This is a genomic window from Flavobacterium marginilacus, from assembly GCF_026870155.1.
GTDB classification, from domain to species: Bacteria; Bacteroidota; Bacteroidia; order Flavobacteriales; family Flavobacteriaceae; genus Flavobacterium; species Flavobacterium marginilacus.
Genome location: NZ_CP113975.1, coordinates 1,903,157 through 2,018,499, shown reverse-complemented (window position 1 = coordinate 2,018,499; position 115,343 = coordinate 1,903,157). Strand labels below are relative to the sequence as shown.

At 34.9% G+C, this 115,343-nt stretch carries 82 protein-coding genes (2 of these 82 running past the window's edge); 42 read left to right on the top strand and 40 right to left on the bottom strand.

The window, feature by feature from the left end:
* On the bottom strand, positions 1-279 hold the start of the coding sequence (locus OZP07_RS08600; protein WP_115812441.1) for a DUF47 domain-containing protein. It extends 366 nt beyond the left edge of the window; the window shows 279 of its 645 coding nt (coding positions 1-279); it begins with the start codon at positions 277-279; its stop codon lies off the left edge, out of view.
* Positions 280-329: 50 nt separating this feature from the next.
* Complete coding sequence (gene hutH / locus OZP07_RS08595; RefSeq protein ID WP_281638003.1) at positions 330-1,844, bottom strand: histidine ammonia-lyase; 1,515 nt, start codon at positions 1,842-1,844, stop codon at positions 330-332.
* A 648-nt stretch (positions 1,845-2,492) separates the two neighbouring features.
* Between hutH and thrA the strand changes: the two genes are divergently transcribed.
* The 4 genes from thrA (at position 2,493) to OZP07_RS08575 (ending at position 8,732) form a co-directional block, all read left to right on the top strand.
* Positions 2,493-4,940, top strand: a complete 2,448-nt coding sequence (gene thrA / locus OZP07_RS08590) for a bifunctional aspartate kinase/homoserine dehydrogenase I (RefSeq protein WP_281638002.1) — start codon at positions 2,493-2,495, stop codon at positions 4,938-4,940.
* A 113-nt stretch (positions 4,941-5,053) separates the two neighbouring features.
* On the top strand, positions 5,054-5,974 hold the full coding sequence (locus tag OZP07_RS08585; RefSeq protein WP_281638001.1) for a homoserine kinase: 921 nt from the start codon (positions 5,054-5,056) through the stop codon (positions 5,972-5,974).
* 90 nt (positions 5,975-6,064) lie between these two features.
* Positions 6,065-7,357, top strand: a complete 1,293-nt coding sequence (thrC, locus tag OZP07_RS08580; protein WP_281638000.1) for a threonine synthase — start codon at positions 6,065-6,067, stop codon at positions 7,355-7,357.
* A gap of 397 nt (positions 7,358-7,754) precedes the next feature.
* Positions 7,755-8,732, top strand: a complete 978-nt coding sequence (locus OZP07_RS08575) for an ATP-binding protein (protein ID WP_281637999.1) — start codon at positions 7,755-7,757, stop codon at positions 8,730-8,732.
* Here the strand turns inward: OZP07_RS08575 and OZP07_RS08570 are convergent.
* A complete protein-coding gene (locus OZP07_RS08570; RefSeq protein ID WP_349293659.1) occupies positions 8,661-10,331 on the bottom strand; it encodes an IS1182 family transposase in 1,671 nt (556 codons plus the stop codon). The genes OZP07_RS08575 and OZP07_RS08570 overlap by 72 nt on opposite strands.
* Between OZP07_RS08570 and OZP07_RS08565 the strand changes: the two genes are divergently transcribed.
* Positions 10,331-11,812: an AAA family ATPase gene (locus OZP07_RS08565; protein ID WP_281637998.1), complete on the top strand. Its 1,482-nt coding sequence runs from the start codon at positions 10,331-10,333 to the stop codon at positions 11,810-11,812. The two genes, OZP07_RS08570 and OZP07_RS08565, sit on opposite strands and share 1 nt — an antisense overlap.
* Positions 11,813-12,360: 548 nt before the next feature.
* Here the strand turns inward: OZP07_RS08565 and OZP07_RS08560 are convergent.
* On the bottom strand, positions 12,361-13,743 hold the full coding sequence (locus OZP07_RS08560; protein ID WP_281637997.1) for an MFS transporter: 1,383 nt from the start codon (positions 13,741-13,743) through the stop codon (positions 12,361-12,363).
* 420 nt (positions 13,744-14,163) lie between these two features.
* Between OZP07_RS08560 and OZP07_RS08555 the strand changes: the two genes are divergently transcribed.
* The 3 genes from OZP07_RS08555 to OZP07_RS08545 all read left to right on the top strand — a co-directional run bounded on the left by OZP07_RS08555 (position 14,164) and on the right by OZP07_RS08545 (position 16,608).
* Complete coding sequence (locus tag OZP07_RS08555) at positions 14,164-14,829, top strand: hypothetical protein (RefSeq protein WP_281637996.1); 666 nt, start codon at positions 14,164-14,166, stop codon at positions 14,827-14,829.
* A 329-nt stretch (positions 14,830-15,158) separates the two neighbouring features.
* Positions 15,159-15,356 carry a YqaE/Pmp3 family membrane protein gene (locus OZP07_RS08550; RefSeq protein WP_281637995.1) on the top strand — a complete coding sequence of 66 codons (198 nt, stop codon included), beginning with the start codon at positions 15,159-15,161 and terminating at the stop codon, positions 15,354-15,356.
* 451 nt (positions 15,357-15,807) lie between these two features.
* Positions 15,808-16,608, top strand: a complete 801-nt coding sequence (locus tag OZP07_RS08545; RefSeq protein ID WP_281637994.1) for a DUF1961 family protein — start codon at positions 15,808-15,810, stop codon at positions 16,606-16,608.
* 338 nt (positions 16,609-16,946) lie between these two features.
* Here the strand turns inward: OZP07_RS08545 and OZP07_RS08540 are convergent, their stop codons facing one another.
* Together OZP07_RS08540 and OZP07_RS08535 are read right to left on the bottom strand one after the other, a co-directional pair.
* Complete coding sequence (locus OZP07_RS08540) at positions 16,947-17,330, bottom strand: DUF3037 domain-containing protein (RefSeq protein WP_281637993.1); 384 nt, start codon at positions 17,328-17,330, stop codon at positions 16,947-16,949.
* Entirely contained in the window at positions 17,308-18,102 is a 795-nt protein-coding gene (locus OZP07_RS08535) for a HipA family kinase (protein WP_281637992.1), read from the bottom strand. The genes OZP07_RS08540 and OZP07_RS08535 overlap by 23 nt, the downstream gene beginning before the upstream one ends.
* Positions 18,103-18,301: 199 nt before the next feature.
* Between OZP07_RS08535 and OZP07_RS08530 the strand changes: the two genes are divergently transcribed.
* Positions 18,302-20,404, top strand: a complete 2,103-nt coding sequence (locus OZP07_RS08530; RefSeq protein ID WP_281637991.1) for a beta-galactosidase — start codon at positions 18,302-18,304, stop codon at positions 20,402-20,404.
* 76 nt (positions 20,405-20,480) lie between these two features.
* On the opposite strand, the gene OZP07_RS08525 is transcribed toward OZP07_RS08530, so the two are convergent.
* On the bottom strand, positions 20,481-20,912 hold the full coding sequence (locus tag OZP07_RS08525) for a hypothetical protein (protein WP_281637990.1): 432 nt from the start codon (positions 20,910-20,912) through the stop codon (positions 20,481-20,483).
* 400 nt (positions 20,913-21,312) lie between these two features.
* Here OZP07_RS08525 and OZP07_RS08520 point away from each other — a divergent pair, with 400 nt between their 5' ends.
* Positions 21,313-21,630: a hypothetical protein gene (locus OZP07_RS08520; protein WP_281637989.1), complete on the top strand. Its 318-nt coding sequence runs from the start codon at positions 21,313-21,315 to the stop codon at positions 21,628-21,630.
* A gap of 71 nt (positions 21,631-21,701) precedes the next feature.
* Entirely contained in the window at positions 21,702-22,181 is a 480-nt protein-coding gene (locus OZP07_RS08515) for a hypothetical protein (RefSeq protein ID WP_281637988.1), read from the top strand.
* Between the two features lie 99 nt (positions 22,182-22,280).
* Here OZP07_RS08515 and OZP07_RS08510 read toward each other — a convergent pair whose 3' ends face one another.
* Positions 22,281-23,129, bottom strand: a complete 849-nt coding sequence (locus OZP07_RS08510) for an NAD(P)H-hydrate dehydratase (protein ID WP_281637987.1) — start codon at positions 23,127-23,129, stop codon at positions 22,281-22,283.
* A gap of 250 nt (positions 23,130-23,379) precedes the next feature.
* Here OZP07_RS08510 and OZP07_RS08505 point away from each other — a divergent pair, with 250 nt between their 5' ends.
* From OZP07_RS08505 to OZP07_RS08480, 6 genes are all read left to right on the top strand, one after another.
* Positions 23,380-23,802 (top strand): hypothetical protein, encoded by a 423-nt coding sequence (locus tag OZP07_RS08505; RefSeq protein ID WP_281637986.1) that lies wholly within the window; start codon positions 23,380-23,382, stop codon positions 23,800-23,802.
* Between the two features lie 56 nt (positions 23,803-23,858).
* Positions 23,859-24,311, top strand: a complete 453-nt coding sequence (locus tag OZP07_RS08500; protein ID WP_281637985.1) for a hypothetical protein — start codon at positions 23,859-23,861, stop codon at positions 24,309-24,311.
* Between the two features lie 152 nt (positions 24,312-24,463).
* The gene (locus tag OZP07_RS08495) at positions 24,464-26,323 is read left to right on the top strand and encodes a peptidase U32 family protein (protein WP_281637984.1); all 1,860 of its coding nucleotides are present in this window, start codon (positions 24,464-24,466) and stop codon (positions 26,321-26,323) included.
* A 221-nt stretch (positions 26,324-26,544) separates the two neighbouring features.
* On the top strand, positions 26,545-27,120 hold the full coding sequence (locus OZP07_RS08490; protein WP_281637983.1) for a DJ-1/PfpI family protein: 576 nt from the start codon (positions 26,545-26,547) through the stop codon (positions 27,118-27,120).
* A gap of 104 nt (positions 27,121-27,224) precedes the next feature.
* Positions 27,225-27,731: a GNAT family N-acetyltransferase gene (locus OZP07_RS08485; protein WP_281637982.1), complete on the top strand. Its 507-nt coding sequence runs from the start codon at positions 27,225-27,227 to the stop codon at positions 27,729-27,731.
* A 52-nt stretch (positions 27,732-27,783) separates the two neighbouring features.
* The gene (locus tag OZP07_RS08480) at positions 27,784-28,248 is read left to right on the top strand and encodes an Mpo1 family 2-hydroxy fatty acid dioxygenase (RefSeq protein ID WP_281637981.1); all 465 of its coding nucleotides are present in this window, start codon (positions 27,784-27,786) and stop codon (positions 28,246-28,248) included.
* A gap of 84 nt (positions 28,249-28,332) precedes the next feature.
* Here OZP07_RS08480 and tnpA read toward each other — a convergent pair whose 3' ends face one another.
* A complete protein-coding gene (gene tnpA / locus OZP07_RS08475) occupies positions 28,333-28,788 on the bottom strand; it encodes an IS200/IS605 family transposase (protein ID WP_194644296.1) in 456 nt (151 codons plus the stop codon).
* Positions 28,789-29,513: 725 nt separating this feature from the next.
* Between tnpA and gcvT the strand changes: the two genes are divergently transcribed.
* The 3 genes from gcvT to OZP07_RS08460 all read left to right on the top strand — a co-directional run bounded on the left by gcvT (position 29,514) and on the right by OZP07_RS08460 (position 33,729).
* Positions 29,514-30,596, top strand: a complete 1,083-nt coding sequence (gene gcvT, locus OZP07_RS08470; RefSeq protein WP_281637980.1) for a glycine cleavage system aminomethyltransferase GcvT — start codon at positions 29,514-29,516, stop codon at positions 30,594-30,596.
* A 300-nt stretch (positions 30,597-30,896) separates the two neighbouring features.
* Positions 30,897-32,936, top strand: coding sequence for a S41 family peptidase (locus OZP07_RS08465; protein WP_281637979.1), 2,040 nt, complete (start codon positions 30,897-30,899; stop codon positions 32,934-32,936).
* Between the two features lie 82 nt (positions 32,937-33,018).
* Positions 33,019-33,729 (top strand): YebC/PmpR family DNA-binding transcriptional regulator, encoded by a 711-nt coding sequence (locus OZP07_RS08460; protein ID WP_281637978.1) that lies wholly within the window; start codon positions 33,019-33,021, stop codon positions 33,727-33,729.
* 137 nt (positions 33,730-33,866) lie between these two features.
* Here OZP07_RS08460 and OZP07_RS22305 read toward each other — a convergent pair whose 3' ends face one another.
* The 3 genes from OZP07_RS22305 to OZP07_RS08450 all read right to left on the bottom strand — a co-directional run bounded on the left by OZP07_RS22305 (position 33,867) and on the right by OZP07_RS08450 (position 36,852).
* Positions 33,867-33,926, bottom strand: coding sequence for a hypothetical protein (locus OZP07_RS22305; protein WP_489886139.1), 60 nt, complete (start codon positions 33,924-33,926; stop codon positions 33,867-33,869).
* Positions 33,927-34,204: 278 nt separating this feature from the next.
* Positions 34,205-35,740 (bottom strand): YifB family Mg chelatase-like AAA ATPase, encoded by a 1,536-nt coding sequence (locus OZP07_RS08455; RefSeq protein WP_281637977.1) that lies wholly within the window; start codon positions 35,738-35,740, stop codon positions 34,205-34,207.
* A 119-nt stretch (positions 35,741-35,859) separates the two neighbouring features.
* Positions 35,860-36,852: a Gfo/Idh/MocA family protein gene (locus OZP07_RS08450; RefSeq protein ID WP_281637976.1), complete on the bottom strand. Its 993-nt coding sequence runs from the start codon at positions 36,850-36,852 to the stop codon at positions 35,860-35,862.
* A gap of 526 nt (positions 36,853-37,378) precedes the next feature.
* On the opposite strand from OZP07_RS08450, the gene OZP07_RS08445 reads away from it, so the two are divergent.
* The 4 genes from OZP07_RS08445 to OZP07_RS08430 all read left to right on the top strand — a co-directional run bounded on the left by OZP07_RS08445 (position 37,379) and on the right by OZP07_RS08430 (position 41,568).
* Positions 37,379-37,756 (top strand): PH domain-containing protein, encoded by a 378-nt coding sequence (locus OZP07_RS08445; RefSeq protein ID WP_281637975.1) that lies wholly within the window; start codon positions 37,379-37,381, stop codon positions 37,754-37,756.
* Positions 37,757-37,861: 105 nt separating this feature from the next.
* Positions 37,862-38,878: a dipeptide epimerase gene (locus OZP07_RS08440; RefSeq protein ID WP_281637974.1), complete on the top strand. Its 1,017-nt coding sequence runs from the start codon at positions 37,862-37,864 to the stop codon at positions 38,876-38,878.
* Between the two features lie 4 nt (positions 38,879-38,882).
* The gene (locus OZP07_RS08435; RefSeq protein WP_281637973.1) at positions 38,883-39,953 is read left to right on the top strand and encodes an aminotransferase class I/II-fold pyridoxal phosphate-dependent enzyme; all 1,071 of its coding nucleotides are present in this window, start codon (positions 38,883-38,885) and stop codon (positions 39,951-39,953) included.
* Between the two features lie 298 nt (positions 39,954-40,251).
* A complete protein-coding gene (locus tag OZP07_RS08430; RefSeq protein ID WP_194641304.1) occupies positions 40,252-41,568 on the top strand; it encodes an ammonium transporter in 1,317 nt (438 codons plus the stop codon).
* Positions 41,569-41,622: 54 nt separating this feature from the next.
* Here the strand turns inward: OZP07_RS08430 and OZP07_RS08425 are convergent, their stop codons facing one another.
* Positions 41,623-43,293 carry an IS1182 family transposase gene (locus tag OZP07_RS08425; protein ID WP_349293658.1) on the bottom strand — a complete coding sequence of 557 codons (1,671 nt, stop codon included), beginning with the start codon at positions 43,291-43,293 and terminating at the stop codon, positions 41,623-41,625.
* Positions 43,294-43,910: 617 nt separating this feature from the next.
* On the opposite strand from OZP07_RS08425, the gene OZP07_RS08420 reads away from it, so the two are divergent.
* Positions 43,911-45,236, top strand: coding sequence for an ammonium transporter (locus OZP07_RS08420; protein WP_281637972.1), 1,326 nt, complete (start codon positions 43,911-43,913; stop codon positions 45,234-45,236).
* Positions 45,237-45,427: 191 nt separating this feature from the next.
* Positions 45,428-45,967 (top strand): NADPH-dependent FMN reductase, encoded by a 540-nt coding sequence (locus OZP07_RS08415; protein WP_281637971.1) that lies wholly within the window; start codon positions 45,428-45,430, stop codon positions 45,965-45,967.
* 74 nt (positions 45,968-46,041) lie between these two features.
* Here OZP07_RS08415 and OZP07_RS08410 read toward each other — a convergent pair whose 3' ends face one another.
* The 3 genes from OZP07_RS08410 to OZP07_RS08400 form a co-directional block, all read right to left on the bottom strand.
* Positions 46,042-48,072, bottom strand: a complete 2,031-nt coding sequence (locus tag OZP07_RS08410) for a protein-disulfide reductase DsbD family protein (protein WP_281637970.1) — start codon at positions 48,070-48,072, stop codon at positions 46,042-46,044.
* Between the two features lie 9 nt (positions 48,073-48,081).
* Positions 48,082-49,389: a tRNA lysidine(34) synthetase TilS gene (gene tilS, locus OZP07_RS08405; RefSeq protein ID WP_281637969.1), complete on the bottom strand. Its 1,308-nt coding sequence runs from the start codon at positions 49,387-49,389 to the stop codon at positions 48,082-48,084.
* A gap of 309 nt (positions 49,390-49,698) precedes the next feature.
* Positions 49,699-50,985, bottom strand: coding sequence for an anthranilate synthase component I family protein (locus OZP07_RS08400; RefSeq protein WP_281637968.1), 1,287 nt, complete (start codon positions 50,983-50,985; stop codon positions 49,699-49,701).
* Positions 50,986-51,300: 315 nt separating this feature from the next.
* On the opposite strand from OZP07_RS08400, the gene OZP07_RS08395 reads away from it, so the two are divergent.
* On the top strand, positions 51,301-51,675 hold the full coding sequence (locus OZP07_RS08395) for a DoxX family protein (RefSeq protein WP_281637967.1): 375 nt from the start codon (positions 51,301-51,303) through the stop codon (positions 51,673-51,675).
* Between the two features lie 179 nt (positions 51,676-51,854).
* On the opposite strand, the gene lpdA is transcribed toward OZP07_RS08395, so the two are convergent.
* Complete coding sequence (gene lpdA / locus OZP07_RS08390; protein ID WP_281637966.1) at positions 51,855-53,258, bottom strand: dihydrolipoyl dehydrogenase; 1,404 nt, start codon at positions 53,256-53,258, stop codon at positions 51,855-51,857.
* 532 nt (positions 53,259-53,790) lie between these two features.
* Here lpdA and OZP07_RS08385 point away from each other — a divergent pair.
* From OZP07_RS08385 to OZP07_RS08370, 4 genes are all read left to right on the top strand, one after another.
* On the top strand, positions 53,791-54,012 hold the full coding sequence (locus OZP07_RS08385) for a hypothetical protein (protein WP_281637965.1): 222 nt from the start codon (positions 53,791-53,793) through the stop codon (positions 54,010-54,012).
* Positions 53,979-54,776 (top strand): WG repeat-containing protein, encoded by a 798-nt coding sequence (locus OZP07_RS08380; protein ID WP_281637964.1) that lies wholly within the window; start codon positions 53,979-53,981, stop codon positions 54,774-54,776. The genes OZP07_RS08385 and OZP07_RS08380 overlap by 34 nt, the downstream gene beginning before the upstream one ends.
* Positions 54,777-55,475: 699 nt before the next feature.
* On the top strand, positions 55,476-56,003 hold the full coding sequence (locus OZP07_RS08375; protein ID WP_194641311.1) for a DUF6398 domain-containing protein: 528 nt from the start codon (positions 55,476-55,478) through the stop codon (positions 56,001-56,003).
* 40 nt (positions 56,004-56,043) lie between these two features.
* Positions 56,044-56,589 (top strand): dihydrofolate reductase family protein, encoded by a 546-nt coding sequence (locus tag OZP07_RS08370; protein WP_281637963.1) that lies wholly within the window; start codon positions 56,044-56,046, stop codon positions 56,587-56,589.
* Between the two features lie 161 nt (positions 56,590-56,750).
* Here the strand turns inward: OZP07_RS08370 and OZP07_RS08365 are convergent, their stop codons facing one another.
* Positions 56,751-58,682, bottom strand: a complete 1,932-nt coding sequence (locus tag OZP07_RS08365) for an amino acid permease (RefSeq protein ID WP_281637962.1) — start codon at positions 58,680-58,682, stop codon at positions 56,751-56,753.
* A gap of 682 nt (positions 58,683-59,364) precedes the next feature.
* Here OZP07_RS08365 and OZP07_RS08360 point away from each other — a divergent pair.
* The 8 genes from OZP07_RS08360 (at position 59,365) to OZP07_RS08325 (ending at position 68,801) form a co-directional block, all read left to right on the top strand.
* The gene (locus tag OZP07_RS08360; RefSeq protein ID WP_281637961.1) at positions 59,365-60,918 is read left to right on the top strand and encodes a glycoside hydrolase family 10-like protein; all 1,554 of its coding nucleotides are present in this window, start codon (positions 59,365-59,367) and stop codon (positions 60,916-60,918) included.
* A gap of 114 nt (positions 60,919-61,032) precedes the next feature.
* Positions 61,033-62,343: an MFS transporter gene (locus OZP07_RS08355; RefSeq protein ID WP_194641315.1), complete on the top strand. Its 1,311-nt coding sequence runs from the start codon at positions 61,033-61,035 to the stop codon at positions 62,341-62,343.
* Positions 62,321-63,952 carry a glycoside hydrolase family 3 protein gene (locus OZP07_RS08350; protein WP_281637960.1) on the top strand — a complete coding sequence of 544 codons (1,632 nt, stop codon included), beginning with the start codon at positions 62,321-62,323 and terminating at the stop codon, positions 63,950-63,952. The genes OZP07_RS08355 and OZP07_RS08350 overlap by 23 nt, the downstream gene beginning before the upstream one ends.
* A 121-nt stretch (positions 63,953-64,073) precedes the next feature.
* Positions 64,074-64,712, top strand: a complete 639-nt coding sequence (locus OZP07_RS08345) for a peroxiredoxin (RefSeq protein ID WP_194641316.1) — start codon at positions 64,074-64,076, stop codon at positions 64,710-64,712.
* Positions 64,713-64,867: 155 nt separating this feature from the next.
* Positions 64,868-65,176 carry a thioredoxin family protein gene (locus OZP07_RS08340; RefSeq protein ID WP_194641317.1) on the top strand — a complete coding sequence of 103 codons (309 nt, stop codon included), beginning with the start codon at positions 64,868-64,870 and terminating at the stop codon, positions 65,174-65,176.
* 112 nt (positions 65,177-65,288) lie between these two features.
* On the top strand, positions 65,289-65,546 hold the full coding sequence (locus OZP07_RS08335; RefSeq protein ID WP_194641318.1) for a DUF6952 family protein: 258 nt from the start codon (positions 65,289-65,291) through the stop codon (positions 65,544-65,546).
* Between the two features lie 237 nt (positions 65,547-65,783).
* Positions 65,784-66,482, top strand: a complete 699-nt coding sequence (locus tag OZP07_RS08330; RefSeq protein ID WP_281637959.1) for a DUF1826 domain-containing protein — start codon at positions 65,784-65,786, stop codon at positions 66,480-66,482.
* Positions 66,483-66,722: 240 nt separating this feature from the next.
* A complete protein-coding gene (locus tag OZP07_RS08325) occupies positions 66,723-68,801 on the top strand; it encodes a thioredoxin domain-containing protein (RefSeq protein ID WP_349293657.1) in 2,079 nt (692 codons plus the stop codon).
* A gap of 448 nt (positions 68,802-69,249) precedes the next feature.
* Here the strand turns inward: OZP07_RS08325 and OZP07_RS08320 are convergent, their stop codons facing one another.
* The 16 genes from OZP07_RS08320 to OZP07_RS08245 form a co-directional block, all read right to left on the bottom strand.
* The gene (locus OZP07_RS08320) at positions 69,250-70,698 is read right to left on the bottom strand and encodes a RagB/SusD family nutrient uptake outer membrane protein (protein WP_281637957.1); all 1,449 of its coding nucleotides are present in this window, start codon (positions 70,696-70,698) and stop codon (positions 69,250-69,252) included.
* A gap of 17 nt (positions 70,699-70,715) precedes the next feature.
* Positions 70,716-73,865, bottom strand: a complete 3,150-nt coding sequence (locus OZP07_RS08315) for a SusC/RagA family TonB-linked outer membrane protein (RefSeq protein ID WP_281637956.1) — start codon at positions 73,863-73,865, stop codon at positions 70,716-70,718.
* Positions 73,866-73,918: 53 nt separating this feature from the next.
* A complete protein-coding gene (locus OZP07_RS08310) occupies positions 73,919-74,395 on the bottom strand; it encodes a hypothetical protein (protein ID WP_281637955.1) in 477 nt (158 codons plus the stop codon).
* A 69-nt stretch (positions 74,396-74,464) separates the two neighbouring features.
* The gene (locus OZP07_RS08305; RefSeq protein WP_281637954.1) at positions 74,465-75,670 is read right to left on the bottom strand and encodes a hypothetical protein; all 1,206 of its coding nucleotides are present in this window, start codon (positions 75,668-75,670) and stop codon (positions 74,465-74,467) included.
* Positions 75,671-76,050: 380 nt separating this feature from the next.
* Positions 76,051-79,344, bottom strand: coding sequence for a VCBS repeat-containing protein (locus tag OZP07_RS08300; RefSeq protein WP_281637953.1), 3,294 nt, complete (start codon positions 79,342-79,344; stop codon positions 76,051-76,053).
* 23 nt (positions 79,345-79,367) lie between these two features.
* On the bottom strand, positions 79,368-81,575 hold the full coding sequence (locus OZP07_RS08295; protein ID WP_281637952.1) for a CRTAC1 family protein: 2,208 nt from the start codon (positions 81,573-81,575) through the stop codon (positions 79,368-79,370).
* Positions 81,576-81,636: 61 nt separating this feature from the next.
* Entirely contained in the window at positions 81,637-83,118 is a 1,482-nt protein-coding gene (locus tag OZP07_RS08290; protein ID WP_194641327.1) for a vanadium-dependent haloperoxidase, read from the bottom strand.
* A 174-nt stretch (positions 83,119-83,292) separates the two neighbouring features.
* Positions 83,293-83,841, bottom strand: coding sequence for a hypothetical protein (locus tag OZP07_RS08285; RefSeq protein ID WP_281637951.1), 549 nt, complete (start codon positions 83,839-83,841; stop codon positions 83,293-83,295).
* A 365-nt stretch (positions 83,842-84,206) separates the two neighbouring features.
* Complete coding sequence (locus tag OZP07_RS08280) at positions 84,207-85,703, bottom strand: RagB/SusD family nutrient uptake outer membrane protein (RefSeq protein ID WP_194641329.1); 1,497 nt, start codon at positions 85,701-85,703, stop codon at positions 84,207-84,209.
* Positions 85,704-85,718: 15 nt separating this feature from the next.
* Positions 85,719-88,754 carry a SusC/RagA family TonB-linked outer membrane protein gene (locus tag OZP07_RS08275; protein ID WP_281637950.1) on the bottom strand — a complete coding sequence of 1,012 codons (3,036 nt, stop codon included), beginning with the start codon at positions 88,752-88,754 and terminating at the stop codon, positions 85,719-85,721.
* 769 nt (positions 88,755-89,523) lie between these two features.
* Positions 89,524-93,678, bottom strand: a complete 4,155-nt coding sequence (locus OZP07_RS08270) for a hybrid sensor histidine kinase/response regulator transcription factor (RefSeq protein WP_281637949.1) — start codon at positions 93,676-93,678, stop codon at positions 89,524-89,526.
* A gap of 354 nt (positions 93,679-94,032) precedes the next feature.
* Positions 94,033-95,058, bottom strand: a complete 1,026-nt coding sequence (locus OZP07_RS08265; RefSeq protein WP_281637948.1) for a glycoside hydrolase family 43 protein — start codon at positions 95,056-95,058, stop codon at positions 94,033-94,035.
* Positions 95,059-95,084: 26 nt separating this feature from the next.
* Positions 95,085-96,518, bottom strand: a complete 1,434-nt coding sequence (locus OZP07_RS08260) for an MFS transporter (RefSeq protein ID WP_281637947.1) — start codon at positions 96,516-96,518, stop codon at positions 95,085-95,087.
* 147 nt (positions 96,519-96,665) lie between these two features.
* Positions 96,666-97,817, bottom strand: a complete 1,152-nt coding sequence (locus OZP07_RS08255) for an endo-1,4-beta-xylanase (RefSeq protein ID WP_281637946.1) — start codon at positions 97,815-97,817, stop codon at positions 96,666-96,668.
* A gap of 71 nt (positions 97,818-97,888) precedes the next feature.
* Positions 97,889-100,054 carry an alpha-glucuronidase family glycosyl hydrolase gene (locus OZP07_RS08250; protein ID WP_281637945.1) on the bottom strand — a complete coding sequence of 722 codons (2,166 nt, stop codon included), beginning with the start codon at positions 100,052-100,054 and terminating at the stop codon, positions 97,889-97,891.
* A 247-nt stretch (positions 100,055-100,301) separates the two neighbouring features.
* Positions 100,302-101,336: a LacI family DNA-binding transcriptional regulator gene (locus OZP07_RS08245; protein WP_281637944.1), complete on the bottom strand. Its 1,035-nt coding sequence runs from the start codon at positions 101,334-101,336 to the stop codon at positions 100,302-100,304.
* 410 nt (positions 101,337-101,746) lie between these two features.
* Between OZP07_RS08245 and OZP07_RS08240 the strand changes: the two genes are divergently transcribed.
* Positions 101,747-102,601, top strand: coding sequence for a DUF3943 domain-containing protein (locus tag OZP07_RS08240; protein WP_281637943.1), 855 nt, complete (start codon positions 101,747-101,749; stop codon positions 102,599-102,601).
* A gap of 697 nt (positions 102,602-103,298) precedes the next feature.
* Here OZP07_RS08240 and OZP07_RS08235 read toward each other — a convergent pair.
* The 6 genes from OZP07_RS08235 to menD all read right to left on the bottom strand — a co-directional run bounded on the left by OZP07_RS08235 (position 103,299) and on the right by menD (position 114,019).
* Positions 103,299-104,153: a CvfB family protein gene (locus OZP07_RS08235; protein ID WP_281637942.1), complete on the bottom strand. Its 855-nt coding sequence runs from the start codon at positions 104,151-104,153 to the stop codon at positions 103,299-103,301.
* A gap of 227 nt (positions 104,154-104,380) precedes the next feature.
* The gene (locus tag OZP07_RS08230) at positions 104,381-106,114 is read right to left on the bottom strand and encodes an alpha-L-fucosidase (protein WP_281637941.1); all 1,734 of its coding nucleotides are present in this window, start codon (positions 106,112-106,114) and stop codon (positions 104,381-104,383) included.
* A 1,144-nt stretch (positions 106,115-107,258) separates the two neighbouring features.
* Positions 107,259-108,866 (bottom strand): family 43 glycosylhydrolase, encoded by a 1,608-nt coding sequence (locus tag OZP07_RS08225; protein ID WP_281637940.1) that lies wholly within the window; start codon positions 108,864-108,866, stop codon positions 107,259-107,261.
* Positions 108,867-109,112: 246 nt separating this feature from the next.
* Complete coding sequence (locus OZP07_RS08220; RefSeq protein WP_194642327.1) at positions 109,113-109,454, bottom strand: DUF2853 family protein; 342 nt, start codon at positions 109,452-109,454, stop codon at positions 109,113-109,115.
* 291 nt (positions 109,455-109,745) lie between these two features.
* The gene (locus tag OZP07_RS08215) at positions 109,746-112,166 is read right to left on the bottom strand and encodes a hypothetical protein (RefSeq protein ID WP_281637939.1); all 2,421 of its coding nucleotides are present in this window, start codon (positions 112,164-112,166) and stop codon (positions 109,746-109,748) included.
* A 191-nt stretch (positions 112,167-112,357) separates the two neighbouring features.
* Complete coding sequence (gene menD / locus OZP07_RS08210) at positions 112,358-114,019, bottom strand: 2-succinyl-5-enolpyruvyl-6-hydroxy-3-cyclohexene-1-carboxylic-acid synthase (protein ID WP_281637938.1); 1,662 nt, start codon at positions 114,017-114,019, stop codon at positions 112,358-112,360.
* Between the two features lie 148 nt (positions 114,020-114,167).
* On the opposite strand from menD, the gene OZP07_RS08205 reads away from it, so the two are divergent.
* Together OZP07_RS08205 and OZP07_RS08200 are read left to right on the top strand one after the other, a co-directional pair.
* On the top strand, positions 114,168-114,668 hold the full coding sequence (locus OZP07_RS08205) for a GNAT family N-acetyltransferase (RefSeq protein WP_281637937.1): 501 nt from the start codon (positions 114,168-114,170) through the stop codon (positions 114,666-114,668).
* Positions 114,669-114,784: 116 nt separating this feature from the next.
* Positions 114,785-115,343, top strand: partial view of a tRNA dihydrouridine synthase gene (locus OZP07_RS08200; protein WP_281637936.1) — the 5' portion only. 389 nt of this gene lie beyond the right edge of the window; only the first 559 of its 948 coding nucleotides appear in the window; the start codon lies at positions 114,785-114,787; its stop codon lies off the right edge, out of view.

The window sequence follows — 115,343 nt, the reverse complement described above, 5'->3', positions numbered from 1 at the left end:
ATAATCTATTGAAGTTACCAAAGAGTGAATATCTTCCCTGTCAAAAGGAGTAATAAAGTTACGGCTCAACTCTAAATTAGTCTGACGGGTAATATCTTCGCCTTTTTGCTCTAATTCATCTATTTTATGAAATAAAGCTTCTCTTTCTTTTAAAGGAAGATTTACAGCTTCGTGCAGATTTGAAGCTAATTCAATTAAATTACTTGATGCTTCTTCAAAAAGAGGGAAGAATTTTTTGTCCTTTGGAACCAGAAATTGAAAAATACTATTTAATGACATTTGTTTAATTTTTATGTAATGCAAAATTACTTCATTATTTAAAGCTAATGTTAAGCCAATGTTAACAAATCATCTTCGATTTGGAAACTGTTTAAGAAGTCCACTGTTTGCTCAATATCATAATGTAAAATTCTGTCTTCCTTAACCAAAGGCACTTCATTTCTGTAGGATTTTAAAAACATTTCAATAAAATCACTTGACTTTAAAGGTCTTCTGTATTCAATTGCCTGTGAAGCATTCATCAGCTCAATGGCCAAAATACGTTCCAGATTCTCCATTACCTTCAAACATTTTACTGCGCCATTCGCTCCCATGCTCACGTGATCTTCCTGTCCGTTGCTGGAAACAATACTATCAACACTTGAAGGAGTTGCCAGCTGTTTATTCTGGCTGGCAATACTTGCGGCTGTATACTGCGGAATCATAAATCCGGAATTCAAACCAGGATTATCTACCAGGAAAGCAGGAAGATTGCGCAGTCCGGAAATCAGCTGATAGGTTCTTCTCTCGGAAATACTTCCCAATTCTGCCAAAGCTATCGCCATGAAATCAAGCGCCAAAGCCAATGGCTGACCGTGGAAATTGCCGCCGGAAATAATCTGATCGCTTTCGATAAATATATTAGGATTATCCGTTACTGAATTAATCTCAGTTTTGAATACTTTCTTCACATAATCAAAAGCATCTTTTGAAGCGCCATGAACCTGCGGAATACAGCGGAACGAATATGGATCCTGAACATGAGTTTTTGGCTGTTCGATGATTTCACTGCCGTCGAGAAATTCTTTTACTCTTTTAGCAGTAGCAATCTGCCCATTATGCGGTCTTATATAATGTATCAGCTCATTAAAAGGCTCAATTCTTCCGTCAAAACCTTCCAATGATATTGTTCCTATTAAATCAGCCAAAAAAGAAAACTTATTGGCTTTCATTACAATATAAGCTCCATAAGCGCTCATAAACTGCGTTCCGTTTAACAACGCCAGACCTTCTTTGGATTTCAAAACGATCGGTTTCCACTCAAAACGTTTTAATACTTCTGCCGAATTTACTTTTTTGTCTTCAAACCAGACTTCCCCTTCTCCTAATAAAGGCAGTGACAAATGAGCCAAAGGGGCTAAATCTCCTGATGCTCCAAGTGACCCTTGAGTATAAATTACTGGCAAAACATCATTATTGTAAAAATCAATCAATCGCTGCACCGTTTCCAATTGTATGCCCGAATGACCATAACTCAGCGATTGTATTTTAAGAAGCAGCATTATTTTTACAATCTCATTCGGCACTTCTTCACCTGTTCCGCAAGAGTGTGATTTCACAAGGTTTTCCTGGAGTTTTGACAAATTTTCATTTGAAATTTTCACATTACAAAGCGAGCCAAAACCAGTATTAATTCCATAAATAGGTTCTGGATGCGAAGCCATTTTAGCATCAAGGTATTTTCTGCACTTTAGAATATTCGTTTTTGCATTTTCGGAAAGCACAATGGTTTTATGATGGGAAATAATCTCCTGCAGTGTTTCAAAAGAAAGCAATTCGGTACTTATATAATGTGTATTCTCCATTTTATCTGATTTTAAGTGTTCAAAATTCCACAAAACCTTATTAAAAAACAATATTTTATAACAATAATTTAAAATTTAAGACGATACAAAGTTTAAAAACCGCTACAGAAGCTGATTGTTACTTAAATTTTAAAAAATTCCAAAGACCAGATTATCGTTTTTTTAAAGCAAAACTGGTACGATTCAGCCATTACATCAGTGGCAAAACCGCAAAAAACTTCAGCAGAAAATAAAGATAATCTCAATAAACAAATGAATAAATTGCGCAATATTAAATTTGAATCGATATTGAATTTTAATTATTAAACTATTCGCAAAAACGAACAACAAAGCTTTCTTTTTTCATAAAAAACAGTACTTTTGGAAAATCAAAATGAAGAAATTTAACAGCACATATCATCCTTCGGTAACAACTCAAATTTGGGTTGCTCTTGCTGTTACAACTACATCTACTACAACAATTACTACCCCTTAGGGGTATACATTTTACATATAATCCAGCTATTGTACTTTTTTCTTTAAAGAAAGAAAGTCATGGGTGTATAGAAATCATTTTACAATCAAAAATAAAAATATAAAATTGCTGATTTTCAAATAGTAACAATTAAAACAGCGGTTTAAAAATTACATAAAACAAATAAACTTCTTATGAGAGTATTAAAATTTGGCGGTACTTCGGTAGCCAATGCAGAAAACATAAAATTAGTTTTAGACATAGTTCTTAATAAAGCACAAGATGAAAAACTTGTTGTTGTTGTATCCGCTTTAAGCAAAGTAACCGATTTACTGCAGTTAGCCGCTTCCAAAGCCGCTGCAAATGATGAAAGCTTTAAAGAAATTGCTGCCGAAATCGAGAAAAAACATTTAGAAACGCTTAAACAGCTGACTCCTGTTAGTGAACAGAGCGGTTTATTAAGTCATATTAAAAGAATCATCAACCATTTGGAAACATTGCTTGACGGCTGTTTTCTTCTGGGTGAATTATCACCAAGAACTTTGGATACTATCCTAAGTTTTGGAGAATTATTATCATCATTCATCATTGCCGAAGCCTTAAAACAAAAACTAAAAAACAGCAGTTACAAAGACAGCCGTGAATTGATTAAAACCAATAATCAGTTTGGTAAAGCTGCGGTGAATTTTGAAATTACAAATAAATTAATCGCTGATTTTTTTGCTTCAAATGAAAATCAAGTGGTTGTAATGCCTGGTTTTATTGCAACTTCCGAAGATGGAATCCATACTACTTTGGGACGCGGCGGTTCTGATTATACTGCTGCAATCATTGCAGGAGCATTAAACGCAAGTGATTTAGAGATTTGGACTGATGTAAACGGAATGTTTACTGCTAATCCTAAAATTGTAAAACAGGCACAGCCAATTGCTACTATTTCGTACCAGGAAGCAATGGAATTGTCTCATTTTGGTGCCAAAGTATTGTACCCGCCGACAATTCAGCCGGTTTTAAGAAAAAACATTCCAATATATATCAAAAATACTTTCGAGCCGCAAGCTGAAGGAACTTTGATTTCAAACAATGCTGCTGACCACAGCAATCCGGTAAAAGGAATTACACATATCGACAATATCACTTTGATTACTCTGGAAGGTTCAGGAATGATTGGTGTTGCCGGTTCTTCCAAAAGATTATTTGAAGTTTTATCGCATGAGGGCATCAATGTAATTTTTATTACTCAGGCTTCATCGGAGCATTCTATATGTATTGGTATTTCAAATTCGGATGCTGAAACGGCTGAAAATGCAATCAATAAAGCATTCCAAATCGAAATCACCCAAAACAAAATTGATCCTTGTATTGTTGAGCAAAACCTCTGCATCATTGCTTTGGTTGGCGAAAACATGAAAAATCACCAAGGTTTAAGCGGCAGAATGTTCAGCACTTTAGGAAAGAACAATGTGAATATCCGTGCGATTGCCCAAGGCGCTTCGGAAAGAAATATCTCGGTTGTTATCAACGAAAGAGACGTTAAAAAAGCACTGAATACTTTACACGAAAACTTCTTTGAAGAAAACACTAAACAGTTAAACCTGTTCGTAATGGGTGTTGGAAATGTCGGTGAAAAATTCATCGAGCAGATCCACCAGCAGAAAAAATTCCTAAAAGAAAACCTGAAAATAAACCTGAGAGTTATTGCGGTTTCTAATTCCAGAAAAATGCATTTTGACGAAGAGGGAATCTCGTTGAAAGAATGGCAGTCACTTTTGGAAAAAGGAGAAACAGCCAACAAGGAAGAATTTATTTCAAAAGTAAAAGTACTGAATTTGCGTAACAGTATTTTTGTTGATATTACTGCCAATGAAGAAGTGTCTAAAACCTACGAGCAGTATTTAAAACAGAATGTCGCTGTAGTAACCTGCAACAAAATTGCCTGTTCATCGGCTTATGATAATTACAAAAAACTAAAAGGTTTGTCGCGTCAATTCAATGCGCCTTTCCTTTTTGAAACGAATGTCGGGGCTGGATTGCCAATCATTGACACGGTTAAAAACCTAATCGCTTCTGGTGATAAAGTACATAAAATTCAAGCTGTTTTGTCTGGAAGTTTAAACTTTATCTTTAACAATTTTGATGAAAACAATACTTTTCATGACGTTGTAAAAGAAGCCGGCGTTCAGGGATTTACAGAACCAGATCCAAAAATAGATTTAAGCGGCATTGACGTAGCCAGAAAGATCCTTATTCTGATTCGTGAGAGCGGTTATCAAATGGAAATTGAAGACATTGAGAACAAAGCTTTCCTTCCGTCAGCATGTATGGGAACAACTAACAATGATGCGTTTTTCGCTTCGTTAAAAGAACATGCAAAACACTTTGAATCGATTTTGGCAGAAGCCAATGCAAAAGAAAGCAGACTGAAATTTGTCGCTCAATTTGAAAACGGAAAAGCAAGCGTAGGCCTGCAGTTCATCCCGAAAGACCATCCGTTTTATAATCTGGAAGGAAAAGACAATATCGTTTTATTCTACACGGATCGTTACGTGGATCAGCCATTATTGATAAAAGGTGCCGGTGCCGGTGCGGCGGTTACTGCATCAGGAATTTTTGCCGATGTGATTAGAATAGGAAATGTGTAAATAATTGTATGTAGAGACGTTGCAGTGCAACGTCTAACACAATACATTTTGTAACGTGTCAACGAACGTTTAGACGTTGCAGTGCAACGTCTCTACCCAAAAAAACATAAACAATGAACGAAATAAAAATATTCTGTCCCGCTACAATCGCGAATCTTTCGTGTGGTTTTGATGTACTTGGACTTTGTCTGGCCACTCAAGGCGATGAAATGATTGTTCGCAAGTCTAATGAAAAAGGAGTTCGCATTACCAAAATAGTCGGTGCCGATTTACCAATGGAAACCGAAAATAACGTTTCTGGTGTTGCTGCTTTGGCGATGCTGGAAGAAGTCGAAACCGAATTTGGTTTTGAAATCGAAATCTACAAACACATCAAAGCGGGAAGCGGCATCGGAAGCAGCGCAGCAAGTTCTGCGGGAGCTGTTTTTGGAATCAACGAATTGTTGGGAAGACCTTTCACTAGAAAAGAATTGGTAAAATTTGCGATGCAAGGCGAAAAATTAGCCAGCGGAAACGCCCATGCCGATAACGTTGCCCCTGCCCTTTTGGGAGGTTTCACATTGGTTCGCTCTTCAAATCCTTTGGATATTATCAAAATTGACAGCCCATCCGAATTGTATGCAACGGTGGTTCATCCGCAAATTGAGTTGAAAACATCAGATGCCCGTTCGGTATTGAAACAAACCGTTTCCTTAAAAAGCGCCATTACGCAATGGGGAAATGTAGGCGGATTAGTAGCAGGGCTATATACTCAGGATTACGAACTAATCGGGCGTTCTCTGCATGACGAAATCATTGAACCTATCCGCTCTATGCTAATTCCGGGATTTGATTTAATCAAGCAGACGGCTTATGAAAACGGAGCTTTGGGTTCAGGAATTTCGGGTTCCGGCCCTTCTATTTTCGCTTTAAGCAAAGGAAAAGAAAACGCCGAAAAAATTGCCAAAGCCATGAGTGCCGTTTACGAAGAAATGAATCTGCCTTACGAAATTCACGTTTCGAAAGTGAATGACGAAGGAATCTCTATTATTTAAGAATTCAGATTAACGATTTTAGATTTATGATTTTTAACGTAACGGTTAAATCAAAAATCAAAAATCGTTAATCTTCAATCAAAAATCACAATGAAATACTACAGTTTAAACCATAATGCCCCAAACGTTTCTTTTCAGGAAGCAGTAATACAAGGACTAGCAGCCGACAAAGGATTGTATTTCCCTGAGAGCATTACATCATTAGCACCAAGTTTTTTTGATTCAATTGAGAGTTTATCGCACGAAGAAATCGCTTTTGAAGCCATAAAACAATTTGTTGGAGACGAAATCCCGACAGAAACTTTAAAACAAATCATTGCCGAAACTTTATGCTTTGACTTCCCTGTTGTGGAAGTTGAAAACGGAATCTATTCCCTTGAATTATTTCACGGGCCAACAATGGCTTTCAAAGACGTCGGAGCGCGTTTTATGTCCCGTTGTTTGGGTTATTTCAACAAAGACAAAAAAGATGCTAAAAACACGGTTCTTGTGGCAACTTCCGGAGATACAGGAGGAGCTGTTGCGAGTGGTTTTCTTGGCGTAAACGGCGTTGATGTCGTAATCCTTTACCCTTCCGGAAAAGTGAGCGACATTCAGGAAAGACAGTTGACCACTTTGGGACAAAATATTAAAGCACTTGAAGTAGATGGTGTTTTTGACGATTGTCAGGATATGGTCAAAAAAGCGTTTTTGGACGAAACTTTGGCGCATAAAAACCTGACTTCGGCAAATTCTATCAATATTGCACGCTGGTTACCGCAAATGTTCTACTTTTTCTTTGCTTACAAAGCATTGAAGAGTCAAAACAAACCATTGGTTTTCTCTTGTCCAAGCGGCAACTTCGGAAATATTTGTGCCGGTATCATTGCCAAAAAATTAGGATTGCCTATCGATCATTTTGTGGCTTCTACCAATGTAAATGACACTGTTCCTAGATTCCTTGTGAACGGAATTTACGACCCGAAACCATCTATAGCGACGATTTCAAACGCTATGGACGTTGGAAATCCAAGCAACTTCGTTCGTATTCAAGAGATGTACAACAATGATTTGGCACAATTCGAAAAAGATTTTACTTCCTATACTTTCACCGATGCTGAAACTTTAACAGCGATGAAGCATATTTATAATGACGATAGAAAATATATCGCAGAACCACACGGAGCTGTTGGCTATTTAGGATTGAAAAAAGAATTGGCTAACAAAACAAACGCTATTGGTGTTTTCTTGGAAACAGCGCACCCTATCAAGTTCCTAGACGTAGTAGAACCTGCTTTGGGCGTTACTTTACCGCTTCCTAAACAAATTGAAAGCGTGATGAACAAAGAAAAAGTAAGCGTTAAAATTAAAACTTACGATGATTTGAAAGCTTTCTTGGGATAAACCATTCATAAATCACCAAATACAAAACGACTGAGAATTATTTCAGTCGTTTTTTTTTGGAGCTATTTACTTCGTCAGTTCGCTTCGCTCGTGTCTGCTGTCCGCTGTATCTGTGCGCCCGAACCCCGGGCGCACAGGATGCCGCTTCCATCAGGGCTACGACAGCATTAGTTTTTTTTCAGAAATATTGCTCTAAACTACAGCAATACCTGTTCCTTTTAAAGGAACCATTATTCTATGCAAAATTAGAAAAAACAGTAAGAAAAAAAGCATATATTTGAAAATAATAAAACAAAAAGAACTTTCGGAAATCTGCTCAATTGGGGATGTAAATACGAAAGTTTGTTTCGCTTAAATAAAAGTTAGTGGCAAGGCTACAACCAAACAACCATAAAAAATGGCAGACGACAAAATAACAACCATAATTAAGTGCCAAAACATTGCACCAATCGAAAACTTGGCAAGAGAAGTCAAATCAAGTTCTTTAAAAATGGGTGTGTTTGCAAACAATGGTAGCGGTAAGACATTTCTCAGCAGACTTTTTAGATTAACAGAAAAACAAGACGAACTTGTTTTAGACGAAAATGGTAAAAGTCCAACAGACAAACTTTTGACTTTTGGAAAAAACAACGGAACATTTTCTTTTAAAATAACAGACAAAGATGGCAATGTAAAGGATGACTTCAGTATTTCTGTAACAAAAGGACAAATTCCAGTAATTCCAGACACAAAATATCTTTATCATACCTTTAACCAAGATTACGTTGAACAAAACATTCGAGTTTTAGGCTACGAGAAAGACAGCGATATTCAAGGTTTCATTTTAGGCAAAGTAAACATAGATCTAAAAGATGATGAAGATAATCTTGAAAAAATTGCAAAAGAAGGAAAAATACTTTCAGAACAAGTTGAAAAGGAAATTAACACTTATGTAGAAGAAAACATAAGTAACATCCAAAACATCAAAAGACTTAGCGAATATGTCTATTTAAAGCCAAGCGAAATTTTCCAGGGCATTGAAAAAGATTTATTCGAAGTTTCCAAAAACATTGATGACCTTTTTGCAGACTACAATAAAATCAAATCAATCCCTGAAAACCTAGAAGACATTGGAAATGTTGATAAAATAAACATTGACTTGAAATCATTGAACCAAATTAAGGAAAATTTAAACAAAGAATTCTCTTTGAGTTCATTAGCAGAAGATTTTAAACAAAAAATCAAAAGCAAGCAAGTATTTGTTGAAACAGGAATGGGATTATTCTTCGAAACAAAAGAGGCTGTCCGAAAAGGACAGCTTTTTTTATGCTGCAAATTTCAGGAATCGATTTTGGGTTGGTTGATTAATGAAAAAATATTCTGTTACAGTATTTAAAAAGTGAATTTCGACTTTTATAGCTCTATTTAGAACTCTGAAGGAGATTTTTAGATGAGTTTTCGACGCATCATTGTTCTTTGCTATCATTTTTCTGAAATTATGCCCGATAGCCATCAATAGAAATTCCATTTCCACTTTTTCGATGCTTGTGAAAGTAAACCGGCTGAATTTATTGTTGTTTTTTAGCTGTCCGAATACTGCTTCAACTTCTATTGGGCGTTTGCTTCGGTGTTCGAGTCCTTTTTCGCTCATGAGCAGCTCTTTGGCCTGAGCCCTTAATTGGTTCAGGCGGTGGTTTACTTCTATTGTTCTGTTTCCTTTGGCTTTATGGCACAAACTTCTAAGTGGACATCCATCACATCTTTTTGCTTGATAATAAGATACTTGTGATTCGTATCCGTTGGCCGATGTCCGTTTTCCACTGCCAATGTTTTCCATTCTTTGTCCCATTGGACACACATAAAAATCCTGCTGTATATTGTAGAACAAATTCTGGACAAGAAACGGATTGTCCTTCATTTTTTTCTTCTGTTCTTTGTGAAAATAATTATACTTTACATAGGCCGTTATGTCTTTATTTTCAAGCATTTCGTAGTTTTCTTCGCTTCCATAACCAGCATCGGCTACAACTGTTTTGCTTTGTTTTTGATACATTTTTTCAAATTCCTCCAGATGGGATTTTAAAGTCGTAGTGTCGTTAGGTGTCTGATGAATGGTTACATTGGTAATGAATTGATTTTCAGTAGAAATCTGAGGATTGTATGCAGGTTTTAACTGTCCGTTTTTCATATGGTCTTCCTTCATTCTCATAAAGGTAGCGTCAGGATCTGTTTTGCTGTAGGAGTTTCTATTGCCTAAAATCACTAAATCTTTTTCGTATTTTTCAAGCTTTGGCAGGTGCTCTTCCTGAAGCTTTTCAAGCTCTTTGGTTATCTTCTTGTTGGGCTCTTTGAGTTTTTTATTGAGTTCTGATAATTTTTCTTTCAGCTCTTCCGAGTTTATTTTTTTTGGTAATTCTTCCTTGTTGACTTCTTGATTATCTGATAAAATACTGTTTTCGATATCGGATAAGATGCTGTTGATTTTTACTTCGAGTTTTTCTTTGTATTTCTCTATAGAACCCCGCCAGACAAAGGTGTATTTGTTGGATTTGGCTTCAATTTTTGTTCCATCGATGTATTGGATATCCAGACTGACATAGCCCATTTCCACAAGCATTTTGACTACTTCTGCAAATAAATCTTTGATGTTTTCTTTTAGAACCTTTCCTCTAAAATCGTTGATGGTTCTAAAATCAGGGGTTGAGTTGCCTGAAATAAACATAAAATGAATGTTCTCGGTGAGTGCTTTTGCTATTTTTCGGCAGGAATAAGTGTTGCTCAAATAGCTGTAAAACAAAACTTTAAGCATCATTCTGGGATGATAAGCCGAGGTCCCTCCTCCTTTATATTTTTTAAGTATATGGCTTATATCCAATGAATTGACGACCTTGTCCACTAAGCGGACAGGGTGGTTTTCTGAAATTTTATCAAAAATATTTATCGGAAAAAGTTCCGGTGTATTGATCGATTGCGATTTAAATATTACTTTAGCCATTGCTCGTTTTTTGTGCAACTCTAAGATACTATTTTAGATTAAAAACAGCAAAAAAAAGGCTGTCCTTACTTTTTGGACAGCCTCCTTTCTGCGAGCAAGAGTTACAAGAAAATGCTCTTAGTTTAATTGATAACTACACTAAATATATTAACGATACAGAAGCAAAGACCATAAAGCAATTTAAAGGCAACATAGAACTATTATCAAACATTATTGACTTTTTAAAATCAATTGAAAATACGAATTCAAAACGAATAAATTCATTTAATGAATATAAAACCAAATACATTCCATCAAGTGAAGAAGTAGAGTTAGGCTCTCTAATCGTTGAAGAAGCCCAAAAAGCAATTCAAGTTTTCATTGATATTATTGAAGAAAAACTTAAAGATATTAACAAACCTATTCCAGCAGAAAATTCAATAATTGAAAACATCGAAAAACATCAAACTTTATTGAATAGTATTATTGACCAAAATAATGAACAAATTGATATAATTAACGCTAAAAAAAATCGAATAGGCGAAGAAAATAAAACAGTTAGAAAGGAAATATGTAAATGTGCATACAATAATTTAGTTGAAACTCACAAAACAAACATTAAAAGTATTTTTCAATTAAGAGAAAAGTGGAAAACGCTTGATGCAGAAATTAAAAAGAAAAAAGAGCAACAAAAAGTTAGTAAAAAAGATAAAGTAGCCTCAACAATTAAATCAGTTTTAAATTATTTTTTCTCTGACAAATACACACTTGACGAAGAAACTTTCAGACTTGTTTTTTACGAAAATGCACTCGAAAAAGACCAAGCAAAAGACGTTTTAAGTGAAGGAGAAAAAAACATCGTAGCTTTTGCATACTATATTGGCGACACACACTTGAAAGTAGAAACCGAAGACGATTACGAAAATTTATTTTTCATAATTGACGACCCAATTTCAAGTATGGATTTTACGCATGTTTATACTGTTAGCGGTGTAATCCGTGACATTTCAAAAATTATTGACAAACTGAAACGTGAAAGACTAATAATCTTTACTCACAACAATGATTTTATGAGGGTCTTAACAGCTAACAACATTGTTGACAAAAAATTATTATTGAAAAAAGGAGAATTAAAAGACTTCAATAACAATTTGACCGTACCATACATCAATCACTTAATAGACATCTACAACATTGCAAGAAAAAATGAACTTGCAAATCATACTACAGCAAATTCAATACGGCACATTATTGAAACTTTAACGAAGTTTCAAAACGTTGATATATCAAAAGACGGAATTGCTGAATACATAAAAAAGAATATTCCTAACGACACTAAATCATATACATTAATCAATGACCTATCACACGGAGGTTGGCGAAGTGAACAATCACCAATAACTGAAGACGACTACAAAGACGTATGCGAAACTATTATTAAACACATCGAAGTAGACTTTAAGGGACAAATTGAATACTGTAAAAAATTTAATAAAAACTAAAAGCTCACCCGATAGCGCAAGCGTCACACCACGTTAGCGCAGAAATTTTTTCTGTACCCACAGAGAGATCGACAAAGCATATAAAAAAATATAACTATCCTTAACTAATACCAAACTGATAGAATTAGCCACAGATTAAAAAGATTTACACAGATTTTTTTAAAAAAATAGTAATGAAATCTGTGAGAATCTGTGTAATCAGTGGCGAAAAAAAACATGGTATTATTTACGGACAGTTATCTAAAGAAATAACACGGAATTTTTATCGCAAAATATTCAAGAATGCCTTTTTTTTTTTAAAGGAGGTCTGTCAAAGTGGTTGAACAAGCTCCCTTGAACTCGGGCTGACCATTCAAGGTGTTGGACGAACTCCCTAGCTCCCGTTACCGCAATGTCATTACGTTAAGCGATTTGATTTTTAATTTTCACGCAGATTTAGCAGATTTTTTTTTTGCATAAATTTCCGATCACAAAAAAAAGAAAGGCTGTCCTTATCCGGATAGCCTTTCTTTTTATACAAAAACATATACTATTTTTGTTTTGCAGGTTTAAGATTTTACTGTTTGATAGGCTAAATTCACACCAGCAGGTAATTTCTCTTCTTCTTTATCTTTAACTAAAAGTTTTATAGCCAAAACGACAACTCCTGTTACCAGAATAATGAATCCCAATACATAAAAAGCACTTGTGTAATCAATTAAATCCTTAGTTTGTGATACTCCGCTTTCGTCAATCACGTCTTTAGTAAATTTAACCGCTTTAGCTTTGAACAGGAAAGCAATCAGCATTGCTCCAATATTCCCGCCTGCTCCTACAATTCCGGCAACACTGCCTACGGCTTTTGGATTTACGAAAGGCACAAGACTATAAGTTGCTCCATTAGCCATTTTTAAACTCATTCCAAACAAGAACATTAAAAAGATCGCAACCCCTAATTGATTTGTCATTCCAAAGAAAATAACACCTACACCTTCTATAAGAAGCAGTAACGCAAGCAATAAATTTTTTCCTGAAAAACCATATCTCTTACCAACTTTGTCAGCAACTATTCCTCCTAATGGTCTTGCAAAAAGGTTGATTAATCCAAAAATACCTGCACAGATTCCTGCTGTTTTCAAAGTGGCACCAAAAGTATCTGTAAAATAGATAGGAGCAAAATTATCAATAGTGATCTCAACTCCAAAACAAGCAGCATAAGCAATGGTCAAAACCCAAGTACGGTAATCTTTTACAGCCAGCATAAAAGTGTTTTCTTTATTCGCTGTTTCTATTCCAAGTTCTTTATAGTTACCATTTGGCAAATCTTTGGTAAATCGGAAATACAAAAAAGCAAAAACCAATAACATCACTCCTGGAACAATCATGGCATATCTCCAGCTGTCTTCCTTAGTACACACTCCTAATCCCACAAATCCTGCTGCAATAAGCGGCATGGTAATATTAGCCAGACCAGCACCTGCATTTCCAAATCCTCCTGCCGTAGCGTTGGCAGTTCCTTTAATGGACGGGGCAAACATTACCGAAGTATGAAACTGCGTGATAACAAAAGAAGCTCCAATAACTCCGATAGCCAATCTAAAAAACAGGAAACTCTCATATGTTTGTGAAGTACCAATCAGTAAAACCGGTACGGAGCAGATCACTAATAACCAAGTATAAATTATTCTTGGTCCAAATTTATCTACCAATCGGCCTATTAATAATCTGGCGATGATGGTTGCCGATACCGACGCAATTTGAATGTTACCTAATTGGTCTTTTGTCAGGTGCAATTGCTCTTTGGCGATCGGCATAAGTGATGCCATACCAAACCATGCAAAAAAGCAAAAGAAAAATGTTAACCATGTAATGTGGAAGGTACGCATCTGAACTCCTTTTCCACTAAAAATGTTTAAACTTGAAAGCGGTTGATTTGTTGAAATTGAACTCATATCAAAAAATTTAATCGTTTAGTATTGTTTATTTTTTCTAAGTACCAAACTTACGTCTAAGTATTTTACTTATTTATAAAGCAAAAATAATGGCTTTAATTGGAACAAAAACTGCCAAAACGCAGTTTTTGAAAAAAATTAAGTATTTATACGTAAGTATGTTTTTAAGTAGATTTCAACTGCTTCGCGTGCTAACTACTTTTAACTGACCAAACAGTGATAATGAATAAAAGCGATTACTGATTCTGATTCTTTTTTATCTGCCCCAATGAGAATTCAAAACACAGCTGATAAGGCATTAGATATAATTCCATTTCGTTTTTACAGCTCATCACAAAAAACATACAGTTCAGAAATATTCTTTTCATAAAATAAGCATGTACTGCTAAGTTTGAATCGTTGAACTAAAAGAATAAAAACATGGAACAGACTATTACTATTTTAATTTATATCCATGCCTTTTTCGGCGGAATTGGATTAATTACTGGAATCGGCAATATAATTGTGAAAAAAGGACAAAAGCTGCACAAAAAAATGGGAAAACTGTTCTCCATTGGAATGATTACAAGTTCACTGCTTTCACTGCCTATTTGTTTCATGCCAAAACATCAAAACTTATTTTTATTTCTAATCGGAATCTTTACTATTTATCTTGTAACCTCAGGAAATCGGGCATTAACTTTCAAATCAAAGTCAAAAGTTAAAGCAGATCTGACAGACAGATTGATATCGGGAACGATGTTATTTTTATCAATTATTATGATTTTAATTGGTATTTACTGCGTTTTAAATACTATAACCAACGGCGTTTTATTTGCTTTCTTTGGCGGTTTTGGATTGTTTATGACAATTAAAGATTTTATCTTTTTTAAAAATTTCGCAAAAACTAAAAACAGCTGGCTGACCAAACATATCGGCAAAATGGTTGGTGCTTTAATCGCTTCCATCACAGCTTTCATAGTTGCTGGATTGGGGCTGGGAAATTTAATTACCTGGATTACCCCATCGATCATAGGAACTTTATATATAATTTACTGGAACCGAAAAGCCGATTCAAAAATCAAACTGAAAGAGGTTATTGAATAACAAAATATGACTGTCCGCAAATAATACCATGTTTTTTTTGCCACTGATTACACAGATTCTCACAGATTTCACTACTATTTTTTTTTTAAGTCTGTATAAATCTTTTTAATCTGTGGCTAATTCGATCTGTTTGGTATTAGTTAAGGATAATCACATAACAAAATATTAATCTTACTGATTGTCAGCTCCTGCCAGTCAAATAATTCTTAGAAAAGACATAATGGAACCTGCATTTGTAAACATTATCATAATTTGATATATTTGAACAGAATCATTAATTTACACCAAGTAACCCAAATGATCTAGAAAAACTTAAAAACCACAGTATCATGACATTAATTGCGATTTTCTTTCCTTTTCTTTCATTCTTGTTTAGAGGCAGAATACTCACCTGCATTGTCTGTTTAATACTCCAATTAACTTTAATCGGCTGGATTCCCGCTGCTATTTGGGCAGTTATTTCATTACAGAACTCAAGAGCCGATAAGCGCAATGAAAAGCTGATTAAAGCTTTAAAAGTGAGATAGTAACTTTTCGAATAAAACAGATATGAAACTGCTTCGTTATTTTTTCCAAAAGAGAATGGTTTTTATTTTATTTCTGATTTTCATTTTCATAAATGTTTTTACAGAACGGTATAAACACTTTGGGATCAGCAAAACTGTTGGCTGGGCCTGGAATATCAATATGACAAATTTCAGTCCTTTGATTTTCTTAATTTCTTTTTATGTTTTTTTAACAGTATACGGAATTATTGCTTTGAGCAAAAGAAAAACAAATTTAAAGCTATCAATTCTGCATACTGCAGTTATTTTAGTTTCTGTAATTTTAATAGAAACTGATAAAATTGAAATTTTAATGATTTGTAATATTCTGTCACTTACTGCATTTTTTACAAATTTATTTAGAACTGAAAATTATAAAGCCTCTGCCCCTTCCAAAAAAAGTTCACTACTTTAGATTTCAAAAACAGTGATAATGAACAAAAACTTACTTCTGATTCTGATATTTTTTTTCTCTGCTTTAATGAAAGGCCAAAATACAGATGATACCGTATTTGAAAAACTGAACCAGTCTAAACAATGGCACTTAAAATTCAATGATTCCTGTACCAAAGACTGGCAGTCCAAATGGTTCTTGGACGGACTTCATGCCGATATTAAAAACACAGAGGAAGGAATGCTTTTTAGTGCAGGAAATGTAGAAGGAGATGATGCGCATAATACTGTATTATGGACAAAAGCTTCATTTAAAGGAGATTTAAAAATCGAGTACAGATACACAAAAACTGATAATAAAACGATCTGGGCTACAATTTTATATCTTCAGGCGACTGGTATTGGCATCGCTCCTTATGTTGAAGATATTAGGCAATGGAATAATCTAAGGGAAATTCCGGCGATGAAAACGTATTATACCTACATGAAGGCACTGCACATAAGCTACGCCTCGTATGATAATAAAAACACCGACATGAAAAAAGATTACATCCGAGTGCGAAAGTATCCTGTTCCTGCCGGACAAAATTTCAATACAGCAACTGAAATTCCGAATGCGAGTTTCGAAACGGGGCTTTTTAATCCTAATGAAACTTATAAAATCACGATTATCAAAACCAGTCAAAAACTCTATTTTAAAGTAGACGGAAAAGATATTTCAAAACTATTCACATGGGATCTTTCGAATACTCCGGCTATCACTGAAGGCAGAATTGGTTTAAGGCATATGCACACGAGATCGGCAGTATATAAGGATTTCTCGGTGTTTACAAGGAACTAAACCCCTATGGACTGAAAGTTCATAGATTTAGTTAGGCAGACTGAAAGTATGCAAGGCAGGATTGCAAAAATTGGTAAAATTTTGCAACAGATTCACAGATTTTAAAAATCATTTTTTATCTGTGAATCTGTTGCAAAAACTTTTTTTGATGCTAAAGCGAGATGCACTGAAAGTGCATAGTTTTAAACTCTATCTCAGACCAATAAATTTCTATCGCAGTCCTTTAATTTCGTTAGCCGAATTAATATTTCAAGATTATTGTATTTATTTGCCAGAGATTTTCACAAATTAATTAGTGCTAATTTGTGGAATTTGTGGTAAAAACATTTTAAAAGCTATTATAAAACCAATTCTTCAAATAACCGCTGAATGGTTTCGTCCAAATCCGTACAGAAACCCGGATGCGGTCTTGAGGTTTGTATGCCCGAGCTTCGGATAGCAGTCAGCCATCGAAAACGAGACGGAATATCAAACTCGCCTATAGGACCGCCTGCTTTGCCTCCGTTGACAATTTTTTGAAAAGATTCTAAATTAAGTTCGAGCTGTTCCAAATCAAAATCTTCCGAAAACATAAGTAATTTAGTTTCATTTACCGAGTACAGCATTTTTATGAATTTTGCTTTTTTGCAAAACAGAATAATTCCTACGTTCAGGAATTCTTCGCGCTCCACCCTTGGCACAACGCGGATAACGGCGTACTCATATAAGTTTTTCTCTTGCATTTTCGGCTTCGTTTATAAAAATTTCTGAATGATTCAATCTAGTCCATAAAAACTGAAAGTAAACGGCTCTGATTTCGTCTGGAGTCTGTTCACTGTCTTCCCAATGGAGCCAGTCTTCTGGAATATAATTAACAATATCCTGCAGGATTTCTTTGGTGAGCAGTTTTCTAAAAGCATTATCTGTTTCTTTTAACAGACTTGCTTCCGGCAGTAAAACATGATCTTTTATTAATGCAAAAGGACTTTTGGCATGCGCTTCCCAGCTGTTCCATGAATGATGAAAATACAATGACGCACCGTGATCAATGAGCCATAATTCTTTGTGCCAGATAAGCATATTAGTATTTCTGAAAGTACGGTCAACATTGGTAATAAAAGCATCCAGCCAAACAATCTGCGAAGCTAAATCCGCAGGAAGTTTTGTCACCACGGGATCAAAAGTAATCGCTCCAGATAAAAAATGCAAAGCCAGATTCAGCCCCTGACTGCCCTGAAGCAGATCCTGAATTTCCTCATCGGCTTCGGTACGTCCAAAAGCTTCATCAAGGTTAGCAAACACCAATTCAGGCATTTTGAGGTTTAGGACTCTTGCGATTTCCCCGCCAATTAATTCGGCGATTAGGGCTTTTACACCATGCCCGGCACCTCTGAATTTTAAAACATATTTAAAATCATCATCAGCTTCGGCAAGAGCCGGCAGTGAACCGCCTTCCCGCAGCGGTGAAATGTAACGCGTAACATTTACTGTTCTTAATTCAAGTGGTTTTCTCATAATTCAATTCATGAACTACAAACTTACAAATAACTATTTTCTTTTAGGATGCTAAGAAACTAAGACGCTAAAATTTAATTAAAATGTGAAAATCATTAGACAATTAAACCAATTAGACCTTCTATTAAACGATTTTCTCCCCCTTAGCATTCTTCAAAAAACTTATATTTGTAATCCATACACTTCTAAATATTTTCTTATGAAATATAAATTTACAGCATTGTATCAGCAATACTTTCTGTCTTTAGTGCTCCTTTTAGGTACTAATTCATTTGCACAAAAATTAGAAAAATTCTTCCCTGCAAAAGATTTAACTTCTGTGGGAGTTTACTATTATCCTGAACATTGGGATCCTTCGCAATGGGAGCGTGACTTTCAAAACATGGAAAAAATGGGTTTTGAATTCACTCATTTTGGAGAATTCGCCTGGGCGCAACTGGAGCCGGAAGAAGGAAAATACGATTTCAAATGGCTCGATAAATCATTGGAACTGGCCGAAAAATATCACCTGAAAGTTGTTATGTGTACTTCAACCGCGACACCTCCTGTATGGCTTGTCCGCAAACATCCTGAAGTGCTTGCTACTAATGAAGACGGTACCAAAATGGATCATGGCACACGCCAGCATGCCACTTTCTCCAGTAATTACTACCGCTCCTATTCGATGAAAATGATTGCAGAACTCGCCAAAAGATATGGTAATGACAAACGTATTATGGGCTGGCAGATTGATAATGAACCACGCCGTTTTCTGGATTATGGAAAAGATGCTCCGCAACGCTATCGTGACTGGCTGAAAGACAAATACAAAACCATTAGCGCGCTTAACGAAGCATGGGGCAACAATTTCTGGAGCGGCACTTACAGCAGTTTTGACGAAATCAATATTCCGCTGCATTCAGTGTGGGGAATGAATCTGCACTCTCAGCTTGATCATTACCGTTTTGCCGACAATGAAACGGCAACCTTCTTGGACGACCAGGCCAAAGAAATCCGTAAATTCTCAAATCCAAATCAATGGATTACTTCCAATTATATTCCGATGTATGATGTGGGTTATGTAGGACAGAGCAAAGAACTTGATTTTGTCAGCTACACCAGATACATGGTTTATGGCAGTGATCTTGGCATTGGCCCAAAAGGCTTTCGCGTTGGAGAGTATTCCAGAATCCCGATGTCTAATGATTTTTTCCGTCCGCTGAAAGGCGCTTACGGCGTGATGGAACTGCAGCCAGGACAGGTAAACTGGGGAAGCATTAATCCGCAGCCATTACCTGGAGCAATACGCATGTGGCTGTGGCATGTATTCGCAGGCGGAAGCAAATTTACCTGTACCTACCGTTTTCGTGCACCTTTATACGGCTACGAGCAGTATCATTACGGAATCGTAGGAACGGACGGTGTTACTCCTACTACCGGCGGATTGGAATTTAGCCAGTTTATCAAAGACATCAATACGCTCCGCAAAAAATATGATGCCAAAGCGCAATTACCAAAAGCTTATCTGCAACGCAAAACCGGAATTTTATTCAATGCTGATAATGTAATGGGAATTGAATTAAACAGACAGACCAATCAATGGAATACAATAGGACATTTTACAAAATACTATAAAGCCGTAAAATCGTTTGGAGCTCCTGTAGATTTTGTACGTGACACTACTAATTTTTCAAATTATCCTGTATTAATTGTCCCAGCCTATCAAATGATTGACCAGCAGATGATTGATAAACTAACTGCGTATGCACAAAATGGCGGAAACTTAGTATTAAGCTGCCGTACAGGAATCCAAAACCGAAAAGGACACCTTTGGGAAGCTAAATTTTATCAGCCGATGTGGAATTTAATTGGTTCTGAAATTGAATCTTATGATCTATTAATGCCGCAATCTCCTGATAAAATCAAATTCAACAATCAGGAATTTGAATGGACAAGCTGGGGCGATTTACTGAAACCTAATAAAGGAACAGAAGTATGGGGAACTTTTCAGGGTGACTTTTATGCCGGAACACCTGCAGTTACTTCTCGTAAATTAGGTAAAGGAACTGTGACTTATATTGGTGTTGATTCAAAAAAAGGAGATCTTGAAAAACAAGTTTTAACTAAATTGTATCAGCAGCAGAACATTCCGATTGAAAATTACCCAGAAGGTGTAACGACAGAATACCGCGATGGTTTTGGAATTGCAGTCAATTATTCTGACAAGGTGTATGAAATGAAACTCCCTGCCAATGCCGAAATAATCATTGGAACACCATCAATGAAAACTGCCGATGTATTGGTCTGGAAATATAAAAACTAATTAAAAAAATTAACCATTAAGATAGTAAGAATCATTAAGCTTAATTTTTCTTACTATCTTAATGGTTTAAAAAGAATCATTTTCCGAATTGACTCTTATCTATTGGTTCAAATAAAAAATCGGAGTCTTTAAATTCCAATGTTCCTTTTACATAGAAAGGTATTGTCATATAAGTTGAAATTGATCCTGTTCCTAATTTTAATTTCTGATTGCGCTGCAGTAAAACAAAAGGAGCTCTTTTTATATCGCCGCCATACGATCTGTAACAAAAATCACCCCGCAAAGTATCACCAATCCTGTTTCCTCTAACGGCTCCTGAATCTTTCCCCAAAAGACCGTATCGGATTTCATATTCTCCATAAAATGTATTTTCTGTAAATACCATTGACAGAAAAGCTGTTGAATCTCCTTTTGAAGCTTTGTAAAATTTTCTAAAAGTTTTGTTCTGCTTTTTATTACAGCTATGCAGTAAAAAAATCACAGCAGTTATAAAAAACAGCTTCTTCATTATGTTTCTTTTTGTTCCCATTTCTTTCAATTGCAATTGACAGGACAAATATAAAATATCAAAATGCAAGCCAGAACTGTTTTTATAATTTTCAATAACTTCTTTCGAAAAATTAAGCACTCCTAGAATCACCAGTTAAAAAAAATGAAAACACTCCATTGAAAAATAATTAGCCGCGATTCTTTCAATTAAAATTTATTTCAAACAAAAGCATCTTACTTGAATTTAACAAGGGGTCATACCAGAATTTTAAGTATTATTTTAAGATCACCCCAGTTTTCAGCAGGGTATCATGCTTAAAAAGCATCTCAATTTTCAGCCTCTCATTATTGCATGCATAAACAGTCAAAATTCTGTTAAAACCTTTGATTTTACTGGACTTTCCCATAAATTTACCAACATGAAAACAGCACGCAAAATAGCATTTTATACCGTTTGCTTACTGCTTACCCTTACTTGGGCAGCGCCGTCTGTTTCTACTATTATAAAAACAGCTTCCGAAAAGAAAGCTGCTGATAAAAAAGAAGCAGTGCCTGAAGGAAAATCAGAAGTGGAAGAAAAAACATTCGAAATAGTTTTAGACTTCCCAGCAACTTTCAGCTTTCCTTTTCACATTATACCTTCGACTGAACTGCACTTTAGCAAAGTGGATGCCATACCACAATCAGTAATTTTGGATTTAACAAATCCACCGCCTGAATTTTATTTAACTGCCTAAAATCAGCTATTCGAAACCTGTCAGGTTTGGAACAGACTTTTATACAATTAAATTTAAATTCAAACATACATATGAAAACGATATTCACACTTGCACTTGCTTTATTTACCTCTTTAATATTTGCTGATTCTCACATTATTGTAAAACAAAATGGAGAAAAACTAGAAGTAAATTATGTTACCACAAAAGACAACACTGTTTTTTATTCGCTTCCAGGAAGCAGTACTGTTAGCGAAATCAGTCTTTTTGCTATTGAAAAAGTGATTGATAAGAAGACAAATTCAATACTTATTGACAATCGCAAAGCAGATGTTTCTGGTAAAACCGGATATAAAAATGTACAGATTATAACAAACAGTCAGGCCAACGGTTTACATCAGGGAACGGATTTGAAAACTACAATCCACAAGCCAAAAGGACAGATGAAATCTGATTGGATTGCAGATGCTTCAACCAGAATAAAAAAACAAGCTGCCAAACAAGGCTTTCCTTTTGTTGTGATTACCAATCAAACTGATTCTCAATTAGAAGCTGTTGCATATAATTATTAAACTGCATTTTTTTAAAGAATTCCAAAGAGGCAAGTTAATTCTTGTCTCTTTTTTTGCAAACAATTTAAACCTTTAAACGATTAAACAGTTTAAACAAGCCTAAGACTCCAAACTCAAATACGCTTTCCCAAGATAGTCAATAATTGATGAAGCAATAAAAGACTGATAACCTGTTTCCGGCAGCGCAATATCAGCGGTCAATCCATGCAGATATACGCCAAGTATAGCCGCATCACAAGACTTATAAGACTGTGCCAAAAGACTGGTAATTATCCCTGTCAGCACATCACCGCTTCCTGCGGTTGCCAGTGCAGCATTTCCTGAAGTGTTGAGATAAACCATTTCACCGTCTATGATGTAAGTCGGCGCTCCTTTCATTACAATAATTACTTGATTGACTAACGAAAAAGCAATAGTTTTTTGAAACATTTCAGCCTCCGAATGCCATTTACCAATCAGCCGTTCCAGTTCTTTGGGATGCGGTGTCAAAATAGTTTTAGGCGAGACCAACGCCATCCAAGACGGATTATGCGCCAAAATATTTAATGCATCGGCATCAATAACCATCGGAACACTTTTATTCGACAAAAAATCATGAAACGCTTTCTGAGTTTCAATATGCAGTCCCATTCCAGGGCCGATTCCAATGGCATTTGGTTTTAAATCAAAACGAATATCCGAAAGATGATTTTCATCAGTATCGGTTATTACCATCAGTTCTGGATTTGAAATTTGAACAATCTGATAACCGCATTTTGGCACAAAAGCAGTTACGAGTCCACAGCCAGTTTTCAGTGCAGCTTTACCAGCCAGACACACCGCTCCTATCTTTCCATAACTACCGCCAATTATCAGAGCGTGTCCCTGCAGGCCTTTATGCGTGAGCTTCGCAATAGGTTTATAGCGTTTTAAAATTTCGTTTCTATCAATAGAAATTGGAGCATTCATAAGTTTGATTTTTTCTATTAAAAGTACGAAATTCTAAAACTCAAACTTCAAAGTTTAAGCTTTAACTTTTCTGGGCGTCACCACGGCACCAAAACTTTTAAAAAACGAGATAATTATTGTTTTAAAGAAATATTCAAAATACACTTACAATTATTTATACAAAAAAACTAAATTAGCCGAATACTTGTAAAATATTCATTTTAAATTAATTACACTTTTATTATGTTTCTTGTAAAGCTAAAATTCACGAATGAAAAATAGAATTCAGCAGATTATTAAACAATTAGCAAAAACACCAAAGAAAATCTTTCTTATTGATGCCAGTGGTGCTTTTTTGACTGCTTTTCTATTATTTGCAGTCCTAAAAACTTGGCATGAATATATTGGAATACCTATTAAAACAATAACAGTACTTTCAATTATCGCATTAGTTTTTAGTATTTATTCTGCTTTATGCTTTGCTTTTTTTAATACTAAAAAATGGAAACGGTATCTTAAAATTATCGCTGTTTCAAATTTGCTTTATTGCTGTTTGACATTCGGACTGTTAATTTACAATTTTACAAGATTATCTGTTATTGGAATAATCTATTTCGGAGGAGAAATAGTAATTATTTGTATGCTAATATATCTAGAATTAACAACATTAAAATCAACTGCACAAAACGCTTAATTATTAAGGTTCCTGATTTGAAACCAAAACATTAAACGGCACAAAAGTCAAACAAAATGAAAACATTAATTACAATCTTGTTATCGATTTCAATTTTAAGTTGTGAAAGGCAAAATCACGATAATAATCTCTATAACGAGAAATTAAAATCTGAAAATGAATTATTAAAGCATAAAAATGATTCTTTAAAAAATGAATTAAACAAAGCTAATCTTAAAGAATCCTATTGGTTTGATGCCGAATACGAAGGACTAAAATTAACTGAAAGAGGAATAAAAAAACCTGAACAATTCATTATAAATTCTTTACAAAAAAAACCAGAATTGATTCCATTGAAACCAGCATTAGGAGGAAAAATGGAATTTGGAAACTTCAAAATTCTTTCAGATGAATGGATAATAGTAGATTACAGTGACGGGCACGTTGAAGGAAAAACAATTTACAGCTATAAACTAAATAAAAATAATACATTAGAATTTAAAATTCTCAATACAACTCAACCTAAATAAAACCTGCTCAAAATTGTAGATTTGATATCTTCAGGACTATATACAGTCATTACTTTGATATTACATTCAAAAAAAATCCCTTTAGGCTAGAAATCTTGGAATTTTTATAAGACCTTTGCACGCTTTTTAAAAATTAAAAAAATCATCGACTGATGAAAAAGAAAATAGAAATTTTAGCGCCTGCAAAAGATTTAATTCACGGTATAGCAGCCATTAACAGCGGGGCTGATGCTGTTTATGTGGGTGCTCCTCAATTTGGTGCGCGTTCCAATGCTACCAACTCTATTGAAGATGTTGCTGCTTTGGTAGAATATGCTCACCTGTACAATGTTCCTGTTTTTGTGGTAATCAACACCATTTTGTACGACAACGAACTGGAAACCTGCCGTCAGATGATCTGGAAATTGTATGATATTGGTGTCGATGCATTGATTATTCAGGATATGGCAATCATGGAAATGGATCTTCCTCCTATCATTCTGCATGCGAGTACACAGGCCAATAACCGAGACGCTGACAAAATGAAATTCCTTGCCGATGCCGGAATCAAACGTGTGGTTTTGGCCCGCGAACTGAATCTGCACCAAATCAAAGAAATCAGCAATGCTACTGATGTGGAATTGGAATTCTTTGTAACCGGAGCTTTATGCGTTTCTTTCAGCGGAAACTGTTACATGAGTGTTGCCAATGGAGAACGTTCTGCTAATCGCGGTTCCTGCGCGCAAAACTGCCGTTTGCCCTACAACCTTATTGACGGCCACGGAGAAACACTTATCAAAAGCACCCACTTACTTTCTATCAAAGATTTTGATGTTTCGAATGAAATTCCAAATTTGGTGGAAGCCGGAGTCTGCTCTTTCAAAATCGAAGGGCGTTTGAAAGACATCGTTTATGTAAAAAACAACGTGTCCTACCTTAGACAAAAACTGGATAATTTTCTTGAAGGTAATGACAAATATACCAAAGCTTCTTCGGGTAAATGCACTTACACTTTTGATTCAGCTTTGAACCGTACATTTAACCGCGGTTATACCGATTATTTTGTAAATGAACGCCACGATACAATTGGTTCTTGGGAAAGTCCAAAATCCAAAGGACAATACATCGGAAAATTAATTAAAACCATTGGAGGCGCTTACCAAATTGAAAATGGAGAACTGCTCAATAATGGTGACGGACTTTGTTTCATAAACGATAACAATGAAGCAGAAGGAATTTATGTGAATAAAGCAGAAAATGGTCTGGCATATCCAAATGGTCTGAAAGAAATCAAAGACGGAACTTTTATATACCGCAACAATGACGCTGCTTTCATCAGAATTGTAGAACGTGAAGACAGTGCAGTTCGTAAAATAAGCACTACTTTGTTATTGTTCGAAAACGAAACTGGTTTTGAACTGCTTGCCACCGATGAAGACGGCAATACAAGTTCGGTTCAATTGGCGCATCCAAAAGAGCAGACCAAAAACAATCAATCCATTGAAGAAAACATCAAAGCACAATTGGCAAAAACAGGTTTTACACCTTACACAGCCGATGAAATAACGATTCAGTTTTCGGATAATTGGTTTTTACCTATTTCAAAAATCAATGAAATGCGTAGAACGGTGTACGAACAATTGTCTGAAACTCGTTTGAAAAACTACAAACGCGAAGAACGCAAAATCGAAAAAACAAGTCATCCATACCCAGAAACCAAATTGGATTTCATGTATAACGTTTCGAACAAACTGGCACGTAAATTCTATGAGCGTCACGGCGTTACCGAAATAGAAAAAGCATTTGAGCTGCAGTGGGATCCCGGAAAATCTCGTGTGATGACAACCAAATACTGCATCAAATACGAGCTGGCCAAATGTCCAAAATACCATAAAGACACAATGGAAGGCAAACTGAAAGAGCCTTTAGTACTGAAACAGGGAGAATTGGAATACAAACTAAAATTCAACTGCAAACCCTGCGAAATGGAGATTTGGGAAAAAGATGCCGAATTTGAAATTGAGGAAGATTAACAAAAAATCTCTTTTATAGATACAGCAAAACTACAAAGAAAAGGAAACTTTACTTTGTAGTTTTTTGTTTTTGATTTAAATTTAACAAAACTTACTTCCTTAAAAATCAAAACAATAATCTCTTTTTCATTAACTTTATAATTAAAATAAATCAGATTCATCTTATATTTATGCTTGAATTTTAATTTCCTTCTTTATAATAATTTTAAAATTGAGATAAAATGAAAAAAGTATTGTTCTTAACCGGTGACTTCACCGAAGATTATGAAACTATGGTTCCGTTTCAAATGCTGGAAATGGTTGGTTACACTGTTCATGCCGTCTGCCCTGACAAAAAGAAGGGAGACACCATAAAAACTGCCATTCACGATTTTGAAGGCGACCAGACTTATACTGAAAAACCTGGACACAACTTCGCTTTAAATTACAGTTTTGACGACATAAATGTAAACGATTATGACGGATTGGTCATTGCAGGCGGAAGAGCACCCGAATATTTGAGATTGAATGGAAAAGTAATCGAAATAACGAAACATTTTTTCACTGTCAATAAACCCGTTGCTGCTATTTGTCACGGCATTCAGATTTTGACAGCTGCAAATGTTGTAAAAGGACGAAAACTAACCGCATATCCGGCAGTTGGTCCAGAAGTAACATTAGCTGGAGGTGAATTCCAATCTATTCCTGTTGACGGTGCTTTTGTAGATGGAAATCTGGTGACTTCACCGGCCTGGCCAGCACATCCAAGTTTCATCAGAGAATTTCTAAAAATTATGGGAGCAAAAATTGAAATTTAAAAAGAAATCTAATAATACATTCTAAGAACTACAGCTTAAGACAATTTCGCTGTAGTTTTTTTTACCTTTGGATAATAAATATATAGCCTTTAAAATTATTCTTCATGATTACAAAAGCTGCCTCAGATGATATTCCGGCATTAGAAAAGTTAATCAATTCTGCATATCGCGGTGAAACTTCAAAAAAAGGATGGGCTACCGAAGCAGACCTTTTAGCAGGTAAAAGAATTACTTTAGATCAGCTGAATGAAATATTTAAAGATAAAAACAATACTATTTTAAAATTCACAGAAAACAATCAAATCATCGGATCGGTTTTGCTTACTGATAAAGGAGACAAACTATACTTGGGAATGCTGGCCATTTCTCCTGAACTGCAGAATAAAGGCATTGGAAAGAAAATTTTACATGAAGCCGAAGTTCATGCACGTTCGTTAGGTTTATCCAAAATCGTAATGACTGTAATCACGATTAGAGAAAAATTGATTGAATGGTACAACCGTCATGGCTATGCCGATACTGGAGTAAGAGAACCTTTTGCGCTCAATGATGCAGATACCATAATTACAGACCAGCATCTGGAATTTGCAGTCTTAGAAAAAACACTTTAGCATTAATCCGTATTAATTATTATTTCATAAATTAGTAAAAAAAACACTAATTATGAAAACATTAGATCAATGGTTTGAAGAATATGCAGTAAGTCATCAAAACCCAAAAAACAAAGCAATACACTATGTCTGTGTACCAGCGATTTTCTTTTCTATTGTGGGATTATTGATGAGTATTCCAAATGTTTTTTTAACTAATTTACTGCAATTGAACCAGCCAATAATCGAAAACTGGGCTGCAGTTATTTTGGTATTCGTATTGATTTTCTACATCCGATTATCCATTGCGATGGCAGTCAAAATAGCGATTTTTTCTATACTCTGTTTAGTGATTAACTTTTACATAGGGCAGTTTATACCGCTTTGGGCATTTTCAATAGGCGTTTTTGTTGTGGCTTGGATCGGACAGTTTTACGGACATAATATAGAAGGTAAAAAGCCGTCATTTCTTAAAGACATTCAGTTTTTATTGATTGGCCCAGCCTGGGTTGCTGAAAATTTATTTTCTAAAAAATAATATACAATTTCATTTTCTATTTTAACTGGCAATAGTTTTTTTTGGCTAATGAATTACCCCGAGGCAGAGCCTCGAGGTATCGCATTACTCAAAAGACAACCGTAGCTGATTTTTGTTAAACGATTTGTAAACAGTCTTTTCTTCTCCTTGATTTTGAATGTATTTCTGAATCACATTCTCATTACCATACTGACCAACCGTATTTACATAATATCCACTCGTCCAAAAATTACCTCCCCATAACTTACTTTTAACTTCTGGATGTAAACGAAAGAGCTCTTTTGCTGTAATACTTTTTACTGTCCTGACAATAATTTCAACAGAAATCTTTGGCACGCTTTGTATCAAAAAATGTACATGATTTTCATCTGCTCCTATCTCAACAAAATGAATTTCATATCGTTCCGAAATATTTCTACAAACTTCTACCAAACTCAGTTCTACATCCTCCGATAAAACATTTCTTCGATATTTTATCGGACAAACCAAATGATAAAGCAACAAGCTTTTATTATGCCGTTTGAAAATATGTTCACTCATCAAACAAATATACTAATCTTTGCGCATCACCCCGAGGCAGAGCCTCGAGGAATTCTTTTGATTAAAACTCCGCAATCTTTTTATAAAATTGCATACCCTGCCTAATTTCATTCAATATTATAAAAGAAATCATTAAAAGTAAAAGTTAAAAACAAAAAGGGTTTTCTTCTTTAATTGAGAAATCTAAATTACATTTTGATTTCTCAACAAACAATCCTTTACCTAAATAGTTTTATATTACTGATTTTAAATTATTTATATAAAATCTACAACCATTTCTACTAAAATGCATTGCGTAAGAGATAGAGGCGATATCCTTTATTTTTTCCTTTAAAAAAATAAAGATAAAGCCGAAAGCCCGACCCATTGCTGAAAATTAAAGGAGGTACGACTGCAATTTTCAGCAATGGGGGTTACGCCCAAAACCACGGCATTCGCTTTTAAAAGTTTCTGAAACGAATTACACTAATTTGCACGAATTAAGATTGCTTGTTTAATTACACAAAATATTCGAAACTGTAAAAGTTGTAAAATTTGATTTCAATTTTGATAAGAATTAGTGTTAATTGGTGAAATTTGTGTTTATCTTTTTTTTAATGCGAATGCCGTGCCCAAAAACATAATAATAGACTATTCCAAAAAGCTATATTTTGAATATTCATAACCTTTGTCAGGCAAAATAAAAGCTATAAATTAGCACTTTAATTTTTATATAAAAAAAACAAATGAAAAATACTGCTTTAACGCACATACATGAGGGTTTGGGAGCGAAAATACTGCCGTTTGCCGGGTACAATATGCCTATTCTTTATGAAGGGGTAAATGCAGAACACGAAACGGTTCGAAATGCAGTAGGTGTTTTTGATGTATCGCATATGGGCGAATTTATACTTTCAGGTCCAAATGCATTGGCTTTGATTCAAAAAGTGACTTCGAATGATGCATCAGCTTTAACAATCGGGAGAGCCCAATATTCCTGTCTGCCTAACAATGAAGGCGGAATTGTAGATGATCTGATTATCTATAAAATTAAAGAAGAACAATATTTACTGGTAGTAAATGCATCGAATATTGATAAAGACTGGGATTGGATTTCGGCACATAACGATTTAGGCGTTGAAATGAAAAATTTATCTGATGATTATTCTCTGCTTGCAATCCAAGGACCAAAAGCGGTTGAAGCGATGCAGTCTTTATCTTCTATCGATTTGTCTGCAATTGCTTATTACCATTTTGAAGTGGCTGATTTTGCAGGTTTTCCGCATGTTATTATCTCAGCAACGGGTTATACAGGTTCAGGCGGATTTGAAATCTACTGCAAAAACTCGGAAGTTGAAACGATCTGGAACAAAGTTTTTGAAGCTGGAGCTTCATACGGAATCAAACCAATTGGTTTGGCCGCCAGAGATACACTCCGTTTGGAAATGGGATTCTGTCTGTACGGTAACGATATCAACGACACTACTTCTCCACTTGAAGCCGGCTTGGGATGGATTACTAAACTTACTAAAGAATTCACCAATTCAGATAATCTGAAAAAGCAGAAAGAAGCTGGTGTTACAAAAAAATTAGTAGCTTTTGAAATGCAGGAACGTTCTGTTCCAAGACACGATTACGAGATCGTTGATGCTTCAGGAAACATAATAGGTATTGTAACCTCGGGAACTATGTCACCATCCATGAACAAAGGAATTGGTTTAGGCTATGTTACCACGCCAAACAGTGCTGTTGACAGTGATATTTTTATCCGAATCAGAAAAAATGATGTTCCTGCCAAAGTAGTAAAACTTCCTTTTTATAAAAAATAATATGACTATCCGTGACTAATATCAAATCGATAAAATTGGGCACAGATTAAAAAGATTAACACAGATTTCTAAAAAATACATGTAAAATCTGTGAGAATCTGTGTAATCTGTGGCAAAAAACATTTAGTATGCTTTGCGGATAGTCATATAAAATAATTTCTTTTTTAGAAGATTCTGAGAATCTAAGGTTCATTTTATTATAATTTGATAAATAAAAAATAACTTGAAAAGGATATTTTTTATTTAAAGTTAGAAACTTAGTAACTTAGAGTCTTGGTAATTAACAAGAAAGACATTTACATGAAAAAAACTGCACTAGTATTGCTATTGTCTACATTCTCACTATTTGCTCAAAATAGCAGTACTAGTTGTGAAATTTTGCTCAAAATAAACACATTACTCCAAAAAGAACATTACAGACCAAAGCCGGTGAACGACAGTTTATCGGCTTATGTTTTTGATGAATTATTAAACAATTTAGATCCAGCAAGAAACATTTTCTTAAAATCACAAGCAGATTCACTTGCAAATAAATACCGGTTTCAGCTGGATGATCTTATCTTAAAAAAAGACTGTTCTTTTTTGGACGATATCAAAAGCGAATACAGAAAATCACTTTTAAGAAACAAAGCGGTATTAGAGAAACTTAAAACTGAAACTATAAATTTCGGTACTAAAGACACCATTCGTTTTCAAAAGAAAGATTTCACTTTTTATCTAAAGGCAAATGAAGTGCAGAAAGCCTGGAATAAAAAAATCCGTTATGAAATATTTGATGATATTGCCGGAAAAAGTAAAAATTTAGACTCACTCAAACTCAATTTCAATTCGATGAGCCTTAAATCTCAAAACAGCATTATCGAAAATGAACTCTGCAAAATCAATGTATCATTAACCAGCAGCAAACTTTTCGAAGATGATTTTTATAATATTTTCTGTGTCTATTTTGACCCGCATACCAATTATTTCAGCAATGACACTAAATCCAGTTTTGTTTCGACTTTATCCAAAGAAAAACTTTCACTTGGATTAGAAGTCAGCTTAAATGAAAAAAACGAAATCAATGTAATTGAAATTGATCCAAACGGCCCTGCTTTTAAGACTGGTAAAATCAAAAAAGGAGATCAGATATTAGCTATTTCCAATCAAAAAGAAACCCTCGAAGTTTCATGTTCTTCATTAGAATCGATTGCGACAATGATGTCTTCGGAACTAAACACAAACCTAACTTTAACACTTAAGCGAAATTCTGGCAAAAACTTCAAAGTAACCATTGAAAAGCAGGTTTTGAAAGACGAAGAAAATACTGTTTACAGTTTTATAGTCGATAAAGACATCAAAGTCGGCTATATAAAAATACCCAGCTTTTATTCCAATTTTGAAGAAGAAAACAGCAAAGGATGCGCACAGGATGTTGCAAAAGAAACAGTAAAACTACTGCGGGACGATGTAAAAGGACTAATTCTTGACCTTACTGACAATGGAGGCGGTTCAATGGAAGAAGCTGTAAAATTAGCAGGATTATTTATAGACCGCGGTCCTATTTCGATAGTAGCAGACAATAAAAAACAATTATCAGTAATAAACGACCCGTATAAAGGCGTTATCTACAAAGGTCCTATAGTGATTATCATTAATGGAAATTCAGCTTCAGCAAGCGAATTTTTTGCCGATATAATGCAGGATTATAATCGTGCCATTTTGATAGGAAGCACCTCATTGGGTAAAGCAACTATGCAGACCATCCTTCCTTTGGAAGAAAATGATGATCAGCATTTTATAAAATTAACGGTAAGCAAATTTTACAGAATCACCGGCAAAAGCCATCAAGGCATTGGCGTTGTACCTGATGTGCTCATCCCTACAGTTTATCAGGATGTTTTTCAGAAGGAAAGCGAATTTCCGACAGCCCTAAAAAATGACACCTTAAAATCCAGAATCCGCTTTACGCCATACGTAAGCAATGAATTAATCGAATCACTCGCCCAAAAAAGCAGAAACAGAGTCGCACAGGATCCTTATTTCAATTCCATTATTGCACTCAATTCAAATATTGACGCTATAATCAACAAAGCAAAATTTGAAATACCAATGACCTTAGATGCCATTTTTGAAAATCAGGCCGGCATTAACATTTTATCTGAGGAAATCAATAATTTCTCTGCAGATAACCTCAGCTTAAACGTATATAATTCTGAATACAACAAATCATCACTCCTGCTCTACCCTTCACTTACCGAATACAACAAAATCCAGCTCGACAGCTTAAAGTCGAATCATTATCTGAATGAGTCAATTTTAATTATATCTGACTATATGACAATGAGAAAGACTAATTAACATATTTTGCAAAAAGATTTTTCCATAGCTTTTGGAAAAATAAGGAATAGCTGTATTTTTGTAATTCAAAATAAAACAATCAATGGGAAGAGCATTTGAATTCCGAAAAGGTAGAAAAATGAAACGCTGGTCTGCAATGGCCAAAGCATTTACCAGAATTGGTAAAGATATTGTAATGGCTGTAAAAGAAGGAGGTCCAAATCCTGAAGCCAATTCAAGACTAAGAGCTGTTATTCAAAATGCTAAGGCAGCCAACATGCCAAAAGACAATGTTGAAAGAGCCATCAAAAAAGCAACAGATAAAGACACTGCAAATTACAAAGAGGTTTTATTTGAAGGATATGCTCCGCATGGTATTGCCCTTTTGATAGAAACTGCCACAGACAACAACAACAGAACAGTTGCTAACGTAAGAAGTTATTTCAATAAATGCAATGGAACTCTAGGAACCCAAGGTTCTGTAGAGTTTATGTTTGACCACACCTGTAACTTCAGAATTCCTAAAGAAGGAATTGATCCTGAAGAATTAGAATTAGAGTTAATCGATTTTGGTGCAGAAGAAGTTTTTGAAGACGAAGACGGCATCTTAATTTATGCTCCTTTTGGAAGTTTTGGAACTATCCAAAAAGAATTGGAAAACAGACGTTTAGAAATATTATCTTCTGGTTTTGAAAGAATCCCTCAAATCACAAAAAAACTAACTGAAGCTGAAATGGCTGACGTAGAAAAATTAATTGAAAAAATGGAAGAGGATGATGACGTAATGAACGTGTATCATACTATGGAAGAATAAAAAATCCAGACAGGCATAACAAAAGCTCCAGATCATACTGGAGTTTTTTTTTGTAACAGCGTCTCACAAAAAAAGACTGAACTCTACACCACAGCCTATTCTTTAACAACCAAAATATTATATTTAACTAACAATTTTCAATTCGAAATAAATTTTTCAGATACAGAATCCTGATTCAATTTTTTGATTTTCAACAAATATATGCCTTCTGTCAATGTCGTGATATCAATTTCATTTTCCTAACAATTAATGTTTTCAGTCCTTGTTCAGAATAAATTTCAGACATTTTTGAAGTTTTTAGACAATTTATACTTAACTGTAGAAACAAAAAGCAGATTAGTATACCGAAATCTTAATCCTAAAAAATTTAATCCTGAAACCACTTCAGAATTATTTAAAGAGATTGCCTTTAACATTAAGCAATTTGAATTAGAGAAAAAGTAATTCTCAGTTTAATTTAACGGTGCATTATCTTTTACCCCAGCCAGCCATCACGATCCAGACTTCTGTACTGAATTGCTTCTGCAATATGACCAGAAACTACCTGAGGTGCATCATCCAAATCAGCGATAGTCCTGGCAACTTTTAGGATTCTGTCGTAGGCACGAGCCGAAAGATTTAGCCGCTCCATCGCGGTTTTTAGTAGCTCTTTGGAAGCATCATCAAGAGCGCAATGTTCCCTAATATGCTTAGTACTCATTTGAGCATTGTAATGAATATGTTCCATTTCTTCAAATCGTTTAGACTGTATTTCTCGGGCAGAAGTTACTCTTTTGCGAATATCAACACTGCTTTCAGCTTTTCGGTCATCTGATAATTTTTCGAAAGGAACAGGTGTCACTTCGATGTGAATATCAATTCGGTCCAATAATGGTCCCGAAATTTTGCTCAAATATCTTTGCATTTCATGCGGTGAAGAAGTCTGCGGAGCATCCGGATCATTAAAAAAACCACTCGGACTTGGATTCATACTCGCCACCAGCATAAATGATGACGGATAAGTCACGGTAAACTTGGCTCTGGAAATTGTCACTTCCCTATCTTCCAGAGGCTGGCGCATTACTTCCAGAACATCGCGCTTGAATTCCGGCAGTTCGTCCAAAAACAAAACGCCGTTATGTGCCATCGAAATTTCTCCTGGCTGCGGATAACTTCCGCCCCCGACAAGCGCAACATTTGAAATGGTATGATGCGGACTCCGAAACGGACGCTGGTTCATCAATCCAACTTCTTTCAGTTTTCCAGCAACGCTGTGAATTTTGGTGGTTTCCAGTGCTTCACGTAATGTCATTGGCGGTAAAATACTGGGCAGTCTTTTGGCTAACATCGTTTTTCCAGCTCCCGGCGGCCCAATGAGAATTATATTATGGCCGCCGGCGGCCGCAATTTCCATACATCGCTTGATGCTTTCCTGCCCTTTCACATCGCTGAAATCAAATTCGGGAAAATCAAGTGTTTTATAAAATTCAGCTCTTGTATCGACAGTAGTGGGTTCAAGCATTCCTTTTCCTTCCAGAAAATCAATCACTTCCTGCACATTGGAAACGCCGTATACATCAAGTCCTGATACGATTGCTGCTTCCTTAACATTTTCAAGAGGAAGAAAAAAACCTTTAAAACCTTCTTCTTTGGCTTTAATCGCAATGGGCAAAGCACCCCGAATGGGCTGCAAACTGCCGTCAAGGGACAGCTCGCCCATGATTATATACTGTTCGTAAATATCAGTTTTTATTTGCCCCGAGGCTACTAGAATTCCGATTGCCAATGTCAGATCATAAGCTGAACCTTCCTTACGCAGATCGGCGGGTGCCATATTGATAATTATTTTTTTGCCCGGCATTTCGTAGCCGTTATTTTTGAGTGCTGCCGCAATGCGGTAACTGCTTTCCTTGATGGCATTGTCCGGCAGACCTACCAAATGATAGCCAATTCCCTTATCCATATTGACTTCGACAGTAATTGTAGTTGCTTCGACTCCAAAAACAGCACTTCCGAAAACTTTGATTAACATATAAAATAGTTTTTCTAAATGTAAATACTATTTTACTTCAAACCAAAAATATTTAATCAAATTCTTACTTTATAAAAATATATCACAAAAAATATTCTTTTTATAGAATTAAAATAATTTTAAGAATACACCAGTCCAATCTGATTTTTAACCGCCTCTACAATTGCGGCAAGTTCCAGACTGTTTTGATGAGACCAGAGTTCACTTTCTGTTTTATCAGCTCTGAGGCAGGCATGGCATTCTTCGATTTCATAAGTGTAGCCTTTGCCTAATGTTGGTCTTTCAAATTTTGATTTTTGCTCACCCTCTACCAAAGTACCATGAGTTAAAGAATAGGATTCGGTCATGAACCAAAGCGGATCTAGATTAATGCGTCCTTTTGTACCGCTTATTATTGCTTCGACATTGCAGGTGTACAAAAAACTGCAATGCAGTACGGCCTGTGCGTTTTCATACTGCAGAATAATAGAAGTCTGCGTATCGGCTCCTGTGGAATAAAAATTGGATTTTGCTACAATTTCTTTAGGCTTTCCTAATATCAAATAAGCTAAAAACAAAGGATAAACTCCAATATCCATAAGTGCTCCCCCACCAAGTTTCATATCCGTCATTCGGGTATTATCAGGATTTTCAAATTTAATGGAAAAATCAGCATTAACATATTTTACTTCTCCAATTGAACCGTTTTGAATGTGTTCCAAAGTTTCACGAATCGAAGGATTGAAGCGGGTCCAGAATGCTTCCATGAAAAATTTATTGCTTTTTTTGGCGGTGGCAATCATTTGTTCTGCATCGGAATAATGCAGGGCTAATGGCTTTTCGCACAGGACATTCTTATTGTTTTTCAACGCCTTGATGGTTAACTCGGCATGCGAATCATGTGGTGTGGCAATATAGAGAATGTCGATATTTTCGTCTTGAAAAAGTTCATCATAGGAACCGTAAGCTTTCGGACATTGAAACTGACTGGCAAAATCTTGTGCCTTGTCAATGTTTCTTGAGGCTACAGCACAAAGTTCGGCTGAATCAATCAGCTGTAATTCACTTGCAAACTGTTTGGCAATATTTCCCAAACCTACAATTCCCCATTTTATTTTTGAAGTATTTTCCATTGATTTTAAATTACTTTTTTCAAATGTATTAAATATTTTTTCAAAATTTAAAATGCTGATTTTTCAGCACGGCATTCGCATTTAAAAAAGATAAACACGAATTTCACTAATTGTCACTAATTCTAATCGAAATTAAAATTGATAGTAAAGACTAAATTTCTCGTTATCCGTGTAAGGGATAGAAGCCAATGTTATTAAGTTAAGCTTTATTTCACTCTCGCAAAGACGCAGAGGCGCAAAGTTGAGATCGGATTTCTTTGCGTCTTTGCGCCTTTGCGAGAATTATATCTTGGCCAAACTTTAATAAGAAACCCCTAACTTAATGACATTGGGATAGAAGCAATCCGTCGCGGCGGAGCGGATAGCCCGACCGCATCCCGAAAAGAGGACGTATCCCCGCAAAGTAAATTTGCCCTCTTATCGGGATGGGGTTACACCTAGATGATTTTTATGATTTTGGGCAAAATTATAATGCTGTGACAACTAAAATCTTTAAATTTGGTTTTCACAATTTAAAGAGAATCTCATGGGACTATTTAATGCCATGCTGGGCAATGCATCTGAAGTAAATCTTGAAAATCTTTCGAAGGAATTTGAACCTTTACTGATTGACGGCGAAAGAATCGAAAAAGGGTATAAAGTAATTAAGGACATGTTTGTTTTCACCAATAAAAGACTGATTTTGGTCGAAAAACAATTGGTGGGAAGTAAAGTGGATTATCTTTCGATTCCGTATTCTTCTATTAAAAAATTCTCCAAGGAAAGTGCCGGAATCCTAGACATGGATGCCGAATTGAAGATTTGGCTTTCTGGTGAAGATGCGCCTATTTCAAAACAATTTGGGAAAGGCGGGAATAATATCAACGAAGTGTATCAGATTTTGAGCCAGCATATATTGAAGTAGCTTTTTTTAAGTCCTTAGTTATTAGTCATTAGTACGCTTAGTACAAGATTAATCACTAAGGACTAAGTACTAAAAGTCAATAAATAATCACTAAGGACTTATCCTATGAAAATAATCATCCGCACTTTTAAGCTTCAATTAAAGCATACTTTTACGATTTCGAGAGAATCGCACGATGTACAGCCTACGCTTATTGTAGAACTGCAGAGTGATGGTTTTTCAGGTTTTGGAGAAGCTACTTCAAATCCGTATTATAATATTACAGTAGAAAGCATGAGAGCTAATCTGGAAGCCATTATTCCGTTTATAGAATCTCATAATGATGAAACTCCAGAGGAATTTTGGGACAGTGCTTCGGCTTTATTAAAGGATGATATGTTTGCGTTATGTGCTTTGGATATGGCTTACAATGATTTGTATGCCAAGAAAAAAGGCAAAAAATTATATGAGCTTTGGGGGAATTCTCCTTTGCATAATCCTAAAACCGATTATACTATTGGCATTGACAAAATTGATAAAATGGTAATGAAACTCAAAGAAATGCCGTGGCCAATCTATAAAATTAAGTTGGGAACCAAAGACGACATTGCGATTGTTACCGAATTGCGTAAACATACCGATGCCCGTTTCCGGATTGATGCCAACTGCGGATGGACCGTTACCGAAACGATTAATAATGCTGCTGCTTTGAAAAAATTAGGCGTTGAATTCCTGGAACAGCCGATGAAAGCTGATCAATGGGCTGCGCACAAGGAGGTTTTTAAACACTCGGTTCTGCCAATTGTAGCTGATGAAAGCTGTATTATAGAAGAAGATGTAGCCAAATGCTATAATCATTTCCATGGTGTGAATGTAAAATTAGTAAAATGCGGCGGTCTTACTCCTGCCCGAAGAATGATTGCCGAGGCTAAACAATACGGCATGAAAACGATGGTGGGCTGTATGACAGAATCTACTGTTGGGATTTCGGCCATTGCACATTTATTACCAGAGCTGGATTATGTAGATATGGATGGTGCTTTGCTCCTTTCTGAGGATATTGCGACCGGTGTTACGATTACCGATGGGATTGTTCATTATGCAGATTCGAATGGTATTGGAGCTTCATTAATAAAACACTAAACCAATGCAGGTAAACGAAATTCCAAATAGAGTATTTCATAAAGACGGTGAAGAGTTTCTGTACTTTGGAGGCACTAATTATCTTGGCGTAACCACTCTGCCGGAATTTCAAAATATTCTATTAAAAAGTTTTCAAAAATGGGGAACCAGTTATGGGAGCTCCCGTTCTGCCAATATTCAATTGGAAATTTATAAAACAGCCGAAGATTTATTAGCCAAGCAAATTGGAACAGAATCGGCAGTTACCGTTTCATCAGGCATGCTTGCAGGAAAATTGGCTTTGGAGCAGTTACAGCATACAACCGATTTACTCTTTCATTTTCCGAGCACGCATCCTGCTTTAATGCATCCGTCTTCATTACCGCTTATTCAAAACGGAAAACTGAATCCTTTTCTTCTGGATCCTGCCGTAACTAGAATTGGGATTGTTGCCGATGCTATTCCGTCGCTGGAAGTTACTCCTATTGATTTGAGTGTACTCCAAAGTATTCCGAGTGATAAAGAAATCGTTCTCCTTTTAGATGAATCACACAGTATTGGAGTTCTTGGAAATCAAGGACAAGGAGTACTGCATCAATACGAACTTCCAAACGTAAAGCAGAAAATAATCATTGCATCACTAGGAAAAGCATTAGGACTTTCAGGAGGAATTATTGCAGGTGATTTTCAATTTATCGATGCAATAAAAAAACAGCAGAATTTCATTGGGGCATCAGGAATGAATCCTGCTTTTTTGGAAACTTTTGTAAATGCACAAAAACTATATCAGTCACAGAGACAGCAGCTAAAAGATAATTTAAATTATACTGCCAAACATTTACTGCCTAATGTTGCTTTGACTTTTACGAAAAATTATCCAGTCATTTATTTTGATCAGGAAGAATTACTCCAAATGCTTTTGGAAAACAATATTATTCCAACTTCGTTTCCATACCCAACAGCTTCAGGAAAATTGAGCCGAATTGTAATTAGCGCACATCATTCCCTGTCCGATCTAGACAAAATGATTCAACATCTGAATATTTTCACACAGCTGACTTCAGATTTAGAAGGTGACATGAGATTTGTACTGTAATCCAAAAAAGATATTTTTTTATAACAATACATTATATAATTATTGAATACATAACGCCAAAGCTGTTTAATCCTAATAAATTAAGTTAACCGCTACAATTTTTAGAAAACGCTATCACTAATATTAAATAAAAAATGCAATAATTTAAATTATTATTATTTTTAAATCATTTTTACATCAGCTACCCCTATTTTACAGGAGGTAAAATACAGAAATGACAAAAATAACACACACACACCCTTTTTAACAAGGTGTTCGAAATGATTTTTTATTTTTGCAGAAAAAAAATTAAAATACAATGCGAAAAATAGTTTTAAGTGTGATACTTGTCACAATTTTGGTATTATCCTATTTCTCTAATTACTTTTTAACAAGCCATACAACAAATCTTTCCGAAATTTCAAAATTTGATACTGGTGACATTGCATGGATGCTTGTGGCCTCTGCGCTGGTATTATTGATGACACCAGGTTTAGGTTTCTTTTACGGCGGTATGGTCGGCAAAAAAAATGTCATCAGCACGATGCTGCAAAGCTTTATGGCAATGATTATCGTAACTGTTTTATGGGTACTAATCGCATTTGGATTATCTTTTGGCCCCTCAATTGGAGGTATAATCGGAAACCCGGTGCCTTATATCTTTTTTCAGAACGTAGGAATAGGCTCCTCGTGGAAACTTGCCCCTACAATTCCTTTTTTATTATTTGCATTATTTCAGGCTAAATTTGCCATTATAACACCAGCTATCGTAACAGGAGCATTTGCAGAGCGTATCCGTTTTTGGGCTTACCTGTTGTTTATGGTTTTATTTATACTTTTTGTTTACGCTCCATTAGCACACATGACTTGGCATCCAGATGGATTACTGTTTAATTTTGGAGTATTAGATTTTGCCGGAGGAACCGTTGTACACATGAGCGCAGGATGGGCAGCATTAGCCGGCGCTATCTTTCTTGGAAAAAGAAAATCACCAAAACCAACTCCTGCACGTATTACCTATGTATTACTAGGAACTGGTTTATTATGGTTTGGATGGTTTGGATTCAATGCCGGATCAGCAATGGGAGCCAATGGTCTTGCTGCACAGGCACTGGGAACAACAACCGTTGCTGCTGCAGTCGCTTCTATGGCCTGGGTATTTATTGATAAAATCATGGGACACAAACTTTCCGCCATGGGCGCTTGTATCGGCGCAGTAGTAGGACTAGTAACCATCACGCCAGCCGCAGGATTTGTAAGCATGCCTCATGCAATAACAATAGGAATTATAGGAAGTGTTATAAGCAATATAACTGTCAGCAAATTTCACAAATTCAAAATTGACGATGCATTAGATGTATTTGCCTGTCATGGTGTAGGCGGAATGGTCGGCATGGTACTAACCGGAGTATTTGCTTCTAGAGACATCAATCCTGCTGTTATCGATCAAGGCCTTGCTTTTGGCGAAACTAAATTATTCACACACCAGATAATTGCCTTAGCAGGAGTTTCATTATTCGCTTTTGCAATGTCTTATTTCCTTTTCTATATTGTAAACAAAATCACTCCTCTAAGGGTATCCGAAGAAAAAGAAGAACTTGGACTGGATATTACACAGCACGGAGAATACCTATAAATATTCATTCACCAGCACATACAAAAAGAGGCTGTCCGAAAAGGACAGCTTTTTTTATGCTGCAAATTTCAGGAATCGATTTTGGGTTGGTTGATTAATGAAAAAATATTCTGTTACAGTATTTAAAAAGTGAATTTCGACTTTTATAGCTCTATTTAGAACTCTGAAGGAGATTTTTAGATGAGTTTTCGACGCATCATTGTTCTTTGCTATCATTTTTCTGAAATTATGCCCGATAGCCATCAATAGAAATTCCATTTCCACTTTTTCGATGCTTGTGAAAGTAAACCGGCTGAATTTATTGTTGTTTTTTAGCTGTCCGAATACTGCTTCAACTTCTATTGGGCGTTTGCTTCGGTGTTCGAGTCCTTTTTCGCTCATGAGCAGCTCTTTGGCCTGAGCCCTTAATTGGTTCAGGCGGTGGTTTACTTCTATTGTTCTGTTTCCTTTGGCTTTATGGCACAAACTTCTAAGTGGACATCCATCACATCTTTTTGCTTGATAATAAGATACTTGTGATTCGTATCCGTTGGCCGATGTCCGTTTTCCACTGCCAATGTTTTCCATTCTTTGTCCCATTGGACACACATAAAAATCCTGCTGTATATTGTAGAACAAATTCTGGACAAGAAACGGATTGTCCTTCATTTTTTTCTTCTGTTCTTTGTGAAAATAATTATACTTTACATAGGCCGTTATATCTTTATTTTCAAGCATTTCGTAGTTTTCTTCGCTTCCATAACCAGCATCGGCTACAACTGTTTTGCTTTGTTTTTGATACATTTTTTCAAATTCCTCCAGATGGGATTTTAAAGTCGTAGTGTCGTTAGGTGTCTGATGAATGGTTACATTGGTAATGAATTGATTTTCAGTAGAAATCTGAGGATTGTATGCAGGTTTTAACTGTCCGTTTTTCATATGGTCTTCCTTCATTCTCATAAAGGTAGCGTCAGGATCTGTTTTGCTGTAGGAGTTTCTATTGCCTAAAATCACTAAATCTTTTTCGTATTTTTCAAGCTTTGGCAGGTGCTCTTCCTGAAGCTTTTCAAGCTCTTTGGTTATCTTCTTGTTGGGCTCTTTGAGTTTTTTATTGAGTTCTGATAATTTTTCTTTCAGCTCTTCCGAGTTTATTTTTTTTGGTAATTCTTCCTTGTTGACTTCTTGATTATCTGATAAAATACTGTTTTCGATATCGGATAAGATGCTGTTGATTTTTACTTCGAGTTTTTCTTTGTATTTCTCTATAGAACCCCGCCAGACAAAGGTGTATTTGTTGGATTTGGCTTCAATTTTTGTTCCATCGATGTATTGGATATCCAGACTGACATAGCCCATTTCCACAAGCATTTTGACTACTTCTGCAAATAAATCTTTGATGTTTTCTTTTAGAACCTTTCCTCTAAAATCGTTGATGGTTCTAAAATCAGGGGTTGAGTTGCCTGAAATAAACATAAAATGAATGTTCTCGGTGAGTGCTTTTGCTATTTTTCGGCAGGAATAAGTGTTGCTCAAATAGCTGTAAAACAAAACTTTAAGCATCATTCTGGGATGATAAGCCGAGGTCCCTCCTCCTTTATATTTTTTAAGTATATGGCTTATATCCAATGAATTGACGACCTTGTCCACTAAGCGGACAAGGTGGTTTTCTGAAATTTTATCAAAAATATTTATCGGAAAAAGTTCCGGTGTATTGATCGATTGCGATTTAAATATTACTTTAGCCATTGCTCGTTTTTTGTGCAACTCTAAGATACTATTTTAGATTAAAAACAGCAAAAAAAAGGCTGTCCTTACTTTTTGGACAGCCTCTTTTTTTTTACTCTATTATTAGCTTACGTTTAAATCTTTTCTCAGAACAGACAACAAAGACTCATTCAAAAACGCATACAGCAAATAAAAAACTATAAATCAGATAAATAAGCATAAAAAAACAACGCTATTTAACATTTTTTAAATAAATTTAACAAATTTAAGTATAATGATAAAGCGTCTGAATCTTAAAAAACACCTCCTCTTCCCCTGCAAACCTCCCTAAAAAGGAAGATTAAACCACATTTAAACAATCTCCTTTTGAAACAATTTTAAGTAATCATTAACAAAATGCTCGCTGAATTGCCAAAATAGGCGATTATTTCACCCAAAAACTGTTAATTAAAATACAAACCTTAAAAAAAACTTAAAACTTCATTAACACATTCTTTTTTTTTGCTTCAAAAAATAAACACCCCTCAAAATATTAGGGTGCTAAATAGAATATTTGTAAAAATAACCCATTACACCCTTATTTTTTGGTAGCTATTAAATCATTTGATACATTTATAAAAAATTAAAATCAAAAAACTATGCGAAAAATTATTTTAAGTGTGATACTTATCACAATTCTGGTATTATCCATTTTTTCAATTCATTTTCTTAATGAATCCAAAACATTAGGAGCTCATGTTATTGAATTAAAACTAGACACAGGAGACACAGCGTGGATGATTGTAGCAACCGCTCTCGTATTATTAATGACGCCAGGACTTGGATTCTTTTATGGAGGAATGGTTGGCAAAAAGAATGTCATCAGTACTATGCTGCAAAGCTACATGGCAATGGTCGTGGTAACAGTATTATGGGTTCTAATTGGATTTGGATTATGCTTTGGACCGTCAATTGGAGGTATTATCGGAGATCCGTCCTCAAACCTATTATTCAATAATGTAAGCGCCAACACTGCTTGGGAATTGGCTCCGACAATCCCAATGATTTTATTTGCTTTATTTCAGGCTAAATTTGCGATTATCACACCGGCTTTGGTTACGGGAGCTTTTGCAGAAAGAGTTCGTTTTTGGGCCTACCTATTATTTATGGTCTTATTTATATTAGTTGTGTATGCTCCATTATGCCACATGACTTGGCATCCTGACGGATTATTCTTTGGATGGGGAGTATTGGATTTTGCAGGAGGAACTGTAGTACACATGAGTGCAGGATGGGCTGCTCTTGCTGGAGCAATCTTCTTAGGAAAAAGAAAAGTTCAAAAGACTAACCCTGCCCGTATTACTTATGTATTATTAGGAACTGGTTTATTATGGTTTGGATGGTTTGGATTCAATGCAGGTTCTGCTGCAGGATCTGGAAGTCTTGCTGCGCAGGCATTAGGAACTACAACTGTAGCTGCTGCTGCTGCCGCAATGGGATGGGTATTCCTAGATAAAATTATGGGACACAAACTTTCTGCAATGGGAGCTTCTATCGGTGCAGTAGTTGGATTAGTTGCTATCACACCTGCTGCCGGATTTGTAAGCATTCCTCACGCTATGGCAATAGGTATCATCGCAAGTATTGTAAGTAATCTTGTTGTAAGCAAATTTCCTAAAGGAAAAATTGATGATGCTTTGGATGTATTCGCCTGTCACGGTGTCGGCGGTATGGTAGGTATGCTTTTAACTGGTGTTTTTGCTTCAAAAGCTGTTAACCCAATCGTAGGTGATAACCAAGGTTTAATTTTCGGAGATCCAACTTTGTTTTTAATTCAATTAAAAGCATTAGTTATCGTTTCTATATTTGCTTTCACTGCTTCTTACGCTTTATTCTTTATTGTGAATAAAATCACTCCATTAAGAGTTACTGAAGAAAAAGAAGAACTAGGATTAGACATCTCGCAACACGGAGAATATTTATAAAAGCCAAATATCAAATACTACAAATTAACACTCTGGAATTTATTTTCAGAGTGTTTTTTTATGCCTATCTGCCAATGTTTTATTTACAAATTTTCTTCAATAAACTGTTATCTTAGCCAAAAGAAGCCATACAAAAATATTTGGCATAGAAACACATACGCCACAAAACAAATAAACCAGAGAAAATTGCAATGAGCAGCAGAAAAAATATTTTTATACTAATTGGAAGTGCCGGTAAAAATTCTGTAAACGAAAAATTAACTGACATTTTCATCCGTTTAACTAAAGACGTTTTCAGTTTTACTGTATTTAAAGATTTGAAAATACTGCCTCATTTTGATCCGGAACTTTCAGCAGGCAGCCCGCCTGAAGCAATAACTGAGTTCAGAAATAACATTGATAAAGCTGATGGCTTATTAATATGTACTCCTGAATATGTTTTTAGCATCCCAAGCGGATTAAAAAATGCAATTGAATGGTGTGTTTCGACAACTGTTTTTTTAGACAAGCCAACTGGACTTATAACTGCCTCTGCAAGCGGAGAAAAAGCACACGAAGAACTACAGCTTATTATGAGAACTTTGATGTCCAAATTCACTGATGAGACTACTTTATTGATTCAAGGCGCGAAAGGTAAAATTAACGAGCAAGAACAATTTTCAGATAATAAAACCGAAAAGAATTTCCTAAAATTTATCGATGCTTTTACAACATTAGTAAATCTCTCTTAAAAAAAACATTCCACCAAAAAGCTAATTTTTAATTACTTCTTAGTAGAATGCTTTTATAAATCTTGCATCTAAAATTATTTCTTAAAATTTGAAATACCAGCTTTTAGCCAAGTCTCATATTCCTCTATATCTGACGTATAAGAAACTGGAGTATTTAGCTCTTTTTCATTCAAATCTAAAAGAACATAATAAGGCCTAGAATTGTTTTTAAATCTCTGAATTTGAAATTCACTCCACTTTTCACCAATAGTATTAATTTCACTACCTGTTTCTTTAGAAATATATTGCTCATTCAGCGGTAATACTTTTTTATCGTCTCCATATAAAGAAATTAAAACCACATCATTTTTTAATATTTTTAAAACTGATTCATCAGACCATACATTATTTTCCATCAATCGACAATTAACACATTGTTTGCCTGTAAAATCAATTAAAACTGGTTTATTAACTTTTTTCGCATAAGCCAATCCTTGTTCATAATCTTCAAAAGACATTAAGTTATGTACACCCAAAACAGCTCCTTTTGGCAGAACATTCTCATTCATAACTGATCTATTACCAACCCCATTAGGGCTTTCGCTATATGTCATTGGCGGAGGAAATGCAGAAACAAGCTTCAGAGGAGCTCCCCAAAGTCCAGGGATGAGATAAATTGTAAACGCAAAAGTAATCAAACCTAATAACATTCTTCCGACCGAGATATGACTAAATGGACTATCATGCGGTAAAGTAATTTTCCCAAATAAATATAGTCCTAATGTTCCAAAAATAGCAATCCAAATTGATATAAAAACTTCTCTTTCTAAAAAATGCAAATCTAACCCAATATCAGCATTAGATAAGAATTTAAACGCCAACGCTAATTCAATAAATCCAAAAACAACTTTTACAGTATTCAACCATCCTCCTGATTTTGGCAAATTACTTAATAAACTTGGTGCTAATGCAAAAAACATAAAAGGCAACGCTAATCCTAACCCAAAACCAAACATTGCTAAAGATAAAATCTTTGCACCTCCATCAGAATTCAAAGAAGTTCCAAAAACAAATCCTAATGCTGGACCTATACATGAAAACGAAACTATTATAAGGGTTAATGCCATAAAAAATATCCCGATCAAGCCTCCTGTATTAGAAGCATTATCAACTTTATTCGCCATTTTATTTGGCATTGTAATTTCAAAAGCTCCAAAAAATGAGATAGCAAAAACAACAAAAATTATAAAAAACGTCAAGTTCAAATAAACATTTGTTGAAATTTCAGAAAAAATATCTCTACTAATTCCTTCTAAAATATGAAATGGAACCGTCAAAACTACACAGATTGCAACGATACAAAAACCATAAAATAAGGCATTAAACTTACCTTTTACTTTATTTGTAGATTGCTTAAGAAAAAAACTCACCGTCATTGGAATCATAGGAAAAACGCAAGGAGTAAAAGTTGCAATTAACCCACCAAAAAAAGCTAACAAAAAAATCGACCATAATCCTTTTTCTGTGGCAGGTTTTGGCTGCTCTGCAGTTTTATTTTCAACCGGTTTTATATCTTCTTTTGCAGTTACGGTAATTGCAGCTGCCGTATCAGTTTTAACAGTATCTAGTTTTGTATCTGTAACGGCTAGCTTTTCTGTTGTCACTGCTGTTGCTGCCGCTCCTGGAATTTTGAAAGTAAATTTCTTTTCCAGATTGATACAAACCTCTTTACATATCTGATAATTCAATTCTGCCTGAATAGCTGTAACTTTAGTATTTATAAGCTTTATTTCCTGCTGAATCTGAGCTTTATCATGAAAGAAAATTTCATCAACACCAAAAACATCGTTAAAAGCCTTAGTTGTCTTGCTTTCTTTGGCTTTGCCTACTAAATCAAAATTCCCTTTTTGGTCTTTAAAAATAATTTCCAGAGGCAGCGGTCCTCCGTCTGGAGTAAACTGTGAATAAATATGCCAATCCTTTTCGATTACGGCATTAAAAGTTAAAATGTAATTAGTTTCCGATTTTTTTTCAATAGATGTTGTCCATTTTGCAGGATCCAGAACTTGTGCATCTGCTTTGGTGAAAGCTAGAAAAGCAAACAGTATAAAAAGTATTTTCTTCATTATCAGTTTCTAAATTAATTCTATTTTGAGTATGTTTTTGGTCGAATTTATGGTTCTGAATCTTTCGTCTGCTCTTATTCCAATGACCCAGACAATCTGATTATTGGAACACAAAAGCCAGGTGTTCTCTTTTTCGATTAAAGACAGTTTTTCGTCTTTATAAAGCTTGCTCACTTTTTTTGACTTTCCGCCCATTCCAAAAGGTGAGAATACATCACCCGTTTTCCATTTTCGCAAAACCAATGGATACACTAATTGATCAGCGTCCACAAATATAACTGTATTTGAAGCAACAGAAATGGCAGTAACTTTAGAAAAGGCCATTTTTAAGGGAATCTTAATTTCTTTCGTACTTTCATCAATCAAAAACTCCACTTCCTCAGTTTCATCAATCGGCGATAAAATAAGAGAATCTCTGTCTTTCAGCAAACGAAAATCAGCAGCAAAAACCTGCTTGCCGGACTGGCTGTTAACCAAGTCATAAATATCATCCCAAGCTGTAAAGCCAAATTCTTTAAGCCATTGGTACAAATACGACTGATAATTGGGAAGTTTCATCAATTGATTTAAATCAAAATGAATTTGATCACCCACTTCATTTGCTACTTGCTGATACACCATAATAGCTGCATCTTCGACCATTGCCAAAGATTCCTGCAGATAGCGTTCGGTATTATGAAAGGAGCTCATAAAATTAGGATTCAGCTCTTTTAAAACCGGAATCAAATGATGACGGATTTTGTTCCGCACATATTTATCAGAGGCATTACTGCTGTCTTCACGCCATTCAACAGCATTTGCAATAGCATAATTTTCAATTTCCTGGCGGGAGAAAAACAGTAAAGGTCTTACAACTCTGTTATTCTGCACGGGAATTCCAGTCAGTCCTTCCAATCCGGTTCCCCGCGTGAGATTTATCAAAAAAGTTTCAAGATTGTCATCGGCATGATGGGCTGTCAGCAGGTAATCAAATTTTTCGGTTTCTAACAGTTCATAGAACCAATTATATCTCAATTCTCTCGCTGCAACCTGTGTTGACAATTTATAATCTTTTGCAAAAGCCTGAGTATCGAACTGTGTTACAAAAATTGGAATTCTATTTGCATCTGCATAGTCTTGAATAAATTTTTGATCTCCAAAACTTTCCATTCCCCGAAGCTGAAAATTGCAGTGAGCAATAGCAATATCATACTGCAGTTCCTGAAACAAACGCAATAAAACCATACTGTCCAAACCGCCGCTTACGGCTAGAAGCAGTTTTTTTTTCTTCAAATACGGGATTTCATTATCGATATGGTTTTGCAGAATGTTTTTCATACATCAAAAATACTGATTATTATTTAATCCAAAAATTACAAAATAGTCTGCAGATAACGCAAATATGCGTGGAATAAATAAACCATTATGAATTATGAATTTTAAATTCTATAATATGATTAGCTTACATAAAGCCTGCAAAGATTGTTGAGCGTATTTATTTGCCACAAATTGCACAAATTTTCACACTCGAGCCTTAGCGAACAGACGAAGTAAATTAATTAGTGTTGGTTTATACAATTCAAGATAGTTTTCTTAGAACGTGAAAGACAAATACACTAAAGAGCTATAAGAATCATATCAAGCCATTCACTGCAAAACCTCATGCATCGCTTTTGCTTTCAGCAGACACTCTTCATATTCTTTTTCAGGAATAGACAGCGAAGTTATTGCGCTTCCTACCGAAAAAGACACATAATGCTTTTCCTGATTATACAGAATACTGCGGATTACAACATTAAAATCAAAATCTCCATTGGGCGAAAAATATCCCACTGCACCGCTGTACAAACCGCGTTTGGTCTCCTCCAGCTTTTCTATGATTTCCATAGCAGCATATTTAGGAGCACCAGTCATGCTCCCCATAGGAAATGTAGTTCTGAGTGCATCGACGGGTGCATATTTCAAATCCATTTTGGAAGTGATCGTAGAAATCATCTGATGCACCTGCAAAAAAGAATAAATTCCGCAAAGCTCTTTTACAATAACAGAAGCTTTCTGAGCGGTATGCGACAAATCATTACGAACCAAGTCGGTTATCATGATATTCTCTGCTCTTTCTTTAGGATCTTGTGCCAGATTATTTTTAGACAGTTCATCCTCAACAGGATCTAAAAAACGTTTTGAAGTTCCTTTTATAGGCTGGGAAATGAGAATATCGCCTTCTTTTTTAATATATCTTTCAGGAGAGGCAGAAAGCAGAAACTGCTTGTTATTCTTAAAGAAAACGGTAAACGGCGCCTGCGAAATTTCATTAAGTTTCAGAAATTTTTCCAAAGGATTTATATTGGCATTTTCTGCAAAAAACTCCATACAGAAATTAACCTCATAAACATCTCCCTGATTAATATGAGCTAATAATTTAGAAACTTTATCTAAATAATGCTGCTTTGAGATCCGCTGCTGTATCAAAACGGCATCAGCAGGAACATTTGTCTCAATTTTGTAATTAATGATGTTTTCAAAATCTTCTTCAATTTCATCATCACACATATTAAGGTACTGAATTTCCAGCTGATCTTCCTTTAGCAGAAATAATTTTTTTGGCTGAAAAAAAAATAAATCCGGAAAATCCAGACCATCAAAATTATCGGATTTTAAATGCTCTGTATCATTTTTTAAATCATATGCCAAATAACCAAATAACCAGTCTTTTGCTGTCTGCTGATATTGCTTTAAATCATCAAAAGCATTATCATAATCGGTTTTTATAGAAGTAAAAGCATCAGTGGCCAGAACACAATCAAATCTGGAATATTCATCGGAAAATGAATTACTATCCAGAAAAGTTATTTCCCGAAACTGCTGTCCCCAGCTCACCAGCTTTCGCTTAAAAGCTATTGGATCCTCAATAAATTTGTAAATAGAAGTTCTCAAAAATCAATCTGTTTATGAAATTCAAAATTACAACAAAAAATATCGCTTCTCAAGCAGAAGTTTTACAAAACTGCTAAACAAGAAATCAATGACAAAAAACATAACACCTTCAATTTTAAGATATTATTCACAATAAAAAGACTCTAAAATTAAAGATTAATAAAAAAATTAACTAAATTTGTCATGAAGATTAAGGACTTAGTTTTTCCGCCTCTAAAAACTATCAATGGTAAATGGATGAATAAGGCATTACAACAGCAACTCCCGCTGCCCTTGAGTTATCACTTAAACATTTAACCAAAAAAAATAAAAAATATGAAAACTGCTACTTTCTTTATCCGTACAATAATTGGCTTATTGCTAGTTTTAGTATCCCTCGCCTATTTTTTTAATTTAATGCCAGATCTCTCAAGCAGCGGAGATTTTAAAGCTTTTCAATTGGGCTTAATTTCTGCAGTCTATTTAATGCCAATGGTTAAAACGGTGGAATTATTATGCGGCATTTCATTTATCACAGGAAAGTATGTTACTTTGTCAAATATTATGGTTCTCCCCGTCAGCACAAATATACTATTCATAAATTTTTTCCTAAATCCAAACGGAATACCATTAGCTATCTTTGTTTTCTCGGGTAATTTATTTCTAATCTACAGTTATTGGAAAAATTATAAAAGCTTATTCAAAGCGTAATTAGCATTTTTATAAAAGAAATCATCCATCTCAAAATTAATAGATGAGGTGATTTTTTATGCAAAAAACAATTCACCTCTGATTAAAAACAAAAAAAAACGAGTCGAATTTAAATCGAGTCGTTTTTTTGTGCAAAATTATAAAGATTTACCGCTGTAAAAATTCTCAGTGCATTTCTATTATACGTGCAAAGCTCTGTTGTCCGTTGCTGCCAATGCTGCTTCTTTTACTGCTTCCGCAAATGTTGGGTGCGCATGTGACATTCTGGAAATATCTTCGGCAGAAGCTTTGTATTCCATCGCAGTAACCGCTTCTGCTATCAAATCAGCAGTTCTGGCACCAATCATGTGAACACCAAGAACTTCATCTGTTTTTTCATCAGCAAGGATTTTTACAAATCCGTCAAGATCGGCACTCGCACGAGCACGTCCTAAAGCTTTGAAAGGAAAACTTCCCACTTTGTATTTTGTTCCCGAAGCTTTCAATTGCTCCTCGGTTTGTCCAACAGCAGCAACCTCTGGCCAAGTGTAAACCACACCAGGAATCAAGTTGTAGTCAATGTGCGGTTTTTGACCAGCCAAGATTTCAGCAACCATAGTTCCTTCTTCTTCCGCTTTGTGAGCCAACATCGCTCCACGAACCACGTCACCAATTGCATAAATATTTGGAACAGAAGTCTGCAAATGATCATTTACCTCTACTTGTCCTCTATCCGAAATTTTAACTCCTGCATTTTCTGCGTTCAAACCATCAGTATAAGGACGACGGCCAACAGAAACCAAAGAATAATCCCCTTCCAAAGTAATCACTTCACCTTTTGCATTTTCAGCCTGAACAATCACGGCATCACCTTTACGCTCAACCGATTGTACTTTGTGCGAAGTGTAGAATTTCATTCCTTGTTTTTTCAGCACTTTAGTCAATTCTTTAGACAAAGCACCGTCCATTCCAGGAATAATTCTGTCCATGAATTCCACAACCGAAACCTCGGCTCCCAATCGTAAATAGACTTGACCCAATTCAATCCCGATCACACCACCACCAATGATCACAAGGTGTTTCGGAACTTCATTAAGCGCCAAAGCTTCTGTTGAAGTGATGATTCTTTCCTTGTCGATTTTGATAAAAGGCAAAGACGATGGTTTAGAACCGGTAGCAATGATAATATTTTTAGCCTCAATAGTTTCTGACGTTCCATCTGCTTTTGCAACAGCAACGTGAGTCGCATCCACAAAAGAACCTAAACCATTAAAAACGGTAATTTTATTTTTCTCCATCAGGAAATTAACTCCTCCAGATGTCTGATCTACAACTGCTTGTTTACGGGCAATCATTTTCTCCAAATTGATTTTTACATCACCCGAAACTTCAATTCCGTGATCGGCAAAATGCTTAATTTCAGCATAATGATGTGAAGACGACAACAACGCTTTAGATGGAATACAGCCTACATTTAAGCAAGTTCCGCCCAAAGTTGAATATTTTTCTATAATTGCAGTTTTGAAACCCAATTGTGCACAACGGATAGCCGAAACATATCCTCCTGGCCCAGAACCTATAATGACTACGTCAAATGAACTCATAGTATGTGTTTTTTATTTTTAGTGAAGCAAAAGTAAGGAATAATGTTTTGTTTAAAGTTTAAAATTTAAGCTTTTTTGTTCGAATTATAACGATTTCTTCAAGGATTCCCCACAAACCCTTTAAATAACTCAACCAAATTCAACAAACCGATACTTAATTATTTTTAGGAGCAGAAATTTGGCTTTTCATCACAAGATTTGTCCCGCTTTACATTACAATCTTATAAACCGAACCCCGGTTTATAAGGATTTGCATTTCGGGGCTAGATTAGGAGCTTTTGTATTTCATAACAAAACCAATTAAATAAGTTCAAAAAGTTAACATATTAAAAGTCTGCATGATAATTTCTAATAAAAACAATAACTATATAGTTTTTTAGTTTTTGTTCCAAAGGAGTACAATCTATCCAATTTTGGTTCTATTATACTGATATAAGTTGTTATTTATATAAATTGCAGTTGTTTAAAAGAAAAATATTTATCAAAAAATTTGGGAAGAACTTTTGACGTGTCATTTTTTAAAATATGTATTATGAAAATACTCAAAACCACTATTTTTTTTATTCTCTTATCTAGCGGATTCATTGCTCGATCGCAAAGAGATGTAACATGGAGATGGGTAACAACACCATCAACTACTATGAATATAACCTTTGGATGCGGATTTTCACGCATTCCTTTTTTTGAAGGGCTTGCCGGAGTGAGAGACAAAAATGGCAAATGGGGGGGGGTGACACTACTGAAAAATGGGTAATACCACCTCAATTTGAAATTATAGGAGAATTTTCTGAAGGCTTAGCCGCAGCCCAACAAAATAATAAATTAGGATTCATTGATAAAAAGGGAAAATGGGTCATTCAACCTGTATTTGATGGAAATCCTCCATTTGATTATTGTTATGTTAAATTTTCTGAGGGATTGGCAGGTGTTGCAAAAAACAGATTGGTTGGCTATATAAATAAAAAAGGAGAATGGCGAATCAAGCCAAAATTTCGGGGTATTGCGTATAAATTTAAAGACGGATTGGCGAAAGCAAGAGCTTTGGAGGGCTATAAGTTTGGCTATATAAATAAGTCTGGGGAGTGGGTAATCAAACCAATATATGATTGGATAGATGAATTTTCCGAGGGATTGGCAACTGTACATATAAACAAAAATGCCCAAGGTTTTAGTCAAGATAAAAGCTGTGGATTTATTGATAGGAAAGGAAATCAAGTAATACCACTCCAATATGATTTTGCTAATAGTTTTTCTGAGGGTTTAGCGAGAGTAAGAAAAAATGATAAATGGGGATTTATAAATCGAAAAGGCAATTGTATAGTTCCAATTATTTATGATTGCGTGTTGACTATTTCTGAAGGTCTTGCAGGAGTGGAGCAAAACGGAAAATGGGGTTTTATGGACACAACTGGAAAATGGATTATTAAACCTGAATTTAACAAAGCGGAAAGTTTTCATAATGGACGAGCAAAGGTAATATTGAATGGAGAAGTAGGATATATTGGGATTATTAAATAAAAAGCCCTATCGCTCGGATATGTCGGCAACGATAGAGCGGATTTGCACACGAGCGATAGCGAACTGACGTAGTAATCCGTTCCCGCAAAGTTGAGCAATTAAAACAAGAAAACCGTCAAAAGTCTCCCGACTTTTTCAGTGAATGATTTAGAATAGGAAGTGCTCTCACACCCCACCAAGTATGCGTCTCACGCAAAAAAACAGTAAAAAACCCCAAATTTGGCGTCTCGAACCCCATCGATGGGGTTCGAGACGCCAAATTTGGGATTATACAACCTAAAAAATGGGGTCCACAACGCCAATTTTAGGGTTCGAGACGTAAAATTTGGGGTTGTACAACCCCAAAAATGGGGTTCAAAACGTAATCCATGGGCTTATTTAGGATAAATGATGTGGGCAAAAAAAATACCCTTTCGGAAACGGGTTCCACCTCTTCCAAATGTACAAAAGTCGTCATCAAAAGCTCCACAATCCCGAAAGCTTTCGGGACTGACTTTGCGTTTTTTTTAATGCACCTAATAACATAAATCAATCAAAAAGTCTCCCGACTCTTTTCGCAAAACCTTTGCAAACCAATTAATTTCAATTCTTTCTAAAAAAAGTTAAACTTCCATTTTCAATAAAATTTACTAGAAAAATCAAGAGACTTTAATTAGTTTTATATTTTTAAAGAATATTTTTAAAAAGCGCAAGAACAATATGACCAAACAAGAAATAAAGCAAATAGAAGAAAAACTTCTAGAACTGACAGGAGCGTTTTGCGCTCAAAAATTAGATGACGATTACTTCCAGCTATGTGAAAAATTAATCAAAAAACTTGGACGAAAAAGAGATGTCCCTTTTCAAAGAGGAAAAATTGAGATTTGGGCAGCAGCTGTCATTTATGCCATAGGGTCAATAAATTTTTTATTTGACAAATCGTTTGAACCGTATGTCACTGCAAATCAAATCAGCGACTACTTTGGAACAAAAAACGCAACAGTATCTAATAAAGCCCGTGAAATTAGGGATATGTTGAAACTGTCTCATTTTGATTCTGAGTTTTCTACACAAAATATAATGGAATCACACCCATTCAATCAAATAACAACAATGTTTGATGATTTTAACGAAATGGTAGCGGTAGATGATTTTTTTGTTTCTATATATGAATTGCCAAATGATTTACAAGAAATGGTCAGAAAGGCAAGGGCAAAAGGTGAAGATATTCATTTTCAAACAAAATAGAAATATACAAGCAAAAAGCTATTTCTAAAAAAGCAGCAAAATGAGAAAACTGATAATGTGGAACGTAATGACCCTCGACGGCTGCTTTGAAGGAAACCAAAATTGGGATTTATCCTTTCATGGTACTGTTTATGGAGAAGAGCTTGAACGATTAAGCATCGAACAGTTAAATGCTGCGGATTGCATTATATTCGGGCGAGTAACCTATGAAGGAATGGCAGCCTATTGGACTAACGAAAAAGGCGAAGTTGCCGATTTGATGAATGGAATTCCAAAAATTGTTATTTCCAAAACATTAAAAACCGCCGATTGGAACAACACAACGCTTATCAGTGAGAACGCTGCTGCCGAAATTAAAAAACTAAAAAAACAAGATGGAAAAGACATGTATGTTTTTGGCAGTGCAAACCTTTCTGAAACTTTTATAAATGAGGATCTTTTTGACGAATACCGAATTTGCATTGCACCAGTTCTTTTAGGCAATGGACAGCCATTATTCAGACAAGGCATTGTTCCTAAAAATCTATCTCTTGTTTCAACCCAACAGCTTACAACAGGCGGAGTGATTTTAAAATATTCAAGATAAATTCACCACAATAAACAGATGTACCATTATATCTCCTTAACAAATTAGCAATTCCATAATACAAAAACGCTGCTGAAAAGCATTTCCAGCAGCGTTTTATAATATTCTCCCAAAGTCAAAGTCTATTTTCTTTCCTCTATCATCTATATTCTTAAAAAAAACTACTCTCTATCTAAATTCAATTTACTATTCTTACGGCTGAAACCGAAATAAATTACCAATCCAATTATCAACCAAATGGTAAAGTAAATCCAGTTCCAAACACTAAGTTCAGCCATCATATACAAACAGCAGATTAAACCCAAAAGCGGAATCAATGACAAGTTCTCTTTCCAAGACCAAAACACCAATCCAACTACCACAAATAAGAAAATCCACATCGGAATTTTGTGCTTAAATAAATCAAAACCGCTTTCGTATTTTATAGAATCCGAAATTGGCAAACCTGCAACTACAGTAGCATATTTAGCATCATCTTCCTGATATTGGCTTAACAAATGCTCAGCATCCATCTTCTCGGTCACACTTGTTTTTCCTTCAATATGCAGCAAGTAATCATATACTTTTTGAGTATCATCTTTATTTATGGAAGTGATGATAAATTCTGGCGCATTGATTTTGGTTTCATTGGTAATAAAATCCATAGTTGCTTTTTTGTTGTAAGTAAAAGCTATGATCAAAGAAACTCCAATCAATAATGGAAAGATATATTTTGAATTAATATAAGGCGTTTTGAATTTTCCTCTCGGAATATCAGTTCTATTCTGCAAAGCCAGAACTCCAGCACAAACTAATACAAAAGCAAACAGAGTACCAATACTGCATAAATCGGTAACCATAGTCAGGTTCATAAACAATGCTGGCACGGCAACAACAAAACCAACCACAACTGTTGCGAAAGATGGCGTTTTAAACTTCGGATGCACGTTAGAGAATTTCTTAGGCAGTAAACCATCCCGGCTCATGCTCATCCAGATACGCGGCTGTCCCATCTGGAAAACCAACAAAACACTAGCCATTGCAACCACAGCACTTACGGCAATAATTCCCGACATCCATTTTAAATCCAATTGATCAAAAACAAAAGCCAATGGATCGCCAACATCCAGTTTATCATAAGTTACCATTCCGGTAAGCACTAATGTAATGGCGATGTAAAGAACGGTACATATAATAATTGCCCACATCATTCCTCTTGGCAAATCACGCTGCGGGTTTTTGCACTCTTCAGCAGTGGTCGAAATAGCATCGAAACCAATATAAGCAAAGAACACTGCCGAAACTCCTTTTAGCACTCCCGAAACTCCATTCGGTGCAAACGGATGCCAATTTTTTGTATCAACATAAAATATACCAACGGCGATTACCAATAAAACAATGCAAAGCTTTACTACAACCATTATGTTGCTGGCATTCCGGGATTCTTTCATTCCACGGTAAATCAATGCTGTAATCAAAACGATGATTAAAAGTGCGGGCAAATCGGCAACAAAATGAAAAGAACCAATTACTGGAGATGTTGTCCAAGCAGTATATGCATTTTGAAGTCCTGCACTTAAATTTTCAAAAGACTTCCCTCCTTCCATCAAAGCAGCAGCATCTTTGAAACCATTGGAAGCAGTTAAATAATCCATCTGTACCCATTGCGGTAAATCTATCCCTCCGCTGGAGAGCAGTCCCGTAAAATAATCACTCCAAGATATGGCGACGGTTATATTTCCTACGGAGTATTCCATTATCAAAGCCCAGCCAATAATCCATGCAATTAATTCTCCAAAAGCTACATACGAATACGTATAGGCACTCCCCGAAACTGGAACCATCGAAGCGAATTCAGCATAAGCAAAAGCGGCAAAACTACAGGCAATAGCAGTAAACAAAAACAGAAAAATTACAGCTGGGCCTCCATCAAAACTGGCTTTCCCAATCGTGCTAAAAATACCGGCACCTACAATAGCGGCAATTCCAAAAGCAGTTAAATCTTTCGTAGTCAGATGTTTTCCAAGCGCTTCATGCCCTTCTAAATTATTTTTCTCGACCTGCTTTAAAATATCCTGAACTGTTTTTTTTCTAAAAAGTCCTTTTAATGCCATGTTGTTAATTTTATCGTTAGAAACCACTGTTAAGCTGCATTTTTTTCAACATTTTTTCTATCTAAAAGAAAAAACAATAAAGTCCAAATATAAAAACTTTAATCTTTAAAATCAAAATTTCATTTTTTTACAATATTTGAGATCTAAAAAAAATATTTTTCTTTTTAAATCCAAAAAAAGTCAAATACATATTTAAAACCAATATTAAAATAAAATATAATTTATTTTTGAATTTAAAAAAGCAGTATCAAATAACATACAAATTGTAATTAATCATATAAAAAACATTATTTTCTCTTAAATATCTTTAGATACTGAAACAGCTGTAAAAACTTTAATAGAAAACAATAATCTTTTAGAAACGCAATCCCAATTTTGAAGTTCAGCTGGCTAATTGCAATGCAATTAAATTACAAAAATTAAATACTTTTTTGTAAGCACTTTCATTTTATTAAAACACTATTTTTTACTTCCCGTAAAGAGCGGCCAGCGGAAGCTCCTGTACGGGAAAGTAAAAAAAGGGTTTTAATGGAGAGCTACAGCGGATAGCAGGATAAGGCACATTACTATTATTCATTTTAGAGATAATCCAAAACATGAGCGCTAATCCAAATTTATTGGCAATTAATTTAATAAATTTAGCTAAAAAAACTACTTTTGATTTCTTTATAAAAAGATTAAAATGATTTTGAAGAAGTCTCTGTTATTTCCAACTATATATCTCCTGTTTTTTACTGTCTTTGGTTTTGCCCAAAAAAGAGAGATGCATCCCAAAAATGAATTTCGAGCTGTATGGATTGCTACCGTTGTCAATATTGACTGGCCAAAAAGCAGCGGCGATTCGGTAGAAAAGCAAAAAGCTGATTTTATCCAGATTTTAGACACGTATCAAAAACTTAATTATAATGCAGTCGTTGTACAGATACGTTCAGTAGGCGATGCTTTATATCCTACCATATTAGCACCTTGGTCCCGTTATTTAACTGGATCTGAAGGAAAAGCCCCAGCTGGAAATTTTGATCCTCTCCAATGGATGATCGAAGAAAGCCACCAACGCGGTTTTGAATTTCACGCTTGGATGAATCCGTACCGCGCTACAATGGATTTAAAAACCGAAAACTTAAGTATTGATCATGATTATAATAAACATCGCAATTGGATGATTGAGTATGGCGGTAAATATTACTACGATCCTGCGCTGCCAGAAGTTCAAAAACATTTAACTGCAATTGTGGAAGAAGTGGTAATTAAATATGATATTGACGCTGTACACTTTGATGATTATTTCTATCCATACAAAATAAAAGGGCTTGATTTTAATGATACAGCATCGTACCAAAAATATGGCAACGGTCTTTCTCTGGAAGACTTTAGACGTTCGAATGTAACCGCTTTTGTCAAAAATATTTCTTTTGGTATTAAAAAACTAAAACCGTGGGTGCAGTTTGGTATCAGCCCGTTTGGTGTCTGGCGTAATAAATCGGCTGATCCAAAAGGTTCCGATACACAATCAGGACAAACCAATTATGATGATTTATTTGCTGATCCTGTGGACTGGATGAATAACAACTGGATCGATTATATTATTCCGCAATTGTATTGGAGTATTGACCACAAGACAGCTTCGTATGCCAAATTAATGAAATGGTGGTCTGAGAATGTACCTGCCAATACTGCCTTATACATTGGAAACAGTTCTTATAAAATCAGATCGGATTCAGATAAACACTGGAATAACATGTACGAAATTACGAATCAGATTGACCTTACCCGAAACTATCCAAATGTGCAGGGAAATGGTTTTTTCAGTGCCAAATGGTTTATCAATAAAAATCAGGATGTGGTAAAATATCTCAAAGAGAACCAATACAAATATCCTGCCCTGCCGCTGCCTGTTCCCAACTTTAAAAAAACACTTACCGAAACTTTGCTGATTAATTCAATCTCCAAGGATTCTGACAATTATTATATTACTTTTAAAAAACCGAATCTTCCAGCACAAGTACGCTACATTGTCGTATATGGTGCTAAAAATTCGTCCAAAATAAAAACCAATGATGCCACTCAGATCATAGAAAAAATTGCTGTTACCGAAGAAAATAACGAATTCAGCATTGAAGTCCCTGCTTACAAAATGATTGGTAAAGCTGCTTTTGCATTTACTTACATCGATTATTATGCCAACGAAAGCCCTGAAACTGGGGTTGATCTTGAAACTGAAACGCAAATGAAATAAAGTTTGTTTAAAGTTGATTAAATATGATTTAACTACAAAAAAATTAAACTTTAAACAATTTTAAACTTTAAACAATTAAACCTTAAACAAAACAATTAAAAACCTCCCTAAATAATGAAAGACAACAAGCCTTGGTATTGGATTCCGCTATTGAATTTTGCTTCGGGATTTCCGTATGTGATTATAATTTCCGTTTCGGTATTGATGTACAAAAATTTAGGAATAAGCAATGAAGACATTGGGCTTTATACCAGCTTATTGTATTTGCCTTGGGTTATAAAACCTTTATGGAGTCCATTTATTGATCTGCACGGAACTAAGCGAAAATGGTTTCTAGCGATGCAGTTATTTATTTCAATTGCCTTTCTAATTGTAGGTTTTATTATTCCAACCAGCCATTTTTTCATCTTGAGCTTAGCTGTTTTTTGGGTCGCTGCTTTTGCTTCGGCTTCTAATGACGTGGCGAGTGATGGATTTTATCTGCTTGCTTTGGAAAAAGAGCAGCAGTCTTTCTTTTTGGGAATCCGAAGTACTTTTTACAGAGCGTCGATGCTCACTGGAAATGGATTAGTTATTCTATTGGCTGGCTATCTGGAAGATCAATTTGGCGATAATAAGCAAGCGTGGTCCTATACAATGATTTTTGTTGGATTGGTAATGTGTTTTTTAACGATTTACAATTATTTTGCTACTCCAAAAACGGAGCTGCCTATTGCGGAAGGAAAAGAGGAAGAAAAAAACTTCGCCACTGTTTTTGCCAGTTTTTTTAAGAAAAAACAAATCGGAATAGTCCTTGCTTTCATTCTTTTGTTCCGTTTAGGAGAATCGCAGCTGCTGAAAATGCTTACTCCTTTTCTAGTAGATAAAACTGCTATTGGCGGCATGGGTTTAAGAACCGAAGATGTCGGAATCATTTATGGCACTTTTGGGCTTATTGCACTTACTATTGGCGGTATTTTTGGCGGTATTGCGATTTCCAGACATGGATTGACTAAATGGCTATTGCCTATGATACTGATCATGCATCTGCCCATTATTGGATTTGTAATGCTGGCCCATTTTCAGCCAGATGAGCTCATCTATGTACATTTAAATTTAAAATATTTTGCAATAGATTCATCACTTAATGCCTATACTTGTGCTGTAGTAATCATTGAGCAATTCGGGTATGGTTTTGGGTTTTCTGGTTTTATGATGTACTTAATTTATGTAGCTGAGGGAGAATCTAAAACATCTCACTATGCTATTGCAACTGGATTTATGGCATTGGGAATGATGCTTCCCGGCATGCTAAGCGGTTATATCCAGCAATATTTGGGCTATGGCAACTTTTTTATCTGGGTATTATTAGCCACTATTCCAGGTATAATCCTATCTCGATTTTTAGTTTTTCCAAAAGATTATGGAAAGAAAACAGAAGCTTAATATGCAGACAATGACACTAGAACAAAAAATAGGACAATTCTTTTTTCCTGCCGTTTTTATCAACGACACTGAAGAAAATATTCAGGAAATGGAGCGTTTAATAAAAGAATACAACATTGGCGGACTGACATTTTTTCACAGCAGAGCCAGTGCGGCAACTAATTATGAGTCTAAGAAAAAAGTAGAATTCAACGACGATAGTTTTCAGCGTTTGAAAGACCTGATTGTTCGTTACCAAAAATGCGCATCTACTCCCCTACTAATGAGCATCGATGCCGAATGGGGCTTAGCCATGCGTGTCGAAAAAACACCGCAATATCCTTATGCCATTACTCTTGGCGCACTGCCTGAAAGAAAAAAAGATCTGGTATATGAAGTAGGAAAACAAATTGGACTAGACTTAAAATCGGCGGGGATTCATTATAATCTGGCTCCTTTGGCAGATATTAACAATAACCCTCATAATCCTGTAATCGGGTATCGCTCTTTTGGTTCCAACAAAGAAAAAGTGGCTCAGTACGCATTAGAATATCTCCGCGGTATGTCTGACGTGGGCATTTTGGGATGTTTAAAACACTTTCCCGGACATGGAAATACGAGCGTCGATTCACATTTGGGACTGCCAGTTCTGGAAGAAAATTTAGAACAGCTGCTCGAAAATGAATTAGTCCCTTTCATAAAAGGAATAGAAAATCAGGTCGATTCTATTATGATAGGCCATTTGGCTGTTCCAGCATTGAATGATGGAAAGGAAACATCGGCTACATTATCAAAAAACATTATTGAGTCTCTTTTACGCGAGCGTTTGGGATATGATGGTCTAGTTATTTCAGATGCTTTGAATATGCACAGCGTTTCTAAATTGTATGATGTAAAAGGCCAGCTGGAATGGGAAGCTTTTAACGCTGGAAACGATGTGCTATGCTTTGCCGAAAACGTAGCCGAAGGCATTCAGGAGATTCTAAAAAATGCTTCACCTGAACGTATTGATGCTAGTTTGGACCGTATCATGAAATGCAAACAAAAAGCAGGTCTTTTTGACACAGATTCAGTCGCAGTCCAGGATTTTGATTTCGAGATCAGCTCACAATTGAATCGTAAAATTGCTGACTACTGCATTACCGAAATCAAAGACAAAAATAGTTCTATACTTCTTTTTGATGCCAAAAACAGAGAGCGTCTTGCTAAATTAAGCATTTATAAATCGATTAATAATTCTTTCTTTAAAACTTTGGCAACGGTTTTACCAGCTCCTGAATATGCTGTTGAAAACGCAGCCGATTTAATAGAAACAACTATCAAAGAAAATCTGGCTTCATTTGACACCATACTCATTTCATTATTTATCCCAAAAGCAAAACCGCTTAATAAATTTGATTTAGAAGATACTGTTTTGGCATTTTTAAGCGAATTATTTGAAACCAAAAAATGTGTGCTTTATGTTTTTGGAAATCCATATGCTTTACAAGTGATTCCAAATTTGGAAAAAACCATTGGAATTGTAGAAATGTATCAGGATTTTAATGAATTTCAAATAAGTGCTGCCGAACAATTATTGGAAGATAAAAAAGGAAAAGGAATCCTACCAGTTTCGATTACAGGCGTTTAAAACATATAATAATCAAGACTTATTGCTTTATAAATATTTATAATAAAAACTTATTCATTATCACTGAGTGTCAGCCTTATATTTGCACCAATAAAAATTTAAATAACTAAAATTAATAAATATGTCATTAGTAGGTAAAAAATTCCCAAGTATTGCAGTAGATGCTATCTCAGAAATGGGTGATAATTTAAAAATCAACATCTTCGAAGAAGCTGTAAAAAACAACAAAAAAGTACTTTTGTTTTGGTACCCAAAAGATTTCACTTTTGTATGTCCAACAGAATTACACGCTTTCCAGGCTGCTTTACCGGAATTTGAAAAAAGAAACACAATTGTAATCGGAGCTTCTTGCGATACAAACGAAGTTCACTTTGCTTGGTTAAACACACCAAAAAACAATGGAGGAATCGAAGGTGTAACGTATCCAATTCTTGCAGATACTAACAGAAACTTAGCTAACATTTTAGGAATTCTTGATATCGAATCTACAAGCTACAGTGAAGATACTGATTCAGTAATCATTGAAGGCTCAAACGTAACTTACAGAGCTACTTACCTAATCGATGAAACTGGAAAAATCTTCCACGAAAGCGTAAACGATATGCCATTAGGACGTAACGTAAACGAATATTTAAGAATGGTTGACGCTTACACGCACATCCAGACTAAAGGTGAAGTTTGTCCTGCAAACTGGGAAGCTGGTAAAGAAGCGATGAATGCTGACAGAAAAAGTACTGCAGAATATTTAAGTCTAAACTAATTTTTTTTAAGTTTCTGAGTCGCTAAGTTTCCAAGTCGCTAAGATTTAAAAACATAAGCAAAAATTCTGAGTTTTTGATTTTCCAAGTCACTAAGACATGAATAATCAAAAACTTAGAAGCTCAGAAACTTAGTAACTTAGAAACTCAAAAAAACATGTTAATCGAATTAAACGAAGATACATTAGGAACCGTAGTAGCTCAGAATGAGAAAGTGGTAGTTCAATTTTCGGCTTCATGGTGCGGTAACTGCAGAATCATGAAACCAAAATTCAAAAAACTAGCTTCAGAAAACGAAAGTATTTCATTTGTTTTGGTTGATGCTGAAAATTTTCCAGAATCAAGAAAACTGGCTAACGTTAGCAACCTGCCTACATTTGCCACTTTTGTAAACGGAAAATTAGTAAACGAAACCCAAACTAATAAGCAGGAAGTTTTGATCGAATTGGTTAATGAGATAGTTTAACCGTTAAGTCGGTCAATCGTTGATTCGTTTAATGTACTAATAAATCATTGACAAAAGAATAAACGAATTAACGAATTAACGCATAAACGATTAAACAAATAAACAACAAAACATGAAGCTACCCGTAATAAAACACTTAACCCAATTCATCGAAGAAAACGATCAAGATTACCTCATCGAAACCATCGAAGTACTGGAAGCCATGACTGAAATCCCGTCATTGAAAGACGAAGAATTAGATGTTATAGGCGAATTAATTTCGAATATGTACGGTGCCCTAGAAGTTCACAAAATGATACAGCAGGGAACCGACAAAAAAGAAGCCCTCAATGCGTTTATGAAACGGGTTTTAGGGTCTATCGACAAATAAAAAGATTATCCGCATTTCAAAAAACACGTTCTTTTACCGAACGTGTTTTTTTATTCAGTACTAAAAGGAAATAGCTCCATTTATTCTATATAACACTGGCAAGCCTGAGCCTTCCTGAAAACACTTCAATTGAAAATGATATTGGTTTTGTAAAGTAAAAACAATTATAACTCTGCAGCTCTATGCAATTCCCTATTTTTGCAATGATGAAGCAACTAGATTCTTAACAATCAACTAATGAATAATACATTTTCTAACAGCAGTCAAATAGGTATTGCAAACACTTTTTCGGAACTTGTTAATACAGATTTTAAGGGAGAAATGAATGCCCTGTGCTGGTTTAGAGAACTGGAAGGTGATTTTAAAGAGATTGCAGAAAAACTGCAGCTAAAAGAAAATATAACTGCGGTTTCTTCTGAAGATTTACTGGCACTACAACTATCCGATCAGGGAAATAAAGCAAGGGAAATTATTTTAAATGATTTACAGTTATTAACCGATTTCGGAGCTTCTCCTTCTCTTAATTTACTTAAATGCTACGAACGGGATCATGAATTTGATTTTATCTCTACTGATGTGTATTCGTTCCATGTTGACCGGTCGCCCATTGCAACGGATACATTTTTGTGTACCTATCACGGAGTGGCAAGCGATATTATTTCGAATGACCAGGCAGAACAAAAAATTCTGATTCCTGAAATTCGGAAAAAGCTGAAAGAACTGCACGATGAATCATCCGAGGATTTTGAAAGCTTTCTGGAAGAAAATTATTTTGATCTGCACTATCAGGCGAAACCCAATGCATCACCTGTTAATTTAGGATTAAGACATCTTTGGCGTCTAGCGGTAGATCATCCCGAACAGCAGGTCGCAGCCTGTATTCATAGAGCCCCCGTAGAGAATGAAGGAGAAAACCGTCTGCTGCTGATTTGCTAAAACAGTATATATTATTCTTTCAATGAGTAATCTGACTAGAGAATTCTTTTATTGTATATGGATTTTATTTTAGGATCTCCATTTTAAATCTGTAAAATGCTATTTGGATTGTTTTTATTTGCACCTGAAAATATTTTTAAAAATAAGCAGTAACAGCTGAAAATACTTTATATTAGTTATTCCTAATAAAAATTCAATTTCAAATATACTATGCTTCGTCAGCTTTTACTTTTATTGTCAGTGTTTTTTTTTATTAGCTGTAATCAAAAAACAGCAGAAAAACAGCAGTTCAAACATACAAATGAATTAATAAATGAATCAAGTCCCTATCTTTTACAGCATGCCCACAATCCTGTAAACTGGACGGCCTGGAATGCCAAAAGCCTGGCAAAAGCCAAATCTGAGAACAAACTGATTATCATCTCTGTCGGCTACTCTGCCTGTCATTGGTGCCACGTCATGGAAAAAGAAAGTTTTGAAAATGATTCGGTAGCCAAATTAATGAATGATAATTTCATAAGTATAAAAGTGGACAGAGAAGAGCGTCCGGATATAGACCAGATATACATGAATGCGGTACAGCTGATGACTGGTAAAGGCGGATGGCCATTAAACTGCATCGCACTTCCTGACGGACGTCCTATTTTTGGAGGCACTTATTTTACCAAACAGGAATGGACAAAAATGCTGACCGACATTGCTGCTTTATACAAAAATAATCCTCAAAAAGTAATATCCTATGCAGACAAATTAATCGAAGGAATTAAAAAATCAGATCTGATTCAATTGAACACTAATGCAATTGATTTTAAAGCTTCGAATGTAAATACAGCTGTAAAAAACTGGAAAGAAGTGCTGGATTTTCAATATGGCGGTTTAGTAAGTGATTCTAAATTTCCGATGCCAAAAGCACTGCACTTTTTATTGCGTTACAGTGTTCAAAACAGTGATAAGCAATTGCAAAAATATCTTAATACAACATTAACAAACATGGCAAACGGGGGGATTAACGACCCTATCGGCGGAGGTTTTTACAGATACACAGTAGATTCAAAATGGCATATTCCTCATTTTGAAAAAATGCTTTATGATAATGCACAGCTCGTTAGCTTATACTCGGATGCATATCTTGTGACCAAAAATGAATTGTATAAAAAGAAGGCTGATGAAACCCTTACTTTTATAGAGCGGGAACTGATGGCTTCCAATGGAGCATTTTACTCTTCAATCGATGCTGACAGCAGAAACAAATCAGGCAAATTAGAAGAAGGTGCCTACTACACTTGGGGAAAAACGGAACTTCAGAAAATATTGAAATCCGATTTTACGCTTTTTCAAGAGTATTACAATATCAATGCCACCGGATTATGGGAAAACAATAAATACATCTTATTTAAAACCCAATCAGATATTGATTTTGCAAAAGAAAACAATATATCAATAATCGAACTTAATACTAAACTCAAAAACTGGAAACAGACTCTTTTACAGCAAAGGGAAAAAAGATCTCGTCCGCATCTTGATGACAAAACCCTAACGTCTTGGAATGCTTTAATGATAAAAGGATATACTAATGCATACCGCAGTTTTAAAAACCCGCATTATAAAGAAATAGCAATAAAAAATGCTTCGTTCCTATTGAATAATCAAATCCAAAAAGACGGCAGTTTATACCATAGCTATAAAGACGGAAAAAGCAGTATCAATGGTTTTTCAGAAGACTATGCAAATGTTATTGATGCATTTATTGCTGTTTATCAAATCACTTTAGACGAAAAATGGCTGACAAAAGCCAAAGAACTTACTGATTATTCATTACGCCATTTTCTCGATAAAAAAACCAGTATGCTTTATTTTACTTCCAACAGCTCTAAAAATCTGATTGCACGAAAAATGGAAGTAAGAGATGATGTCATTCCGGCATCCAACTCGGTTTTTGCACAAAATCTATTTCTTCTGGGACATTATTATTCTAATGCTTTGTATTCTAAAACAGCCAGACAAATGCTTCATAATGTAGCTGATGATGCTGTAAAATCTCCAACAGAATACTACAACTGGCTGAACTTAATGATAAATTACACCGGAAATTATTTTGAAGTTGCCGTATCAGGAAAAGAAGCATTAGCAAAAATTAACACCTTACAAACGTACTATCTGCCAAATATTCTGATTGCCGGCTCAGCCAAAGAAAGCAGTTTACCTATCATGGAAGACCGATTTATGCCAAATGAAACCTACATCTATATTTGTGTAGAAGGAGCCTGCAAACTCCCAGAAACTGATCTTATAAAAGCAGTTTCAAAACTGCAGTATTAAAAATTCAAGCTCAATCCTAGCCTTCTCCAAAGACTGTCGTGTGGACAAATATAAGCTATGCGTTAAATTATAACACAGATTGAACAGATGACACGGATTCTTTATGCGTAAAAAATTAGTACTAAAAAAATAGTCAGCTTTGAAAACACGAATACTATCTGTTTAAATTCGTTCAATCTGTGTTCTATTTTTTAGATGTGTTTCCAGATAGCAGCTACAAAGGAAGAGGTAAAATTGGATTATTTTATATTTCTAAATAGCAGTAAAAGCAAAGCCCAGCAGAAAAAATAACTGCCAGGCTTACACTTCTTTAAAGTAAAGACAACTATTTTATATCATTTACATATATAAAACAGCCCAAACTACTGATTCTTTTCCTCCAATACTTCTTTATTAATTAATGGCTGATTTTATAGATTTCAATTTAATTTAAGTTTTATTATATCTTTTAGGGATTAGGCACCATCAATTTATTGGCTGAAATCTCGCCGCTAGGAATTGGCCAGATATAATTGCTGCTTGATACTAAAACCAATGGAGCTGTACCAATAGACCCTTTTTTGGCCGGCAAAGTTTGTAGTCTTCTCTGCAAATCCATTAGTCTGAAACCTTCGCCTAAAAGTTCAATATCTCTTTCTTTCCATATCGAAGCCAATAATGCGTCTTTGGTAGCAACCTCAGCATTTGAAAATACATAACTCGGATTAGATCTATTTCTAACCGCTTTCAATAAAGCTGTCGCAGCAGCTAAATCATTCTTATTGGCAGCAGCTTCAGCGTAATTCAATAAAATTTCGGCATATCGAATCACCGGCACATAGTCACGAAACGGAGCAGTTGTAATACTGAATTTTTTCAGCACTTTTTGATTTGCTGAATTGGTACCAATCAAACCCGAACGAGCATCGTCACTTGAATTCAAGGCCGGATCACTTGAAATGCCAGCTGCTGTCAAAAATATAATTGGCTGTGCCAGATAGTTAAATGCCAATGCATACTGAGAAGCAGGAGTTTCGGTTGTGGTATTCGCAAAAGGGATACTGAAAACAGCTTCGGTTCCCGTATAACTTCCTCCAAAAATTGCAGCAAAATTAGCTTCGAGTTTATGCGTTAAATTTCCAGCCTTATATTGAAAAGGAGCTGTTGCGGAAACAATTTTCTGAGACTCCACAAGCACTTTATCATAATTGGCCTGCACCAGATACACTCTGGTTTTCAATGCTATTGCCGTACTTTTTTTGGCTCTGGAAACATTTAACAGCGGAGTTGTATATTCAATAGGAAGATCAATTTCGGCCTCATCCAAATCTTTTAGAATCTGGGTATAAATAACATCAATAGAACTGCGCGCCAAATCATTGTTCCCTGATGTGGTAATAGGCGTCAGACGCAATGGTAAACCCAATCCGTTTTTGTCCAAATTATATGGTTTGGCATACGTCTGAATCAGACTAAAGTAAGAGAAAGCGCGGATGAATTTGGCTTCGGCTATGTAGTTTTTTGCCAATGCTTCTGAAACTACTGTTGTGCCGTTCAGCTTGCTAATTAAAATATTAGAAGCATTTATAGCGGTATAACAAACTGACCAAACATTGTTTACAAAATCATTTGTCGAAGCCACATTTTGATTCCACACAGCTGATCCTGTTGCTGCATTACCGTCATTCTGCCCAAACTGATCGGCTCTCTGTTCATTAAAAATAATGAATCTTCCTCCGTAATAATTTTGATTCTGTAACTGTTTGTACAAATTATTGGTCTGTGCCAAAATTTTGCCAGGTGTACTATATGCTGCTTCTTCTGGGATGCTTGTCTCAGGAACGGTGTCCAATATATCATCATTGCAGGCTGTCATTGCCACAAGAAAGAACAAACTGATTAGAATATATTTTTTCATTTTGTATACTTTTAAAATTAAAACCCAACATTTAAACCAACTGTATAAACCTGTGCATTGGGCGGTACGTTTTGATCTTTACCAGAATTGATAGAATTCCCGTTGATGGAAACCTCTGGATCCGAACCTCTATATTTGGTAAACGTATACAGGTTATTTCCCTGCAGATAAACATAGACCGAAGTAAAAGCATTTTTCAAGAAAGTCTCTTTAACTGGTACATTGTAACCCAAAGAAACATTTTTGAATTTCAGATAAGAGCCATCTTCCACTTTGGAAGTACTCGAAAATGAAAATCCAGCCGAAACATTGTCCCCGTAATACAATTTCTGAATATCGGTAATCTGACCGGGTGTTGTCCATCTGTTTTTGATAAAAGTTCCGTTGTTAAAATAACGCTGATCCGAAATTGTTGCTCTAGTCCCATTGTAGAGCTGATTTCCTTCTGAAAAAGTCAAATTAACTCCCAAAACAAAATTCTTATAATTGAATGTATTATTGAATCCGCCAAAAACCTTAGGCAGTGACGAACCCTGCATTTTTCCATCTTTGTAATTGTCTATAGCAGGAGCGGCTGATCCATCAAGATAAGTCCATTTTGGAGAACCAATATGATTGTATTGAACTTCCTTTCCTTCACTGTTTACAAAAATCATCTGACCATTAGCAGGATTTACACCATGAGAAGGAACAGCGAAAATAGAACCTACTGAGTACCCTACCCTTGTCATGTTTTGAACTCCAAATACGCTGGGAACAAAAACATCATTTACCAAAGAAGTTACCTCGTTTTTGAGTGTCGAAAGATTTAAATTTAAGTTCCAACTAAAATCTTTTGAACTGACAACAAGAGCATTTACACCCAACTCATAACCAGTATTGTACATTCCCCCAACATTTTCATTGATGTAATTGTTTGGAATTCCAGCCGAAAGAGACTGCGGTGCTTTAAGAATTAAATCTTTTATGGTGTTTTTGTAATAATCCATTTCGACTGAAATACGATTATTTAAAAGTGTAAAATTGATTCCTAAATCAAATTTTGAACTGGTTTCCCATTTTAAATTAGGATTGGCTGTTTGTGAATATCCCAATGTAGGAGCCCCCGCATAAGTAGAAGAATCATAAGTTCCTATTGATGGATAATTGCCTATTTCACTGTTTCCAACAATACCGTAACTCGTTCTGATTTTGAATTTATCAATGTATTTAGTAATACCGGAATTTTTATAGAAAGACTCTTCAAAAACATTCCAGCTCAAAGCTCCTCCTCCAAAATCGCCATATTTATTTCCCTCAGATAAAGCGGAAAGTCCATCGATTCTATAATTCAGACTCAAAAAATATTTGTTCTTGTAATTGTAGTTTAGGTTGGTAAAATAAGACAATAAGGCATTTTCCATTAATACATTCCCTATTGGAGATATATTGGCATAACTCCCTTGATAATTGGTATAATAAGGGTCAGTTATATTACTTTGCGAAGCTCCCCAGCTATCCACCGTCGTTTTGATGCGCTCATAACCCAAAAGCATTACAAAATTGTGGTTCTCTTTTAAAGAAGCTTTATAAGTAAGTGTATTTACCCAATCGGTTCTTAGAAGATCGGTTTCTATGTTTGTTGCTACACCATTATAGGCATACCCGCCGCCGTGGGTTGGGTTTAAAAATAATTTGTTCTCAACGCCAATATTGTTCAATCCAAAACTAGTTCTGAAAGTCAAATTTTTCAAAATATCAAACTCACCGTAGATATTTCCTAAAATGGATTTACTCACTGAAGTTGTTAAATCAAGAACCTGTACCATTGCAAGATTGTAGGCATTGATAGTTCCAATAATGGATGGAATATTGTTTCCGTAACCCACACTTATTCCGTTTTGAATGCTATAAGAACCATCTGGTTTGTAAACAGGAACATTAGGAGGCAAAACATAGGTCATTCTTCCCAAAGGTTCATTGGTGATATATTCTGTATTGTAAGTAGAAGCCGACATAGTGTTCCCAGCAACGGCTCCAGTATTTGGACCTACATTTTTGGCGTTACTATAAGAAAAATTAACACCAGCGCGAATGTATTTATTAATTTCATGACCAATGTTTAATCGTGCCATATAGTTTTGAAACGTATTGTTTTTTATAAAACTATTTTGATTGCTGTAGTCTGCCGAAAAATAATACTGTGTTGATTCATTTGCTCCTGAGATATTTATATTATGATTACTCGATAAACCCGGTTCATAGGCAACATCATACCAGCTTGTGTCTACTGTACTTCCATCCGGATTTTTTGACAGGAAAAAACCTGGCGCTTTCCCTGCATTAACCAAAGCTTCATTTTTTATGGCCGTGTAATCTTCGGCATTCAATAATTCGGGCAAATTATAAGGCGTGCTTCTGCTGTACCAGCTATTATAATTAAATCTTGTTGCTCCTTTTTTACCTTTTTTGGTAGTAATCACCATAACTCCATTAGTAGCTCTGGAGCCATAAATCGCTGCTGCCGAAGCATCTTTCAAAACATCTATAGACTGTATGTCATTTGGATTAATAGCTGCCAATGGATTATTCCCAATAAACCCTCCCAAAGAACCGGAAAAAACGGCTACTCCATCAACAACAATTAAAGGGAAAAGACCTGAAGTAATAGTGTTTAAACCGCGGACACGGATAACAGGCGTGTTGTTGAGCACAGCCGAAGACTGAATAACATCTATTCCTGTTCCTTGTCCTCCCAATAATTGATCGAAACTGGAGGCAGGTCTATTTTGCAGTTGTTTTGCTGAAACTGTTGATACTGAACCCGAAAACTCCGATTTTTTTTGGGTCAAATACCCGCTTGAAATAAGGACTTCATCTAATTGACTGGAGTCATTAATCAATTTTATTGTTAATAAATCAAAAGACTGAACCACAATTTTCTGTGTTTTATATCCGATATAACTCAATTTTAATGTAATTGGTAATTTTGGATTTTGAATAACGAATTCACCATTTTCATTGGCAGTGACTTCTTCAGTATCCGACTTAACCGTCACTCCGCCCAATGCCACATCCGTTTTGGCATCTACTACTATCCCTTTCAAATTTTGCTGCTGCGCATACGACTGTGCAGTAAGCAAAAAGAGAAAACAGAACAGTAGTTTTATATATTTTTCTCGTAACATATTGTATATTTTGATTAAAAATTAAAATTTGATTTGGGGATTAATTGTAATTATCATTTTATTATATCGGTAATATACTTTGTTGAAATGTTTTCATTTGCTGCAGAATTTTTTATTCTTTTTTTAAAATTCATTTCTGCATAATAATCTTCATTATATTTTCCCGCAATAACGAGCGCTCCCGCAACCAAAACAATGTTTTTGATAATGTATTGGCCAACCAAAGTCGGTTCATAAGGGAAGCCGTCAAAACAGCTGGATTTTAAAATAAAAAAAGGAAAAAGGGTTGCAGACATATGCATTAATAAAAAAATTATTGTCAGCGGAATCATTCTTTTTATCAATAACCCAAATCCAATCAGGACTTCACATATTCCAAGAATCGGAATAAAAATTTCTGGTCTGAACCAAAAAACGGTTTTCTCTACTAAGTCACCTGCCGGACTCAATCCGAAGATTTTCAAAGCACCAAACCAGATATAGACAATCGCAAGAGCAATACGCATCAAGTTAATACTGTGTTTTTCCATTTTTTTACTTAATAAAAAATAGAAAGAATTAAAAGTAGTTTTCATCTGTTTCAAAATTTTTAATAGTAACTATTTAGGCATCATTACGGTCATTTTTTTACCCAATTTAAATCTATAGGAATATCCTAGATTTATAGAATAATCTGCGAAAGCGGCATCTCCCTGCACATGAACATACTTGGCAGGATCAGTGATTACAGAATTCTGCAGATCCTGGCTGGCAATATCTGCAGCACTCTGAATACGATTTTTTACGATGTTATAAGGGATGAATAAACTCAAAGTGTGCTTCCCTATGTGATATGAAAAACCATACTCTACTGCTATAACATATCCCGGACGACGGTAGGCCACCTGACCTCCAAAAGCATCATATGCAGGAATACCTTCGATTCTTCCTGCCAGCGAAACATTAAAATTTTCTTTTTTATCAATTGCAGCAGATAATCCTGCTCTTGCAAAATACTGGTCGGGACAGGCATAAATTTCATATCCTTCTAAACCAGCTTTTGGTGCTGATTTAAATGTACCGTTTGATTCCTTTGTATTGAATAAATAATATCCATTTGCAAATCCGTAAAGACGTCCTGTTAATTGTCTGAATACCTGAACCTCAGCCGAAATTCCAACTCCGCCATCACCTGGCTGAATAGCCTGATCCATTATCACACTTTTTGTTGTTCCGTCAGCTTGTGGTGCTTCATCCATTTCCTCATGGCTTCCTGTATTTAATTTTAATCCCAGTCCTAACATTACATTTCCCTTATGAGCCGTTTTTGGATCAAAAAACCAGTAATTTACACTAAGCCTTGCATCTGCAAAACCCTGGGCATAAACGCTGTACCTTATAGTATCTTTTACAGGGCTTGTTTGTCTCAGCACCTGAGAGCGCTCATTGTGTACATAAGGCAAAGTGGCATTTATCTGGATTCTATTGCTTATTCCATAAGAAAAATTAAAATCTACAGCATGTGAATAAATGTTTACGGCATTGCCCTGCTCTACTCCATTTGCATCATGTCCGCCGCCTGTCGTCTGACGCTCCAATTGTTCTTCTTTACCTATAAAATGCCTCCAGGAATGAAAATAACGGTAATTTGTTCCTACTTGAAATTCGCCTTTGTCTAAATTATAAGAACTGGCAGAATTCATATAAAGCCCGCCCATCTGCCGGACTGCCACACAGCCCTGAGCAGTAATTATTTCTGTTTGAAAAGCAGTTAAAATGAATATTATAAAAATGAATGCGGTATAAAATGAATCAATTTTTTTCATGATTTGTTTTATTTTGAACGAGCATAAATATTGATATATCTATTTTAGTTATAGAAAGTCATTACAATAAAAAAGCTCAAAATATTTGTATTGATTACTGCCAAACAGAATTGCAAATCAGTTTTTTATAAATTCTGATTCGTCCCATAAGACATAAATGATGGATTGATTTTTCTAATTCATAAAATACCCGCCTTGATTGTTTTCAAAAACTGATGAAACAATATTTGAGAATGAAATTTTAGATTTTTTTATCACGTTAGAAAGACTCTGAGTGTACAGCTCTAAAATTATCCTTTCCAAAATAATCTGTTACAGTTTATTGGGAAGTAATTTCTAGAGCCATAACGCCCAGTTATAGGTACTTTTTCTAAAAAACATTAGTTAATTCTAATGCTCTGCAGATACGAGTTGTTTTTAGTGACCAAGAAATAACCTTTGTCTTTTACTTTTATTTCTTCCATGTTTTTAACATCTCCAGGAGTAAAAAATCCACTTTTCACCATAGAAACCGGCTTGAATTTACCTTTGCCATTCCCTTTCAAAAATAAGCCATGACCAGCGTCATTCCTTGGAGTTTCAACCTCTGAATTAAACATGTTTCCGGTAATCAAAGCATCTAGACTGCCGTCTTTATCATAATCATCAACTATAATCTGATTGATACAGGACAGCTGTGCCTCAACAGGAAGTTCGTGCAGAATAAATTTCCCGTCTTTATTTTCCATGTATACACTTGCAAATGATTTCACTTTATAATGCAGAGCCTCTTTAAGTGATTTCTCTGTATATACATCAACTAGCGTTGCCTGAGAAAAACTTTCATAATTTTTGAACTTTTTCTTTATGCTTGGAATCTGCTGTGAAGAACAGCCTCGGCCGCGTACAGGGTATTGCTTACCGTCATTGTAATAACTCAATACAATATCTTTATGCTTATCATTGTCAAAATCCTTAACGAAGATATCAAAAGTCTCATCGGGTGTGGCTTTGTACTTATAGTTAAGCCCATTGTTACCAACGATATAATCCATATCGCCATCCTTATCAAAATCCCCCTGCTGAATGCTCCACCACCAGCCAGTGGTATCTATTGACAAGCCTAAATTACCAGATACTTCTTTGAATCCGTTTTTTACATTTTCGAAAACACGGATCGGCATCCACTCACCTACAATTATTATATCTGGAAAAGTATCATTATTATAATCAGTTATAGCAGCACTTGTTGCCATTCCAATATTTTTGAATTCTTTAGGAGCATTTTTTGAAATCTCAAATTGTGCATGACCGACCGTACTTATATTATGCAGCAGATAAGTATTTGCTGGTGAAGGATACTGTCCAGGTACTTGTCTGCCAAGAACCAGAATATCTTGTTTACCGTCTTTATCATAATCAACAGGATATGCTTTGGAACCGCTGGTTAGCATTACAGGCAGTGCTTCTTTGGATGCCTTTGTAAAATCACCTTTGCCATTATTGATATACAGTCTGTCCTGCAGTGCGGGATCATTTAATAAAAATTCATAACCGCCGCTTACAACGTATAAATCATTGTCGCCGTCATTGTCCGCATCAAAAATAACAGCTCCAGCATCTTCACTTTTTTTATCTGCTTCAAAAGCTCCCGTTTTTTTCTCCACAAATCCATTGGCTGTCTGCAAAAACAGTTTCCCTGAAAAAGTAGATGAACCGCCAATAAAATAATCGTCTAATCCGTCTTTATTTACATCGCCAACAGCAATAGGAGGGCCAAAAGTGGACATCTTGTGTGGCAGTAAAACCTGATCTTTAAAATCATCATATTTATTTTCTTCGTGTTTAAAAACTGGAAAAATGGATGTTACTGTAGTAAATAATGATTTTGAAACAGCTGTTTTTTCTGTATCTTCTTTGGCATCCTGTTCTTTGAAAGTTAATGTCTGATTTGCTTTTACATTGAATAATTTCTGAACTTTTCCATTGGTCCAAACCACTTTCACTTCATCAATTGTCTTTAATTTATTAACTCCAAAATGCAGTTCTGGAGCTACAGACGACTGGAATCCGCGTGTCAGAGTAAGTTCCTGCATCTGAACATCACCATTTGTTTTTATGTACACACGATTTCCTAATCCCTGATTGTTTTTTGAACTTCCTTTGAACTTTACCTTCAAATAATTATTGGTTTCGGAACTGGTATTTTCAAAAACTGAAGCGTAATCATCTATATTATTTATGATAATTTCTAAATCTCCGTCATTATCCAAATCAGCATAAGCAACACCGTTAGAAAATCCTTTGAACTCAATTCCCCATTGCTTATTAACCTGTTCAAATTTAAAGTTTCCTTTATTTTGGAACATAAAATTGTCGATTTTTTCGCTGGGAATTTCCAATGCAACTTTTAGTAAATCTTTAGGCTTCAAATTTTGTCTTTCAATATTGTGAAAGAAATCATTATTATTTATTTCTCTTCTGGTTCCATTGGTAACAAACAAATCCTTTTTACCGTCATTGTCAAAATCAGCAAACAATGGTCCCCAGCTCCAGTCCGTTGAAGAAGTTCCTGTAATACGCGAAACATTTTCAAACTGCGGAATTCCGTTTTCAACAATTCCAGTGTTCATCTGCATACAGTTGTGCATGTACTGAATTTGAAATCTAGCATCAGCAATATCCCAGTATAACTGCGGATTCATGCTTGACATATTTGCTTTTTTACGACGGTTGTCTTTGGCATCCATATCCACCTGAAAAATATCTAAATAACCATCGTTGTTGAAGTCGGAGATATCCACACCCATTCCATAAAAAGAAGTGTGATTTGCAGCATCTTTTATAACTTCTTTAAAAGTGCCGTCATGGTTATTTATGTACATAAAATCAGGAGAATTGAAATCATTGGACACATAAATATCCGGCCAGGTATCATTATTTAAATCCCCGATAGTACCGCTTAATGACAAGCCGTATGCTCTCACTCCCGCTTCATTGGTCACATTGGTAAAATGATTTCCGTCATTTCTATACAAATGTCCGGATTCATCATCTTTTACATTCCGCATCAGCTGTACGTAAACAAATGTTGGTATATTAAACTTAGTAGGCGGGTAATTGGCTACATATAAATCTAAATCTCCGTCTTTATCATAATCAAAGAAAGTGCCCTGTACACTGTTTCCGGCATCATCGATGCCATATTCTTTGGCTCTTTCGGTAAAAGTGCCGTTCCCGTTATTGATATACAGTTCATTGTTTCGGGGACCAAATTTTCCTCCTACACTGCAATAAATATCTAGGAAACCGTCCCCGTTAACATCGGCCATCGTAGCTCCGGTGTACCATCTGGAATCTCCTCCTACTTTTGCTTTTTTGGTAACATCTTCGAACTTAAGGTTTCCTTTGTTTAAATACAGCTTATTAGACACTTGGTTTCCAGTAAAAAAAATGTCTGTCAATCCATCATTATTGACATCTCCAGCAGCAACTCCCCCGCCCATATAAATGTATGAATAGGTAAAATAATTCAGAGAATCATTTTCTGTGAGATTGTTGCTAAAATCAATTCCAGTGTCTGAAGGTTCTAAAGCAGTAAATATCTTTTTTTCTGATTCTTTTGTGGAGCACCTAACAAGCAGTAATAAGCATGTAATGCTAAAAAAAACAGTTCTTATTTTTATAATTTTCATTTTTAAAATTTTAATAAATTTCTTTAAATACAAATTGCAGATTTCATTTTGGCAGTCGGAAAAACAATCTTTTTAATATTCGTTTTCACAAATTCTTCATCCCCTTCTTTTATTTTAATAAACTGATTGGGTTTAACATTTTTAAAAAATTGTTTTTTATGGCTCTTCGCCCAAGTAATTTCTATTTGATCAATTACTGATGCCTGCCCGATTCCTATTTCTTTTCTTAAAGCCGATGAACCAAAACTGCCTCCTGAGTTTATTTCGAGATAAACATTTCGGGAAACACCTTTTTCTTTGAAACTAAGCTTAATTCTTGAGCCAATTGCCGATTTGTTAGTGTCAGTTCCTTCGAGCTGAATACCAATCCAGCGGTTTGTGTTTTGACCTGGGTTAAGATAAAAGGAATTGGTATAAGAATCGCCGATATAAGCCCCGCCAACTTCTATAAAAATATCGGAATCTCCATCATTGTCCATATCGCTAAAACCAACAGCATGACCTTTCTGCAGATTTCCTACACGCCCGGAAACAGTAACATCAGCAAATTTGCCATTTCCCATATTCCTGAATAATTTATTTGGAATAAGCGATTTATAATCTGGATTACCGGTACCAAGATACATATCCAAAAATCCGTCATTATCAATATCCCCAAAATTTGACCCCATTGCAAAGACACTCTTATCCAGCCCGGCTGCTTTTGAAACATCCGAAAAAGTACCATTGTGATTATTATGATACAAATACATTTTACTGCCTTCGTTCGGAATATTTAATGCCTCTTTGGCAACCGTTCCTGCAATAGAACCTTCAAACTGATAACCGCATACGAAAAGATCCTGCCAGCCATCATTATCATAATCCCAGAACCAAGTTGGAAAAGTCATGACATTAAGCTTAGCCAGTCCTGCTTTTTCGGTCACATCCATAAATTGCGGAATGCCGTTTTTGGAACCCATATTTTTCAATAATGTTTTTCGATTATTCATCCCGGACAAAAACAGATCAATTCTTCCATCATTGTCATAATCACTAGAAGTTACTCCTTTTACAAAAGTGACTATTTCACAATTTGCTTTTTTGGCAGCATTTGTAAATGTTCCGTCCTGATTGTTTATATACAATTCGCAGGGAAAATTATCCTGAGGCCTTGATTCATTCCCTATAAACAAATCCAGATAACCATCATTATTAAAATCATTCCAAGTTCCGGCTTGAGTTGGTAATTCTGAGTACAAACCGCTTTTTACAGTTACATCTGTAAAAGTGCCGTCTCCATTATTACGCAGTAATGAATTGGGCTGTACTCCGTAAACATTCATCCAGGCTCCTCTTAAAACAAATAAATCGGTATCACCGTCATTATCATAATCAGCCTGAATCATGTTTAGTCCGCCTTTGAACCGTCCTATCTCAGATTGTTTAGATAAATTAGTAAATCCCCCTTTTTTATTATTCTGATAATATTGCATAACCCCGTCCAGACTCCAATCAGATGTCATTATATCCAAATAATCATCATTATTAAAATCATCCAAAATAACGCCTCCAGCCATGTTTTTTTTCACTATGCCCAAATTCGAAACTATGTCAGTAAAAGGTTTTATGGAATATCCTGAATTATCTTTGTCCAGATTTGGTATCAGCCATTGGCTTGGAACCTTTAGCGGATAACCGCCCAGTGTCATATAAGCAATATTGAGCAGCCATTGTGATTCATAATCTCCAGGATCATTGATTAAGAGCTTTTTATAAACCTCTATAGCTTTTTGCGATCCTAATTGTTTTTCATGAATTCCAGCTTTTACTATCGGCATGATACACGATTCTGAAACGTGGGATTTTAAGCAGTTTTGACGCTCGCCAAGCCGCATGTAGGCAATTGCTAATTTTTTGGAAATCTCAAATTTTTCAGCACCGCTTACTATTGGTGAGTTTGACATCGTCTCAAATATTTTTACGGCATCATATTCATCCCCTAATTTCAGCAGACTTTCCCCTTTCTTTAATTCATACAGCAGTTTAAAATGACCATAAGATGAATTTAAAATGATTGAATCATAAAAAACAATCTCTGCTTTTGGAGAAAAAACATTGTCTTTTACATCATACATCTTGCTTCTAGCTTCCAAGACCTTAACCATTTTGTCATTTGGATTAGAAAAAAAGTCACAAGACTGCATCAATAAGGATACTGCGGATAACAGCAATAACAGTTTTATTTTCATATTTTTAATTTTTTAATCTTAAAACGAAATTTCGAGTTTACTAAAAATAAAAGCTCTCTTTTTAGTCAACTATTTTATTTCCAATATGAATATTATAAAACTTCCAAACCTCATGGGCTACATTTCTGCCAAGTTTCAGACCTTCCAAATTATCAGCCTGAATATGATAACCGCCCATTACCCTTGAGATACCTGCCATTTCAGCTGTTTCAGTAAAAGTTGGGAATTTTAGAACTACAGGTTTTCCAATGTTATTTGGCTCAGTCATTGCTCCCGGAATGCAAGTTGCAGAATCGCCAAAAGTATCACTGCCTGTCCATAATTTTAATGCTTCGGCACAGCCGCCGCTTATGGTGCTATGTCCCGAAACGTAACCTGGAAAAGGAGGACATAAAAAAGTATCCGGAGAATAAGGTCTCCATTCCTGTCCTTTCATTTCTTTGTAGCCAACATCTGGACCACCCCAGGCTTTTATAGTCTGGTCTTTAAAATAATAATGAACAAGAGCATAAGGACGGGCAAAATCATAAAACATTTTTGCATCCCAGCAGGCTATAAAACAGTCCATAGCTGTTACCTGATTTAAAAAATACATTTTTACATCCTGATCTAATGTATGATTATCACGTATTGAAACAACTTGAGCAAATTTTAACCAGTGTCCTGCCTGCTGCACCGATTTTGGGCCGTCACGCATAAATTCTACTAATGCCTTTTGTTCATCTGTTAGATTATTCTGCAGGTCAATAAGATCTTTTACTTCATTCTTAAGCTGCTCTGAACCAACTAACGGCGGAGGAACCGGACGAAACTGATCGCCTGACAGCATTCCTACTGGTTTTACTTTGTTCCAAAAAGGAGTCAGACAGTTTGGTGAAAATTTACCTCCCTTACCATCAGAGAAATATTTTGGCTGCCAGCGGTTAATATCAACCATTACATCTGGAGAATTAACTGGCTTATAATTAACATAATTAAAATAAGGAGTTCCGTTTGAACCGCTTTCATCTCCATATTGATTTGACCCGTCATGTCTTCTGGCTTCAATTACTGCCTTTGCAGCTAAATTGCCAATTCCTTCTGGAGTTGACGGATCAAGCGACTTGTTATTTGGGTCAAATCCTAATTCAGTCATAAAAGATGCAAATAATGCTTTGTCTGAATAAAAATACTCACATAATGCATTATAAGCGGCGTAACTAATTGCGATCTCTTTATTTTTAAGGATTTGTTCTTCATCAGGTCTTCTTGCAGTATCAGTTAAATATACAGGAACTGCAGCTTTATCATAACGGCTCCATGCATCAAAAATGGCAACAAAAGTAAGTCCCAAAAGACGGGAAGTTACTGTGGGTCTTGGTCTGAATTTTTCGGTATCATTTGCTGTTGCCTGTATTGCCATCTGCCCCCATCTATAGGCCATGTTATCTTTACCAAGAGGTTCTGGAAGTGTTTTTATATTTTTTTCCGGATTAAAGGAATATAAACTAGAAGTGAAAACAAGCAATAGAACAATTATATAGTAAGAAAAAGAATTCTTCATTTTAATAGTTTTAAATGTGGTTGATAATAGATGATTTGTTTTTCAATAAAGCTTATTATTGAAAAATGTTCTAAAAATCGTGTACGTAAAAAGACATGCAATTGCAGAAGCAAAGCATTTAATTCACACTAAATAATCATTAAGCATAATGATTTTCAGAAACATAAAAAGTATCTAAGCCACATTTGGAGGGGGATAATGGGAAGTAAAAAACCCATCTAATAAATCGTTTTTAAAAACAAACGAAAATGATATTGAATCAGGGATAAATTCAGAATTGAATTCATAAACAGCAGCATCATTTGAGATATAATCTTTTTCAAATGATTTTAAAAGTTTTTTTGCTGGATTTTCTTTATTTGAATTTGTGTCGATTAACTGATTATCTACAAGATCCCTTAACTTTTTATTTACAGCAGCCTGATGGGTATTTTTTAAACAATATAATTTTAAAACATTATTTTGTATTCTGTTTTTAAAAACATGATACACTGTGTGATCGATTATTATATCCTCATTTACTTCTTCAAAACCAGAATCTACAACATATGCATAAGGATTAATATTCAATTCAATTATCTGAAATTTAGAATCATCTGCATTTTCCATAGATGCCACCCATGTCTGCTCTTTCTGAGCAGTAACCAACACATATACTCCTAAAACATTATAGAAAAATGTCAGGAGCAAAAAAAAGACAGCTATTTTTTTAAAGTATTTCAAGAATCTATTTTTTCTGATAATTTTATTTTTGGGCAAAAAAGAGGAAACATTATTGACTATATATTAAAATGCATGCCTGTCTCTATCAATTTTTTTTATTGGTCTGAAATTGGGATTAACATAGAATGGCTGTTCAGAAGCCATCAAGTTTTAATTTCAAATTGGGATTCTGCTTCTAATTTTTTATTACTGTAATAAGCTAAAAATGGAAGATTAACAAATAGAAAAGTAATTTTAAAATTTCATAAACTGCTTTAAGAAAACAAAAAACGTAATCTCAAATTAAGTAGTAAAAACAGCGTATTTTCATACGCTGTCCTAACAACAAAACCTAACCTAATTTTAGAAAAACTATAATAATAAAATTACCAGCCTGGATTGTTTCCTGTAATCAAAGAATTTTTACCTGTCTCATTATTAGGAATTGGCCAAAGTTCGTTTTTACCTACTTTAAACTTTGTTCCAACTAATTCTGTAGCAGCATTACCCCATCTGATTATATCGTCAAAACGGCTTTGCTCACCTGCAAACTCCACTTTGCGTTCGTGAATGATAGCTTTAAATACTTGATCTTTTGTAAGAGTAGTTAATAATGCTGGTACACCTGCTCTAGCACGAACTTGATTGATGTAACCAATAGCTGCAACTTGATCACCACCTGCTCTTTGATTTTCACATTCTGCTTTCATAAGCAGAATATCAGAGTATCTAATGATTTTGAAGTTAATTCCCGAGTCGATTGCCTCATCAATTTTCTTATAGTAGTTTGAATATTTTTTCCAGCCCGCTCTTCTCGTTCCGCCACCAGATCCAAAATTGGCAGCTACCATTGTATTATTTCCATTATTATACTTATCACCTACAACATAAAATGTTGCTGCAAATCTTTTATCATTAGCTTCAAATTCATCTAATATATTGTCCGATGGATACACGTTAAACCAGTTCAAATTACCATATTCCTGACCTCTTAAAGTAGATTCATTACCGCCTTGAGCTCCATTTCCTGCACCCCATAGATTTCCTGTGCCCAGCTTTGCATCAAACTCAACTTCGAAAATAGATTCAACTCCATGTTCCTTTTCTTCAACAAAATTATCATAGTAAACAGGTTCAAGCGAAAATCCAGTAACCCCATTAAGTGCAGCTAATGATTCATCATATTTCTTTTGATATAATAAAACTTTCCCCAATAAGGCCTGTGCAGCCTCTTTAGTTGCTCTTCCTTTTTGTTCAGCAGTTCTGCTTAATAAAGTAGTAGCAGCAGTTTTTAAATCTGAAACGATTAAGTTATAAACTTCAGCTACGGTAGCTCTAGCCCTAACATCATCTGCTCCTTTTGGAAGTGCATCATATAATGGCACCCCGCCAAAACGTTTAACCAATAGAAAATAGTAAAATGCTCTCATGAATTTTGCTTCACCGATGTATTTATCTTTTGTAACCTGATTCAGAATAGAATTATCGATTGCATTTATTTTGTCTGAATTAGAAATTACAAAATTTGATTTGTTAATTCCCAAATAACAAACTGTCCAATAATCTGAAATATCAGCAGAGCCTGAATCAAAAGAAAACTCTAAAAATTCTTTTTTATCAGCTTCCAACTGTGGATTGCCTGCATTTTCATGAGACATATTATCCAATTCAAAGAAATACAAACGCGTATAAAGTGCCGTAGTCTGCAAATTAGCATATGCTGCGTTTACAGATGACTCTACTTGGTCTTTAGTTTTGAAATACGTTTCAGGAGATAAAGTAGTAGGATTTGTCAATTCTAAATCTTTATCTGAACAAGAATTTATTATGTATATTCCTGCGAATATTACCAAGATAAATTTTATATTTTTTATATTTTTCATGTTTGTTTTATTTTATTAAAATGAAATTTCAAGTCCTAGTAACACCGATTTTGGCTGCGGATAGTTTCCTCTATCAATACCTTTGTCATAATTAGTCCCTCCAATAATACTAGAATTTCCATTCCCTATTTCAGGATCCAATCCAGAGTAATCAGTTATTGTTACAAGGTTTTGACCACTTGCATATACTCTAAGCTTAGAAAAATATTTACTGATGTTGCTTGGTAATGTATATCCGATGCTTATGTTTTTTAATCTTGCAAAAGAACCATCTTCAACAAAACGGCTGCTTACAGCTGTATTTTGTACTGCTCCATTAAGTCTTGGTATTGTAGAATCTGGATTAGTTACCACTCCATTTGCAACAATTGATCTGTCTAATACGGCTGTACCAGCGTTAAACAACTTTGCCATACCTTCTAAATCATAACGATTGGTATTGAAAATGTCATTTCCTTGAACTCCCGTTATGAAGAAATTAAAATCAAATTGTTTATAAGTAGCATTAAAATTCATCCCATAAGTAATATCCGGAAGAGGATTACCAATTTTAGTTCTGTCTGCTGATGTTATATTACCGTCACCATTTAAGTCTTTAAATCTTATATCACCTGGTTTAACTGTAGTCTGCCCTGGTGTGGCTGTAAAAACGGCGTCAACTTCGGCCTGATTTTTATAGATGCCGTCTGCAACTAAACCATAAAAATAGAATAACGGATCACCAACAGTAGTTTGTGAAATGGCGTCACCTCCAGCTCTAAATGCAGTTCCTCCAGCTATTTTATCAATTCCTCCTAAATCTAACACTTCGTTTTTGCTAGTACCTAAATTAAAGTTAGCAGACCATCTAAAATCACCTTCATTATCATTATAACCTAGTACAACTTCAAACCCTTTGGTACTAACTGATCCAACATTTTTAGGCTGGCTTCCTGAAAAAGATCCAATTGAAGGTGCAACTGGTAAGTTTAATAATAAATCATCGCTTCTATTATCATAGATTTCAAAACTACCTGTAATTTTATCATTTAAAAACCCAAAATCTAAACCTATGTTTTTCATTGTTTTAGATTCCCAATGCAAATCCGGACTTGCCAATGATCCAGCTGTAGTACCAACAGCTGCATTACCTGCTATAGGATAGATTAAATTCCCTACCAAGGCAGCACTATATGCATAACGTCCAATTTCATCGTTACCAGTAGTACCATATGAGGCTCTTAATTTCAAAGTACTTACTTGAGTATTTTGAAGAAAATTTTCTTTAGCTATATTCCAGCCCCCTGCAACAGAATAAAAATTGGCCCATCTGTAATTGCTGCCAAAACGAGACGAAGCGTCTCTTCTTCCAGAAACAGCAAAAAGGTATTTTTCATCATAATTATAATTCAACCTTCCTACATATCCAACTCTATAATCTTCAAATGAAGTACTGCTTAAAGCTGTTACTGTTGCACTATTTAACTGATCAATTTCATCAGATATTGAGTAACGGCTCCCAGCGTTAACTTGTTCGCCTTTAGATTTATTATTTTCAACTAGTATTACTGCGTCAAAATTGTGCTTTTCGGCTATTGTTTTTTTATAGCTTAAACTATTATTAAACATGATAGTCTGACCGCTTCCATAAACTCTTGTTGTAGCTGAATAAGCCGCAGAATGCGTTGAACCATTAGGAACACTATCATCATCATAAGAAGGAATAAAATTTCTATTATCAAGATCATAATAATCTAAAGAAACTTGTGATCTGAATTTCAAGTCCTTAACAATTTCAAACTCTGCAAAAATGTTCCCCGTTATACCTAATGTTTTATTGATTGTATAACCTAAACTTTGTACTCTTACAGGGTTTTCAGCATCCTGTCCGTCTGCTGCATTACTTGGTCCTTGAAAACCTCCCAAATTAGTCGAATTATATACCGGCAGATAAGGAGCTGCTTTTATAGCGTGCTCGATTAAAGTACGTCCGCCAGATATACGCTCAGGATTTTGCTTTCCAAAAGAAAGCCCCATATTACTACCTACTGTTAATCTTAATTTTTCAATTTTCTGGGTGTTATTTGCTCTAAAGGTGTAACGCTCATAACCTGAATCAACAATAACACCATCTTGCTTTAAATATTCTGCAGAAAAACGGTTAGTAGAATGATCCGTACCACTAGAATAACTTAAATTATAATCCTGCATAGCTCCAGTTGTAAAAATTTCATCCAAATAATTTACATTATTCTTCAAGAAATCTGCTGGCCTATTAATAGTTACCCCCCAATCTTTAGCATATTGCTGATATTGCTCTGAATTAAGCAAGTCATATGTTTTTCCTACTTTCTGAAAACCAGTATAAGTATTAAAAGATAATTGACCTACACCGCTTTTACCTTTTTTGGTAGTTACAATAACAACACCATTTGATCCGCGAGATCCATAAAGTGCCGCTGTAGAAGCATCTTTAAGAACCGATACACTTTCAATGTCATTTGGGCTGATACTTGATAAATTCCCAACAATAACACCATCCACTACATACAATGGACTATTGTTATTTGGACTTCCTAAACCTCTAATACTTACCTCTGGAGTAGATCCTGGTGAACCATTATTAATTACCGTAACCCCAGCGGCTCTGCCCTGAAGTGCAGATTCAGCATTTGTTATAGGCAAGGCGGCTATGTCTTTAGAGCTTACTGTTGAAATTGCACCTGTAACATTTCCTCTTTTTTGAACACCATATGCAACAACAACAACTTCTTTTAAATCTTGGGAAGCATCCTGCATAGTGATATTTATCGAACTATTGCTTCCAACAGCAACAACCTGAGAAATCATACCTATATATGCAAATACTAATTTATTGTCTGATTCGACATTATTAATTACATATTTCCCGTCAAAATCTGTAATAGCACTGCTAGATTTTCCTTGCACACTTACACTTACACCACTTAGGGGTAAACCCGATTTATCAGAAACAACACCATTTATTGTCTTGCTCTGAGAAAAGACAGCTTGTGCACAAAAAAACAGCAGTGCAATAATTGCGAATTTCATTTTTAATTTCATAGTTAGTTTGGTTAATTTTTTAAAATTGGTTTTTAATCTTTTAAAATTCTTTTGAATATTAAATTCACATTTAGAAGTAGGCGGTTCTCTTCATTTAAATTGATTTTAGTTTATAATAATTAAAGTGTTCATTAGTTTTTTTATGTCTTGTTTATCAATAAAATAATTTTTAGGATAAATTAAATACATTCTTTTTTGCATAAAATTTCTTCATAACTTTAAAATAAATGATCAAACAATTTTTACAAAAACTTTAACAAATTTATTCTGTTTGGACGTTGTATTTATACAACAAATGAAGCATATTACCGCACGCATGTTGCAAAAAACACCAAAAATCTTACTATTTATCAAATGTTACGTTAATTCATTAAATAATTAAAAAATATATTATCAATAAAAAAATTTTACTTAATTTTTGATATAAAAAATTAATATGTTAAAATTTTAAACTTATCAAAATTGACAAAATTTAAGGTTTAGCTAGAATTTGGTCAATAAAATGTTTTCTTTAAAATATAAGAATGAATAAACAGGCAGATGGTTTTGTAGTATTACACATTTTTGCTTGTTGATTAAAAAAACTTAAAAGAATTAAGCTCTTTAAAATGCAGAACCTGTTATCAAGATGGATAAATTGGGACAGAATGAAGTGACCCAAAAGCAAAAAAACCAAAATATCTACCTCAATTTTAAAACTAAGGCAGCTATTTTAGTTTAATAAAGTATAGTTAATTATTAAATTACTTTTAAGTAATTATACTTTCTTCTCTTCTGTTGGCAGATGGCCAAACTTCAATTTAAAGCATTTAGTAAAATAGGAAGGAGTTGCAAAACCAACTTTATAGCTTATTTCATTAATATTATCATTCCCAAATTCTATAAACTGTTTAGCTTTCTCCAGCCTGACATTTCTTATAAACTCATTTACAGAAACTCCTGTAAGTGTTTTTATTTTTCGATACAATTGACTTCTGCTTAAGAAAACAATAGAAGCCAGCAGCTCAACGCTAAGTTCAGGTTCGCTAATGTTTTCATGAATATAATTTAATATCTTCTGCATAAAATCATTATCTATTGTTGTAGTTTTCTGCTGTGCTTTTTTAGTTATGCCGTCATAAAACTTATTAAAGATAATTTGTCTGCTATTTATTAATTGAGCAAGACTTGATTTTAGAATATCCATATTAAAGGGTTTACTCAGATACAAATCTGCTCCGGAATCTATGCCTTCCAATCTGTCTTTTACTAATGCTTTTGCAGAGAGCATTAACAAAGGAATATGGGAGGTTTTAATATTTCCTTTTATCTTTTTACACATTTCAAGACCGTCCATAACAGGCATAATGACATCTGTCAAAATCAAATCTGGCAGCTTATGCACTGCTAAATCATATCCTTTTTGTCCATTTTCGGCAACGATTACTTTATATTCCTTTTTTAGTTCTGCTTTTAGATAACTCCTTAAATCTGCATTGTCTTCTACAATCAGTACAGTATGGGGCTTCTCTGGGTTTGACTCATTGGCAGGCAGCTCTGAATTGCTTTCCATTGCTGTCATATCCCTCAATATCTTCTTTTTCTCCAATGCCGGTTTATTGGAAACCTTAGCAAATTCATCTGGTTCAAAAAAATCTTTGCCCAAAGGAAATATAATTCGGAAAGTTGTACCGTCACCCAAAACACTGTCGACTTCTATTTTTCCTTTATTTAATTCAATAAATTCTTTTACAACTTCTAAGCCAATACCAGTACTTCCATAATAGGTTTTGTTTAAATTATTTACCTGATAAAAACGTTCAAATATTCGTTTGAGTTCTTTTTTATCTAATCCAGATCCTGTATCTTCAATAGTTATTTCATAGCTTTTAACTTCTTTCCCGAGATTTACCAAAGGAAAGTAAACAGGTTTATTGCTTTCTTTTATCCTTACATTAATGCTTCCATAATCTGGTGTAACCTTAAAAGCATTAGACAAAATATTAAATATTATTTTTTCAAACATTTTAGGATCAACCCAATCGTTTAATTTTTTAAGGGGAGAAGAAAACGTCAACTCTATTTTGCGAAAATTAGCTTCTTCATCAAAGTGACTCAAAATATCTTTCACAAAACTGATTACTTCAATTTCCTGAACCTGAAGCTGTACCTGATTAAACTGTAATTTTCTAAAATCCATCAGCTCATTAATCAGTCTTGACAATAAATCAGAACTTTTATGAATTACCTTCAGTTTGTTTAGAACCTCACCATTTAAATTGTATACATTATTTTTAAGCAAATCATCAAGCGGATTCATTATCAAAGTCAGCGGTGTTCTGAATTCGTGAGAGATATTTGTAAAAAACTGCAGTTTTTTATTATTCAGTTTTTCAATCTGGATTCTCTTGTCTCTTTCAAAACTGATCGCCTGTTTTGCCTTAAATTTATTCTGATAGTAAGTAATAACATAATAGGCTCCCAAAACTGCAATAATTAAATACACTAAATATGCCCAGTATGTTTTCCACCATGGAGCCAGAATTGTGATTTTTAATTCCAATGGCTTTTGACTCCAGGTCCCTCCCCGATTTGCAGATTTTACTTTAAAAACATAATCGCCCGGAGCAAGATTGGTATAAGTTGCTATATGTTTATTACCTACATAATTCCATTCTTTTTCAAATCCTTCCAGATAATAAGCATATTCATTTTTACCTGGGTACGAATAATTAATACCTACATATTCTATTGTAAAAACAGACTGGTTATGATTTAAAGTAATGTGTTTTGTCTCGGAAATAACTTTTTGCAATGGAGAATCGGCTGCAGCAGGTATAATCGAAGTGTTAAACAGCTTGAAATCTTTAAAATACAACTGAGGCTGTTTGGCAGTTTTGGACATTTGATTTGGATCAAAATAATTGATCCCTTCATAACTTCCAAAATAAATTGTCCCCTTTTTATCTTTCAGTACCGAATTATTATTAAAATCATTGGCCAGCAGTCCGTCTTCTGTAGTAAAATTATAAAACTTATTGTTTTTTACATCCAATTTTGTAATTCCTGCTCCGCCGCTAACCCAGATTGAACCGTAATTATCCTCAATAATTGAACAGACTGATTTTTCTTTAAGAGATTCATTACCACTGTACCAAGCTATTTTTTTTGTCTTTTTATTATAATTAAAAAGACCTGAACCATCAGTTCCAATCCAAATTAATTTGTTTTTGGATTCGTAAATGGACAATATTGTATGCGTCCGAATATTATTCAGCACTTTAGACATTTTATCCTTAATAGAAAATACAGAGAAAGTATTTCCGTTTTTGTTTACGCCATAAAGTCCCCTTATCGTTCCTACCCAAATAATATCATCTGAATCAACAAATACTTTGCGAACAAGTGAAGAAGGCAGTAAATAATCTCGAAATGGTTTAGAATTACATTGAAAAAAAGATTTTTTTGAAGAATCAAAATAACTCAGCCCTCTTTCAAAAGTTCCTATCCAGATATTGCCTTTTGAATCCTCTGCAAAACTCAAAACTCTGTCGGAACTAAGTCCTTTAGTATTATGTGTATTGTAATTTATAAAATTCCTGGTTCCTTTTTTTAAGAAAAAAATCCCCTCATTCCAGACTGCTAACCATAAATTCTGTTTACTATCAAAAAAAACTTCCTGCACATTATTGTTTGTCAGTCCAGAAATATAAGAACTGTCATGAGTATTGATATGTATAAATTTTTTAGTTTTTGGATCAAATACATCAACCCCTCCCCCTTCCATGCTTATCCATAACTTTCCAGAAAAATCCTCAGCAATTGATGTAACAGAACTTGTCTGCAAAGAATTTGTATTATTCAATAAACTTTCGATTGAATTAAACTGTTCTGATAATTTATCAAAAATACAAACCCCTTTATTATAATATCCCAGCCAGATTCTATTATCATTATCCTTTAACAAAGACCAGATGGAGTTTGATTTTAATCCATTTTTTTCAAACTTATTTGGCAAATATTTTTTTATTACTGCCCCTGAATTATTTATCAAAAAAAGACCGTCGTTTTCAGTAGCGCAAAGGATATTTTTTGCATCAATCGCAATAATCGAAAAAATTCTTTTATTTGTAATTGCGATTTTTTTCTGCTGGTAGCCTTTCGTGGTTTCTACAACCTTTATTAGTCCATTATTTGTAGTACCAATCCATAAATCATTGTTAGTTTCAAAAAACAATGACTCTAATGAGTCTGTAATTTTAGATTTAGAATTATCATTTTCAACTAATGTTACCTGCTGTATACTATTTGTTTTACTATCAAAATACTTCAATCCAAAATTTGTTGCAGCAAAGATTTTCCCTTGTTTATTTTTTGCAAGACTCCGAATAAATAAATCAATATTGGAAGGAATGTTTGATTTAACTGTAATTGCCTGAAATGTCTTTTTATTTAATTTTAAAAGACCGTATTGTTCTGTCCCAACTAATAAATTGTCCTCATTATCTTCAATTAAACTCCTAACTGTCACTATATCGTCTTTGTGAATTTTAAGAGCTTTTTTTAAATCAATTGTCTCAAATCTATCTAAATTTCTATCGTATAAACATAAACCTTCTTCAGTGCCTACCCACAATTTATTTTGAGAATCAACATAGGCAGTGTAGATAAGATTACTATTTATAGATTTCGGAGTATTCCAATTGGATTCATAAACGACGTAATTTATCCCATCATATTTATACAGTCCCGCACCATTTGTCCCTATCCAGATATACCCTTTCTTATCTTGCACAATAGTCCAGACTCCCCGCTTAGAAATACCTTCTTTTATAGAACGAAATTGAAAATTTTCGAAGTTATTTTGTGAATAAGAAATCGTCACAAAAAACAAATAACATATAAAAAATATTTTTTTTTCTATTTTAAGCATTTTGTAATTATTAAAAAGTAAGATTTTCTCTCTAAATATATAAAATAAAAACATTAATTCACAAAAATGAAAAAATACGAATATTTTTCTTTCAAACAATCAAATTCATTATTGCCTTTTTATTAAGCTTTTTTATCGGCAAAGAATATTTAAGAACGAAATCGATAGAAATTTTCAGCTCAAGCAAAAAGAGGCTAACCTTCTTTTATGTACTATTTCCTAATCGAAAAGCAACTCTTTTTTTTAATGTTCAAAATGATATTGAACTGTCATTTATATCTGTTTTTTAATTAAGTAAGCGGTAATTTAATTTTTTAGCCAATCTGAATTTTGACTGCAGCTCCAAAAACTTTTTTAACCTTCTCTATCATAAGGGTCTATCACAGCAATCGATCCGTCAGCCAGATAGTCAATTTTAGCCACTTTCATGCTCCGCAGATGAGTAACACCCTTGGAAAGACTCGAATCATGGTAAAACAGATACCAGTCATTCTCAACCCTGCATATTGAATGGTGCGTAGTCCAGCCCACAACCGGATTCAGGATGCGTCCCTGATACACAAACGGTCCGTATGGGCTGTCTCCTATTGCATAACAGATAAAATGCGTATCGCCTGTGGAATAGGAAAAATAATATTTCCCATTGTATTTATGAACCCATGAAGCTTCAAAGAAACGGCGGTCATTGTCACCGGCCAGCAGAAGCTCTCGGTTCTCGTCCAGAATCTGGATTTCTCTCGGCTCTTCGGCAAACTCCAGCATGTCGTCAGTAAGTCTTGCCGCTATAGGGCCCAATGCCTGTTCTTTTTCTGTCGGTTCTTCGTTGTTTTCTGCATATTGATTGTTTCGGTATTTCTGAAGCTGACCGCCCCAGATACCTCCAAAATAGATATAATGTGCACCGTCTTGATCTTCAAAAACTGCCGGGTCAATGCTGTAGCTTCCTTTAATGGCTTCTTTTTCGGCTGTAAAAGGCCCTGCGGGTGAATCACTCACAGCAACTCCAATCTGAAAAATACCATTGGCGCGCTTGGCCGGGAAATACAGATAATACTTTCCGTTTTTGTGCGCAGCATCTGGAGCCCACATCTGCTTTTCGGCCCAGGCAACATCATCCACATGCAGGGCAACTCCGTTATCTACCGTGTCGGACGTTATGCTTTCCATCGAAAAAACATGGTAATCCTCCATCCCAAAATGATCCCCGTTGTCATTAAACGGAATTCCCGCATCAATATCATGCGATGGATAAATATAGATTTTGCCGTTAAATACATGCGCCGAAGGATCAGCGGTATACATATGTGACACCAAAGGCTGTGAAATGGCTGTTTTGTTAATCTGCTCAAAATTAATTTGTTCAATACTATCTTCTGGCATACTCTTTTTTTTGTTTTTTTTTGTAATTAATTTCTTCTTTTTTTTAGGTCGCTCTCTATCTGAGTCTCCATTTTTTTATCTATCTTATAGAAAAACAGCAGACCGCATCCTATCAAAAACGGAACTGCCGGAAAAACACTCACTAATAATTTAATGCCGTTTATCGTTACCTCAGACTGTGCCGGTGAATTAGGTATATACTGAAAATATCCTAAAAATAAAGTCGTTAAAGATCCTCCTATGCTTAGTCCGGCTTTCAGTCCGACCATCATTGCTGAAAATATAATGGCTGTCGCACGGCGGTTATTGAGCCATTCCGAGTAATCGGCTACATCAGCGATCATTGCCCAGAGAATCGGAATGGTGATTCCGTAGAAAAACCCGTGCAGAATCTGCGAAAGAAAAATAAGGGAAATACTGTCGGCTGGAAAGAAATAAAAAGCCAGAACGAAGACTGTCGAAATAAACAGAAATATTCCGAAGATATTTCTCTTTCCGTATTTATCAGCCAAGCCTTTTGATAAAGTGATTCCTATTATCATAAAAATAATTCCTCCGGCATTGAACAGTCCGAATCCTGCTGCAACAGGGTCATTACCAAAATAGTTTAATCCGGCACTGGTCAGCGTATCCAATATCGGCTGGATAAAAAGTGCCAGCTGCTGTTTATCTACATAATTTTCAAAATAATACACATACGAACCGCCTTTTAGGGCCAGAGTGATAAATACTAAAGTTGTCAGCGTCAGCATGATTACCCACGGCCTGTTTTTTACAAGGTCGGCTAGATCTTCCTTCACGCTTGACTTCTGCTCCGGTTTTGGAATGATGCGTTCCTTGGTGGTCAGAAAGGTGATAAAAAGCATAATGGTGCCGATGACAGCCAGTACCGTCATCACTTTTTCAATTCCTACTGCCTTGTCGCCCCCTCCGGCACTCTTGATGATCCCAAGCATGAAAACCTGAACAAAAAACTGTGCAAACATCACTGCAACAAAACGGTACGAAGACAGGCTGTTCCTGTCGGACATATCGCCCGTAATCACCCCGCTCAGGGCAGAATACGGCAGGTTGTTCCCTGCATAAAAAAGAAGCAGTAAGGTATAAGTGGCAACGGCATAAACTACTTTGCCGCTGTATGAAAAATCGGGGGTGGTAAAAGCCGCCAGAGCAACACAGCCCAGCGGTAATGCCGTGATCAGGATCCAGGGACGGAACTTGCCCCATTTGGTACTGGTTCTGTCTGCCAGAACACCTATAATAGGATTAAAACCAAAAGCGGCAATCAAGCCAACTGTCAGCATAATTATTGATGAATGTGTGGGAGACAATCCGTAGATATCGGTATAGAAATAAGCCAGATACGTCATCAGGGTCTGAAAAACTAAATTGGCTGCTAAGTCGCCTAAACTGTATCCGATTTTTTCCTTTACGGATAATTTTTGAGAAATAGTACTCATTATTTGTGAGGGGTATTTGTGGGGTTAATGGCAAGCAATGGATTTATTTTTTTCTCTTTAATCAAAAAAACAATCGGTTGTGTAAAAGTATTAAAAAAATAATACCGGCGAAAAATTTAAACGGTTTTTTCTGTAACTGATTTAGTCTTAATTTTTAAAAACTTTTTTCTTGCCAATTTTATTATTTTCCAATTCTTTTAACTGCATAACACTATTGTAGGCTTTTTTGGGTTTCAAATTAGTATCAAACAATAATGGATAATTTGTTCTTCCTTTTATTGGCCAGTCATTTAACCAAGACTGTCCATCATGAACTCCCCAGAATGTCACACGGCTGATTTTATCTTTATGTTTAAGAAATAATTTAAAAATTGAAGCATAACGTTCTGCTAATTTAGTCTGGATAGAATCAGGCAGTGTTTTTGGATAAGGATTCATTTTTGCACTTCCCTGAAAACTCTGATTTACATCTGCTCCTTGTAAATCCCAAGGATTAGGCAGTACCGTAATATCCAGTTCAGTAAAGGCAACTTTAACACCCAATTCAGAATAAGCCAAAATACTTTTTTCAATTTCTTCTAAGGACGGGCTATCTAATCTCCAGTGTCCTTGAATACCAACACCATCAATTTTTCCGCCATTCGCTTTTATATATTTAATCAATCTGATTGCGCCTTCTCTCTTTTTTGGCTCACAGATATTATAATCATTATAATACAAGTCAACTTTAGGGTCTGCTTGTGTCGCAAGTTTAAAAGCATCTGCTAAATAACTTTCACCAAGAGTATTAAGAAAAACTGATTTTCTATAAGTACCGTCTTCATTCAATGCTTCATTAACAACATCCCAAGAATTAATACGCCCTTTAAACTTGGAAACAATAGTTGTAATATGATCTTTCATAAATGCTTTCATTTCGGTACTGTCTTTAATTTCAGACATCCATCGGGCTAATTGGCTGTGCCAGATCAAAGTATGTCCATGAATAAACATTTTATTCTTTTCTCCGTAAGCTACAAACTTCTCGGTCATTGCAAAATCATACTTATCTTTTGAAGGATGAACAAACATCGACTTCATTATATTCTCGGCAGTAATTGCATTAAATTCTTTTCGGATTAAAGCGTCAGCCTTAGCATCTTTTTCTTCAATCTGGCTGACATTCAAAGCAGTTCCAATGTAAAAGTCACCTTTAAAACTGTTTTTTAAAGAAGCCTGAGCCGTTTTTGTGTTTTGTGAATTACAGATGCCTGATATGAAAAGAACCCCAAGCAGTATACTGTTATTTATTAATTTCATTATGTATATGTTTATTAGATAATATTAAAACTATATTTTTTTTAAACCTTCTCAGCACTTAAGCTGTTTCATTAATTTCCAGGTGCAAAAGGAAATTTCAATGATTGAAAATATTCTAAAGTCTGCACTGGTTTTTCAACTCCTTTCGGCAGTTCTTTGCCTGAATACTGCTGAAAATATAAGAGGCAGGCATCCCTCCACCATTTTGCTTCTTTATATTGAATATTCAATAACATCTGCACTTCCTTAAACCGTTCGCTGTCAACATATTTTTCGGCTGTATTCCAAGTCTCCTGCATTTCTTTCACTTGGTTTATACCCTGCTGATATTTTAAAGCCATTCCATCCCATAGACTGTTACCGTCTTTTAGCTTATAATCCCAGGAAACGTGATGAAACCAAAGTAAATACTCTTGCGGACAAGTTTTGATATTATCAAAAATGGCTGCTGCTTCTGGTGCATACTGTGAAACAGCATTGGTACCGTTTTGGGATCTGTCGAAACCTATACCGTTTTTATCTGCTTTGTGATAATAAACAGGATTCCATTCCGGTCTTGACAAATTACCAACCCACGGTCCTGGTCCATAGTGATGACCAGTATCCATAATATGATGAAGACCCAATGGTGTCATATAATTAACTACTGCTTCGCGGGATGTTATCATCATATTTTTTACTGGACGAATAAATTTTTCATCATTTGAAAAAGTACATCTCAGCCATTCATCAGCAATTGTTTCTGAATCTAAATAGGGATTCCAAGCCAATCTTCCGAAACCGTACCAATTTGCCTGCGCAAAAGGGTGCCCAGTCCAATTCAAATCATTTCCTATATTAGCAACGCCAGCAATACCTGTAATTTTATTTTGACACAAAGAACCATCAATTATTTTTGCAACTGTAGAACCTTTGCCTTTTTGATACGTATCCGATTCTAAAACTTCCTGAAATAATTTAGGCAGAAACACTAAATGGGTACTAAATCCTAAATATTCCTGTGTTATCTGGAATTCCATCATTAAAGGTGTTTTTGGCATAGCGCCAAATAATGGATGAAAAGGTTCTCTCGGCTGAAAATCGATTGCTCCATTTTTTACCTGAACAATAACATTCTCTCTGAATTTTCCGTCGTAAGGCTGAAATTCGGCGAAAGCCTGCTTCGCGCGGTCATTCACATCATGCTCAGAATATACAAATGCTCTCCACATCACGACTCCTCCAAAAGGAGCTACAGCATCTGCAAGCATATTGGCTCCGTCAACGTGATCTCTGCCGTAATTCTGCGGTCCAGGCTGACCTTCTGAATTTGCTTTTACAAGAAATCCTCCAAAATCTGGAATTCCAGCATATATTTCTTTGGCTTTTGCTTTCCACCAATTTATTACTTCAGCATCTTTTGGATCTGCAGTTTTTAAACCTCCAATTTCTATTGGTGCTGAAAAACGGGCCGTTAAATACACTTTTATCCCATAAGGCCTGAAAACATTGGCAAGAGCTTCAACCTTTTCTAAATATTGAGGTGTCAGAATTAAAGCATTTGCATTTACATTCGTCAGAACTGTTCCATTAATTCCTATCGAAGCATTGGCACGGGCATAATCAATATAGCGCTGATCTATAAAATCTGGTAATTTCTGCCAATTCCATAAAGAGAATCCAGCATAACCGCGTTCTACTGTCCGGTCTAAATTATCCCAGTGATTTAATATGCGGATATTCGTTGCAGGTGAATCTGCAATATTCAGTTTTTCAATGCTTTTATTAGTCTGAATCAATCTCAAAAAATTAAAAACACCATACAAAACACCAATCTCCTTTTTACCGCTTATAATAATCTGTTTTTTATTATTAATGCTAATAGATTTTATAATATAGCCCTCGTCATTTATTCGATTAAAATCAGATTCTATTATTTTCAGGATTTCAGGTTTTAAAGAAGCTTTTGAACCTATTATAATATTGTTATTCCCTTCTAATTTTTCACCAGCATTGATTTTTTTTCCAAGCATAGCATTCAATGCCGACTGCAGTTCCTTTGCTGCAATACTCATTGTTTCGGATTTTCCTAAGACAGTAATTCCCTGAACATTTGATAAATATTCCGTTTTTAAATTCAGATCAGTTACTGTATTATATTGAAGCCATAATTTGTAATCCTTTTGAGCAGATGCGCACCATGATATTCCAAATATTAGAACAATCATTCTCAAAAAGCTTCTTTTTTTATGTTTCATTATTTGTTGTTTTCTATATTTCTAATTTATGCATAAGTATTTTTCGATGCAGTCATTATTATTTTAATATTTTTTTATCAAAAAAAATACATTTTACAAAATAACTAGCCTCATGCAATCGGTTGTGTAAAAATATAAGTTTGTGTTATAAGAAAAAAATTTTTGCCTGTTTTTTTTCAAAAAAAAAATCTGCTTGAAACCAATTTTGGTCAAGCAGATTAAATTCGCACTATTTTTATTAAATAATTTACAGATTTCTATTGGACGATTCGCGCACAAGAACCTCGGTATTAAGGAATGTAATCTCTTTAGCATCATCCTTTTTTACAGAATTAAGACTGGTAATTATAATTTCGGCTGCACTTTTTCCCATCTTTTCAGCAGGATGCGTAATTGTAGATATATTTGGGTCGATTATCTGAGAAATAGGGTCATTATTAAACCCAATAACAGCAATGTCTTCAGGAACTTTTAAACCTCTTTTTTTGGCTGTCTGCACAGCACTTACAGCAATTATATCTCCAGGTGCAAAAAGACCATCAGGAATTGGGTCTAAATCAAATAATTTATTGCTTGCCTTTACCCCTTCTTTATAAGTAACCGATTTTAAATTAATGATCAGGTCTTCATCTACTGGAAGATTATGATCTCTTAAGGCTTCAATATAGCCTCTTTTTCTTTCACTGTATAGGTTACCTAATTCAGATCCGGCTGTTAAATGCGCAATACGCACACAGCCTTGCTCAATAAGATGCTTGGTGGCTTTATATCCCGCCGAATAATTATCGATGACTACTCTAAAAGTATTGTAATCCTTAGGAACCCTGTCAACAAAAACAAGCGGAATTTTATTATTAGTAAACTGCTGAAAGTGTGAAGTATCTTTAGTCTCCATTGCCAATGAACAAATTACGCCGCTTACCCTATTACTATATAAGGACTTAGCCATATTCACTTCTTCAAGATAAGAGTCATGTGACTGCATGATAATAACCGTATAATCCGATTTCTGAGCTGTAATTTCTATACCGCTGATTAAAGAGGACAAAAAGGGCTGTGTAACAGTAGGTATTAACACTCCTATTGTCTTAGTATTATTACCGCGAAGACCAGCCGCCAGAGTATTGGGTACAAATCCCATTTCTTCGGCAGTTTTTTTAACCTTTTTGATGGTTTTATCACTAATAGTATGATGATCTTTTAATGCTCTGGAAATAGTAGACGTAGCTAAATTTAGTCTTTCAGCTATATCATAGATTGTTACATGTTTATTTTCTTCCATTAACTCAATACAATTTAAATGTAAATATAAGTAATTTAGAAACATTCCTCAGAATCGTTAAATAAATTTTATTTGAATCCGAAAACTGTTCAGAAATAGCTTTACCCCAATTATTTCAATTAAATTCACTCATCTGGGCGTTTCTTTTAAAAATTAATAGAACTAAAACGGATTGCGGTTACAAATTAAGTAATGTATTTGTAAGAAAAAACATTTAAAATCAAATGCTCTGAATTAAACAATCAATTGTCTATCAGCTTGAATTAATTAATTATATTTGCGCCGTCTTAAAACTATGTTAATTCTATTCGAAAAGCAATATAATTTAACGGTTATCAAGGGCAAAAAGCATAAATTTATTTTAAATCCAATGCAGATTGGCTATCTTTTAACAGCACTTAATTCAGAAAATGAATCCATTCAAAACCGCTTTATCCACCATTTTACTTTTACTTTTACAAAACATTATTTTTGCCCAGGGAGCTAAAGAAATACAGATAAGTCAAAATCAGCTGCCTAAATTCATTACTCCAAATTCCATCGCCTATTCAGATGCTCAAATAGGAAAAAAATACAATTATGATATGCTTACGCTGGGAGACAGTACTGCAATTCTAAAAAACGGAAGTGCTTATCCGCCAGACCACAAAGATTATAAACGATTAGGGATAACAACTGGAATGTATGCAGGAACTGCTGTCATTGCTTTTGGAATACTATGGGCTATGCCGGAAAGCGCCAGTAATTGGGACAAAGAAGAAATTAAAGAAAAAGGGATTTTATGGAAATGGAAAGAAAATGTAAAAGCAGGACCTGTTTGGGATGAAGATGACTGGGTTCTTAACTACATAACGCATCCCTATTCCGGAGGTGTATACTATATGACAGCGAGAAGCAGCGGTTTTACTATTTTTGAATCCTTTCTGTATTCAGCATTTATGTCTACCTGTTTCTGGGAATATGGAATCGAAGCTTTTGCTGAAATCCCATCCAAACAAGACCTTATCGTAACACCAGTATTAGGATCTGTAGTAGGTGAAGGTTTCTTTTATGCAAAAAAAAGTATTCTAAGAAACGATCACCGAATTTTAAAATCAAAATTTTTAGGATACACTTCTCTGGTTTTGATGGACCCGTTTAATACCATACTTGACGGTTTTGGATATAAGGAAAAAGTAAAAACACAGATGAATGTAGCTCCGATAGGTTTTGATAGAGGAGGTAATAAAGCTATTTGGGGACTAAATTTCAACATGCAGTTTTAATTAATTAAGAACTTTTAATACACTGAAAATATTTTTATTAAATCATTTCTTTCATTAAAATCCAAAACAAGTTTTAAGCATTAAACAGTAAAAAAAAATCAGATTTTAACATTGGTGATAAAAAATAATTATTACTTTTATTCAGTGCTAATCAACACTTTAAACAAAACTACCGTTAGTTATTAATTCAGATTAGCATCGATTGTTCACTAATTTATTAACCTTTAAAAATAATTTTTTTGAGTGAATTTAAAATTATTGCCGCTTTTATTTTTATGGTTTTAAATTATATAATTTTTCAAAAAACCATTTTAAAATATAAGCTGGTAAATAAAGCCTCTGTTAAAAAATTATAACTGATAAAAAAGTAACACCTAGGGTTCAGTAAAAGATTTACAATTCTACTAATTTTCGGTATAGAAAAACAGAATGTAACTTTAAATGTATAAATAAACCAATGGTTTTAATGTGAAATTTGGTCTTTGATGATTAAAACAGCACCCTTTAATTTACAGGCAATCCATTTAATAAAGTGATTTACGAACAGTAAATACTGGTACACATGTACCCATAGTATTAAATGCGGTTAAACATACTTTTGAAAATGTACAAAAGAGTTTTACTTTTAATTAAACCTATAAGGTATAAATAAAAGTAAAAAGAGAAAGACTAGCTAAAATAACTAGTCTTTCTTTTTTTATTCCTTTACCAGATAAATTCCGTCTTCCTTTATCTCGATAAGTTTTTCTTTGTATAAAGCTCCAATTGCCTTTTTAAAGGTCTTTTTACTCATTTTTAGCACCGTTTTAATGTCTTCGGGATGCGAATTATCAGTTAATCGCAAAAAACCTCTGCTGGCTCTCAATTCATCCAGAATTTTTTCTGCATTAGGTTCTATGCTTTGATAGCCTTGAATCTGTAAAGCTACATCAATCTTATTATCAGGTCTGATATTTTTTATATACCCGCGCATACGGTCACCTGTACGTATCGAATCATCATAAACCTCATCTTTATACAGCAGACCTTTGTGTTTTTCGTTGATAATAACATTGATTCCTAATTCTGTAATATGCGACACAATTAGATCAACCTCTTCACCTTTTTCAACAGTCAGATGATCGTTCTTTAAAAACTGGTTTAACTTGCTTGAGGCTACCAAACGGTTTGTTTTTTCATCCAAAAACAAATACACCAGATAACGTTTTCCTTTTTCCATAGGACGGGCCTGCTCTTTGAAAGGAACGAGAATATCTTTCTCCATTCCCCAATCCATAAAAGCCCCAATCTGGTTGATATAATTCACTCTTAAAAGAGCAAACTCATTCAGAAAAATATAAGGTTCCAAAGTGGTAGCGACTGGACGCTGTTCATGATCCAGATAGGCAAAAACAATAAGTTCTTCTCCTATTTCAAATTCATTGGGTACATATTTATTTGGCAAAAGTATATCGTGTTTTCCTTCCGGGTCTTTTTCTGGGTTCCCTAAAAACAGACCAACCTTGGTATCACGTAATATGGTAAGTGTATTGTATTTTCCTATTTCAATCATTATCTTGTATTTTCTAAAGGCGCAAAGGTACGAAGAGAAACGTACATTGTTAATTAAATTTATTTAAACAAAAATTTCGTTTAAAACGGGGGTATATAAACCTGCTATAATCAAAATAGATATTGGTTTAAGTCTTGAAAAACTGATTTTTTTAAGTTTATCAATATTTAATACGCCAACTGTAATACTTTATCTAAAAAATTGCCTGCAGTGGCATTTAATAATTTTTACTCTATTTCGAATACTATAGCTGTAGCAAATGGCATATTTTTAGGGCAAGTTATTAATAACCCATCAGCCGCTTCTTTCCATTTTAAATTACCATCATAGCCTAACAGCTTAACCATTCTCACCTTTTTCCCATAATGTTCTGCATCTGTACCAAGAGATTTAATTTTTATTTGGGTATTTGGAGCTGGAACACTCATACAAAATGCATATAATTTATTGTTTTTTCCAATTGTGAATCGAATATCCTGAGCATCAAACTTAAATGTAGCGTGTTTGCTTTTCAGTGCTCCTCCAGGGAGCATTTTAAGCTTTCCATTAACCATTTCGCCTTCAGCAGGAATTACCCAAGCATGACTTGCATATACTCCTTGTCCATTAAGCCGCATCCAATTCCCTACTTCTTTCAACATCTTTTGACTCGCTTCATTCATCGAACCATCAGGTAATAAAGATATACATATTGCAGCATTTCCATCACGTGCTATAGCTTCAATTACATAACGAATCATCATACCTGAATCATACGTAAAATCTGGTGCGTAAAACCAGTCTCCTACTGGAGTTTCTGCAATCCAAGGCTGATCTTTTTTTATATCTGCAGGAATACCAAACTCTTCAGTATTTACTGTCCCATTTGTTTTCTTGCGGAATTTAACAATACTAAAAGTATTTACCTCACCATGGCGTTTTAAAGTACGATTATAAAAGTCAGCCATAACACTTTGCATGGCATCTGCTTTAAAGCCGGTTCCTGTTCCATTCCCTGTAAAAGGCCCCTCTACAGTGCCATCCGTATAAACAAAATCAGGATCATAGTTTTTTACCACATCCATCATTCTTAAAGCCCAATTAGTAGCAAACCACTTGGCATATCCTAAATGATTACTAAATATTCCTGCTGGAGGAGGAGACCATTTGGAAACAGCAGCATCAGCAACACCCTTATATTCGCGCAAATCAATACCATAAAGCATTTTTGGATCGTATCCCTCCCACCATTTTCCTTTACCATCTGCAAGAGTAAGATTACCGTCATAAGGAATTCCTTTTTTGCTTCCATCCTTATCACTTCCAAAAGCTGTCTGCCACCACCACCATGTGTACTCGTGATGAAAAGTCACTCCGTAATGCATACCGTTTGCTTTGCAGGCTTTGGCCCATTCTCCTATTAAATCTCTTTTTGGTCCAATATTTACGGAATTCCATGGCTGGTATTGCGAATTCCATAAATCATAATTATCATGATGTACTCCTTGGATCATTAAAAAACGTGCGCCTGCATTCTGATAAATTTTCGTAAGCTTCTCTGGATCAAGATGTATAGGATTCCAGTCCCGCAAGACCTCTTTGTAACCTGACTCAGAAGGATGTCCATATCTTTTAACATGATTTTGATAAGCTATTTCGTCTGAATTATATAGCTTTCGTGCGTACCAGTCTCCACTTTCACCAGCCGCTTGCGGTCCAAAATGAACCCATATACCAAATTTAGCCTCACGAAGCCAGGAGGGTTCACCAGGATAATTTTTTTCTATCGATTCCCAAGTTGGCTCAAAAGGTCCTTTTTCTATAGGTATTTCCAACTTTACTTCCGTAAATGCATTCAAGTCTTCCATTGACACACTATTTATAGGTAAGGGAGCTGGTACGGCCGGCATAGGATTTTTATACTGAGCATAAAGCGGAAACTGAAGCAAAGCCAAAAGTACAAGTAAAATTTTTGTTCTCATTTTTTATAATTATCTATATTTAAATCATTTAATACCTTTCATAGCTTTAGTTATTGCAGAACATTATAAAACAGTGGCTTGAATTATTTGATAGTAACATTAAAACCCTCGCTATTTAAAGCTGATACAGAATACCATTTTTTGTTTCTGAAATTGCCTGCTGAAACGGCATTCTCTTGACATTGCTTTACTTTGGGCTTATGCAGCAACTGGTTACAATCTAACATTGCTTATACCAATCAATACTACAACTTTTTCCAAATAATAGAGCTAAATAAAGTTTCAATTGTACAAGCCTCAAATTTTAAAGCTTTTATTCAATTTATTTTCTCCTATTGCGCAGATAGAATGCTTAAACATGAGGATTAAATATACATATCCGACTTCAATTAATCTTTCCCTCAATTCAATTAAAAAAAGCCACAATATTTAAACTAACTTTGGCTTACTGCAATAACTGTGGTAAACAATAATAAAAACCAAAATTCCTACAAAAATTTAGTAATAATTATCGATATAATTTTATTGAAAACAAATAATTAACAAATATAACAGCAACTTTATATTTTATTTTTACTCAAAAACGATGTTTTATTATTCAAATCCGATATTTTTACATTAAAGACTATTTTATAGCTAAAAATATTTTTAAGTATTCATACTCATTATTGCATATTGATTATGTGAAACTGAATGATCTGCAAGTGATTCTGTAAAAGCTATTAGGCATTTTACAAATTCCTTGGGATTTAATCTGCTATAAAATTCAACTAAAGTGTCATGTGAAGGCCTGCCGTATTTGTAAGGATAAAATTGGCGAAGCCAATCAACCGCTCTTCTCCAAATCCTTCGATGAGTTCATAAGTCTGAAACCCGCTAATCACAGCCGAAAGCTTGAGAAAAATGATTTACTCTTAGCTGTATTTTATATTTCCTTTGGTGGTTCTTCTCGGATCTTTGAAAGTAGTAAAGATCTCTTTGAAAAATAAGTTTTCTAATTTAGTGCAGCCACTAGAGATCTTTTTTTTTATGGCAGACCCACTGCAATTACAGTACAAACATAAGACTCTTTTATAGCTTATTAAAATTTTTAAAAGCGAATGCCCTGGAGATTTCCTGATGTAAAATCTCCTTTAGAAAAATTTTATTTGTTTTTAACCAATGTAATATCATCAATCATACAAAAGGAATCTGCTTTGGCAGAAGCCAAAAACCCGATTTCGATACTTCCATTTTTTATGGCAACATTTGAAATAGAGATGGTTACCCAAGCATTATTTTCTTTGGTAATTTTGACATTAAATGTTTTTTTATTACTTACTGCATACATCATCAATTCATCAAAACCATTTGAGTTTTTTACTCTAGCAGTCAAAGTATACAAACCATCTTTTAAAGGAACATAAGGAGACGAAGAAATAATCTGCTTAATTTTTCTGCTAAAATCTATATTATCACTTATCTGCAGACTTTTTTCACCTGTTACTTCTTTTCTGTCCTGTTCAGTATTAAAATAATTTAAAGTTGGTGAACTTGCCTCGGTTGTACTTATTTTGTTTCCTTTAATGATTTCTGTATTCCATCCTAAAAGCTGTTCTTGAACTGGTTTAAAATTACTTGGTATTTTATTCCGATCGGCTTCAAAACTGCCATTCATTACAAAATTATTATCGCTTGCCACTGCCCATTCACCCGTTTTTTCGTCAAGATTCCATGAGCTCAATGAATTGAAATACGGCACAGCACCATCAAACGAAAGTGGGAACCATTGGTTGTAACCCAGACCATTTCCTGCAAAATCTGCCCAGCGATCGCCACAATATAAAACAGTTTCTTCTTTACTCCCTTTTATCGTGTAAAAAAAGCCAGTTTGTGTGACATGCGCATAATCCTCTGAAGAACCTTTCATAATCTGCATATTATTTGCTGGTGTATAAGGCCCCCGAATGTTATCTGAAACCAAATAATAAGCAAACGAAGAATCCCAGCCATAAATATTAGAAGCAGCCATGTAATACTTATTTTTGTATTTGAACATACAATTTCCTTCTCGACTCTCTCCTTCAAAAACTTTGCTGCAGTCTAAAAGATTAACTTTTCCGTCGACAACTCCAATTTCAGAAACATAAATTTTATTGCGTCCCTTTCCATACGAATAAATAAGATATGATTTACCGTCATCATCAGTAAATACGGTTTGATCACCCGTATTTGTAGTACCAATTAGAGGCTGCATATTAATTTTTTGATGCCAAGAAAAATTACCTGTCGGTGAATCGGCCAAAGCAATAAGTACTTCTGAACCATGCTGTACAAACATAGCGTACTTATTCATTTCCTTAATAAATGTAACTCCAAGACGTCCTACCCAAGTTCCCTTTCCTTCAGGATTTGTTACTGCCTTTGTCAAAACATCTCCCTCAACATTCCAATTCACAAGATCAGTAGAACTATAACAGGTAACCGACTCAAATGTGGCATTTTTTAATGTAACCGAAGGATTTTTGCGGTAAATATCGGCTTCTTGGTATTGAACTCCGTACCAATAATATTTTTTTTCGCCTGTTTTTGGGTCGGGAAAACGAAAGATTCCTCCTCCTTGACTGTAGATTGGCGTTCCTTTTTGAGTATCCCAAAACACATCATTTTTTATGTTTTTTAATTGTGCATCTGCCATTAAGGGTAAACCCAGAAAAAATATTATTAAAAATATATTCTTCATTTCCTGTTTCAATGTATCCGATTGATTCATAATGATTATTTTGATTTTCTTTTCAATGCTAAAATAAATCCAATGTTTTTACAAAATCATCCTGTACTGTCCCGAATAACTTTTTTAATCAATTTTAATCGGTTCAGCCGCTTAACAATTGACTAAATTTTATAAACTGAAATGACACTATCAGCTATTTGACATTTCAGTTTAGCCACAATTTTCCTTAATTTACTGCAAAAAAAAGCGCCTCAATGAGACGCTTTTCAAATAATATTCAAAACTCTAACTGTAAGCACTTTCCCTTCCAAAATGAAGAGTTAACAAATAGTAAACAACTGCACGATATTTATTTTTATTAGACTCTCCATATTGCTTTAATACAGCATCAATTCCTGCTTTAAGGGCTGGAGTATCAGGTAAGCCTAGTTTTTTAATCAAAAAATTTTTCTTTACAGTGACTATTTCTGATTGCTGTGTTCCAGCAATAACAGAAGAATCAGGATTATATATAGACGGACCGCAGCCTATTGTAACTTTAGTTAATAAATCCATATCTGGATTAATCCCGCATTTTTCTTTTAAGTCTGCTGCGTACTTAATAATTAATACATCTTTTGCGCTCATAACAATAAAATTAAGTTGGTTAACCTTTTTTATAACTAACTCAAATTTAGTGATTTATTATTTATGTGTGCGATTTTTATTCATTATTTTTTCATAAAATTATTATTTATTGAATTTGAAAACAATTTTATCCATAAGATTGTTCCTGCGTAATATTTAAATCCAATTACTACAAATTGTATTAACTCTAAAAAAAGGATATCAAAAAAATGTCATTCTTAAATATTGAAACAAAAAATTTCTAAACTCACAAAAAACCATAAAAAATTACAGAAAATACTTTTAAAAAAATTATTTCTTAATTGCATAATAAATCTTTTTTACAACTGGAATTCCAGTACCTGTAATTCCCTCTAAAGCGACTTTTACTTTCGTTTCGACACCGCTGTTAAAATAATTTAAAACAGCATTGCCTGTTTTATCAGGATGCACATACGGATTCCAATAAATTGTGTTTCTTAAAGCCGCTTTATCATCCAGTTCTAAATTCGGTTTTTCCGGATTGGGTACATAAAAAATACGTGCTGTATAAAATCCTTCCAATTCTTTCTTAATAGAATGAAAAGTTTCTTTTTTAGGCTTATTACCAGCATTCCCATTTGTAGTAATTGCGATAACACCATTTGCCGCCGCATTTCCATAATACGCTGTCGCCTGGGTGCTTCTGACTGCATCTATTTTTACAACATCAGCAGGCAAAACAAAGCCTAACTGTAAATTATCAATCACCTCGAAACCATCTATTATAAAAAGAGGACTTCCTTCATAACGTGTAAATCGAACAGAATCAATATTAACAGTCACTCCAGGAATGGTTTGCTCAATAAGCTGGTAGATGTCCGTAAACCCTGCAGTACTTCCATTGGCTGCATAGCTAAAATCGGGTATTGCAAGCATAGAAGGCCTGCTGTTTTTATTTTTGGCACTAATAGTAACTTCGCCTAAAACATTTTCAGGTTTTACCCCAAAAGCCACGAATTTTTTATGCACATTTTCAAAAACTTCTTGTTCTATCGCTGATAAACTGTTTGAGTCACTTTTAAAAGACACTGGTATTGGAGGCTGTTCAATAGGGTCTGCTACTATTTCTCCTTTAAACTTCCCTTTTTCATTCCTTGAATTTAAATACATGGTAGTTTTTCCTGAAAACATAAGATTTTCAAATTTAAAAACGCCCAGCGAATCGGTAACAGCATTAAAAAAATTAAAACGCTTTTTATTCATTAATGCCAATGTCATATTATTATTAACTAATGGCTTTCCTCCAAGAAGCTGTTTTACTTTCCCCGATATTGTGATTCCTTTTTCTGCTGTATAGTTAATGCTTTCGATATTCATTGGAGCAGTTTTCCACACAAAATCCCGCCAGCCTTGGGTTAAAAGCAAATTATCCAAATGATCTAATCGTTTTAAATTAGCGGTATCAAAATAATAACCCGGATCATGAACCTTTCCTCTTATATCCGATTCCATCAGAAAATATGAACTAATGTTCGAACCAAAGTCTTTATCCTCCAATATTCCGTTCATGTCAGTAACGCTTAATGAAAAACTTGCAGATTTGGCTACTCCGGATTTCGTTTTTGAACTCACATTTATTGCAGTTTTTTCCTGTGGCTTATATACTGGTTTATCTGTTGTTAACTGTACTTCTAAATCGTGCTCTTTTTCAATAAATACTAATCGCTCGCTTTGTGGTTTTGAACTGCTGTCATAAAGCGTTATCTGACTTATTCCTTCGGGAGTTTTATCCTTTGGAAGCTCCAAAGACAATACAGTTTCTGTCAGTGTGTGTGTAGTTTCCAAATAGGAAACTCCTCTTGCTTTACAAACCAATGCAAGTGCTCCATTAGGATTATGGGCTAAGGTTTCAGGATTTGTAATAATGGTTATAATATTTTTGCCTTTGATCAATCTAAAACTTAACAAATATCCCTCCTTAGAAGATTTTGGAAGTTCTATACGGTATTCAGTACCAATAACAGTTGTAACTTTGGCATAATAGTTTTTCCCTCCAATTGGAATAATTTGAAATTTCCCCATCCCATCATGCGAGCTTTCAAAAGAGGTCACCAATTCGTTATCTGAATCGTAAACTTCTCCTTTAATATCAATTGGGTTACCGCTGTTATCAACGGCTTTAAAACCAACAACACTAGCAGTATTCTCTAAAAGCGAACCGCCTTCTGGAAAAAAATCAACCTTAATAGTGTTTTGAGTGCCAGTTGTAAGCGCTTTAATTACCTTAGCATTCTCCAACACCAATGAAGGAGCCGGATTTGCTTCAAAAGCATTAAGAATATCAATATCTTTTTTAAAGACAAAATCTTCACCAAAATTTCTGTTCCAATTGGTATAGGCCCGTAATTGATAATGTCCAGGTTTTACGCCAAGTGAGTCTGCTAACTTAAAATCACCGTGCCCTAAACCTATCTCTAAATTTGTTTTTTTTCGGGCGATTATTTTAGAATCGGGAGCAATTAATTCGACATATAAAATATTACTGTTATCAAAAAGCACATTATTAACAGCACGTACATCATAAGCTTTATACCATAAATCTTCGCCTATAAAATAACTTGACCGGTCTGTGTGGAGGTAAATTTTTTCAATTTCAGGATTCTTTTTTTCCTGTGCCTGCAAAAAACCAATTGATAAAACAATCCATAAAAAACAAAGAAAACTACAGTTTCTGCAATAAGATTTAAACATTCAATTTATTTTATAAATTAAACAATGCTAAAGTGTTAAAACATGTAAAAATCTTATAATTTTATGAGATAAAAAAAATATTACAGAAAAAAAATACTCCTATTACATCATTATTTTGAAATAATAATGGATAAAATTTGTCTTTTGATAAATATACGCCAACTAGAATAAAGAAAAACACCATTCTTTTTTTATGTTAACTCCTTAAAATACTGCAACAATACAGCATCATTTTCCAATGTTGGTGTAAAAACTTCCAAAATTATGGGATTACTATTTTGCAGATACAATGATTCCAATCCGTTTTTCAAACTAGTTTCATCAGCAGCTGTAATATAATCCAGACCATACATCTTTGCCAAATGCTCCGCAGTCAGATCATGGAATGTTTCAAAAAAAGTATTAAAAACAGGAGTTTCCGAATGGCCCGGCAAAATCCTAAAAATCCCTCCTCCACCATTATTAATCAGAATAATTTTGAAGTCTTTCGGAATATAATTGTTCCAAAGCGCATTGCTGTCATATAAAAAACCAATATCGCCAGTTATAAAAACAGTTGGTTTACCATTTCCAACCGCAGCTCCAATCGCTGTTGAAGTACTGCCGTCGATACCGCTGGTTCCTCTATTGCAGAATACTTCAATCGATGAATCTATCGGAATCAACTGCGCATAACGTATAGCTGAGCTGTTACTTATCTGCAGCTGGCTGTTTTTAGGAAGACTCTCAATTACTTTCTCAAAAACCTTGAAATCTGTAAAAGGGATTTTGGACAAATAATTATCATTTTTTTCTTTACGGAATTTTCTAAGCGTATCCAATCGGGAAAAATAATCACTCTCCACTTTTGATGTCAATGGCAAAAAGGCATTAAAAAAAGTATTAGGATCCAATTCGAAATGTTTTGTCAGACAGCCAAAAGTATCGTATGCTCTTAATGTATCAATGTGCCAATGGTGTTTTGGCTGGTATTTTCGCAGGAAAGCCTTAATTCGTTTAGAGACAACCATTCCGCCAAAAGTAATCAAAATTTCAGGACGAAATGCCTCAAAATCTTCAGCTGTAAAAGGTGTAATGATTGTATCTATGCTAGTAATAAAACTTTCGTGGTGCACATTCGAAGTATTCTCGGTCATCACCGCCACCGATTCCTTCTGAGCCAAAGCTTCAATCGTTGTTTCAGAAATTGAATTAGGTTCGTTAACACCTATCAAAACCAATTTGCGGGAAGTATTGTTCCAAATGTCAGCGTATTGTTTTAAATCCTCCAAATCAACAGTCTGCGGTTCATTTGCGGAAGCGAAAACTTTACTATTAACACTTAACTCGGAAACAGTTTCGTACAAAGGTTCTTCGAATGGAGCGTTAATATGAACCGGTCCTTTTTTGTCAATTGCAGTATTAATCGCTTCATTTATTTTTATGTCGTTTTCTTCTGAAGCGTCTTCCAGTAAATTAGCATTGTACAGCGAATGGTTAGCAAATACGTTTTCCTGACGAATGGTTTGCCCGTCGCCAATATCGATCTTGCTCTGCGGTCTGTCTGCCGAAATCACAATAAGCGGAATTTCGCTGTAGAACGCTTCCGCAAAAGCTGGATAATAGTTCAGCAATGCCGAACCCGATGTACAAACCACAACTGTAGGCTTGCGCGTCTGCTGGGCAATTCCCAAAGCAAAAAAGGCGGCGGCACGCTCATCGGCGATGCTGTAACACTGAAACTCAGGATTACTGGCAAAACCTATCGTGAGAGGTGCGTTTCTGGAACCGGGAGATATTATAATGTTGGTGATTTCTTTGGATAAAAAAATTTGAAGTATGCTTTGTGCTAATGGTATTTTGGGATAAATCATTTAAAAGGTTTAAATAGTTTTGAAAAGATTTGGCGAATTTTGTGCCAAACGAACTCCTAAAAGCTGTTTTGCAAAGTTACAAAGTTGCCAAAGCATTTCTGCTGATTTTAGTTATATTTTCATAATTTTGGACTACAGATAATTAAAAATGGAAATCAGATTAAGACCTTACCAAATCCAAGACACAGAAGCAATATTAGATATAATCAATTATAATATTCTAAATTCAACTGCCTTGTACGATTATAGCATTCGGACTTACGAACAGCAAAAGTCTATATTGGAAGATAAAATCAATAAACATTTTCCCGTAATTGTAGCAGAAATAGACGGTAAAGTGGCTGGTTTCGGAATGTATGGCGAATTTAGATTTCGGGAAGCCTATAAATTTACGGTAGAGCATTCCGTGTATGTTGACAATGATTATCAAGGAAAAGGAATTGGAAAAATTTTACTGGCCGAGTTAATCCAGCTGGCCAAAAATCAAAAACTCCATACAATGATTGCCGTAATTGATGCCGAAAACCAAAGCAGTGTTGATTTTCATGAGAAGTTTGGTTTTAAAACTGTTGGAATCATCAAAGAATCAGGTTACAAATTCGATCGCTGGCTTGATTCTGTATTTATGCAGTTAATACTGGAGTCTTAAAGTTATAAAGTCAAAAGTTTGTAAAGTCACTGTATTGCGAATTTGACTTTATGACTTTCGACTTTATGACTTTAAGACTTGTAACTTTATAGTATCTTTGCACTTTTATAAATACTATGAGTTTTACACTTCTTTCTTCTCCCCTGCAGGGATTCACTGATTTTCGATTCCGTAACGCACAAAATAAAATATTCGGCGGAATTGATACTTTTTATTCTCCATATATCCGTTTAAATGGAAAACTCGAAATAAAAAATTCATATCACCGTGACCTGCTTCTAGAGAACAATGACACTTTAGAAGTCATTCCACAGGTTATTACCAATGATGCCGAAGAGTTTTTATTTGTCGCCAAATATGTTAGAGAATTGGGATACAAAGAATTGAACTGGAATCTGGGCTGTCCGTATCCAATGGTGACTAAATCAGGAATGGGTTCTGGATTGATTAAAAATACTGAACAAATCAACAACATTCTGGACAGAGCACATTCTGAAACGGATATTATTGTGTCGATGAAAATGCGTCTGGGATACGATACTACTGAAGAAATTCTAGACGTTTTGCCAATTTTAGATACTTATCCAATAAAAAACATTGCCATTCACGCCCGCATAGGCAAACAATTGTACAAAGGCGGTGTTCATCTGGATGCGTTTCAGCAATGCATCGACA

Bases quoted from the DNA above. Each gene is read 5' to 3' on its own strand.
- hutH (WP_281638003.1), bottom strand. From the start codon at position 1,844: ATGGAGAATACACATTATATAAGTACCGAATTGCTTTCTTTTGAAACA.
- thrA (WP_281638002.1), top strand. From the start codon at position 2,493: ATGAGAGTATTAAAATTTGGCGGTACTTCGGTAGCCAATGCAGAAAAC.
- OZP07_RS08585 (WP_281638001.1), top strand. From the start codon at position 5,054: ATGAACGAAATAAAAATATTCTGTCCCGCTACAATCGCGAATCTTTCG.
- thrC (WP_281638000.1), top strand. From the start codon at position 6,065: ATGAAATACTACAGTTTAAACCATAATGCCCCAAACGTTTCTTTTCAG.
- OZP07_RS08575 (WP_281637999.1), top strand. From the start codon at position 7,755: ATGGCAGACGACAAAATAACAACCATAATTAAGTGCCAAAACATTGCA.
- OZP07_RS08570 (WP_349293659.1), bottom strand. From the start codon at position 10,331: ATGGCTAAAGTAATATTTAAATCGCAATCGATCAATACACCGGAACTT.
- OZP07_RS08560 (WP_281637997.1), bottom strand. From the start codon at position 13,743: ATGAGTTCAATTTCAACAAATCAACCGCTTTCAAGTTTAAACATTTTT.
- OZP07_RS08555 (WP_281637996.1), top strand. From the start codon at position 14,164: ATGGAACAGACTATTACTATTTTAATTTATATCCATGCCTTTTTCGGC.
- OZP07_RS08550 (WP_281637995.1), top strand. From the start codon at position 15,159: ATGACATTAATTGCGATTTTCTTTCCTTTTCTTTCATTCTTGTTTAGA.
- OZP07_RS08545 (WP_281637994.1), top strand. From the start codon at position 15,808: ATGAACAAAAACTTACTTCTGATTCTGATATTTTTTTTCTCTGCTTTA.
- OZP07_RS08540 (WP_281637993.1), bottom strand. From the start codon at position 17,330: ATGCAAGAGAAAAACTTATATGAGTACGCCGTTATCCGCGTTGTGCCA.
- OZP07_RS08535 (WP_281637992.1), bottom strand. From the start codon at position 18,102: ATGAGAAAACCACTTGAATTAAGAACAGTAAATGTTACGCGTTACATT.
- OZP07_RS08530 (WP_281637991.1), top strand. From the start codon at position 18,302: ATGAAATATAAATTTACAGCATTGTATCAGCAATACTTTCTGTCTTTA.
- OZP07_RS08525 (WP_281637990.1), bottom strand. From the start codon at position 20,912: ATGAAGAAGCTGTTTTTTATAACTGCTGTGATTTTTTTACTGCATAGC.
- OZP07_RS08520 (WP_281637989.1), top strand. From the start codon at position 21,313: ATGAAAACAGCACGCAAAATAGCATTTTATACCGTTTGCTTACTGCTT.
- OZP07_RS08515 (WP_281637988.1), top strand. From the start codon at position 21,702: ATGAAAACGATATTCACACTTGCACTTGCTTTATTTACCTCTTTAATA.
- OZP07_RS08510 (WP_281637987.1), bottom strand. From the start codon at position 23,129: ATGAATGCTCCAATTTCTATTGATAGAAACGAAATTTTAAAACGCTAT.
- OZP07_RS08505 (WP_281637986.1), top strand. From the start codon at position 23,380: ATGAAAAATAGAATTCAGCAGATTATTAAACAATTAGCAAAAACACCA.
- OZP07_RS08500 (WP_281637985.1), top strand. From the start codon at position 23,859: ATGAAAACATTAATTACAATCTTGTTATCGATTTCAATTTTAAGTTGT.
- OZP07_RS08495 (WP_281637984.1), top strand. From the start codon at position 24,464: ATGAAAAAGAAAATAGAAATTTTAGCGCCTGCAAAAGATTTAATTCAC.
- OZP07_RS08490 (WP_281637983.1), top strand. From the start codon at position 26,545: ATGAAAAAAGTATTGTTCTTAACCGGTGACTTCACCGAAGATTATGAA.
- OZP07_RS08485 (WP_281637982.1), top strand. From the start codon at position 27,225: ATGATTACAAAAGCTGCCTCAGATGATATTCCGGCATTAGAAAAGTTA.
- OZP07_RS08480 (WP_281637981.1), top strand. From the start codon at position 27,784: ATGAAAACATTAGATCAATGGTTTGAAGAATATGCAGTAAGTCATCAA.
- tnpA (WP_194644296.1), bottom strand. From the start codon at position 28,788: ATGAGTGAACATATTTTCAAACGGCATAATAAAAGCTTGTTGCTTTAT.
- gcvT (WP_281637980.1), top strand. From the start codon at position 29,514: ATGAAAAATACTGCTTTAACGCACATACATGAGGGTTTGGGAGCGAAA.
- OZP07_RS08465 (WP_281637979.1), top strand. From the start codon at position 30,897: ATGAAAAAAACTGCACTAGTATTGCTATTGTCTACATTCTCACTATTT.
- OZP07_RS08460 (WP_281637978.1), top strand. From the start codon at position 33,019: ATGGGAAGAGCATTTGAATTCCGAAAAGGTAGAAAAATGAAACGCTGG.
- OZP07_RS08455 (WP_281637977.1), bottom strand. From the start codon at position 35,740: ATGTTAATCAAAGTTTTCGGAAGTGCTGTTTTTGGAGTCGAAGCAACT.
- OZP07_RS08450 (WP_281637976.1), bottom strand. From the start codon at position 36,852: ATGGAAAATACTTCAAAAATAAAATGGGGAATTGTAGGTTTGGGAAAT.
- OZP07_RS08445 (WP_281637975.1), top strand. From the start codon at position 37,379: ATGGGACTATTTAATGCCATGCTGGGCAATGCATCTGAAGTAAATCTT.
- OZP07_RS08440 (WP_281637974.1), top strand. From the start codon at position 37,862: ATGAAAATAATCATCCGCACTTTTAAGCTTCAATTAAAGCATACTTTT.
- OZP07_RS08435 (WP_281637973.1), top strand. From the start codon at position 38,883: ATGCAGGTAAACGAAATTCCAAATAGAGTATTTCATAAAGACGGTGAA.
- OZP07_RS08430 (WP_194641304.1), top strand. From the start codon at position 40,252: ATGCGAAAAATAGTTTTAAGTGTGATACTTGTCACAATTTTGGTATTA.
- OZP07_RS08425 (WP_349293658.1), bottom strand. From the start codon at position 43,293: ATGGCTAAAGTAATATTTAAATCGCAATCGATCAATACACCGGAACTT.
- OZP07_RS08420 (WP_281637972.1), top strand. From the start codon at position 43,911: ATGCGAAAAATTATTTTAAGTGTGATACTTATCACAATTCTGGTATTA.
- OZP07_RS08415 (WP_281637971.1), top strand. From the start codon at position 45,428: ATGAGCAGCAGAAAAAATATTTTTATACTAATTGGAAGTGCCGGTAAA.
- OZP07_RS08410 (WP_281637970.1), bottom strand. From the start codon at position 48,072: ATGAAGAAAATACTTTTTATACTGTTTGCTTTTCTAGCTTTCACCAAA.
- tilS (WP_281637969.1), bottom strand. From the start codon at position 49,389: ATGAAAAACATTCTGCAAAACCATATCGATAATGAAATCCCGTATTTG.
- OZP07_RS08395 (WP_281637967.1), top strand. From the start codon at position 51,301: ATGAAAACTGCTACTTTCTTTATCCGTACAATAATTGGCTTATTGCTA.
- lpdA (WP_281637966.1), bottom strand. From the start codon at position 53,258: ATGAGTTCATTTGACGTAGTCATTATAGGTTCTGGGCCAGGAGGATAT.
- OZP07_RS08385 (WP_281637965.1), top strand. From the start codon at position 53,791: ATGAAAATACTCAAAACCACTATTTTTTTTATTCTCTTATCTAGCGGA.
- OZP07_RS08380 (WP_281637964.1), top strand. From the start codon at position 53,979: ATGGGGGGGGGTGACACTACTGAAAAATGGGTAATACCACCTCAATTT.
- OZP07_RS08375 (WP_194641311.1), top strand. From the start codon at position 55,476: ATGACCAAACAAGAAATAAAGCAAATAGAAGAAAAACTTCTAGAACTG.
- OZP07_RS08370 (WP_281637963.1), top strand. From the start codon at position 56,044: ATGAGAAAACTGATAATGTGGAACGTAATGACCCTCGACGGCTGCTTT.
- OZP07_RS08365 (WP_281637962.1), bottom strand. From the start codon at position 58,682: ATGGCATTAAAAGGACTTTTTAGAAAAAAAACAGTTCAGGATATTTTA.
- OZP07_RS08360 (WP_281637961.1), top strand. From the start codon at position 59,365: ATGATTTTGAAGAAGTCTCTGTTATTTCCAACTATATATCTCCTGTTT.
- OZP07_RS08355 (WP_194641315.1), top strand. From the start codon at position 61,033: ATGAAAGACAACAAGCCTTGGTATTGGATTCCGCTATTGAATTTTGCT.
- OZP07_RS08350 (WP_281637960.1), top strand. From the start codon at position 62,321: ATGGAAAGAAAACAGAAGCTTAATATGCAGACAATGACACTAGAACAA.
- OZP07_RS08345 (WP_194641316.1), top strand. From the start codon at position 64,074: ATGTCATTAGTAGGTAAAAAATTCCCAAGTATTGCAGTAGATGCTATC.
- OZP07_RS08340 (WP_194641317.1), top strand. From the start codon at position 64,868: ATGTTAATCGAATTAAACGAAGATACATTAGGAACCGTAGTAGCTCAG.
- OZP07_RS08335 (WP_194641318.1), top strand. From the start codon at position 65,289: ATGAAGCTACCCGTAATAAAACACTTAACCCAATTCATCGAAGAAAAC.
- OZP07_RS08330 (WP_281637959.1), top strand. From the start codon at position 65,784: ATGAATAATACATTTTCTAACAGCAGTCAAATAGGTATTGCAAACACT.
- OZP07_RS08320 (WP_281637957.1), bottom strand. From the start codon at position 70,698: ATGAAAAAATATATTCTAATCAGTTTGTTCTTTCTTGTGGCAATGACA.
- OZP07_RS08315 (WP_281637956.1), bottom strand. From the start codon at position 73,865: ATGTTACGAGAAAAATATATAAAACTACTGTTCTGTTTTCTCTTTTTG.
- OZP07_RS08310 (WP_281637955.1), bottom strand. From the start codon at position 74,395: ATGGAAAAACACAGTATTAACTTGATGCGTATTGCTCTTGCGATTGTC.
- OZP07_RS08305 (WP_281637954.1), bottom strand. From the start codon at position 75,670: ATGAAAAAAATTGATTCATTTTATACCGCATTCATTTTTATAATATTC.
- OZP07_RS08300 (WP_281637953.1), bottom strand. From the start codon at position 79,344: ATGAAAATTATAAAAATAAGAACTGTTTTTTTTAGCATTACATGCTTA.
- OZP07_RS08295 (WP_281637952.1), bottom strand. From the start codon at position 81,575: ATGAAAATAAAACTGTTATTGCTGTTATCCGCAGTATCCTTATTGATG.
- OZP07_RS08290 (WP_194641327.1), bottom strand. From the start codon at position 83,118: ATGAAGAATTCTTTTTCTTACTATATAATTGTTCTATTGCTTGTTTTC.
- OZP07_RS08280 (WP_194641329.1), bottom strand. From the start codon at position 85,703: ATGAAAAATATAAAAAATATAAAATTTATCTTGGTAATATTCGCAGGA.
- OZP07_RS08275 (WP_281637950.1), bottom strand. From the start codon at position 88,754: ATGAAATTCGCAATTATTGCACTGCTGTTTTTTTGTGCACAAGCTGTC.
- OZP07_RS08270 (WP_281637949.1), bottom strand. From the start codon at position 93,678: ATGCTTAAAATAGAAAAAAAAATATTTTTTATATGTTATTTGTTTTTT.
- OZP07_RS08265 (WP_281637948.1), bottom strand. From the start codon at position 95,058: ATGCCAGAAGATAGTATTGAACAAATTAATTTTGAGCAGATTAACAAA.
- OZP07_RS08260 (WP_281637947.1), bottom strand. From the start codon at position 96,518: ATGAGTACTATTTCTCAAAAATTATCCGTAAAGGAAAAAATCGGATAC.
- OZP07_RS08255 (WP_281637946.1), bottom strand. From the start codon at position 97,817: ATGAAATTAATAAATAACAGTATACTGCTTGGGGTTCTTTTCATATCA.
- OZP07_RS08250 (WP_281637945.1), bottom strand. From the start codon at position 100,054: ATGAAACATAAAAAAAGAAGCTTTTTGAGAATGATTGTTCTAATATTT.
- OZP07_RS08245 (WP_281637944.1), bottom strand. From the start codon at position 101,336: ATGGAAGAAAATAAACATGTAACAATCTATGATATAGCTGAAAGACTA.
- OZP07_RS08240 (WP_281637943.1), top strand. From the start codon at position 101,747: ATGAATCCATTCAAAACCGCTTTATCCACCATTTTACTTTTACTTTTA.
- OZP07_RS08235 (WP_281637942.1), bottom strand. From the start codon at position 104,153: ATGATTGAAATAGGAAAATACAATACACTTACCATATTACGTGATACC.
- OZP07_RS08230 (WP_281637941.1), bottom strand. From the start codon at position 106,114: ATGAGAACAAAAATTTTACTTGTACTTTTGGCTTTGCTTCAGTTTCCG.
- OZP07_RS08225 (WP_281637940.1), bottom strand. From the start codon at position 108,866: ATGAATCAATCGGATACATTGAAACAGGAAATGAAGAATATATTTTTA.
- OZP07_RS08220 (WP_194642327.1), bottom strand. From the start codon at position 109,454: ATGAGCGCAAAAGATGTATTAATTATTAAGTACGCAGCAGACTTAAAA.
- OZP07_RS08215 (WP_281637939.1), bottom strand. From the start codon at position 112,166: ATGTTTAAATCTTATTGCAGAAACTGTAGTTTTCTTTGTTTTTTATGG.
- menD (WP_281637938.1), bottom strand. From the start codon at position 114,019: ATGATTTATCCCAAAATACCATTAGCACAAAGCATACTTCAAATTTTT.
- OZP07_RS08205 (WP_281637937.1), top strand. From the start codon at position 114,168: ATGGAAATCAGATTAAGACCTTACCAAATCCAAGACACAGAAGCAATA.